The sequence below is a fragment of the Roseivivax sp. GX 12232 genome (assembly GCF_021272185.1).
Taxonomy (GTDB): Bacteria; Pseudomonadota; Alphaproteobacteria; order Rhodobacterales; family Rhodobacteraceae; genus Roseivivax.
This window is the reverse complement of the sequence record NZ_JAJSEC010000007.1, coordinates 1-113,440: the sequence shown is the minus strand read 5'-3', so window position 1 is coordinate 113,440 and position 113,440 is coordinate 1. Positions and strand designations below refer to the sequence as shown.

Sequence of the window (113,440 nt, the reverse complement as noted above, 5' to 3'; positions counted from 1 at the left end):
GTCGATGCGGGTGCGGTCCTCGCGGTCGAGGTCGCGCACCTCCAGAAGCCCGTCGACGAAGAGCCGCAGCCCCAGTTCGGTCGGCACGCGGCCGGCGCTGACATGCGGGCTGTCGAGGAGCCCGAGGTATTCGAGATCCTGCATGACATTGCGCACGGTCGCCGCGGAGACCTGTTCCGACAGGGTCCGGGTGAGCGTGCGCGAGCCCACGGGCTCCCCGCTTTCCAGGTAGCCCTCGACCACGCGGCGGAAGACCTCGCGCGAGCGGTCGTTCATCTGATCGAAGAGTGTGGTGCCGTCCTGCATCTGACGTGATTTCCGTTCCGACCCATTAAATTCGCCTCGCGGCCGGGGTCAATCGGGGTTGCTGCGCGGGGTCTCCGGTCTGTATTCGGTGCGCAAATCAAGGAGAGACACCATGCGTCCGTCTGGAAGAGACTTAAACGAAATGCGCTCCGTTTCAATCGAGACCGGGGTCACGAAACACGCGGAAGGCTCCTGCCTGATCCGCATGGGCGACACCCATGTCCTCTGCACTGCCAGCATCGAGGACCGCGTGCCGCCCTTCATCAAGGGCTCGGGCCTGGGTTGGGTCACCGCGGAATACGGCATGCTGCCGCGCTCGACCTCGAGCCGGATGCGCCGCGAGGCCAGCGCCGGCAAGCAGGGCGGCCGCACCGTGGAGATCCAGCGGCTGATCGGCCGCAGCCTGCGCGCGGGCGTCGACCGTGTGGCGCTTGGCGAGCGCCAGATCACCGTCGACTGCGACGTGATCCAGGCCGACGGCGGCACCCGCTGCGCCTCGATCACCGGCGGCTGGGTGGCGCTGAAACTGGCGGTGAACAAGCTGATGAAGGCCGGGGATGTGACCTCGGATCCGCTGGTCTCGCCGGTGGCGGCGGTGAGCTGCGGGATCTACGCGGGCCAGCCGGTGCTCGACCTCGACTACCCCGAGGACAGCGAGGCGGGCGTCGACGGCAATTTCATCATGCGTGGCGATGGCCAGCTGATCGAGATCCAGATGTCGGCCGAAGGCGCGGTCTTCTCGCGCGACCAGATGAACGGGCTTGTCGACCTCGCCGAGAAAGGCGTGGGCGAGCTTGTCACGGCCCAGCTCGAGGCGGTGAAATGACCCGCAGCTTCAACGGCGACCGGCTTCTGGTCGCCACCCACAACCAGGGCAAGCTCGAGGAGATCGCGGCACTGCTGGAGCCCCGCGGGGTCACCGTGGTCGGCGCCGCCGAGATGGCGCTGGAGGAGCCCGAGGAAACCGGCACGACCTTTGTCGAAAACGCCCGGATCAAGGCCCATGCGGCGGCCAGGGCGACGGGCCTGCCGGCGCTTTCGGACGATTCCGGCATCGAGATCGACGCGCTCGACGGCGCGCCCGGCGTCTATACCGCCGATTGGGCCGAGACCGGTGCGGGGCGCGACTTCACGATGGCCATGACCAAGGCGCACGACCGGCTCATCGCCGCGGATGCGCCCCAGCCCTGGTCCGCGCGCTTCTGCTGCACGCTGGTCCTGGCCTGGCCCGACGGGCACGACGAGGTCTTCCCCGGCGTGATGGAAGGCCAGGTGGTCTGGCCGATGCGCGGCGACCAGGGCCATGGCTACGATCCGATCTTCCAGCCCGAGGGTTTCGACGTCACCTTCGGCGAGATGGACCGCTGGGAAAAGAACGAGATCAGCCACCGCGCCGATGCGATGCGCAAGTTCCTGGGCGGCTGTTTTGGCTGAGAGCTGGGAAGACGGGGGCTTTGGGCTCTATGTGCATTGGCCGTTCTGCGAGGCCAAATGCCCCTATTGCGACTTCAACTCGCATGTCACCCGCGAGATCGACACCGAGCGCTGGCGCCGCGCCTACCTGGCCGAGCTGGATCGGGAAGCGGAGCGCACCGGCGGGCGGGCGCTGACCTCGATCTTCTTCGGGGGCGGCACGCCGAGCCTGATGGAGCCGGGGTTGGTGGGCGAGATCATCGATCGCGCGGCGAAACACTGGTCGCTGGGCCCGGAGGTGGAGATCACCCTCGAGGCCAACCCCCGCTCGGTGGAGGCGGAGCGCTTCCAGGGCTTCGCCCGGGCCGGGGTGAACCGGGTCTCCATGGGTCTACAGGCGCTGAACGACGCCGATCTGCGGCGGCTCGGGCGGCTGCACAGCGTCGAGGAATCGCTGGCGGCCTTCGAGGTCGCGCGGGCGGCCTTCCCGCGGGTGAGTTTCGACCTGATCTACGCCCGGCAGGACCAGTGCCTGGCTGATTGGGAGGCCGAGCTGACCCGCGCGCTGGATCTCGCGGCGGATCACCTGTCGCTTTACCAGCTGACCATCGAGCGCGGCACCGCCTTCTGGGAGCGGCAATCGCGCGGCGCCCTGCCCGGTCTGCCCGATGAGGACCGCGCGGCGGAGCTTTACGAGGCGACGCAGGCGCTTTGCGAGGCACGCGGGCTGCCCGCCTACGAGGTCTCGAACCACGCCAAGCCCGGCGCGGAATCGCGGCACAACCTGGTCTATTGGCGCTACGGCGATTACCTCGGGATTGGTCCCGGCGCGCATGGGCGGCTGACGCTCGATGGCGCGCGGCAGGCGACCGAGGCCTGGCGCAACCCCGGGGCCTGGCTCGATGCCGTCGAGCGCGGCGACGGGACACGTGTGACGCAAGAGGTGCCGCCCACTGAGCAGGCGGTCGAATACCTCATGTTGGGGATGCGCGTCTTGGACGGCATAGATATGGAGCGGCTGTCGGCGATGGATCCGCAGGCGGCGCCCGAGGCGGCGCGCGCGCATCTGCGCGAGATCGGGCTTCTCTGGGAAGAGCACGGCCGGATCGGCGTCACCCGGGACGGTCGGCTTCTGTTGAACGCCGTCCTCACCGAATTGCTGCCGGACCCGGCCTGAACCTGGCCTGATTTTGGCGTGAGCGCCCTGCCCTACTGGCCGAGCAGCCCGCAGAGCGAATCGAGCTCTTCCAGCGTCTCGTAGGAAATCGAGATCCGGCCCGCCTCGGCGCCGGGCTTGTGGTCGATCGAGACCTTCATGCCCAGGCTCGCGGAGAGATCGCTTTCCAGCGCCCGCGTGTCGGCGTCCTTCTCGATGCCCATGTCATCGGCGCGCGGCTTGCGCTTGGCGGCGCGTTCCTCGTCGCCCCGGGCGAGTTTCTCGGTGGCGCGCACAGACAGGCCCTTGGCGATCACCTGGCGGGCCAGCGCCGAGGGGTCGTTTGCGGTGATCAACGCGCGGGCATGACCGGCGCTGAGCTTGCCCTCGATCACGAAGGTCTGGACGTCCTCGGGCAGGTTCAACAGCCGCAGCAGGTTGGCGATATGGCTGCGGCTCTTGCCAAGCGCCTCGGCCAGCTTTTCCTGGGTGTGGCCGAACTTGAACATCAGCTGCCGGAAGCCCGCCGCCTCTTCGATGGCGTTCAGATCCGCGCGCTGGATGTTCTCGATGATCGCGACCTCTAGCACCTCGGTATCGGTGAACTCGCGGATCAGCGCCGGCATCTCGTGCAGGTTGGCGAGCTGCGCCGCGCGCCAGCGGCGTTCGCCCGCGACGATCTCGTATCGCTCGGAGGCGCCCGGCTTGGGGCGCAGGATGATCGGCTGGATCACGCCCTTGGTGCGGATCGAATTGGCCAGCTCCTGCAGCTGCTCCTCGGTGAAGGTGCGGCGCGGCTGGTCGGGATTGGGCTCGATCCGCTCGATCGGGATCAGGCGATCGGGACGGCGCGGCGCGGGGCTGTCGCTGCTCTCGGTCTTTTGCGGCTCGACATCGGCCATGAGCGCCGAAAGACCCCGCCCGAGCCCGCGCTTTTCCCGTTTCTCCGCCATGGTCTGCCTCCTAAGCCGCTGTTTTCGCGTTTGTTTTTAGTAGTTCCCGCGCCAGGGCCCGATAGGCCGCGGCGCCCTTGGACTGGGTGTCGTAGGATAGCACCGGCATGGCGTAAGACGGCGCCTCGCTGACCCGGACGTTGCGCGGGATCACGGTGGTATAGACCAGCTCTCCGAGGTTGGCGCGGGCGTCGTCCTCGACCTGCTGGGAGAGGTTGTTCCGCGCGTCATACATGGTCAGCACGATGCCCTCGATCCGCAGGTCGGGATTGGCGCTTTGCCGCACCTCGCGGATGGTCAGCATGAGCTGCGAGAGACCTTCGAGCGCAAAGAACTCGCTTTGCAGCGGCACCAGCACGGAATGTGCCGCGACCATGGCGTTGACCGTCAGGAGGTTCAGCGAGGGCGGGCAATCGATCAGAATCATGTCGAAGCCGTAGGGCTCGATGTCCTTCTGGCGCAGCGCCGTATGCAGGAGATGGCTGCGTTTCTCGTTGGCGACCAGCTCGATGTCGGCGGAACTGAGGTCGATGGTGGCGGGCACGAGGCGCAGGTTGGCGACCTCGGTCTCCTGGATGACCTCTTGCAGAGGGACATCGTCGAGCAGCAGCTCGTAGCTGGTGTATTCGCGGTCGGTGGGCTCGATCCCGAGCCCGGTCGAGGCGTTGCCCTGGGGATCGAGGTCGACGATCAGGATGTTCAGCCCCTGTTCGGCCAAGGCCGCGCCGAGGTTGATGGTCGTGGTGGTCTTGCCGACCCCGCCTTTCTGGTTCGCGACGGCGACGATCTTCGGCCCCTGCGGCCGCGTCGGATCAGACATGAACAACATCTCCGATATCGAGGATGACGGATTGGGGATCGGTTTCACTTCTAGTGGTCGTGCAGGCAAATGACCACGTTGCCCGGGCCTCGGCGAGTTCTTTTTCCCATGTGACGCCTTTCGGGAACAACGCGCGGGCACCCGGTGCCATATGCGGCGCGGCGAGACCCAGAAGTGTGCTGAGATCGGCCAAGGCGCGGGCGCTGACGACCTGGGCGTGTTGCGGCGGCAGGGCTTCGATGCGGGCGGTTTTGACCTCGGCGTTGAGCGAGAGCTCGCGGATCGCGGTGCGCAGAAAGACGCATTTGCGGCTGTCGCTTTCGACGAGGCGGAAATTGAGCTCCGGCGCGGTTTCCTTGGCGAGGATCGCGAGGACCAGTGCGGGGAACCCGCCGCCGCTGCCGAGGTCCAGCCAGAGGCCGGATTGCGGCAGGAACCCCGCCAGTTGCAGCGAATCGCCGATATGGCGGTCGCGCAGATCGGCGAGCGAGCGGCGCGAGACGAGGTTGATGCGCGGGTTCCAACGGTGGACCAGCGCCTCGAAGTCGGTCAGCGCGGCGGCTGTTTCACGTGAAACATGCCGCCCGGCAAAGAGCTCGCTCATGCGGATTTCGCGCGTTTCTGCTGGCGCAGCTTGGCGAGGATCAGCGTGAGCGCCGCCGGCGTGACGCCGTCCACCCGCGCCGCCTGCCCCAGGCTCGCCGGGCGCGCGGCCTCGAGCTTGCCTTTCAGCTCGTTCGACAGCCCATCGAGCGCATGGAAGTCGAACGCGGCGGGAATGGCGATCTGCTCGTCCTTGCGCAGCGCCTCGACATCGCGCTTCTGCCGTTCGATGTAATTGGCGTAAAGCGCTTCACGCGCGAGCTGCGCCTGGGTGCCGGCGTCGATGTCGGAGAGCTCCGGCGCCATCTGCAATAAGCCGTCGAAACTGATGTCGGGATAGGCCAGCACATCGTAGCCGCTGCGCTTCTGGCCATCCTTGTTCACGGCAAACCCGATCTCGCTCAGCTGCTTGGCGTTGATCGCGGTGTCGCGCAGCCGCGCCTCCCCCGCTTTCAGCTTGGACTGTTTCTCGGCAAAGGCCGCGCGCCGGTCGGTACCGACAAGCCCCGCCTCGGCGCCGAACTCGGTCAGCCGCTGGTCGGCGTTGTCCGCGCGCAGATACAGCCGGAACTCGGCGCGCGACGTGAACATGCGATAAGGCTCGCTGACCCCACGCGAGGTCAGGTCGTCGATCATCACGCCGATATAGCTGTCCGTGCGCGAGAAGGTCACCGCCCCCTGCCCCTTGGCCGCCCGCGCCGCGTTCAGCCCGGCGACCAAGCCTTGGGCGGCCGCTTCCTCGTAGCCCGTCGTGCCGTTGATCTGCCCGGCGAGATACAGCCCCGGCACCTGCCCCAGCGCCAAGGTCGGCGCGAGCGCCCGCGGATCGACGTAATCGTATTCGATCGCATAGCCCGGCTGACGGATCACCGCCTCTTCCAGCCCCGCGATGGTGTGCACGTAATGTGCCTGCACCTCTTCGGGCAGTGAGGTGGAGATGCCGTTGGGATAGATCGTGTCGTCCTCGAGGCTTTCGGGCTCGAGAAAGATCTGGTGCGATTCCTTTTCGGCGAAACGCACCACCTTGTCCTCGATCGAGGGGCAATAGCGTGGGCCCACCCCGGAAATATGCCCGCCATACATGGCTGAGCGGTCGAGATTGCCGCGGATGATCTCATGCGTGCGCGCGTTGGTATGCGTGATGCCACAGCTCACCTGCCGCGCGCTGGGTGCATCCGAGAGGAAGGAGAACATCACCGGATCCGTATCGCCCGGCTGATCCTCGAGCCGCGACCAGTCGATGCTGCTGCCGTCGAGCCGCGGCGGCGTGCCGGTCTTCAGCCGGCCGAGCGGCAGACCGAAGGCGTCGATGCGCTGCGCCAGGAGGTTGCTCGCCGCATCGCCCATGCGCCCGCCGCCGTAGGAGGTGACGCCGATATGGATCACGCCGCGCAGGAAGGTGCCGGTGGTCAGCACCACAGAGGCCGCGCGCAGCTCGCGGCCCTCGGCCAGGGCCACGCCCCGCGCCTGGCCGTCTTCGACGATCAGGTCGACAACCTCGTCGGTCACGATGGTCAGATTGGGCTGCGCCTTGGTGACCGCCAGCATCTCGCGCCGGTAAATCGCCCGGTCAGCCTGCGCCCGGGGCCCCTGCACCGCAGGGCCCTTGCGCCGGTTCAACAGCCGGAACTGGATGCCGGCAAGGTCCGCGACCCGGCCCATCACCCCGTCCAGCGCGTCGATCTCGCGCACGAGGTGGCCCTTCCCGAGGCCCCCGATGGCCGGATTGCAGGACATCACGCCGATGTCGCTTTCGCGCATGGTGACCAGGATCGTCGCCGCACCGGTCCGCGCCGAGGCATGCGCCGCCTCGGTTCCCGCGTGACCGCCGCCGATCACGATGACATCCGCATCAAGCTGTTTCACGTGAAACACTCCTCATTTCCCGAGGCAGAAATTCGCGAAGATCTCGTCCAGAACCGCTTCCACATCCACCTGCCCGATCAGCGCTTCCAACCGGCGAATCGCGCCGCGCACCTCTTCGGCGGCCAGATCATACGTTTCCGGTCCGCGCTCCGCCACGTCTGTCGCCACGGCCAGATGCTCCAGCGCCGAGGTCATTGCCGCCCGGTGCCGCTCCCGCGTGGCCAGCCCCGCGCCCGCGCTTTTCTCGCGCAGCCGCTCGCCGAGGTCCCGCACCAGCCCGTCGATCCCCTGCCCCGTCCGGGCCGAGATCGCCCCGGCCGCGCCGGTCAGATCGCCTTTGGTGGCATAGATGAGGTCGTCGTCCCGCGGCGGCAAGTCCGGCGTCTTGTCGCCATCCACCAGCAGCACCCGCAGGTCCGCCACCTCGGCCCGTTCCCGCGCCCGCGCCACGCCAATAGCCTCGACCTCATCCTCGGTCTCGCGCAGCCCGGCGGTGTCGATCAGCGTGACCGGCAGGCCGGCAAGCTCCATCCGCACCTCGATCACGTCGCGCGTCGTGCCCGCCACATGCGAGGTGATCGCCGCCTCGCGCCCGGCCAGCGCGTTCAGAAGTGTGGATTTCCCGACGTTCGGCGCGCCGACGATGGCCACCTCGAAGCCCAGCCGCACGCGTTCCGCCGCATCCACGCCCGACAGCTCGACCTCCAGCGCGGCGCGCACCTCGCGCAGGAGCCCCGCCACCTCGGGCGAGACATCCTCGGGCACCTCTTCATCGGCAAAATCGATCACCGCCTCGAGCAGCGAGGCCGCCCGGATCAGCTTCTGCCGCCAATCCGCGACCTTCTCGCCCAGGGCGCCGGCAAAAACCCGCAACGCCTGGCGCCGCTGCCCCTCGGTTTCGGAATCGATGAGATCCGACAGCGCCTCGACCTGCGCGAGGTCCAGCCGCCCGTTGTCGAGCGCCCGCCGCGTGAACTCGCCCGGTTCGGCCAGCCGAAGCCCGGGGATGCGGCCAAGCTCGGCCAGAACCGCGCGCACCACCGCGATGGAGCCATGCAGATGCAGCTCGACCACCTCTTCGCCGGTGAAGCTTTCGCCCTCGGCAAAGGTCAGAACCAGCGCTTCGTCGAGAAATCCGCCGTCGCGCGCATGCAACCGGCGCAGCCCTGCGCGCCGCGGCTCAGGCAAGGCGCCCGCCAGCGCCTCCCCCGCCTGCCGCGCGGAAGGCCCCGAGACGCGGACCACGGCCACGCCCGACCTGCCCTCGGCCGTCGCCAGAGCAAAGATCGTCTCCATCACAGCCCCCGTCAGAGGTCAGGTGTTCATCGAGTCGAAGAATTCCGAGTTCGTCTTGGTCTGCTTCAGCTTCGACAGCAGGAACTCGATCCCGTCTGTGGTGCCCATCGGGTTCAGGATGCGGCGCAGCACGAAGGTCTTCTGCAGATCGCCCTTGTCGACCAGCAGCTCTTCTTTCCGGGTGCCGGACTTGAGGATGTCGATCGCCGGGAAGACCCGCTTGTCGGCCACCTTGCGGTCGAGCACGATCTCGGAGTTGCCGGTGCCCTTGAACTCTTCGAAGATCACCTCGTCCATGCGGCTGCCGGTGTCGATCAGCGCGGTCGAGATGATGGTGAGCGAGCCACCCTCTTCGATGTTCCGCGCCGCACCAAAGAAGCGCTTCGGCCGCTGCAGCGCGTTGGCATCGACACCGCCGGTCAAAACCTTGCCCGAAGACGGCACGACAGTGTTGAACGCCCTACCAAGTCTTGTGATCGAGTCGAGCAAGATCACAACATCTCTCTTATGCTCCACCAGGCGCTTGGCCTTTTCGATCACCATCTCCGAGACCGCGACGTGCCGCGTCGCCGGCTCGTCGAAGGTCGAAGAGATCACCTCACCCTTCACCGAACGCTGCATGTCGGTCACCTCCTCGGGCCGCTCGTCGATCAGCAGCACGATCAGGTAGCACTCGGGATGGTTCTTCTCGATCGACGAGGCGATGTTCTGCAGCAGCACCGTCTTGCCGGTCCGCGGCGGCGCCACGATCAGCGAGCGCTGCCCCTTCCCGATCGGCGCCACGAGGTCGATGATCCGGGCCGAGCGGTCCTTGATCGTCGGATCCTCGATTTCCATCTTCAGCCGCTCGTCGGGATAAAGCGGCGTGAGGTTGTCGAAGGCGATCTTGTGGCGCGCCTTCTCGGGCACCTCGAAGTTGATCTGCGTGACATCCATCAGCGCGAAGTACCGCTCGTTGTCCTCCGGCGCCTTGATCTGCCCTTCGATGGTGTCGCCGGTCCGCAGCGAGAACTTCCGGATCATGTCGGGCGAGACATAGATGTCGTCCGGGCCCGGCAGGTAGTTCGCCTCGGGCGAGCGCAGGAAGCCGAAGCCATCCTGCAGCACCTCGAGCACCCCGTCCCCGTAGATGTCCCAGCCCTCGTCCGCGCGTTCGCGCAGGATCTGGAACATCATCTCGCCCTTCCGCATCGTCGAGGCGTTTTCGATCTCCAGCTCCTCGGCCAGCGCCAGGAGGTCTTTGGGCGATTGCGCCTTGAGGTCGGACAGGTTCAGCTTTTCGAGGTTCATGTCTCTCACAGATGCACGGACCCAAAGGGCTCTCGCGCATTCCTTGTCGTCGGATCTGGGAAGTCACCACCCCGGACGGGGCTGCGTTTAGCTAGTCGCAGTGAAAGCTCCTGTCAATCTTGGCGGCTTTCGAGGTGCGCAGGCCCGCTCCGGCACCACCAGACTTCATAAAATTAGAATAAAAGAAATGATGAAGAGGAATGTTGGGAGGTCCCTTCGCTGTGGATTGTGCTTTCCCGCACAGCTCTGTCCACGGGATTTTGGCCTGCGGACAACTTCGGGATGAGCGCCGGAAAAATCCGAAGACCTCGCGCGAAATCTCGAAATAACAAAGCGTTATGGAAATTTTCCCGCTGCGCGGCCTGTGGATGGAATCGGGGATGTCAGGCGGAATTCACACCTCTCCGGGCCCACAGGGTTTTCCCATCCACAGCCCGGATATCTCCCGGGATCTTTCGGGACGACTCGGGAAGTTCTCCACGGCTTGAACGAAAGCGGATTTTCTCACAGAACCATCACGCGGCAGATACAGAAACCATCAAGCGACTTGTCCACATGTCCGAGCCCCTGATCCTGGCCTCGCAGTCGGAAATCCGCGCCACGCTTCTGCGGAATGCGGGCCTGAGCTTCCGAATCGCGCCCGCCCGCATCGACGAGGAGGCCGTGCGCGCCAGCCTTGTCGCCGAGGGCGCCCCGCCCCGCGATCAGGCCGACGCCCTGGCCGAGATGAAGGCCCGCAAAATCTCCGAGAAACATCCCGGCGCGCTGGTCCTGGGCTGCGACCAGGTGCTGGCGCTCAAGGGCGAGGTCTTCGCCAAGGCGCCCGACCGCGACACTGCGCGCGCCCAGCTCTTGCGGCTGCGGGGCGAGACCCACACGCTGCTCTCCGCCGCGGTCCTCTACCAGGACGCCGAACCGCTCTGGCGGCATGTCGGCGTGGTGCGGCTGACCATGCGCAGCTTCTCGGAGGACTACCTGGACGCCTATCTCGACCGGAACTGGGAGAGCGCGCGCCACTCCGTCGGCGTCTACAAGCTCGAGGAAGAAGGCGTCCGGCTCTTCGCCCAGATCCAGGGCGACCATTTCTCGGTGCTGGGCCTGCCGCTTCTCGAGCTTCTGAACTATCTCACCCTGCGCGGAGACCTACCCACATGAGCACTGACCGGATCCCGCTGGCCGGGGTGATCGGCTCGCCCATCGCCCATTCCCGCTCGCCGCGCCTGCACGGGCATTGGCTGAAGCGCCACGGCATCGCCGGGCATTACATCCCCATGGATGTTCCGGCCGAGAAGCTGGAAGAGACGCTGCGCCTTCTGCCCGCCTTGGGCTTCGTGGGGCTGAACGTCACCATTCCCTACAAGGAAAAGGTGCTGGAGCTGGCCGATCTCGTGACCGACCGCGCGGCTTTGATCGGCGCGGCCAATACCTTGATCTTCCGCCCTGACGGCAAGATTCACGCTGATAATACAGATGGTTACGGCTTCATTCAGAACCTGCGCCAAGCCGCGCCGGACTGGCGGCCCGAGGCCGGGCCGGCCGTCGTGCTGGGTGCCGGCGGCGCGGCCCGGGCCGTGCTTTCGGCGCTTCTCGAGGCCGGCGCGCCCGAGATCCGCATTTCCAACCGCACCCGCCACCGCGCCGAGGTGCTCGCGCGGGAGTTCGGCACCCGGGTGCAGGTCACCGATTGGCTTCAGGCGGGCAATATCATCGAAGGCGCCGCGACCCTGGTGAACACCACCTCGCTGGGCATGACCGGCCATGCTGAGCTGCGCGTGCCGCTCGATGCATTGCGCCCCGAGACGCTGGTCACCGACCTGGTTTATGCGCCGCTCGAAACCCGGCTCTTGCGCGTCGCGCGCGAGATGGGCTGCCCCACGGTCGACGGGCTCGGCATGTTGCTGCACCAGGCGGTGCCGGGATTCGAACGCTGGTTCGGCCTGCGCCCCGAGGTGGACGCGGAAACCCGCGCGGCGGTGCTGGGATGAGCTTTCGCCTCGGTCTCACCGGTTCCATCGGCATGGGCAAGACCACCACCGCGGGGCTCTTCGCCGAAGCCGGCTGCGCGGTCTGGGACGCGGATGCCGCGGTGCATCGTCTCTATGCTAAAGGCGGCGCGGCGGTGGCACCGATCGGCGCGGCCTTCCCCGACGCGCTGGTCGAAGGGGCGATCTCGCGCCCGGCCCTGCGCCGGATCATCGCCGCCGACCCCGGCGCGCTGACCCGCATCGAAGAGATCGTGCATCCGCTTGTCCGCGCCGACCGCGAGGCTTTCGCCGAAGGTGCCGAAGCGCAGATCGTCGTCTTTGACATCCCGCTTCTTTTCGAGACCGGCGGCCAGGCCGAGATGGATGCCACGGCCTGCGTCTATGTTTCACATGAAACGCAGCGCGCCCGCGTGCTCGAGCGCGGCACCATGTCCGAGGCGGATTTCGAGGCCATCCTGGCCAAGCAGATGCCGATCCAGGACAAGCTCGATCGCGCGGATTTCACCATCCGCACCCAGGATCTTGAGACTGCCCGGATGGACGTGCAGGATGTGCTGACACAGATCGAAAAGCGGCTCTGACATGCGCGAAATCGTCCTCGACACCGAAACCACCGGCTTCGATCCGCAGGGCGGCGACCGCATCGTCGAGATCGGCGCGGTCGAGCTTTGGAACCACGTGCCGACGGGGCGCACCTATCACCAGTATATCAACCCCGAACGCGCGATGCCGAACGAGGCCTTCCAGGTGCACGGGCTGGGCGATGACTTCCTGCGCGACAAGCCGGTTTTCGCCAAGATCGTCGACGATTTCGTGGCCTTCGTGGGCGACGCCAAGATGGTGATCCACAACGCCGCCTTCGACATGAAGTTCATCAACGCCGAGCTGGGCTGGGTGAAACGCCCCGCCCTGCCCTGGTCGCAGGCCATCGACACGCTCGAGATCGCGCGGCGGAAGTTTCCCGGCAGCCCGGCCTCGCTGGACGCGCTCTGCCGGCGGTTCTCGATCGACAATTCCTCGCGCACGCTGCACGGCGCGCTGCTCGACAGCGAGATCCTGGCCGAGGTCTATCTCGAGCTGATCGGGGGCAAACAGCCCGATTTCGGGCTGAGTGCGGGCCAGGGCAGCGCCGCCGCCTTGGCTGCCGAGGCCGACTGGCGGCCGCATCGCCGCCCCGAGCCCCTGCCCTCGCGGCTGAGCGACGACGAAAAGGCGGCCCATGCCGCCTTTGTCGATGCGCTTGGCGAGGATGCGCTCTGGCGCAAGCTCTGAGGGCCGGTTCCCCGGCCCCCAAAAGCGCCGATCAGGCCTGGCCGCTCTGCTCGGATTGCGCCGCCTGCGCCTGCTGGCGCCGCTGCAGTTCCGCGCGGTAGAGCGAGACGAAGTCGATGGTCTCGAGGTTCAGCGGCGGGAAGCCCCCGTCGCGGGTCACATCCGACACGATCCGCCGCGCAAAGGGGAAGAGCATGCGCGGGCATTCGATCAGCAGGAAGGGATGCAGCTGGTCCTGCGGCACGTTCTCGACCTGAAAGATGCCAGCGTAATCCAGCTCCATCAGGAAGAGCGTGTCGCCGCTCGACTTCGACTTGTTGGTCACGGTGAGCTTCATCACCACTTCGTACTGGTTCTCGGTCTGGCGCTTGCGCGCGTCGAGGTTGACCTGCACCTGCACGTCCGGCTGCGTCTCGCCCGTGGCGCCCTTCTGCGCGAGCACGTTCTCGAAGGACATGTCGCGGATGTATTGGGCCAGCACGTTCAGCTTGGGCTGCGCGGGGGGCTGTTCGGCAGCGCCGTTGCCGCTGCCCTGGTTGGTCGAAGTGTCGCTCATCGGGTAAATCCTATCGGTGATGGATCAAAAATCTCGCACACCGGTAGCAAGAGCGCGCCGCGGGCTCAATGTTTAGTCCAGCCTGACGTACCGGGATGGGTGGGCCGCTTGGCGGGGTCGATCTCGGTGTATTCGCCGTCGATCACATCCTCGCCCGGACGATGCCCGCCCGCGCCTGCGCCGGGATGGCCCGGACGCGGACCCGCGCCTGCGCCCGGGTGCGGACTGGCACCCGGACCGGGCCGCGGCCCCTGCCCTGGATGCCGCGCCGCGCCACCCATGTCGAAGCGCTGCACCTTCACGTGTTTCTTCGCATAGGCCAGCGCCGCGCGCCGGAACGGCGGCGTCAGCAGCGCGAAACCCACCGCGTCGGTGAAGAACCCCGGCGTCAGCAAGAGCGCGCCGGCCAACAGGATCATCGCCCCATGCGCCAGCGGTTCGGTCGGATCACGCAGCTCGCTGAAGGAGCCGCGCAGCTCGGAAAGCGCCATCGCGCCCTGCGATCGCACCAGGTAGGTGCCGATCACCGCGGTCACCACGACCACCGCCAGCGTCGGCCAAAGGCCGATCAGGCCGCCGACCTGGATGAACAGCGCGATCTCGATCAGCGGAACGCCGATGAATGCGAGGAGCAGCCACATCACAATATCCTTTCTTCGTCCCACCCTTCCATTGGTGGACTCACGACCGGTCCCTGCCTACATAGGAACGGAACTTGAACGGTTCTACAGGCTCATCCGCGAGGTCCCATGAATTCGCCCATCCTTCAGCTTCTCGTCCTGGCCGGGATCGCCATTTTCCTGATCCTGCGGTTGAAGAACGTCCTAGGCACCCGCGAGGGTTTCGAACGTCCCCGCAATGAGCGGCAATCCGCGCCCCAGGCCGACCGCCGGGATTTCGAGGTGATCGAGGGCGGACCCGATCCCGACATCGTCGACCACGTCGAGGAAGGCTCCGAAAGCGCCGAGGCCCTGGCCGAGATGAAGCGCATCGAGCCGGGCTTTTCCGTCGGCGAGTTCCTCGGCGGCGCGCGCGGCGCCTACGAGATGATCCTGATGGGCTACGAGAAAGGCAAGGTCGAGGACCTGAAACCCTTCCTCTCGCCCGATGTCTACGAAAGCTTCGCCGAGGGCATCGCCCACCGCGAGCAGCAGGGCCTCACCGTCGAGGCCGAGTTCGTCGGCGTCCGCGAGACGGTCCTCGAAGAGGCCACCTTCGACAAGGAGACCGGCGAGGCCGAGCTCACCGTGCGCTACATCGGCGAGCTGACCTTTGCGGTCTACGACCAGGAAGGCACGCTGGTCGAGGGCAGCCCGACGAAGATCAAGCGCCAGCGCGATGTCTGGACCTATGCCCGCCGGATGGGCAGCGACGATCCGAACTGGCAGCTCATCGCCACGGGCGAATGATCCGGAGGCTGGCGGCGATACTACTGGCGGGGTTGGGCATGGCACCCGGAACCGGCACGGCCGACAGCGACGGCCCGCGATACGAGATCCTCTCCTTCGCCGATCTGGACGGATGGGCGGAGGATGACCATGCCGCCGCCCTCTCCGCCTTCAACGAGACCTGCCGGGACCTCGACGATCCCGATTGGCGCGCGCTCTGCCGCGCCGCCGCAGACGACCCCGACCCCCGCGCCTTCTTCGAGCTGTTCTTCCGCCCGGTGCGGATCACCCATGGCTCCGACGAGGCGCTCTTCACCGGCTATTTCGAACCCGAGCTCGACGGCGCCCGCAGCCCGGACGCCCGCTACCGCTACCCGGTCTATGCCCTGCCGCCCGAGGCCCGCAGCGCCAAGGGCCCCTGGCTCTCGCGCCGCGACATCCTCGAGGGTGATACCATGCAGGACCGCGGCCTCGAGATCGCCTGGGTCGACGACCCGGTCGAGCTGTTCTTCCTGCAAATTCAAGGTTCTGGCCGCATCCGCCTGCCCGATGGCGACGTCTTGCGCGTGGGTTACGGCGGCTCCAACGGCCATGACTACCGCTCGATCGGGCTGGAGCTGATCCGCCGCGGCACCTTTACCGAGCACGAGGTCTCCGCCGACCGGATCAAGTCCTGGGTGCGCGACAACCCGGTCGAGGGGCGCGAGCTTCTGTTCCACAACCCCTCTTACGTCTTCTTCCGCGAGGTGAGCGAGGTTCCCGCCGAGAAAGGCCCGCTTGGCGCGATGAACCGCTCGATCACGCCGATGCGCTCGATCGCGGTCGATCCCGATTACACCCCGCTCGGCGCGCCGGTCTGGATCGAGAAGGACGGCCGCGACAGCCTGCGCCGGCTCATGGTCGCCCAGGACACCGGTTCGGCGATCAAGGGCGCGCAGCGCGCCGATATCTTCGTCGGCACCGGCGCCGAGGCCGGCGACTGGGCGGGTTCGCTGCGCGATCCGGGCCGCATGGTAGTGCTCTTTCCGATCCAGCGGGCCTATGCGCTCCTGCCGGATCCGACCCTATGAGCCGACGCAAGGTCCGGCCCGAAGAGCTCGAGCTATGGGCCGAGGTCGCCCGCTCGACCCGCAAGCTCAGCAAATCCGAGAAACCCGCCCGCGCGCCCTCGACGCCGGCGCCGAAGGAGCCGCCGCCGCGCGCGCCGGGCGCCGCGCCCCTGCCGCGGTTTTCCCTGGGCGAAGCCGCCGCGACCCGGCCCAAGGGCTACAGCCGCCCCGAGACCACCGCCGGGCGGCTGGCGCGCGACCCGGTCGCCATGGACAGCAAGGCCTTCACCCGGATGAAGCGCGGCAAGCTCAAGCCCGAGGGCCGCATCGACCTGCATGGCATGACGCTCGACCGCGCGCATCCCGCGCTGGTGCGCTTCATCCTGTCCTCGCAGGCGCGCGGGCTGCGGCTGGTGCTGGTGATCACCGGCAAGGGCCAGCGCGAGGATCCCTATGACCCCGCGCCGCGCCGCCGGGGCGTGCTGAAATCCCAGGTGCCGCAATGGCTGCGCATGGCGCCTCTGGGCGCGGCGGTGCTGCAGATCTCCGAGGCGCATATCCGCCATGGCGGCGGCGGGGCCTATTACGTCTATCTACGCCGGCTGCGCTGAGCGCGGCACGCTGTCGCGAAAGCGCGCGAGCCCCAGCGCCATGAGCGCCGTCGCCCCCAGGAAATAGACCGCCATGCCGGCGTATTGCGCGCCGATTCCGATGCCGAGGTCGATCAGCAGCCCGGTGACCCCGGGCCCCAGCGCCGTGCCGAAGACCATGACCGCCGCGCCCAGCGCCTTGATCGCCCCGATGTGGCGGGTGCCGTAGAACTCCGCCCAGAAGGCCGGCGGCTGGGTTGCCTGGGCGCCCTGGGTCAGCCCGAAGAACAAGAGCCCCAGCCCGACAAACAGCGGGCTGGGCGCCACGGCGAAGACCAGGAAGGCCGCGACCGCGGGCAGCTGCACCAGCGGGAAGGTCCGCGCCACGCCGAAACGGTCGATGGCCCAGCCCGAGGCCAGCATGGCCGCGACGGTGACCACGGTGAAGACCGGCATCCAGGAGACCACGGCGATCAGCGGCCAGCCGTTGGCCTCGGCGTAATGCACCTGCTGGAAGAAGAAGGCCGTGCCCCAGGCCGGCGGCCCCATGAGCGCGGGCACCATCAGCCAGAACAGTGGGTGGCGCAGCGCCTCGAGCCGGGTCCAGTGCCGCCCGCCCATGCCGAAGGCCCCGGCGCTTTCCTCGGCGAAAGACTGCGGCGTCCGCTCGCGGCGCAAGAACAGAAGCAGCGCCGGCACGCCCAGCAGCGCCACGCCCGCCGCCAGCACCCAGAGCAGCCGCCAATCGGTCGTCGCCATGAGCCAGACGAAGATCACCGGCAGCACCGCGTTGCCCAGCGTCACCCCGAGGCTCGCGACGCTCAGGGCCCTGCCGCGGGTCGCCACGAACCAGCGCGACATGGCCGAAAGCGCGATATGGCTCATCATGCCTTGCCCCGCGAAGCGCAGCGCGAAGATCGCCAGCGGCAGAAGGGCCGCGGCGGTGTTCACCGCCATGAACAGGCAGGCCATGGCCAGCGCGCAGAGGACGCCGGTGCCCAGGATGCGGCTGCGGAAGCGGTCGGTCAGCCCGCCGGCCCAGACCATGACCAGCGCCGAGGCGGTGGTGCCGCCGGCGTAGATCGCGCCCCAGCGGGCGTGGCTCAGGTCGAAGGCCTCGCGGATCTCGCCCGCGAAGATCGAGATGAAGAAGGTCTGGCCGAAGCTCGACAGGAAAGTCAGCATCGCGCCGGCGGCGAGCCAGGGCGCGTTGCCGCGCAGGAATTGGATCAGGGCCATGCGGCAGGTGTGCGCCGATTGTCCGGGGGCTTCAAGCGTGAAGCGCGAAGAAGGTCTCGATCCGGCGAGCGACCTCTGCGGGCGCCTCTTCATGGGCCAGATGGCCCAGCGGACCGAGGCTCTCGACCTCGGCGGCGGGCATCTGCCGGGCGGCCTCGAGCGCGGTCACCGGGGGCACCGTGCGGTCGCCGTCGCCCACAAGAAACAGCGCCTTGGTCCCGAGCTTGGGCAGATCCGCCATGAGCCCTTCGAGCGACCATTGCGCCATCATCAGAAGCGCGCCTTCGACATGCGCGCGCTGGCGCAGGAGCCGGGCGTAAAGCGCCACGCCCTCGGGATCGAGCCGTGAGCCGGTGCCCGCGAGAAGCTGCGCCGCGCGGTCCGGGGCCACCAATGTCCGGCGGATCAGGTCGACCGCGAAGGGCAGGGTGGCGATGGCCCGCGCCGCCATGGGAAAGACCACGCCCGCGACCCCGTGGAAGGGCTGCAGCGCGGGGTTGATCGCCAGGACCGGCGGGCTGCCGGGCAAGAGCCCCGAGAGCCTCAGCGCGATGGCCCCGCCGGCGGAATGGCCGACGATGCCCTTGATGTCCCAGCCCTCCGAGGCGCAGAGCGCGGCCAGGTCCTGCGCGATGCATTCGAGCGAGGACCGCTGCCGCGCGCCGAGCTTGGTGAACCCGTGTCCCGGCAGGTCGACGGCCACGCCACGGAACGCCTCCAGCGCGGGCAGCACGCCGCGCCAACTGTGGGTGGCGCCGCCTGCGCCGTGCAGGAACAGGATCTCCGGGCCCTGGCCCATCTCCTGGATGTGCCAGTGATGCGGGCGCACGCGGGCAAAGCGCGATTGCGCCGCATGGGGCCAATCGCCGTGCAGCGCCGGGGCAGGGGCCTCAGCCGCCAAGTGCATCTGCCACCGAGCGCGAGATCGCCCCGGCATCGGCGCGCGGCAGCGGTAGATAAGCCGCGCCCATGCGCCGCGCGAGATCGGAGAGCGCCGACTTCGGCCGGGTGTTGGTGTCGAGGACCAGCCCCGGCAGGCCCAGCCGGGCGATGCGCGCCGCGACGCGGGTGGCATCGGCCTCGGCCTCGGCGCGGCCGGGGCCCGCAAAGCCGATATTCGCCCGCCCGTCGGTCAGAAGCGCAAGCGCCGGGGTCATGCCCTGGGCGCGTCCGCTTTCGGCCAGATCGGCGGCGGCGGTCAGACCGGCGGCGAGCGGCGTGCCGCCACCGCCCGGCAGCCCGCCCAGCGCGCGCTTGGCCTGCACCAGCGACCGGGTCGGCGGCAGCAGAAGCTGTGCGCCCGCGCCGCGGAAGGCCACCAGCGCAACGTGGTCGCGGCTGGCATAGGCGTCGCCCAAAAGCCGTTCGACCGCGCCCTTGGCCTCGGCCAGCCGGGCCATGGCGGCGGAGCCCGAGGCATCGACCAGGAAGATCACCAGCCGGTCGGAGCGTTCCTCGTAGACCTTCACGCGGAAATCCTCGCGCCGCAGGATCAGGCCGCTGCGTCCGGGCTCCGCGGCGCGGCGCGACTTCTGCCAGGGGGCGGCGGCGCGCAGCGTGGCGATCAGGTCGAGGCGGGTGTCGCTGCTGGGCCGTCCGGGCTGCGAGGGCAGGGGCCGCCCGCGCCGGTTGCCGCGCTTGCGCGCGCCCGCGCCGGTGCCGCGCGCGGTTTTTGCCGTGTTGCGGGCCTGGAGCGCCTGAAGCGCGCCTTCGGGCAGGGCGGCGCGCATGGCTTCGATCAGCATGTCCTCGGGCAGGGCCATGGGGTCGCCGCTGTCCTCGGGCGGCGGGCTGTCGTCGTCCGGCGGCTGTTCCTCGGGGGGTGGCTCGGCGCTCTCGTCCTCTTCAGGAAGCTCGGTCGCACGCGGGGCGAGGACCAGCGCCACCGCCGTGGTGAGATCCTCGTTTTCGAGCCGATTCCGCCTGTTCAGAGCCGCATGTGCCCGTGCGGCGTAGAGCGCCAGAAGCGGCGCGCGCAGCGAGGCGACACCCGCGCGGGCGGCGGTCACCGCCAGCGCCACGAGTGCGTCGTCGGGGCAGTCCACATCCGAAAGCCGCGCGCGGGCGGCCGCGATCTCGTCGGGGGCCAGCGCCAGCTCCGCGATATCCAGCGCGCGCACCCCGTCGAGGTCCACCCGGAAGGCCAGCCGGTCGGTCAGCGCCTCGGGGGCGGCCTCGTCCTCGATGCCTTCGTCGAGCAGCAGCACGGCCTCGTCGCTGCCCGCGTCCAGCACCTGCGCGAGCTGCGCCGCGCGGCCGCGCGGCAGCCGTTCGGCCATGGTCAGGCAGCGGGTGCCGGGGCGTGATAACAGACCCTGTTGCAGCACGATCCGTCCTGCGGCCAGGCTTTGCGCGATATCCACCCCGCCGAAAAGCGCCGCCTCGTCGAGCGTCGGCGGCAGCCGCAGAAAAGGCTGCAGCGCCTCGGGCGCGAGATCAAGGAAGGCGCGCCGCACCGGGGAGGCCCGCGCGCGCAGATGCATCCCGCCCAGCCCGCGCGGATCGACGGCGAGCAGGGTCAGGGCCAGGTGGCCCGCGACCCAGGTCTCCGTCCGGTCCTGTTTCATGCCAGAACGTCGTCCAGAAGCCGCATGACCCGCGCCGAAGAGCCCGCCTCGTCCAGCGGATCGCGGCGCAGCCGGTGCGACAGCGCCATGGGGGCGACGCCGCGCAGATGCGCGCGGGTGACTTCCGAGGCGCCCTCGAAGGCGGCCTGCGCCCGCGCGGTCCGCAGGAGCGTCAGCTCGCCGCGGAGCCCGTCCGAGCCCAGCGCCAGGCAAAGCTCCGCGCAGTCGCGCAGCGCGGCGGCGCCCGCCTCGACGCCGGGAAGGGCCGCGCGCCCCGCGAGGATGGCCGCGCGGATCTCGGCGTCGGCCTCCTGCCATTTCTCGGTGAAGGCGGCGGGATTGGCCTCATAGGCGGCGCGGCGGCGAATCACCTCGATCCGCTCCTCGATGTCGCTGGGCGAGCGCACTTCGACCGAGAGGCCGAAGCGGTCCAGCAGCTGCGGGCGCAGCTCGCCCTCTTCGGGGTTGCCCGAGCCCACCAGCACGAAGCGCGCGTCATGGCGGACCGAGAGGCCCTCGCGTTCGATCAGGTTCTCGCCCGATTGCGCCACGTCGAGCAGCAGGTCGACGATGTGGTCCTCTAGAAGGTTCACCTCGTCGATGTACAGGTATCCCCGGTTGGCCCGCGCCAGGAGCCCCGGCTCGAAGGCCTTTTCGCCATGGGTGATCGCCCGCTCGATGTCGAGCGCGCCGACCACCCGGTCCTCGGTCGCGCCCAGCGGCAGGTCGACGACCGGCGTCGGGCGCTCGGTGATCTCCTGGCCCGCCATGCGGTCCCAGTCGGCGACATCCTCAAGGCTCTCGGCATTGGTGGCGCTGCCCATCACCGCGCGGATCGGCGGCAGCAGCGCGGCCAGCGCCCGCACCGCGGTGCTTTTGCCGGTGCCCCGGTCGCCGAAGACCAGCACGCCGCCGATCCCGGGATCGACCGCGGTCAGGATCATCGCCTGTTTCATCTGCTCCTGGCCGACGATGGCGGAGAAGGGGAAGACATGTTTCATCAGCGGGCCTCCAGAGGCGCGGTGGATTGCGGAAGGCGCGGGCTGCGGCCTTCCCAGCTGCCGGTTTCCCCCGCGACGCGGAACCGGGCGTAAAGCTCTTCGCGGAACCACTGGCCCCGGCGCACCGCGGCGATGGCCTCGGCGTGCGGGCCCGAGCGGCGGGCGAATTCGGACATGGCATCGGCATCGGGCCAGACCGAGAAGGTGACCTGGTGCAGAAGCGGCACCTCGCCGATGCCGATCTTGAACAGGACATTGGGGTCGGCGCCGATCATCCGGCTGATGTCCGGCACCCGGCGCCAGAAGCGCGCGGCGATCCCGGGTTTCAGCGTCGCGCGGGTCAGCGCGGCCAGCGGGCCCTCGCCGGGGTCGGCCACCTCGGTGAAGGGCGTACTGCCGGACCAGGCGCCGCGGCTCGAGATCGGGGTCAGATAGACGGTCCAATCCTCGGCGGCGTGGGCGCGGAAGCGGGTCCAGGGGCGGGCGCCCAGCGTCGCCTCCTGCGCCGCGCGGGGCGAATCGAAGACCCCGAGGATGGCGTAGACGGCGGTGTTCGGCAGCGGGGTGAAGCCCTCTCCGGTGCCCGAACCGCAGAGCTTCCAGAACCCCAGGCCGGGCACCTTGCGCATCATCGGGCGCGCGCCACCCATCATCGCCAGCGCCCAGAGCCGCGCCGCGGCCCCGTCGAAGCGGAAAAGAGAAAGGCTCACACTCTGCATTGCGCAATCCATGACTGTCAGGTTAGCCTTACACATATGCGACCACATTGAAAGCTCTGGGCGAAGGCGGGCGTGGGACGATGCGCAGATTGTCAGAACAAGTTGACATGAGGGGAGGGCAGGCATGACCCGGATCGACCCCGAGCTGACGCTGGCCCCCGACGCGGGGCGCGGTCCGCGCGCGGTGGTCATCGGGGCGGGCCTCGGCGGGCTGGCCTCGGCCATGCGGCTCGGGGCCAAGGGATACCGGGTCACCGTGGTCGACCGGCTCGACGTGCCCGGCGGGCGCGGCTCGGCGATCTGGAAGGAGGGCCACCGCTTCGACCTGGGCCCCACGATCGTCACCGTGCCGCAGGTCTTCCGCGACCTCTGGGCCGCCACGGGCCGCGACTTCGACACGGACATCGACCTGCGCGCGCTCGATCCCTTCTACGAGATCCGCTGGCCCGACGGCGCGCGCTTCACCGCCTGCGGCGACACCGACCGCATGATCGAGGAGGTGCGCCGCCTCTCGCCGGGCGACGTGGCGGGCTACCGCAAGTTCCTGAAGGACAGCGAGGCGCGCTACCGCTTCGGCTTCGAGGACCTGGGCCGCCGCCCGATGCACCGGTTCCGCGACCTTCTGGCGGTGCTGCCGACCTTCGCGCGGATGCGCGCCGACCGCTCGGTGCATGCCCATGCCGCGCGGCGGGTGCGCGACCCGCGGCTGCGCATGGCGCTGTCCTTCCATCCGCTCTTCATCGGCGGCGACCCCTTCAAGGTCACCTCGATGTATATCCTCGTCAGCCACCTCGAGAAGGCGTTCGGCGTGCATTACGCCATGGGCGGCGTAGCCGAGATCGCCCGGGTCATGGCGCAGATCGTGACCCAGCAGGGCGGGCAGGTGCTGATGCGCAGCGAGGCCGACGAGATCCTCGTGGCCGGTAACCGCGCCCGGGGCGTGCGGCTCTCGGACGGCACCGAGCTGCCCGCCGAGCTGGTGGTCTCCAACGCCGATCCGGGGCTCACCTACCGGCACCTGCTGCGCAACCACAAGCGCAGGCGCTGGACCGACGGCAAGCTCACCCGCGCGCGTTGGTCCATGGGGCTCTACGTCTGGTATTTCGGCACCAAGGGCACGCGCGGGATGTGGCGCGACGTGGGCCACCACACGATCCTGAACGGCCCGCGCTACCAGGGCCTCGTCGAGGACATCTTCCGCAAGGGCCGTCTGGCCGAGGACATGGCGCTCTATCTGCACCGGCCCAGCGTCACCGACCCCAGCGCCGCGCCCGAAGGCGACGACACCTTCTACGTGCTCTCGCCGGTGCCGCACCTGGGTCACGACAATCCCGTCGACTGGCGGACCGAGGCCGAGGTCTACCGCAAGAAGATGCTCTCGGTCCTGGAGGAACACCTGCTGCCCGGCTTGTCGCGGCATCTCGGCCCCGAGGAGGTCTTCACGCCGCTCGACTTCGAAAGCCGCTACCACGCGCCTTTCGGCACCGGCTTCTCGATCGAGCCGCGCATCCTGCAAAGCGCCTGGTTCCGCCCGCACAACATCAGCGAAGAGGCCGGGGGCCTTTATCTCGCGGGCGCGGGCACCCATCCCGGCGCGGGACTGCCGGGGGTGATCTCCTCCGCCGAGGTGCTCGACCAGCTGGTGCCGCATCCCGAGGGGGTGACGCCATGATGCGCGACGACGACCTCGCCGCCTGCCGCGCCGCGATCCGGCATGGGTCGCTGTCCTTCCACGCGGCTTCGAAGCTTCTGCCCGCGCGGGTCCGCGATCCGGCGCTGGCGCTTTATGCCTTCTGCCGGCTGGCCGACGATGCGGTCGACCTGGGCGAGGAAAAGGCCGAGGCCGTGTTGCGCCTGCGCGACCGGCTTGACCTGGTCTACGCGGGCCGGCCCATGCAGGCCGCGCCAGACCGGGCCTTCGCGGGCGTGGTCGAGAGCTTCGACATGCCGCGCGTGGTGCCCGAGGCGCTGCTGGAAGGGCTGGCCTGGGACGCCACCGGGCGGCGCTACGCGACGCTGTCGGAGCTGCGGGACTATTCCGCCCGGGTCGCGGCCACGGTGGGCGTGATGATGTGCGTGCTGATGCGCGTCCGCGATCCCCATGCGCTGGCCCGCGCCGCCGACCTGGGCGTCGCGATGCAGCTCACCAATATTGCCCGCGACGTGGGCGAGGATGCGGTGGCGGGGCGGATCTACCTGCCCACCGACTGGCTGAGCGAGGCGGGCTGCCCGCCCGAGGCCTTCCTGGCCGACCCGCGCCCCGACCCGCAGATCCGCGCCATCGTCGCGCGGCTCCTGGCCGAGGCCGAACGGCTCTATCAGCGCGCCGAGGCCGGCGTGCGGGCGCTGCCCGTCGACTGCCGCGCGGGCATCTTCGCGGCGCGCCACATCTACGCGGGCATCGGCACATCTGTCGCGCGCGCGGGGCACGACAGCGTGACCCGGCGGGCCCGGACCTCGAAGGCGCAGAAGCTGGGCTGGCTCGGGCTCTCGGCGGCGCGGACCGGGGTGAGCCTGCTCCTGCCGCGCTCGGCGGTGTTATACGCCCGGCCGCTCGCCGAGACGCGCTTCCTGGTCGAGGCCGCCGCCCGGCGCGACCCGGTCTGGAGCCGGTCCGACCAGCTTTTCGCCACGCTCTCCGATCTCGCCGCGCGGGACCGAGCCGAGCGGGCGGCCTTGATCGCGGGACAGGCGCGCTCTAACTGATCCTCGATGTTCTGGATGCTCTTCCTGCTGTTCCTCGCGGCCTGTCTGGCCGCTGGCACCACCGGCGCGGTCTTTCCGCCGGGGCCCTGGTATCGCGCGCTGAAAAAGCCCGGCTGGACCCCGCCCGACTGGGCCTTCCCGGTGGTCTGGACGACGCTTTACGTCTTCATGGCGGTGGCCGGCGCGCGGCTGGCGCTGGCGCCCGACAACGGCTTCGCCATGGCCTTCTGGGCGCTGCAGATCGCGCTCAACGCGCTTTGGACGCCGGTGTTCTTCGGGCTGAAATACATCCGCGCGGGCATGCTGGTGCTGACGCTTCTCTGGCTGTCGGTCGCGGGCTCCATCGTGGTCTTCTGGCCGGTCGACTGGATCGCGGCGCTGCTGTTCCTGCCTTACCTGCTCTGGGTCACCATCGCGGGGGCGCTCAACGGCGCGGTCTGGCGGCTGAACCCCGAGACCGCCGCCAATCCGCCCGAGGCGCCGCGCTGAGGGCGCCGCGTCCGGGGGCCTTTCAACCTTCGGTGTCGTCGAACTCCCAGCGCCGCCGCCTCGGCACCCGAAGCGCGATCATCGGCTTCAGCCAGGGGCTCGCGAAGCGCCGGAGATCCAGCGCCTCATGCACGCCCACGGCGGGTTCCCCGTCCAGCGAAGTGCGCAGCATCGCCCGGCTGTAGAAGGGCGCGTCCAGAAGGCTCATCACCTGGTGCGGCCGGGCCCCGGCATCGCCGCGCGTCTCGCGTTTCACCCGCCAGCGCGAGGGCGCGACCCGGGCGCGGGGCGGCGCCTCGATGGGATGCACCTGGCCCGCGCGGTCGAAATGCGCGGCCTGGGTGATCTCGGTGCCGTCGTGCCGGGTGGCGTCGTAGAAACAGGTGGCCCCGGAGCGGGTCGGATAGCGGCCCCAGGTCCAGTAGCTGAAATCCTCCTCGAGCGCGCGGGTCCCGAAGTTGGCGTCGAAATAGCCATGGCCCTCCCATTGCCAGCCGGGGGCCTCCATATCGACCTCGATCCGGGCGACCGGCGCGAAGGGCCGCCAGATATGCGCGCCGTCCGGCGTCAGCGGCAGCTCGCAGGAGGTGATCGCGCTGGGCGTCAGCCGGATCAGCCCGCGCACCCGGCCGAACTGCGGCGGCGCGGCCATCTCGTCGATCTCGGCGACGAGCGTCTTGCCGTTCCAGCTCAGCGAGGAGGGGCCGATGGTGATCCGCTGGCCCTCCTGGCGCAGCGCCGCGCGGCCCCGGTCGGTCATGGTGAAGCGCCCGCCGCGCCCGTAGGTCGCGACATTCATGCAGACGTGGTTTTCGGGATCGCGCCGCCCGGACCAGCGGTACCAGGGCGAGAAGACCGAACCGATGAAGGCGATGATCGAAATCGCCCGGTCGCCCGAGGCGCTTATGCCGTCGATATACCACCAGGCATAGCCATTCGGCGGGACGGCGACGGCGAAACACGGTCCATCAAGATCGCCGCGGCCGCGTGCCTCCCGGAAAGCGCCGCCATCGGCACCCCGGGGCCCGGATGCACCCCGCCCCCGCAGAGATATAGTCCCTTCAGTCGCGTGCGCGCGCGCGGGCGGGTCAAGGCCGACAGGAGGCCATGCGGGCTCTGCCCGTAAAGCGAACCGGCGCTCGCGGGAAAGAGCTGATCGAACATGGCCGGGCTGGTCAGGGCGCGCGGCCCCGGTTCCGGGTCGAAACGTAGGCCGAAGTCCCGCAGGGGGGCGAAGGTCCGGGTCAGACATCTGTCAAAATCCTCGTCGGTTGATGCTGTCCGCGCGAGGGGTGACGCGTTCAGGATGATCTCGAACCGTTCCGGGCCGGGGCTTCCGCCGGGCAAGCCCCGGTCCTCGGCACATACATACAAGGTGGGGTCGGGCGCGCTTTGGCCCTGGGCCAGCGCCTTGAACTCGGGCGCGGGGTCGTCGCGGAAGAACACGTTGTGATGGGACAGCTCGGGGCCATGGGCCGCGGCCTGGAAGGCCCAGACATGGGCCGAGAGCGCCCGGGGTTTTGTCGCGATCCGGGGCAGGGCGCGCGCCGCCAGCGGCCCGAGCCGCCCGGTCGAGAGCGCCCTGGGGTCGCCGTTGAAAAGGATATGATCGGCCGAGATCACCTCGTCGCGGCAGGTCCGCACGCCGCGCACGCCGTCGGAATAGCCCAGGATCTCGACCGCCTCGGTCTCGTGGCGGATCTCGCCGCCGTGCGCGACGAAAAGATCGGCCAGCGCGCGGGCGAGCGCGGAAAGCCCGCCCTCCACCGCCCAGACCCCGGCGGCCTCGGCCTCCCAGATCAGCGCGTAAAGCGCGGGGATGCGGGCGGGATCGCCGCCGACATAGGTGGCGTAGCGCCCGAAGAGCTGGCGCAGCCGGGGGTCGGAGAAGCTTTGCCGCAAGAGCCCGTCGAGGCTGCGCCAGGGCATGAGGTCGGGGATCAGCCGCGGCTCGGCCAGGACCGCGCGGGTCAGCGCCAGCGGGTCCGGCTCGGCGGTCAGCATCATCGGCTCGCGGAAGGCCTCGAAAAGCCGCTTGGCCCGGGCCGAGAAGGCGCGGAATTCAGCCTCGCCCTTGGCCCCGGCGAAGGCGCGCACCGCCTGGGCGCTGTCTTCGGGGTCGGCGTGCAGGTCGAGCCGCGCGCCGTCGCGCCAGAAGTGCCGGGCGAGAATCTCCTGTCGGTGCAGGGTCACATGGTCCTCGAGCGCCGCGCCGGCGCTGGCGAAAAGCGCCTCGAAGACCCAGCGCAGGGTCAGCACCGTCGGCCCCGCGTCGACGCCTTCCACCTGGCGCATCTTGCCGCCCGGGACCGCCTGCCGCTCCAGCAGCACGACCGGGCACCCGGCGGCGGCGAGCGGCAGCGCCGCGGCAAGCCCGCCGATGCCGCCGCCGATCACCACGATCGTCCCGGCGCCGGGGCTGGCCAGATGGGGAGCTGCGGCGGACATAGTCTGATTGTTGACTCGCGGGGGCAACCTGTCCAGTGTGGTTTACACTATAGTGTCAATCGTGATCGACGGATCGGGAGGACCGCATGGATATCCACCAGCGCATCGACACCGCGATCCGACGCGCGATCACCGCGGGGCAGGGCGGCCAGGCCGCGCCCCGGCAGCTCTCCGAGGCCCTGCTTTACGCCTGCACGCCCGGCGGCGCGCGCATCCGGCCGACGATCCTGGTCTCCGTGGCCATGGCCTGCGGCGACGACCGGCCCGGGGCCACCGATGCCGCCGCCGCCGCGCTGGAGCTGATCCATTGCGCCAGCCTCGTGCACGACGATCTGCCCTGTTTCGACGATGCCGACACGCGCCGGGGCAAGCCCTCGGTGCACCGCGCCTATTCTCAGCCGATCGCCGTGCTGACCGGGGATTCGCTGATCATCATGGCCTTCGAGACGCTGGCCCGCATGGCGCCCGAGGCGCCCGAGCGGCTGGCGCCGCTCTTGCTGACGCTGGCCCGCCGCACCGGCATGCCGCATGGCATCTGCGCCGGCCAGGGCTGGGAAAGCGAGGCGCAGATCGACCTCTCCGCCTATCACCTGTCGAAGACCGGCGCGCTGTTTATCGCGGCGACCCAGATGGGCGCCATTGCCGCCGGGCAGGAGCCCGAACCCTGGTTCGAACTGGGCGCCCGCATCGGCGAGGCTTTCCAGGTGGCCGACGACCTGCGCGACACGCTCGGCAGCGCCGACAGCCTGGGCAAACCGGTGCAGCAGGACGTGCTGCACGACCGCCCGAACGCGGTGCACGAACTGGGCGTCGAGGGCGCCGTGGCGCGGCTGACCGACATCCTGTCGGGGGCCATCGCCTCGATTCCGTCGTGCCCCGGAGAGGCGGCGCTGGCGGGCATGGTGCGCAAGCAGGCGGAGCGGCTGACCCCCGGCCTGACGCCCGTCCGGGTCTGACCCGATGAGCCTCGCCGCCGAGGAGCCGGGCCCGCGCGGCAGGGGCACCCGGCCCGGCATCCTGACACGTCTGGCGCGGCTCGTGGCGCAGCCCGGGTTCCAGCGCTGGGCGGCAAGACTGCCCTTCATCCGCCCCCATGTGCGCCGCGAAGGCGCCGAGATTTTCGATCTGGTTCAGGGCTTTGTCGCCAGCCAGACGCTTCTGGCGCTGATCGAGCTGCGGGTTTTGCATCGCGCGCTCGAGGCGCCGGTCTCCGCCGAGGCGCTGACCGTCCCGCTCGATCTGCCCGAGGAGCGCGTGGCGCTGCTGCTACAGGCCGGGGCGGCGCTGGAGCTGCTGATCCGCATGCGCGACGGGCGCTACCGGATCTCGCTGCGGGGGGCCGCGCTGCTCGGCGTGCCGGGGCTCGAGGCGATGATTCGCCACCACGGCGCCTTCTATCGCGACATGGCGGACCCCGTGGCGCTTCTGCGCGGTGAGACCGAGACCGAGCTCGCCGAGGTCTGGCCCTATGTCTTCGGTGGCGCCGGCGGGCAGGAGGCCGTGGTCCGGCAGTATTCCGACCTGATGAGCGGCAGCCAGGCGCTGGTCGCCGAGGATACGCTGGCCGCGACCTCCCTGCGCGGGGTGCGGCACCTTCTCGACATCGGCGGCGGTCACGGCGTCTTTGCCCGCGCGGTCCGGGCCCGGCATCCCGGCCTTCCGGTGACGGTCTTCGACCTGCCCGAGGTGGTCGCCAGCGCGCCCGAAAGCCCCGGGCTGACCTTCGCGGGCGGCTCCTTCCGCGACGACCCGCTGCCGGCGGGCTGCGACGCGATCTCGCTTGTCCGGGTGCTCTACGACCACGAGACGGCGACGGTGCGCGCGCTCCTGGCCAAGGTCTTCGAGGCGCTGCCGCCCGGCGGGCGGCTGATCATCTCGGAGCCGATGTCAGGCGGCGCCCGGCCCGATCCGCACGGCGACGTCTATTTCGCCTTCTACACGCTCGCCATGCGCACCGGCCGGGTTCGCGCCCCAGAAGAGATCGGGGCGATTCTCTCCGAGACCGGCTTTTCCCGGATTCGCATGCCCCGGGCCCGCAGACCCTTCGTCACCCAGGTCGTCACAGCCGTGAAAACCGGGGTCTGACGGGGAAACTGTCTATTACAGTTGACACATATGACTGTATGTCTACTCTGACAGACACCCAGTCAGAGTCGTCTGACAGACGGACGCGGGGCCTTGGTTGCGAAGTCCCCGTTCGGAGGTAACCGGGAGGACGCGACATGTTTGCCGATGCGGTCGTGCTAGAAAGCCCAGGACAGCTGGCCCTTGCCTCGCTGCCCCTGACGGCGCCCGGCCCCCGGGACATCACCGTCGCCATCGCCCGTTCGGGCATTTCCACCGGCACCGAAAAGCTTTTCTACACCGGCGAGATGCCGCCCTTCCCGGGCATGGGCTACCCGCTGGTCCCCGGCTACGAGGCCGCGGGCGAGGTCGTCGAGGCGGGCCGCGACAGCGGTTACAAACCCGGCGATCATGTCTTCGTGCCCGGCGCGGCCTGTTTCGAGGGCGCGCATGGGCTTTTCGGCGGGGCGGCGGAGACGCTCATCACCCGCGCCGACCGCGTGACCCGGATCGATGCGGGCAGCGGCGAGGCCGGCGCGCTTCTGGCGCTGGCGGCCACCGCGCGCCACGCGCTGGCGGGCTATACCGCGACCCTGCCCGAGCTGATCGTGGGCCATGGCGTCCTTGGCCGGCTGCTCGCGCGGCTGACCATCGCCGCGGGCGGCGCGGCCCCCACGGTCTGGGAAATCGCGCCCGAACGCATGGCGGGCGGCACCGACTACGCCGTGATGCGCCCCGAGGACGACCCGCGCCGCGACTACGCCAGCATCTACGACGCCTCCGGCCAGGGTGCGCTTCTGAACGACCTGATCGGGCGGCTCGCCCGGGGCGGAGAGATCGTGCTGGCGGGTTTCTACGCCCAGCCGCTGAGCTTCGCCTTCCCGCCCGCCTTCATGAAGGAGGCCCGCCTGCGCGTGGCCGCCGAATGGAGCCATGACGACCTCACCGCGACCCGCGGTCTGATCGAGACCGGGGCGCTGTCGCTCGACGGTCTCGTCACCCACCGCAGTTCCCGGCGCGACGTGACCGCGGCCTATGAGACCGCTTTCACCGACCCGGCCTGCCTGAAAATGATCATCGACTGGAAGGACGCCGCATGAAGGATGACGTTCCGAACCTCAAGGACTTCGACAAGCGCCTGCGCGACGAGGCCAGCGAGGATCTGGCCGACATCGTCACCGACGAGCCGACAAGCAAGACGCAGATCATCGCGATCTACGGCAAGGGCGGCATTGGCAAGTCGTTCACGCTGGCCAACCTCAGCCACATGATGGCCGAACAGGGCAAGCGCGTGCTGCTGATCGGCTGCGATCCGAAGTCGGACACCACCTCGCTCTTGTTCGGCGGCAAGGCCTGCCCGACGATCATCGAGACCTCGACCAAGAAGAAGCTCGCGGGCGAAGAGGTCGCGATCGGCGATGTCTGCTTCAAGTCGGGTGGCGTCTTCGCGATGGAGCTGGGCGGCCCGGAAGTCGGCCGCGGCTGCGGCGGACGCGGCATCATCCACGGCTTCGAGCTTCTGGAGAAGCTGGGCTTCCACGACTGGGACTTCGACTACGTTCTGCTCGATTTCCTGGGCGACGTGGTCTGCGGCGGCTTCGGCCTGCCGATCGCCCGCGACATGGCGCAGAAGGTGATCCTGGTCGGCTCCAACGACCTGCAGTCGCTTTATGTTGCCAACAACGTCTGCTCGGCGGTGGAATATTTCCGCAAGCTCGGCGGCAATGTCGGTGTCGCGGGCCTCGTGGTGAACAAGGACGACGGATCGGGCGAGGCGCAGGCCTTCGCCGAGGCCGCCGGCATCCCGGTCCTGGCCGCGATCCCGCAGGACGACGACCTGCGCAAGAAATCCGCCAATTACCAGATCGTCGGCACCTCGGCCTCGCACTGGGGCTCGCTCTTCGCCGGGCTCGCCGAGGCGGTCTCGGACGCGCCGCCGGTGCGGCCGACGCCGCTCGACCAGGACGGGCTCCTGGGGCTCTTCGACGGCAGCGAGACCGGCGCCGACGTGGTGCTGGAACCGGCGACCGACGCCGACATGCGCGGCAAACACGCCGCGCCGAAGGAAAGCCTCGAAGTGATCTACGACGACGCCTGAACCGGGCGGCGCGGGGGCCACACCCCCCGCCCGTCCAGAGTGACCCGAGCCAGACACAGGGACCATCGTGACCCGGACGACACCTGACACAGACGACCGACCGATCGAGGGACAGGGCTGCCATTCCGGCGACGAGCTGGAGCGCGCCGCGCGCGAAGCGGGCGCCTCGGACGTGCTCGACCGCTACGCCGAGGACTACCCCAAGGGCCCGCACGACAAGCCGCAAAGCATGTGCCCGGCCTTCGGCAGCCTGCGCGTCGGGCTGCGGATGAAGCGGGTGGCCACGGTGCTTTCGGGTTCGGCCTGCTGTGTCTACGGGCTGACCTTCGTGTCGCATTTCTACGGCGCGCGGCGCTCGGTCGGCTATGTGCCCTTCTCCTCGGAGACGCTGGTGACCGGCAAGCTTTTCGAGGACATCCGCGACTCGGTTCACGAGATGGCCGACCCGGACAAGTTCGACGCCATCGTGGTGACCAACCTCTGCGTGCCCACCGCCTCGGGGGTGCCGCTGCGGCTCCTGCCGAAAGAGATCAACGGCGTGCGCATCGTCGGCATCGATGTGCCGGGCTTCGGCATCCCGACCCACGCCGAGGCCAAGGACGTGCTGGCCGGGGCCATGCTGGCCTATGCCCGCGAGGAAGTGGCCGCCGGGCCGGTTCCGGCGCCCGAGGCGCGGGTGACCGACCGGCCGACGCTGACCCTTCTGGGCGAGATGTTTCCCGCCGACCCGATGACCATCGGTGCGCTTCTGGCGCCGCTCGGCATAGCCGCCGGCCCCGTGGTGCCCTGCCGCGAATGGCGCGAGCTGTATTCCGCGCTCGACTGCGGCGGCGTGGCGGCCATTCATCCCTTCTACACCGCCGCCGTGCGCGAATTCGTGGCCGCCGGCCGCCCGGTGATCGGGTCTGCCCCGGTCGGATACGAGGGCACCGCCGCCTGGCTCGAGGCCGTGGGCGAGAGCTTCGGCATCGACCCCGCGCGCATCGCCGAGGCCAAGGAGGCCGCCCTGCCGCGCATCGCCGAGGCCCTTGCCGCAGCCCCGATCGCGGGCCGGATCACGCTCTCGGGCTACGAGGGCAGCGAGTTGCTGGTCGCCCGCCTGCTGATCGAAAGCGGCGCGGATCTTCCTTACGTCGGCACCGCCTGCCCGAAGACCCGCTTTTCCGCCGAGGACGCCGCCTGGCTCGAGGCGCGCGGCTGCCGGGTGCGCTACCGCGCCTCGCTCGAGGATGACGTGGCCGCGATGCAGGAGTTCCAGCCCGACCTCGCCATCGGCACGACCCCGGTGGTGCAGAAGGCGAAGGAGCTGGGCGTGCCGGGGCTCTATTACACCAACCTCATCTCTGCGCGTCCGCTGATGGGCGCGGCCGGGGCCGGCTCGCTCGCCGAGGTGGTCAATGCCGCCATGGCCGGCAAGGGCCGGATGGACCGGATGCGCGCCTTCTTCGAAGGCGTCGGCGCGGATGACACCGCGGGCGTCTGGGAAGGCGCGCCGAACCTGCGGCCCGACTTCCGCCGCCAGCACCAGAAGAAACTCGACAAGGCCGCCCGCGCCCGCGCGGCCCAGGAGATGATCTGATGGCCTTGATCCAGGATCACGACCGGGCCGGGGGCTACTGGGGGGCGGTCTATGCCTTCTGCGCGGTCAAGGGATTGCAGGTGGTCATCGACGGCCCGGTGGGCTGCGAGAACCTGCCCGTGACCAGCGTGCTGCATTACACCGACGCGCTGCCGCCGCACGAGCTGCCCATCGTGGTCACCGGCCTCGGCGAAGAGGAACTGGGCCGCGACGGCACCGAGGGCGCGATGCGCCGCGCCTGGGAGACGCTCGATCCGGCGCTGCCCGCGGTAGTCGTCACCGGCTCCATCGCCGAGATGATCGGCGGCGGGGTGACGCCGCAAGGCACCTCGATCCAGCGGTTCCTGCCGCGCACCATCGACGAGGACCAATGGCAGGCCGCCGACCGGGCGATGACCTGGCTCTTCACCGAGTTCGGCATGACCAAGGGCCGGATGCCGCCCGAAAAGGCCCGCGAGGAGGGCGCCAAGCCCCGGGTCAACATCCTCGGGCCGATGTATGGCACCTTCAACATGCCCTCGGACCTCGCCGAGATCCGCCGCATGGTCGAGGGCATCGGCGCCGAGGTGAACATGGTCATGCCGCTCGGCGCGCATCTCGCCGAGATGCGGGGCCTGGTGAATGCCGACGCCAATATCGTCATGTATCGCGAGTTCGGCCGCGGCCTCGCGGAATGCCTGGGCAAACCCTACCTGCAGGCGCCGATCGGGATGGAATCTTCGACCCTGTTCCTGCGCAAACTGGGCGAAATCCTGGATCTCGACCCCGAGCCCTTCATCGAGCGCGAGAAGCACTCCACGCTGAAGCCGGTCTGGGACCTCTGGCGCTCGGTCACGCAGGATTTCTTCGCCACCGCGAATTTCGCCGTGGTCGCCAACGAGACCTATACCCGCGGCATCCGCCGCTACCTCGAGGACGAGCTGGGCCTGCCCTGCGCCCTCGCGGTGGAGCGCAAGGCCGGGGCCAAGACCGACAACGACGCGGTGCGCGCGGAGCTGGCGCGCCAGCGGCCCGTGGTGGTCATGGGCTCGATCAACGAGAAGATGTATCTCGCCGAGCTCTCCGCCGGCCACGGGCCGCAGCCGGCCTTCATCCCGGCGAGCTTTCCCGGCGCGGCGATCCGGCGGCATACCGGCACGCCCTTCATGGGCTACGGCGGCGCCGCCTACCTTCTGCAGGAGATCTGCAACGGGCTTTTCGACGCGCTCTTCCACATCCTGCCGCTCGGCGCGGCCATGGATGCGGGCGAGGCGACGCCGACGCCGCTCCGCCGTGATTTCCCCTGGGATCCCGACGCCCAGGCCGAGCTTGACCGGATCGTCGCCAGCCATCCGGTGCTCACCCGCATTTCCGCCGCCAAGACGTTGCGCGACGCCGCAGAGGCCGAAGCGCTCCGCCAGGGGGCCGACCGGGTCGTCCGCGAGACGGTCCGCGCCCTCGAACCCTCACTGAAAGGAACGGACCGATGACCGACATAAGCTCGACCCCGCCCAAGGCGCGCTCGAAGCGCGGGACGGAGTTTCTTCTCTATTTCAGCCTGATCTTCGTGCTGGCGATCCCCTTCGCCACGGTCTTCTGGCTGCTCGAGGTGTTCCAGAAGCAGACGCTCAACCTGCACGGGCCGCTGGCCCGGGCCTGGGCGGAAGCCGACCGGATCACCCCGCTCATCTTCTCGGCCTGACGGCCGGGAGACGTCACTGACCGCCTCGCTCGGGGCGGACAGGCCCGAGGGGGCAACCCCGAGGGAACCCGGCCGTGAGGGTGTCACGGCGTCAGCGTAACGTTCCGGAGGAAAGTTAATGGCTGATAACACCGACCTGTCCTTCACAGGTCTCACCGACGAGCAGGCGCAGGAACTGCACTCCGTCTACATGAGCGGCCTCTGGCTGTTCTCGGCGGTCGCAGTGGTGGCTCACTTGGCCACCTTCATCTGGCGTCCGTGGTTCTGAGGAGGGCTGAAGCATGGCGAAGTTCTACAAGATCTGGCTCATCTTTGACCCCCGCCGCGTCTTCGTGGCCCAGGGTGTCTTCCTCTTCCTGCTCGCAGCGATGATCCATCTCGTCGTTCTCTCGAACGGCATCAACTGGTTCGAAACTGCGGCCGCGGCTGGCGCTTCCGAGTGACGCCACCCCGGGTTCGCCGGCTGGCGGGCCTGCTGACAGGTGACCATGACAAGGCCGTGGGCGGGAACCGGAGACCCGGACGCCCGCCCACGGCAATCCCGATACGGTATCGACGGCATACGCCCCGGCGAAGCGGTGGGTGCCGCCATTAGCGGAGACCAAGACGATGGCAATGCTCAGCTTCGAAAAGAAGTATCGCGTCCGTGGAGGGACGCTGATCGGCGGCGATCTGTTCGACTTCTGGGTGGGCCCTTTCTACGTGGGCTTCTTCGGCGTCACGACCGCCTTCTTCGCGCTTCTGGGGACGATCCTGATCCTCTGGGGCGCCGCGCACCAGGGCACCTTCAACCCCTGGCTCATCAATATCGCGCCGCCGGATCTGTCCTACGGTCTGGGCGCCGCACCGCTGATGGAAGGCGGGCTCTGGCAGATCATCACCATCTGCGCGATCGGGGCCTTCTCGTCCTGGGCGCTGCGCGAGGTCGAGATCTGCCGCAAGCTCGGCATCGGCTACCACGTGCCCTTCGCCTTCTCCTTCGCGATCTTCGCTTACGTGACCCTGGTGGTCTTCCGGCCGCTCCTGATGGGCGCCTGGGGACACGGCTTTCCCTACGGGATCTTCAGCCACCTCGATTGGGTCTCGAACACCGGCTACGCCTACCTGCATTTCCACTACAACCCGGCCCACATGCTGGCGGTGACGCTGTTCTTCACCACCACGCTGGCGCTGGCGCTTCACGGCGGGCTGATCCTCTCGGCGGCGAACCCCGAGAAGGGCGAGATCATGAAGACGCCCGACCACGAGGACACCTTCTTCCGCGACTTCATCGGATATTCGGTGGGCACGCTCGGCATTCACCGCCTGGGCTTCCTGCTCGCCATCAACGCGGGCTTCTGGTCCGCGATCTGCATCATCATCTCCGGCCCGGTTTGGACCAAGGGCTGGCCGGAATGGTGGAACTGGTGGCTCGAGCTGCCGATCTGGGGCCAGCTCTGAGGGGAGATCGCAGCCATGACAATGATCGAAAATCAGAACATCTTTACCCAGGTCCAGGTGCAAGGCACCCCGGAATGGGGGATGAACGACAACGGCAAGATGATGGAGGAGCGCGCCGGCAAGCCCTTCTTCTCGACCCTGGCGGGCTTCCTGGGCAACGCCCAGATCGGCCCGATCTACCTGGGCTGGACGGGCTTGGTGTCACTCTTCACCGGGATCCTGGCGCTGAACATCATCGGGCTCAACATGCTCGCCCAGGTCGACTGGTCGATCCCCGAGTTCATCCGGCAGGGCTTCTGGCTGGCGCTGGAACCGCCGAGCCCGCAATACGGGCTGACCATCCCGCCGCTCTATGACGGCGGCTGGTACATCATCGCGAGCTTCTTCCTGCTCGTCTCGGTGATGTCCTGGTGGGCGCGCTCCTGGCTTCTCGCCAAGGAACAGAAGATGGGCAAACACGTCTTCTGGGCCTTCGGCTCGGCGATCTGGCTGTTCCTGGTCTTGGGCCTGTTCCGGCCGATCCTGATGGGATCCTGGTCAGAAGCGGTGCCCTACGGGATCTTCCCGCACCTCGATTGGACCACGGCCTTCTCGATCCGCTACGGGAACCTCTACTACAACCCGTTCCACTGTCTCTCGATCGTCTTCCTCTATGGCTCGGTGCTGCTGTTTGCCATGCACGGGGGCACGATCCTGGCGGTGACCCGCTACGGCGGCGACCGCGAGCTCGAGCAGATCGTCGACCGGGGCACGGCAACCGAACGGGCGGCGCTGTTCTGGCGCTGGACGATGGGCTTCAACGCCACGATGGAAGGCATCCATCGCTGGGCCTGGTGGTTCGCGGTGCTGACCCCGATCACCGGCGGCATCGGCATCCTTCTGACCGGCACCGTCGTCGACAACTGGTTCATCTGGGCGCAGGAACATCACTTCGCCCCGGCCTATGACGGCAGCTACGGCTACCAGGCCTATGACCAGACCTATCAGTCCTTCATCGGCGGAGGTGAATGAGATGCTTGGGTGGTTCAAGAACTGGAACAAGGATAACCCGACCGACATCTACGGTCCGGCGATCCTGGTCGGCACGGTGGGCGTGGCGGTGGCGGTGGCGGCGGTCCTGGTGACCGTCGGCCAGCCGGCGGCGACCAAATCCCTGCAGACGGGCCCCCGCGGCACCGGCATGTCGGTGCCCGAGTTCGTCTCGGAGGTGGAAAGCCCCGATCCCACGATCGAGGCCTATTTCAGCCAGGAGCCGATCCCGCCGGCCTCGGAGGATGCGCTCGCGGGCGATCTCTACGAGAACGTGCAGGTGCTGGGCGGTGTCACCGACGCCAATTTCACCCGCCTGATGAACGCGATGACCCAATGGGTCGCGCCGGAACAGGGCTGCGCCTACTGCCACGCCAATGCCAACGAGGGCAATTACGCCGACGACGAGCTCTATACCAAGGTGGTGTCGCGGCGGATGATCCAGATGACCCAGAACATCAACGAGTTCTGGGCCGGTCACGTCAACGCCAACGAAGAGGTGGGGGTCAACTGCTACACCTGCCACCGCGGCCAGAACGTGCCTTCGGAGATCTGGTTCAAGCTCACGCCGCTGGGCGACACCATGGAGGGCTGGGGCGCGGTGCAGAACCGCGTGACGCCGGTCAGCCAGTTCACCTCGCTGCCCTCGGACGCGCTGGAGAAATACCTGCTCGATGGCGAGATGATCGGCGTGCACAACTACGAGTCCCACGTCGACGAGGGGCCCGAGGAAGAGGGCGTGCGCAGCTGGCAGGACGCCGAGCGGACCTATTCGCTGATGAACTACGTCTCCAACTCGCTGGGGGTCAACTGCGTCTTCTGCCACAACTCGCGCGCCTTCAACGACGGCGCACAGGTGACGCCGCAATGGGCGACCGAGAGCCTCGGCATCCAGATGGTGCTCGAGATGAACCAGGACTACCTGGTCCCGCTCGAGGAGACCTACCCGGAAAACCGGCTGGGCCCGCTGCACGGCGATGCGCCGAAGGCGGCCTGCAAGACCTGCCACAAAGGCTATCAGCAGCCCCTGCAAGGCATGAACGTGATCGCGGACTGGCCCGAGCTCGCCACGACCTCGGGTGATTACGTCTACGACAGCGAGTGACACGCGCGGCCGGCCGGGGTGACCCGGCCGGGCGACGCCACGGGGTCCGGGCGCCCACTTTCCCTGGCGTTCGGATATCGGGGGGTTCCCCCCGGTTCCCTTCCTGTTGGCTACAGGAACCGGCGCCGCGCCGCGCGAGACCGAAGGTTTTGACGGTGCGGCGCCAATTTAGCGGGAGGACATGACATGACCCGTCCGACGACACCCCTACTCGACCAGCTGAGCGGCCCCGAGGCGCTGCGCGACATGGAGGCGGGCACGCTCAGGCGGCTGGCCGACGAGCTGCGCGCCGAGGTGATCTCGGCGGTCTCCGAGACCGGCGGCCATCTCGGCTCCTCGCTGGGCGTGGTGGAACTGACCCTGGCGATCCACGCGGTCTTCAACACGCCGGTGGACAAGCTGGTCTTCGACGTCGGCCACCAGTGTTATCCGCACAAGGTGCTGACCGGGCGGCGCGACCGCATCCGCAGCCTGCGCCAGAAGGACGGGCTCTCGGGCTTCACCAAGCGCGCGGAAAGCGCCTACGACCCCTTCGGCGCGGCGCATAGTTCGACCTCGATCTCGGCGGCGCTGGGCTTCACCGTGGCACGCGACATGGGCAAGCCCACGGGCGACGCCATCGCGGTGATCGGCGACGGGGCGATCTCGGCGGGCATGGCCTACGAGGCGATGAACAACGCGGGAGCCGAGGGGCGGCGGCTCTTCGTGATCCTGAACGACAACGAGATGTCGATCGCCCCGCCGGTGGGCGCGATGTCGGCCTATCTGTCGTCGCAATATCCCAGCAATCCGCTGCACCGCATGAAAAGCCTGGCCGAGGGCATGGAATCGGCGCTGCCGGGCCCGATGCGCGAAGGCGCCCGCCGGGCGCGCGAGCTGGTGACCGGGCAGGGCGGCCAGAGCGGCGCCCTGTTCGAGGCGCTGGGCTTCGACTACCTCGGGCCGATCGACGGGCACGACATGGGCCAGCTTCTGACGGTCCTGCGCTCGGCCCGGGCGCGGGCCACGGGGCCGGTGCTGATCCATTGCTGCACCGTGAAGGGCAAGGGCTACGCCCCGGCGGAGAAAGCCGCCGATTGCGGGCACGGCGTGTCGAAATTCGACCCTGACACGGGCGTTCAGGCCAAGTCCTCGGGCGGGCCACCGGCCTATACCAAGGTCTTCGGCTCGGCCCTGACCGAGGCCGCCGCGCGCGACCCCGACGTGGTGGCGGTGACCGCGGCCATGCCCTCGGGCACCGGGGTGAACATCATGGCCGAGCGCTTCCCGGGCCGGGTCTTCGACGTGGGCATCGCCGAACAGCACGCGGTGACCTTCTGTGCGGCCATGGCCGCCGAGGGGCTGAAGCCCTTCGCCGCGATCTATTCGACCTTCCTGCAGCGCGCCTATGACCAGGTGGTGCATGACGTGGCCCTGCAGGGGCTGCCCGTGCGCTTCGCCATCGACCGCGCGGGGCTGGTGGGCGCCGACGGGGCGACCCATGCGGGCGCCTTCGACGTGGGCTATCTGTCCACCCTGCCGGGCTTCACCGTCATGGCCGCCGCCGACGAGGCGGAGCTGGTGCATATGGTCGAGACCGCGCGGCAACACGAGGCCGGACCCATCGCCTTCCGCTACCCGCGCGGTGCCGGCACCGGCGTGGCCCTGCCCGAGACCCCCCAAGCGCTGGAGATCGGCCGCGGGCGGGTGATTTCCGAGGGCAGCGACGTGGCCTTCCTCTCCTTCGGCGCGCATCTCGCGGAGGTCCAGGCCGCCGCGGCGCTTCTGGCCGAGGAAGGGATCAGCGCCACCGTCGCCGACGCGCGCTTCGCCAAACCCTTGGACATGGCGCTGGTGGGCCAGCTTGCCCGCCACCACGGCGCGCTTCTGACCGTGGAGCAGGGCGCCGAGGGCGGCTTCGGCGCCCGGGTCCTGCAGGGGCTCGCGGCGTCCGGCGCGCTCGATCGCGGGCTTGCGGTGCGCAACCTGCATCTGCCCGACCGCTTCATCGACCAGGCGAGCCCGGCCGAGATGTATGCCGATGCGGGGCTGACGGCGCGCGACATCGCGGCGGCGGCGCTCAGCGCGCTCGGCCGGGACGCCAATGTGGTGCCGCTGCGGGCGTGATTTCGGGTCTAATGCGCCCTGATAGAGCCGCCTATGCGCCTGCGGCGGGCGGGCTGCGGGGGCGCGCCGGCCATTGAGGCCGGCCGGCCCCCGGCGAGAGGCGCTGCCTCTCGCGCTCTCCGAGGTATTTTCACCAGCTGAAGAGCTAGGCCTCGGCGCGCAGCCCGAGGTTCGGGAAGAGGCGTCCGGCGTGGTCGCGGAGGTAGATCCGCAGCCAGGGCGTGAAGCGTTCCGGCGCCTCGGCGATCCGGGCCTGCAGGGTCGAGAGCGCCATCCAGGCGGTCTCGCAGACCTCCTCGGGGTTGGGGGCGAGGGGCAGGTCCACCGGCGCTTCGGCGGTGAAAAGGTCCACGACCTCGTGTTCGATCAGGCCCTGTCCGACCTCGGCGCGGTATTCGATCCGGTCGCGGCGGGTGAGGGTGAGCCCCTCGATGCCCAGTTCCTCGCGCAGGCGGCGCATGGCGCAGGCCTCGGGGGCCTCGTCCCAGTGGGGATGCGTGCAGCAGGTGTTCGCCCAGAGCCCGGGCGTGTGGTATTTCCCCAAAGCCCGGCGCTGCAGCAGCACCCGGTCGCCCGCCATGACGAAGACCGAGATCGCCTTGTGGCGCAGCCCGCGGCGATGCACCTCGAGCTTCTCGACCGGGGTCAGCGTGTCACCCACCCAGGCGGGGATCTTCAGGCTCATACATGGGTCTCCGGAACCAGGCCCGCGAGGTGGCGCAGGTTCTTGAAGCCGATCTTCAGATGCGCGAGCGGGCGTGCCTTGACCAGGGACTTGTTCATATAGGCCTCGAAGGTCAAGCGCTGCACGTCGATGTCATGGCAGAGCGAGACGAAGCGTTCGCGCCGGGAATCCGAGCGGTAATAGGCCGATTGCATCGAGGCGAGCACCCGGAAGACGGTCTTGTGCTCGCGCATGAAGAGTTTGCGCGCCAGGCGCAGGGCCTTGGGATTGCCGCTGGCCAGGCAGGCGGCGGCGGCGCTGGCGGCGACCCGCCCGCCGGTCATCGCGTAGTAGATGCCCTCGCCCGAGGAGGGGGCCACGACCCCCGCGGCATCGCCCGCCAGCACCAGGTCGCGCCCGTTGTCCCAGCGGTCGAGCGGTTTCAGCGGGATCGGCGCGCCCTCGCGGCGCAGCGTCTCGCATTGGGCCAGGGCGCTGGCGCGGCGGAGCTCGGCGGTGGCCTGCTTGAGGTTCACCCCGGCGTCCTCGGTGCCCATGCCGACCGAGACGGTGTCGCCATGCGGAAAGACCCAGCCGTAGAAATCCGGCGAGATGCGGCCGTCGTAGATCACGTCGCAGCGCTGCGGGTCGTAGGTCGTGTCGCGCAGGGGCGCGGCGATGATCTCGTGGTAGGCAAAGACCAGCGGGATGCGGTCGGCGCCCGGCACCTCGCCCCGGGCGACGCGGCTTTTCGCGCCGTCGGCGCCGATGATGATCCGGGTGGCAATCTCGCGGTCTTCGCCGCTGGCCTTGTCGCGGTAGACCACCCGGGGCCAGCCGCGGCCACGGATCACGCGGGTGAAGGTGCCGATGTGGCGCTCGGCGCCCGCCGCTTCGGCGCGCTGGCGCAGCCAGGGGTCGAAATCCTTGCGGTCGACCATGCCGACAAAGCCGTTCTCCACCGGGATGTCGACGTGGCGGCCGCTGGGCGAGATCATCCGCGCGGTGCTGATCTTGGCCAGGAGCTGGTCCTCGCCGACGTCAAAATCCGCCATGAGCCGGGGCGGGATGGCGCCGCCGCAGGGTTTGATCCGCCCTTCGCGGTCCAAGAGCGCGACCTTGTGGCCGCTTCGCGCCAGGTCATGCGCGGCGGTGGCTCCGGCCGGGCCGCCTCCGACAACGACGACATCATAGACCATGGGTCATTCTCCGGGTTGCAGATGGGCGAGAGGCGGCGCGGGGGCCATGACCCGCCGCGCCATGAGGGCGGCGGCCAGGAACAGCCCGGCCTCGATCAGGAAGACCGTGCCGAAGGCGCTGGCGGTGGCGGTGAGCTGGCGGAAGAGATCGGCGAGCGCCGCGCCGAGGAGCCCGCCGAAGCCCGCGGCGATGGCCTGGGCGGCGCCCCAGAGCCCCATGCGGGTGCCCTCGCGTTTCTCGCGGCCCTCGCCGGCGAGCTGCATCATCGCCCCGATGGCGGCGACGGCGAACATGCCGTTGAAGAAGCCCAGCGCCACGGTGGCGGGCAGAAGCGGCGCGCCGGGTCCGGACTGGCCCAGAAGCGCGATGGCGGCGAGGGCGGCGGCGGAGCCCAGGCAACCCGCGGCGACCCAGCTCCGCAGCGCGCCGCGCTTCAGCCCGGTGGCGACCAGCCCGACGGTGACCATGCCCAGGAAGACCCCGCCGTTCTGCGCGCCCGAAAGCTGGGTCGACTGGCCGGGCGTATAGCCGAAGACCAGCCCGGCATAAGGCTCGAGGATCAGCTCCTGCATGAAATAGGCGGTCATCGAGAGGAAGACGAAAAGCGTGAAGGCCCGGGCCTTGGGCTCGGCCCAGATCTCGGCCAGGCCCTGGCGGAAGGGCATCGGGTCGGGCTCGGGCCGGGTGGCGAGGCCGCGCTCGATGCGCCAGGTGGCCAGCGCGGTCAGCGCCAGGGCGGTCAGGCAGACCGCGCCGACGATGGTCAGGAGCCGGGCCGGGCCATAGGGGTCGAGCAGGCTGCCCACGAGCCCCGCGGTCATGGCGATGCCGAAAATCATCATCAGCCAGGTGATCGTCGCGGCCGCCGCGCGCCGGTGCGGCGCGGTGGCGCTGGCCAGAAGCGCCAGGAGCGAGGTGCCCGAGGCGCCGACGCCCAGGCCGATCAGCGCATAGGCGAGGATCGCGGCGAGAAGGCCGGAGACCAGGCTCTGTTCCAGGAGAACCACGCTCAATGCCGCGCCGAAGCCGCCGAGCGCCAGGGCCGCCATGCCGCCGATGATCCAGCGCGTGCGCTGCCCGCCGGTGTCCGAGAGGAACCCCCAGGAGGGCCGGGTGATCTGGATGCCGTAATGCAGCGCCACCAGGAGCCCGGGCAGGAGCGCGGGCAGGGCCAGTTCGACCACCATGAGCCGGTTCAGGGTCGATGTGGTCAGAACCACCACGGCGCCGAGGCACATCTGCACGAGCCCGAGGCGGATGATCGACAGCCAGGAAAGCGTCATGGCGCGGCTCCCGTTGAGGCCAGGGCGAAGGCGGCAACCATCATGCCCGAGACGTAGAGCAGGACGCCCGTGCCGTTGAACCAGGGCGCCTTGCCGCGCGGGTCGCGCAGCATGACCCGCATGGCGGCGAGCTGGGCTGCGAGAAGGAGCGCGATGGCGACCGCGTGCCAGGGGCGGTCGAGCGCCGCGATGAGCGCGATCACCGCGATTTGCGGCAGCACCATGGACCAGCAGGCGACGCGGGCGGCGCGCTCGGGGCCAAGCGTCACCGGCAGCGAGGCGACGCCGGTCAGCCGGTCGCCCTCGAGCGCCTTGAAGTCGTTGAGCGTCATGATCCCATGCGCGCCAAGCCCGTAAAGCAGCGCCACCGCGATCACCGCGGGCGCGGGCAGGCCCTGAGCGAGGATCGCCGCGCCGGTGAACCAGGGCAGGCTCTCGTAGCTGAGCCCGACAAGCCCCGGCCCCCACCAGCCCGAGCGCTTCAGCCGCAAGGGCTCGGCGGAATAGGCCCAGGCGGCGGCGACACCGGCGCAGGTGGCCAGGAAGCCCCAGAGCCCGAGCAGGGCGCCCACGAGCAGCGACAGGACCGACATGGCCAGCGCCACCCAGAGGCCCCAGCGCCCCGGCACCCGTCCGGAGGGGATCGGCCGGTCGGGCTCGTTGATCGCGTCGACATGGCGGTCGCACCAGTCGTTGGCGGCCTGGCTCATGCCGCAGACGATCGGTCCGGCGAGCACGATGCCCAGGAGCACGAGAAAGGGTTGCGAGCTGAGCGGCACGCCCGAGGAGACGGCGCCGCAGAGATAGGCCCACATCGGCGGAAACCAGGTGACCGGCTTGATCAGCCGCAAAAGGGCCGCCGGGTCGGGGTAGCGTCGAGGCTGTAAACTTAGACTGACACCCATACGTCAGTTAGACACGACAGGCCGAGTCGGCGCAAGAGGTCTCGCGCTTGGAGGACTGGCCCTGGCGAGGGTCTTCAGGCGGTCTGGAGGACGCCAAACATTCACGCCGGGCAGGGCGCGAAGTGACAAGCGATCTGGACAGGGGGCCGGGGAATCACCCCGCCGACGCGCGCGACGGACCTCAGTCCTGGTCGCTTCCGTCGCGGGTCAGCAGGTCGTATTTCCGCAGCTTCACGTAGAGCGACTGCCGCGAGAGGCCGAGCATCTCGGCGGCGGCGACGCGGTTGTTGCGCGTCAGGTTCACCGCGGTCTCGATGCACATCTTCTCGACCACGTCGGTGGTCTCGGCGACGATCTCCTTCAGGGTGGCGGAGCCCACCAGCTCCATCACGTTGCGGCTCGATTCCTCGGAGGCATGCATCTGCGTGCGGCGCATGGAATCGATCCGCGAGGTGTCGCGGATGACGAAGCCGAAATGCGGCGTGGTGTCGTTGGAGATCAGCGTGGCGGACATTTCCACCGCGGTCTCGGCGCCGTATTCGTTCACCGCCTTGGTGGAATAGAAGCGCATCTTGCCGGTGCGCCGGGCGTTCTCCAGCAGCACGTTCATGTCGACCTGGCCGCGGCTCAGGAAGTCCGAGAACTTGCGCCCCTTCACGTCGATCAGATGCGCGGCGTCGATCATCTCGAGGAAGGCGTCGTTTGCGCTTTGCACGATGCCGGTGGCCGAGGTGATCACCATGGCGTCGGCGCCATTGGCGAAAAGCCCGGCGAAATCGCCGCGCAGATGCACCGGGCCCTCGACGGGCCCCTCGGTGCCGCGGGTCTCGAGCCGCAGGATCAGCACCCGCTCGCCGCCGGCCCGGAAGACCTGCGGGGCAAAGGCGATCTCGGCGTCGTCGCGGCGCGAGGTGGCGGTGACCGGCTGGGCGTTGTCCGAGATCGCCGCATCGACCAGCGCGTCGAGCAGCGCCTCGCGACCGCGGTTGGTGAACTCATTGGCGAAGACCGCGCCCGAGAGATCCTCGCGCGAGGAACCCAGCAGCATGGCGGCGGGGTCGTTCAGATCCTTGATCCGCCCGTCGGCGACCGAGACGAAGACGATCGGGTCGTCGACCGCGCGCAGCAGCAGGCGGTAACGCGCGTCGAACTCGCGGCGGGCCTCGTAGCCTTCCTCGAGCGAGAGCTGCGCCTGCACCAGCTGGGCCTGGGTCTCGGCCACGACGCTCAGGTCGCGGCCCAGCATCAGGACCGAACTGCCGTCGGGATGCGGGTGGAAGCTGTAGCGCACAGGGACTTCCCAAGCGCCGCCGTCGTCGTGGTTCAGCTCGACCGGGCGAGGCACGCGGCCCTCGGCGCGGAAGGTCTGCAGCGCGGTTTCGAGCTTGGGCAGGCTTTCCACGGTCAGCACATCCGCGATGCGCCGCCCGGGCCAATGCGGCAGCCGCTGGCCCAGCGTGTTGCCCGCGACGGCGGTGATGCGGTCGCCGGTGTCGAGGGTCAGCGCCAGGTCGCAGGCCGCGTCCAGCAATCCGCCGAGATACTCCCCGGCGCCCGCCGCGGTGTCGCGGGCGGCGATGTCGCGTGCCTTGCCATTTGCCATTACCGAGCCCCGATCGCCGCCTTCATTCGTCCTCGACAATATCCCAGCGCGGCAGCGGCGTCATTGCTTACCAGATCGGCGCCTGCGCGGGACGCGGCGCCCGGATAGAGATCGAGCGCCAGTCCCCCGAGTATAATCGGCGGCGGCGCGGAATACGAGTGCCGGAGCCGCGCGATCATCCGGCCTGCGACATCAAGACTGCTTTCGCGCGAGGCCGAGACCAGGATGCCGTCGAAGCCCAGCCGCGCCAGTTCGCCAGGCAGGAGCATCGCGTCGGGCGACAGGAAGAGCCGCACCGCCGCGCCGCGCCGCCGCAGCTGCGCGGTCACCACGTGCAGGCCCAGGGTATGGGTGTCGCCCTCGGGGATGATCAGCGCCAGCGACGGCGCCCGGGCGCATTCGGCCCGCACGTCCCAGTCCGGGATCAGCCGGGTCAGCAGCCCTTGCAGCCGCGCGGTGCCGATCGTCACCTCGGCGAAGCTGAGCTGGTCCGAGACCCAGAGCGCCCCCAGCTCGCGCGCGGCGGCCGGGATGCAGCGGTCGATCACGTCGTCGGGGGTGAAGCCCGCCTGCGCCAGTTCGCCCAGCGCCGCCTCGGGCCGGAAGGGCCCGGTGGCGCGCGCCCGTCGTCCCAGCCGCTGCGCCGCGTCGCGCAGCGAGCGTTCCGCCCGGCGGGCGGTGTTGTCGCGCAGGACCGCCACCACCTCGCCCGCGAGGGCGGAGATGTCGGTGGTCTGCTCGTCGCAGGTCGATGGGTTGGACAGGTAGTCGGACATTGCGGACCCAATGCGTTGCGTGAAGTCCATGTGCCAACAGGCGCGTCGGGTCAGTCTGCGGGGGCCATGGGCGATCTGTCAATCAAAACTGACATTCGCATCTCTGCGGGGCTGTCGGGCGGGGCGGAAACAGGGCCAATCCCGATAGAATGACTCGCCTACGTCGGGGGCTGTCTGCGATGATTGACAGAGAGCGCCGATTTCACCGATCCGACCCCTCGGAGTGTAAGTTTGAATTGACACTTTTCGGATCTCGCCGCTACGCTCAACCCCATGACACACGTGGAATCGCCCATGTCCTTGTCGGTGACATCCTCGAAGGCCGGGTCCGGTGCGGCTGCCCTCTACACGCCGGAGCAGCGCGCCCGGCGGGATAGCACCCGTTGGACCCTCGTCCAGGGGCTGCTCGCGCCGGCGCAATTCCTGGTCTTCGTGATCTCGCTGGTGCTGGTGCTGCGCTACCTCGTCAGCGGCGCGGGCTACGAGGCCGCGACCCTGTCGATTCTCGCCAAGACGGCGATTCTCTACCTGATCATGGTGACCGGCGCGATCTGGGAGAAGGTGGTCTTCGGCCAGTATCTCTTCGCGCCCGCCTTCTTCTGGGAAGACGTCGTCTCCTTCGCGGTCATCGCCCTGCACACCGCCTATCTCTGGGCGCTGGTCACCGGCGCGCTGGGCCCGGCGGGCGAGATGGCGCTCGCGCTTCTGGCCTACGGGCTCTACCTGCTGAACGCCGGGCAGTTCCTCCTGAAGCTGCGGCGCGCCCGCCGCGACGAGGAGGTGCCCGCATGACCGAGGGATTCGCCCCGCCCCCGAGCCGCGGTTGCCGCGACACGCCGGTCTTGAAGGAACGCGGCCAGCACGAGGTCTTCTGCGGGCTGACCGGCATCGTCTGGCTGCACCGCAAGATGCAGGACGCCTTCTTCCTGGTGGTCGGCTCGCGCACCTGCGCGCATCTGCTGCAATCGGCCGCCGGCGTGATGATATTCGCCGAGCCGCGTTTCGCCACGGCGATCCTCGAGGAAACCGACCTCGCCGGGCTCAAGGACGCCCAGCAGGAGCTCGACCGCGTGGTGCACGAGCTCCTGGCGCGGCGGCCCGACATCCGGCAGCTCTTCCTGGTGGGCTCCTGCCCCTCCGAGGTGATCAAGCTCGACCTCGCCAAGGCGGCGGAGCGTCTCTCCGCGGCCCATGCCCCGAGCGTGCGGGTGCTGAGCTACTCCGGCAGCGGCATCGAGACGACCTTCACCCAGGGCGAGGACGCCTGCCTCTCGGCCATGGTGCCGGTCCTGCCCGAAACCCAGGCGCGCGAGCTGGTGCTGGTCGGCGCGCTGCCCGACGTGGTCGAGGAGCAGGCGCTGGGCCTGCTCGAGGCCATGGGCATCGGCCCGGTCCGGGTGCTGCCTGCCGCCCGGCGGGACGGGGAATACGGCGTCGGCCCGAACACCGTCTTCGCCATGACGCAGCCCTTTCTGGGCGACACATATGCGGCTCTGACACGGCGCGGTGCGACCCATATCCCCGCGCCCATGCCCTTTGGCGAGGAAGGCACGACGCGCTTTCTCGAGGCCATCGCCGCGGAGTTCGGCATCGGCCCCGAGGTGGTCGCCCGGGTGACCGAGGCGCCCCGCGCCCGCGCCCGCGCCGCCATCGCCAAGGTCTCGGAGCCGCTGCGCGGCAAGCGGGTCTTCTTCTTCCCCGACAGCCAGCTCGAAGTGCCGCTGGCGCGCTTCCTGACCCGCGAATGCGGCATGGAGGCGGTCGAAGTGGGCACGCCCTATTTGCACCGCCCGCTGGTCGGCCCGGACCTCGACCTCTTGCCCGAGGGGCCGCGCGTCTCCGAGGGCCAGGACGTGGAGCGGCAGCTCGACCGGCTGCGCGCAAATGTGCCTGATCTCACGGTCTGCGGGCTGGGCCTTGCCAATCCGCTCGAGGCCGAGGGGCTGGCGACCAAATGGGCCATCGAGCTGGTCTTCACCCCGGTGCATTTCTACGAACAGGCCGCCGACCTGGCGGGGCTCTTCGCCCGCCCGCTGCGCCGTCGCGCCGCGCTCTCGCTGGAGGCGGTGTGATGGCCCGCAAGGTGACCCTCCTCGCTTGGCATCCCGCAGCCCCGGCCCGGGAGGCGCGGCCATGAAGCTCACGGTCTGGACATACGAGGGCCCGCCCCATGTCGGCGCCATGCGCGTCGCGACCGCGATGAAGGGACTGCACTACGTGCTGCACGCGCCCCAGGGCGACACCTATGCCGACCTTCTGTTCACCATGATCGAGCGGCGCAACCACCGCCCGCCGGTGACCTATACGACCTTCCAGGCGCGCGACCTCGGCTCGGACACGGCGAACCTGTTCAAGACCGCCTGCCTCGAGGCCTACGACCGCTTCCAGCCGCAGGCGATGATCGTCGGCGCCTCCTGCACCGCCGAGCTGATCCAGGACGATCCCGGCGGCATGTCCGAGACCCTGGGCCTGCCGATCCCGGTGGTGCCGCTGGAGCTGCCCTCCTACCAGCGCAAGGAAAACTTCGGCGCGGATGAGACCCTGTTCCAGCTCGTGCGCGCCCTTGCGCGCCCGATGGAGAAGACCGCGCGGCCCAGCGCAAACCTGATCGGGCCGACCGCGCTGGGCTTCCGCCACCGCGACGACATCACCGAGGTGAAGGCGCTGCTCGAAGAGATGGGCGTGGCAGTCAACGTGGTCGCGCCCTTCGACGCCACGCCCGCCGATCTGACCCGCCTCGGGGCCGCGCATCTGAACGTGCTGATGTATCCCGAAACCGGCGAAAGCGCCTGCCGCTGGATGCAGCGCGAGCTGGGCCTGCCCTATACCAAGACCGTGCCCATCGGCGTCGGCGCGACCCGCGATTTCATCGCGGAAGTGGCGGAATTGGCCGGTGTAGAGCCGAAATTCGACGCCGAGCGGCTGCGCCTGCCCTGGTATTCGGCCTCGGTCGATTCGACCTATCTGACCGGCAAGCGGGTCTTCGTCTTCGGCGATGGCACCCATGCCGCCGCCGCCGCCCGCATCGCCCGCGACGAGATGGGCTTCGAGGTGGTGGGCCTCGGCTGCTACAACCGCGAGATGGCCCGCCCTATCCGCGCCCTGGCGCGGGAGCACGGGCTCGAGGCGCTGATCAGCGACGACTACCTCGAGGTCGAGGCCGCGATCGAGGCCGCCGCGCCCGAGCTGATCCTCGGCACCCAGATGGAGCGCCACATCGGCAAGCGGCTGGGCATCCCCTGCGCGGTGATCTCGGCCCCGGTGCACGTCCAGGACTTTCCCGCCCGCTACGCCCCGCAGATGGGGATCGAGGGCGCGAACGTCATCTTCGACACCTGGGTGCACCCCCTGGTCATGGGGCTCGAAGAGCACCTCCTGACCATGTTCCGCGAGGATTTCGAGTTTCACGACGCAGCGGGCCCTTCCCATCACGGCGGCAAGGCCGTGGCGCGGGCCGGGGACGGGTCGGTTCCTTCTCCCGCCGATCCTGCCCCGGCCACTTCGGCCGGCCTCGAGGTGGTCTGGCTGCCCGCCGCCGAGAAGGAGCTGAAGAAGATCCCCTTCTTCGTGCGCGGCAAGGCCAAGCGCAACACCGAGAGCTTCGCCGCCGCGCGCGGCGAACAGGAGATCAGCGTCGAGACGCTCTACGAGGCCAAGGCCCATTATGCGCGATGACGTGACCCATATCCGCGGCTACCGCATCGTGATCCTGACGCTGGATTCCCATGCCGCAGGCCCGGTGGAGCGCGCCAAGCTGCGGCTCGCGGGGGATTTCCCGGGCCTCGAGATCAGCGTGCATGCCGCCGCCGAATGGGCCGAGGCGCCGGATGCGCTGGAGGCTGCCAAGCGCGCCATCGCCGAGGCCGACATGGTGCTGGTGACGCTTCTGTTCCTGGAAGAACACGTCCAGCCGATCCTGCCCGCCCTGCGCGAGGCCCGCGACCGGCTCGACGCTTTCGCGGGCGTCATCGCCGATGCCGAGATCGTGAAGCTGACCCGCATGGGCAAGCTCGACATGGCGGCGCCGCAAAGCTCGATGATGCGGCTGATGAAGAAGCTGCGCGGCTCGTCCAAGCCCTCCTCCGAGGATGGCGCCCGCAAGATGCGGATGCTGCGCCGGCTGCCGCGGATCCTGAAGCTGATCCCCGGCAAGGCGCAGGACCTGCGGTCCTGGTTCCTGCTGATGCAATACTGGCTGGGCGGATCGGACGACAATTTCGAGGCGATGATCCGCTATCTCCTGTCGCGCTACGCCGGCCCCGAGGAGATGCGCGGCGGTGCCGCGCCCGCGCCGCTCGAATACCCCGAAGTGGCTCTGTATCACCCCGATCTGCCCGAACGCATCACCGAGGAGCCCGCCGATCTGCCCGCGCCCGAAGCGCCGGTGGCGACCGTGGGGCTGCTGCTCATGCGCTCCTACGTGCTGGCCGGAGATGCGGCGCATTACGACGCGGTGATCCGCGCCTTCGAGGCGCGCGGCATCCGGGTGCTCGCGGCCTTCGCCGGGGGGCTCGACGGGCGCCCCGCGATCGAGGCCTATTTCCGCGACACCCATGGTGCCACGATCGACGCGCTGGTCTCGCTCACCGGCTTCAGCCTGGTCGGCGGGCCCGCCTACAACGACAGCGACGCGGCGGTCGAACTGCTGAAGGCGCTGGACGTGCCCTATGTCGCGGCCCATCCGCTGGAGTTCCAGACGCTGGGCCAATGGTCCGAGGCCGCCCAGGGGCTGGGCCCGATCGAGACCACCATGCTCATCGCGCTGCCCGAGCTCGACGGCGCGACCTGCCCGACGGTCTTCGGCGGGCGTCACGGCGAAGGCGGCTGCGACGGCTGCGCCCATCGCTGCCGCCCCGGCGTCACCGGCAAGGCCATGGCCCCATGCCCCGAGCGCATCGAGAGCCTGGCCGAGAAGGTGCTGCGGCTCGCCCGCCTGCGCCGCAAGACCCGGGCCGAGACCAAGCTCGGCATCGTGCTTTTCGGCTTCCCGCCCAACGCCGGGGCGACCGGCACGGCGGCGCATCTCGATGTCTTCGAGAGCCTGTTCAACCTCATGCATGCCCTCGCGGATAGGGGCTACAGCCTGACCCCGCCCGAGAGCACCGAGGCCCTGCGCGCCGCGGTCCTCGAGAGCAATGCCGCCCAGTTCGGCCAGGAGGCCAATGTCGCGGCCCATGTCGACGCGGATACCATCGTGCGCCAGACCCCGCCGCTCAAGGCCATCGAGGCGGTCTGGGGCCCGGCGCCGGGCCGCATCCAGTCCGACGGGCGCGGCGTCTTCGTGCTGGGTCAGCACTTCGGCAATGTCTTCGTCGGCGTGCAGCCGGCCTTCGGCTGGGAAGGCGACCCGATGCGCCTGTTGTTCGAGGGCGGCTTCGCCCCGACCCATGCCTTCGCGACCTTCTACCTCTGGCTGCGCAACACCTTCGGGGCGGATGCGCTGCTGCATTTCGGGATGCACGGGGCGCTGGAGTTCATGCCGGGCAAACAGGCGGGGCTCGGGCCACATGACTGGCCCGACCGGCTGATCGGCGAGATGCCGAACGTCTATCTTTACGCGGCCAACAACCCCTCCGAGGCCTCGCTGGCCAAGCGCCGCTCCAACGCGGTGACGGTCACGCATCTGACGCCGCCGCTGGCGCAATCGGGTCTCTACAAGGGCTATCAGGCCCTGAAGGAAAGCCTCACCCGCTGGCGTGCCATGCAGGCCGAGGACCCGCGCCGCGCCGAGCTGGCCGCGCTGATCGCCGAAGAGGCCGAGGCCGTCGACATGGGCGGCACCGACCCCGAGGCGCTCTGGCTGGCGCTTCTGGAGACCGAGGAGGCGCTGATCCCCGAGGGGCTGCACATCCTCGGCCGCGAGATGACGGCCGAGATGCGCGGCGACTACCTCGACCTTCTGCCCGAGGCCGATGACGCCATGCGCGCGCAGGCCGAGGCGGCGCTCTCCGGTCAGTCCGAGATCGCGGGCCTCCTGGCCGCGCTCGAGGGGCGCTACATCGCCCCGGTGCCCGGCGGCGACCTGATCCGCAGCCCCGAGATCCTGCCCACGGGCCGCAATATCCACGCCTTCGATCCCTTCCGCATGCCCACCGCCTTTGCTCTGCGCGACGGCAAGGCGCAGGCCGAGCTGCTGCTGCAGACCCATGCGAGCCTGCCGCGCTCGGTCGCGCTGGTGCTCTGGGGGTCGGACAACATCAAGTCGGACGGCGCGCCCCTGGCGCAGGCGCTGGCGCTCATGGGGGCGGTACCGCGCATGGATGCCTTCGGGCGCATCTCGGGCGCGGACCTGGTGCCGCTGGAAGAGCTGGGCCGCCCGCGCATCGACGTGATGATGACGCTCTCGGGCATTTTCCGCGATCTCCTGCCGCTGCAGACCCGGATGCTGGCCGAGGCCGCGCTCAAGGCCGCCGAGGCCGAGGAGCCGCCCGAGATGAACTTCATCCGCGCCCATGCGCTGGCCTACATGGAGGAACACGGCTGCGGCATCGAGACCGCGGCGCTGCGGGTCTTCTCGAACGCCGAAGGGGCCTATGGCTCGAACGTGAACCAGCTGGTCGAAAGCTCGGCCTTCGGCGACGAGGACGAGCTGGCCGACGCCTTCCAGTCCCGCAAGAGCTTCGCTTACGGGCCGAACGGCAAGGCCATGGCCAACCCCGAGCTGCTCAAGGCCACGCTGGCGCGGGTCGAGGTGGCCTATCAGAACCTCGAATCCGTCGAGCTGGGGGTGACCACGGTCGACCATTACTTCGACACGCTGGGCGGCATCTCGCGGGCGGTGCGCCGCGCGCGGGGCACCGAGGCGGCGGTCTATATCTCCGACCAGACCCGCGGCGCGGGCAAGGTGCGGACGCTGGCCGACCAGGTGGCGCTCGAGACCCGCTCGCGCTCGCTCAATCCCAAGTGGTTCGAGGGCATGCTGAAGCACGGCGCCCAGGGCGTGCGCCAGATCGAGGCGCAGGTGACGAACACGCTTGGCTGGTCGGCGACCACCGGCGAGGTCGAGCCCTGGGTCTACCAGCGCCTTTCCGAGACCTTCGTGCTCGACCCCGAGATGCGGGCCCGGCTGGCGGCGCTCAACCCGACCGCCTCGAGCCGCATGGCCAACCGCCTGCTCGAGGCCCACGACCGCGCCTATTGGCAGCCCGACGCCGAAACCCTCGCCGCGCTCGAGGCGGCGGCGGATCAGCTCGAAGACCGGATGGAAGGGGTGGCCGCGGAATGACCCGTCTTGCTTTTCTCCCGCCCTTCGGCCCCGCCGGGATCCGCCCGGCCGCGACATTGCACAGCAACGCGGGGGCCCGCGCCCCCGCCGGAAGGAGGCCCCTATGAGCCCGCTCGACAAGCAACCGCCGAGCCACCGCGCCGCCCTGCGCGAGGCCGCCGCGCTGGAGGCCCGGGGCGTGCCCGCGCCGCCGGTTCTGCGGGGACAGGACGGCGAGGGCTCGGTGCAGGTGCACCAGGACCCCGCCATGAAGATCGAGGGCGCGCAGGTCGTCGCGGTCTATGGCAAGGGCGGGATCGGCAAGTCGACCACCTCGTCGAACCTCTCGGCCGCCTTCGCGAGCCAGGGCAAGCGCGTCTTGCAGATCGGCTGCGACCCCAAGCACGACAGCACCTTCACGCTGACCGGGCGGCTGCAGCCCACGGTGATCGACATCCTGAAGGACGTCGATTTCCACGCCGAGGAGCTGCGCCCCGAGGATTTCGTGACCGAAGGCTGGGGCGGGGTGCAATGCATCGAGGCCGGCGGCCCGCCCGCGGGCACCGGTTGCGGCGGCTACGTGGTCGGCCAGACCGTGAAGCTCCTGAAGCAGCACCACATGCTGGACGACACCGACGTGGTGATCTTCGACGTGCTTGGCGACGTGGTCTGCGGCGGCTTCGCGGCGCCGCTCCAGCACGCCGACCGGGCGGTGATCGTCACCGCTAATGACTTCGATTCGATCTATGCGATGAACCGGATCATCGCCGCGGTGCAGGCCAAGTCGGCGAACTACAAGGTCCGGCTCGCGGGCTGCATCGCCAACCGGTCGCGCGACACCGACGAGGTCGACCGCTTCTGCGACGAGGTGGGCTTCCGCCGCATCGCGCATATGCCCGATTACGACGCGATCCGCCGCTCGCGGCTGAAGAAGAAAACCCTCTTCGAGATGCCCGAGGAGGAGGACATCCTGGCCGCTCGCGCCGAATACCTGCGGCTGGCGGACACGCTCTGGGCCGGGACCGAGCCCCTGGCGCCCGAACCGCTGCCCGACCGCGACATCTTCGAGCTTCTGGGATTCGACTGATGAGTTACGAGCTCACCCGCGCCCGCGTCGAGGACTACTTCGACCGCACCGCCACCCGGACCTGGGAGGCGCTGACCTCGGACGCCAAGGTGAGCCGCATCCGCGAGACCGTGCGCCGGGGCCGGGACGCCATGCGCGAAAGGCTCCTGGCCGCGCTGCCCGCCGATCTGAGCGGCGCGCGGGTGCTGGATGCCGGCTGCGGGGCCGGGCAGCTCAGCCATGAACTGGCCCGCCGCGGCGCCGATGTGCTGGGCGTCGACATCGCGCCCGAGATCCTCAAGATCGCCGAGCGCCGCACCCCCGAGGCGCTGCGCCCGCGCGTGCGCTTCCGCAGTGCCGACATGCTGGACGCAGGCCTTGGCCGTTTCGACCACACGGTCGCCATGGACAGCCTGATCTACTACGCGCCCGCGGACCTTGATGCCGCGCTCGACCGGCTGGCGGCCCAGAGCGGCAGCCTGGCCTTCACGGTCGCCCCGCGCACGCCGCTGCTCATGGCGATGTGGCAGATGGGCCGGCTCTTCCCGCGCTCGGATCGCTCGCCCCTGATGGTGCCGCAGGCGCCCGACCGGCTGATCGCCCGGCATGGCACGCGCGACCTCGGGCGGATCACCACCGGGTTCTACATCAGCCACGCGCTGGAGATCCGCGCATGAGCCAGCCGCGCCTCATATCCCTGACGCGGCGCTTCCTGCCTTTCGCCGACGCGGCCTCCGAGCATCTGCCGCTGAGCCAGCTTCTGCGGCTCTCGCTGTTCCAGGTCTCGGTCGGCATGGCGGCGGTCATGCTGCTCGGCACGCTGAACCGGGTGATGATCGTCGAGCTCTCGGTGCCGGCGACCATCGTGGCGGTGATGATCGCCCTGCCGGTCTTGATCGCGCCCTTCCGGGCGCTTCTGGGCTTCCGCTCGGACACCCATCGCTCGGCCATCGGCTGGAAGCGGGTGCCCTACCTCTGGTTCGGCTCGCTCTGGCAGATGGGCGGGCTGGCGGTCATGCCTTTCGCGCTTCTGGTGCTCGGCGGCGACGTGGTCCACCAGGTGCCCTTCGCGGGCGAGGTGCTGGCGGCGCTGGCCTTCCTGATGACCGGGCTCGGGCTGCATATGACCCAGACCGCGGGTCTCGCTCTGGCCAGCGACCGCGCCACCGAAGAGACCCGCCCCCGGGTCGTGGCGCTTCTCTACGTGATGTTCCTTCTCGGCATGGGGCTTTCGGCCGTGGTGATCGGCTGGCTCCTGCGCGACTACTCGAGCCTGCGTCTGATCCGCGTGGTGCAGGGCGCCGCGGTGGCGGGGCTGGTCCTGAACCTCGTGGCGCTCTGGAAGCAGGAGCGCGTCCGCCCCATGAGCGCCGCGGAGCGCGCCGCGCCCCGGCCGAGCTTTGCCGCGGCCTGGCGCGACTTCGCCCAGGGCGGGGTCGCGGGCCGGCTACTGGTGGTGGTCTTCCTCGGGACCATGGGCTTCAACATGCAGGACGTGCTGCTCGAACCCTACGGCGGCGAGATCCTGGGGCTCTCGGTCTCCTCGACGACGCTTCTGACCGCGATGTGGGCGGCGGGCGCGCTTCTGGGCTTCGCCTTCGCGGGCCGGATGCTGGCGCGCCGCGCCAATCCCTACCGCATGGCGGCGGCGGGCGTGCTGGTGGGCGTCGCGGCCTTCTCGGTGGTGATCTTCGCCGCGCCGATGTCCTCGACGCTGCTGTTCTTCGCGGGCGCCGGGCTGATCGGGCTTGGCGGCGGCTATTTCGCGGTCTCCACGCTGATGGCGGCCATGACCATGCCGGCCGAAGGGCTGGCCGGGCGCGGCCTGGCGCTGGGCGCCTGGGGCGCGGCGCAGGCCACGGCGGCGGGGCTTTCCACCGCGATCGGCGGGGGCCTGCGCGACTGGGTCAACATTCACGCGATGGCGGGGGATCTCGGCGCCGCGCTCGCATCCCCGGCGACGGGCTATTCCGTCGTCTATCACCTCGAGATCGGCCTGCTTTTCGTCACCCTCGCGGCGCTCGGGCCGCTGGTGAGCCGGGCGCTGCATCCCGCGCCGGGCCCGGCAAAGTTCGGCCTGGCCGATTTCCCGACGTGACAACCATGATGGAGGACCAGAAAAATGGTTGACGACTACATCTTCGGAAACCTCGACCTGGCGAGCATCTCGCTGTGGCTCTTCTTCATCTTCTTCGTCGGGCTGGTGATCTGGATCCAGCGCGAGAACCAGCGCGAAGGCTATCCGCTGGTCGACGAGGACGGCAGCCCCGCCGATGCCGGCGGTGTCTTCCCGATGCCCGCCGACAAGACCTTCGTGCTGCCGCATGGCCGCGGCACCTACACGGTGCCCTCGGGCCAGCCGGCGGACCGCGACGACCACCACGCCAACATGACCCGCGCCTTCGAGTCGGGCGGCTTTCCCTATGATCCGACCGGCAATCCCTTCGAACAGGGGATCGGCCCGGCGGCCTGGGCGAACCGGCGCGACGAGCCCGAGCTCGACGGCCACGGGCGCCCGAAGATCATCCCGATGAAGCGCGACGGCCATTTCCTGGTCGCCGCCGGCAATGACCCGCGCGGGCTGCCGGTGCGCTCGGGCGACGGGCAGGTCGTGGGCATGGTTTCGGACATGTGGATCGACGAGCCGGAACAGCTGGTGCGCTACCTCGAGATCGAGCTCGAGGGTGGCGGCGGCACCCGGCTCCTGCCGATGACCCTGGCGCGGATCTGGGGCAACCGGGTCGACGTGAAGACGCTTTACGCCGCGCAGTTCCCGGGCGTGCCGACCACGAAGGCGCCCGATGTCGTGACCAAGCTCGAGGAGGACAAGATCAGCGCCTACTACGGCGGTGGCGTCCTCTACGCGAGCCAGAAGAGGCAGGACCCGCAGCTCTGACGGGGCGCGGGTCGAGAGGGAGGCGAGCCGATGCCGCATGACGATTTCGCAACCGAGCCCGTGAAGGGCCTGCCCGAGCGCCCGCCCGAGGGCGAGCGCATCCTCTGGCAGGGCCGCCCCGAGGCCTGGGCCCTGGCCCGGGACGCGCTGAGCCTGAAATGGGTGGCGCTCTATTTCCTCGGGCTGGCGGTCTGGCGCTTTGTCGCGGTCGTGGACCTGATGCCCCTGGGCCAGGCTCTCGGCGCGGCAGTGCCCTTCCTGATCCTGGGGGCCATCACCCTGGGGCTCCTCTTCGCCATCGCCTATGTGCAGGCCCGCGCCACGGTCTACACGATCACCAACCGCCGGGTCGCCATGCGGATCGGCGCGGCGCTGACGGTGACGCTGAACCTGCCCTACACGCAGATCGCCTCGGCCGACCTGGCGCGGCGGCGCGACGGGACGGGGACGATCTCCTTCCTGACGCTGGGCGAGACGCGGCTGTCCTACCTGGTTTGCTGGCCGCATGTCCGGCCCTGGAAGATGGCGCCCACGCAGCCCGCGCTGCGCTGCATCGCCGAGGCCGAGAAGGTCGCCGAGATCCTCGGCGAGGCCGCCCGCACCCGCATCGCCGAACCCCGCGTGAGCCGCGCCGACCCGGCGCCCGGCGCCGCGGCGGTGGCGGCGGAATAAGGAGGGCCCGACCATGTCCAGCCAGACCGCCCCCCGCCTGCGCCACGAGGCCCGGGACCTCGTGCCGACCGCCATGGTCCGGGCCATGGCCGCGCTGGTGACGCTGGTGCTTTGCCTGACCGCCTTCTGGGTCTGGTCGGGCCGCCCGCTCGAGGCCACGCCGCCGGTCAGCCCGGTGCAGTCCGAGCGGCTCGTCTACCTCAAGGGAGAGATGTCCGGCGCGGCCCGGGTGCTCGATGCCAACGGCGTGCTGATCGCCGATTTCGGCCCCGACGAGGGCGGATTCATCGCGGGGATCTACCGCGTTCTGGAGCGCGAGCGGACCAATGCCCGCGTTCCCGTCGACGGGCCGGTGCGGCTCGTCGCCTACGAGAACGGCCGTCTGGCGATCTTCGACCCGACGACCGACTGGGGCGCCGACCTCATGGGGTTCGGTGCGGATAACGCAGCCGCCTTCGCCAAGCTGCTGCGTCAATAGCTCGAAAGGGAGCCGGAAATGGGACTTCTGACACGCGAGATCGAACGGGCGCCCTGCACCGTCGAAATCTCTCACAAATTCGAAAGCCTGCACGCGCATGTGCGCTTCAACAACGGCGCCGTGGTCAACCCCGGCGACGAGGTGACCGTCCAGGGGCCCGAGATCATGGCGCCCTTCGGCGAGGTCGTGAGCGAGGACCGCGAGGCGATCATCCTGCGCGCCTCCAAGCTCGAACAGCTCTGGACCCGGCTCACCGGGGACCTCGAGGTGATGGAGCTTTGCGAGTTCTCCTTCTCCGAGGAGGTCACGCTATGAACGTCCAGACCCCGCATACAGCCGACATCACCAATGTCGACGAGAGCCTGGCCCTCCAGGAGGCCCAGGCCAAGATGGACAGCCAGTTCGCCACCGACGTGGCGATGCAGAACACCCTGCTGACGCCGCGCTTCTACACCACCGACTTCGACCAGCTCGACGCCATCGACGTCAGCCCGGTCCGCAAGGACTGGGACGCGCTGATCGCCGAGATGGAGGCCGACCCCAACAAGGGCCACTTCAAGAAGAACGAGGACTGGGACGAGGTCGACTGGGAGGGCATGGAGCCCGGGCTGAAGAAGGAGTTCATCGACTTCCTGATCTCGTCGTGCACCGCCGAGTTCTCGGGCTGCGTCCTCTACAAGGAGATGAAGCGGCGCGGCAAGAACGGCGACATCGTGCAGCTGTTCCAGCTCATGGCGCGGGACGAGGCGCGGCACGCGGGTTTCATCAACGACGCCCTGCGCGAGGCCGGCGTCGCGGTGAACCTGGGCTTCCTGACGCAGAAGAAGAAATACACCTTCTTCCAGCCGAAGTTCATCTACTACGCCACCTATCTGTCGGAAAAGATCGGCTACGCGCGGTATATCACCATCTACCGCCATCTCGAGGCCCATCCCGAGCACCGCTTCCACCCGATCTTCAAGTGGTTCCTGGAATGGTGCGGCGACGAGTTCCGCCACGGCGAGGCCTTCGCGCTTCTGATGAAGACCGACCCGAAGCTGACCTCGGGGCGCAATGTCCTCTGGATCAAGTTCTTCCTGACGGCGGTCTATGCGACGATGTATGTGCGCGACCACCAGCGCCCGGAGTTCCACAAGGCGCTGGGCGTCGACCCGGACTGGTATGCCCATTCGGTCTTCACCAAGACCAGCGCGCTGACCGAGCAGATCTTCCCGATCACGCTCGACATCGAGCATCCGCGCTGGCAGCCGACGCTGGAACGGCTGCACCGCGCCAATGTCGGCATCGCCGAGGGCAAATCCGAGGGCGGGCTTTCCGGGCGGCTCAAGAGCTGGGCCAATTCGGCGCGCGCCGCGCTGTGCTTCGTGCAGCTCTACACGATCCCGGCCAACAAGCACCGCGTGCCGCAAAGCACCCGGCTGGAGCCGGTCTATTGAGCCTCAAGCGGCATATGACAGCGGCCCGGGCGCAATCGCGCGCCCGGGGTCCGAGCCAGGGCAGGAGGGCGCCGTGATCCTCAGCGATCCCTGGCTGGCTGCGCTGGCGGCGCTCTTTGTCTGGTGGTTCTCCACCGGGGCGATCCTCGTGGCCGTGCGCCGCGCGGTGAGCCCCGGGGCGCGGCTCTGGCTGACGCTCGGCAGCGCGCCGGTCCTGGCGCTGGCGGTCTGGGCGGTGCATGGCGCCGCCGACGCCCAAGGGCTCGCCGGGGTCTACCTGGGCTTCCTCGGCGCCATCGCGCTTTGGGGCTGGATCGAGACCGCCTTCCTGACCGGCGTGGTCACCGGGCCGAACCTGCATCCCTGCCCGCCGGGCCGTCCCGGCTGGGAACGCTTCCTGCGCGCCTGGGGCACCATCGCCTACCACGAGATGGCACTGGTCGCGGCGCTGATCGTGCTGGGCCTGCATGCGGCCGGCGCGGCCAATACCACCGCCTTCTGGACCTTCGCGGTGCTGTTCTTCGCGCGGCTCTCGGCCAAGCTGAACCTCTTTCTCGGGGTGCCCAAGATCAACACCGAGTTCCTGCCGCCGCAGCTCTCGCATCTGCCGAGCCACTTCCGCATCGCGCCGATGAACTGGCTCTTCCCGGTCTCGGTGACCGCGCTGAGCTTCGCGGTGGCCTGTTGGCTGGAACGACTGTTTACCGCCGGAACGCCCGCCGAGGCGGCCGGCTTCGCCCTTCTGGCCGCGCTGACCGCGCTGGCCCTGCTCGAGCATTGGTTCCTTGTGCTGCCCTTGCCCGACGAGAAGCTCTGGCGCTGGATGCTGCCCGCGCCCAAACCGAAAAACGACCACCGGGAGGACGCCCATGGACTTTGACGCCCTTTTCGACGCCGAGCTCGATCGCCTGCGCGCAGACGGCAACTACCGCATCTTCGCGGAGCTCGAGCGCAAGTGCGGCGCCTTCCCCCAGGCCCGCAGCTACGACGCGGAGGCCCCCGAGGAGGTGACGGTCTGGTGCTCCAACGACTACCTGGGCATGGGCCAGAATCCCAAGGTCATGCAATCCATGCAGGCCGCCGTGGCGGCCCATGGCTGCGGCGCCGGCGGCACCCGCAACATCTCGGGCAACACCCATCAGCACCGGCTTCTCGAGGCCGAGCTGGCCGATCTGCACGGCAAGGAGGGCGCGCTGCTCTTCACCTCGGGCTATGTCTCGAACTGGGCGGCGCTCTCGACGCTCGGGGCCAAGCTGCCCGATGCGGTGATCCTTTCGGACGAGAAGAACCACGCCTCGATGATCGAGGGCATCCGCCACTCCAAGGCCGAGAAGGTGATCTGGAAGCACAACGACCCCGAGGACCTCGACGCCAAGCTCGCGGCGCTGCCCTCCAATGCGACCAAGATCGTGGCCTTCGAGTCGGTCTACTCCATGGATGGCGACATCTGCCCGATGGAAGAGATCATCGAGGTCGCCGAGAAACACGGCGCCATGACCTATCTCGACGAGGTGCATGCCGTGGGCATGTATGGCCCGCGCGGCGGCGGTGTCTCCGAAGAGCTTGGCCTGGCCCACCGGATCACCCTGATCGAGGGCACGCTGGGCAAGGCCTACGGCGTGGTCGGCGGCTATGTGACCGGCTCGGCCTCGCTTTGCGATTTCATCCGCTCCTTCGCCTCGGGCTTCATCTTCACCACCGCCCTGCCGCCCGCGGTGGCCGCGGCGGCGCGCACCTCGATCGCGCATCTGAAGGAGAGCGACTGCGAGCGCGCCCGCCAGAAGGTGCAGGTCGCCAAGCTGCGCAAGCGGCTGGACGCGTTGGGCATTCCGCATCTCGACAACCCCAGCCACATCATCCCGGTGATGATCAAGGACCCGGTGAAATGCCGCCAGCTCGCCGACATCCTGATGCAGGACTTCGGGATCTACGTGCAGCCGATCAATTATCCCACCGTGCCCAAGGGCACCGAGCGGCTGCGCTTCACCCCCGGGCCCCTGCACAGCGACGAGGACATCGAACGGCTGGTGCAGGCGCTGGCGACGCTCTGGAAGCGCTGTGCCATCGCCCACGCGGTCGCGTGAACGTGTCGGGAAAGCGGTTTCCGCCACCCGTCTGACGGGATAGCATCGTCATGTTGAACAACGGTTATTTGCATGACGATGCTGCGCGCCCTTTTCCTTGCCGCATTCCTGCCCGCGGACCTCGCCTCGGCCCAGGAGGCGCCCTCGGCCTTCGCGCCCTGTGCGCAGTGCCATAGCGTGACCGCGCCGGACGGCACGCGGCTGGTCGCCGGCGGGCGCACCGGGCCGAACCTCTACGGCGTGATGGGCCGGCCGGTCGCCGGGGCGGCGGGGTTCAACTACTCGCGCTCCATGCAGGAGGCGCGCGCCCGCGGGCTGACCTGGGACCGCGCGAGCTTTGCCGCCTATCTGAAGAACCCCACCGAGTTCCTGCAGGGCTGGCTCGGCGACCCCTCCGCGCGAGCCCGCATGGCCTACCGCAGCGAGACCGGCGCCGGGGCGATCTACGACTACCTGCGGGCGCTGGAGCGGTAGCGGCGGGGGGCGGGCTGGGCCGGCTCACGCAGACAGGGAATCAGCGTCATGCACTGTTGTCCCCGTTGACGCGCTGAGCGCACCTTTCACGGACCACGGACCACGGACCACGGACCACGGACCACGGACCACGGACCACGGACCACGGACCACGGACCACGGACCACGGACCACGGACCACGGACCACGGACCACGGACCACGGACCACGGACCACGGATCCCACCGTCTAACTTACCGGGCCGACCTCTGCCTGCCGGGCACCCGCGGTCCAACAAGACCTTCTTACCTCACACCCAGCACGACAGAGGGCGCGCGCCGGACCGGGGGACGGCGCTTCTGACCTCTGAGCCGGGCGCTTTATGGCAGCAAGGTCAGGACTAGGGGTGAGTTAGGCACGCCACTCGAAGGAGCGCCGGCCCAAGGGGCCGGTCCGGCGCGCGCCCGGCACCTTCGGTGCTATTCGGGCGCAAGTGGCGCTTGTGGGGAGCGAGGGCTGTTGTGGGGGACGAAGGTGCAATTTGGGCCGGGTTAGAGCCTGATATTGGCCCGGGGTGCGTGTGCTTATGAGTTTTTGATGGGACGTTGGCTTGGCGGGAGACCTTCAGGGCGCAGAGTGGCGCAGAGACCTGGCATTTTCATCGACAGAGCACGGTGAAGCCCGGGCGTCGCCGTGCCCCTAAACCACCAAACCACCCAACACAGGGCCGCATCCCCCGCACAGCAGCGCCGCTCAACCGCCTAACACAAAGCCGCATCCCCACGCACCGCAGCGCCGCTCAAGCACTCAACACAGAGCCGCATCCCCGCGCACGGCAGCGCCGCTCAACCACCCAAAACAGAGCCACATCCCCGCGCACAGCAGCGCCAACCAAGCACCCAACGCAGAGCTACATCCCCGCGCACAGCGGCGCCACCAAACCACCCAACACAAAGCCACATCCCCAAGCGCCCGGCGCCGCCGGCCGCCCGCGCCCGGCCTACCCCAGCAGCGTCGCGGCCAGCGCGGCGCCGGCGCCCACGGCGAGGCCCAGCGAGGCCCAGAACACCCGCACCGGCATCAGCTTCGGCGCGCGGTCGACCCGGGGCTGGGACTGCTGCACCAAAAGCCCCTCGACCAGGCCCGGAAGCCGCGGCCCGAAACGGGCCACGACCTTGGCGGTCTCGGCCAGGTCACGGGCCACGGCGCGGGGGCCGATGGAGCTCTTGATGTAATCCTCGACCACCGGCTGGGCGGCGTGCCAGATGTTCATCCGCGGGTTCAGCGAGCGGGCCACGCCCTCGACCACCACCATGGTGCGCTGCAGCAGGATCAGCTCGGTCCGGGTCTCCATGCCGAAACGCTCGGTCACCTCGAACAGATAGGCCAGGAGCCGCGCCATGGAGATCCGCGTGGCGTCCATGCCGAAGATCGGCTCGCCCACGGCGCGTAGCGCCCGGGCGAACTCGTCCACGTCGCGGTCGGCGGGCACATAGCCGGCCTCGAAGTGCACCTCGGCCACGCGCTGATAGTCACGGCGGATGAAGCCATAGAGGATCTCGGCGTAGACCCGGCGGGTATAGGCGTCGATATGGCCCATGATGCCGAAGTCATAGGCGATGATCGCCCCGTCGTCGGCGACCTTGAGGTTGCCCTGGTGCATGTCGCCGTGGAAGAAGCCGTCGCGCAGCGCGTGGCTCAGGAAAAGCTGGATCACACGCTCGGACAGGGCCACCCGGTCGATGCCCTTGGCGTCGATGGCGGCGTTCTCGCCGAGCCGCGTGCCCTCGGCCCAGCCCAGCGTCATCACCCGGCGGCCCGAGAGGAACCATTTCACCTCGGGCACCCGGAAGCCGTCATCATCGGCGGTATTGGCGGCGAACTCCGAGGCCGAGGCGGCCTCGAGCCGCAGGTCCAGCTCGCCCATGACCACGCCTTCGAAATGCGCGATCACATCGACCGGCTTCAGCCGCCGGGTCGAGGGCAGGAGCGCCTCGATCACCCGGGCCGAGAAGTAGAAGGCGTCGATGTCGCGGCGGAAGGCGCGCTCCACCCCAGGGCGCAGCACCTTGACGGCCACGGTCTCTCCGGTGTCGGCCAGCACCGCCTTGTGCACCTGGGCGATGGAGGCCGCGGCCACCGGCTCGCTGAAGGACGAGAAGAGCCCGTCGACCGCCATGTCGAGATCGTCCTCGATGGCCTTCTTGGCCGCGTCGCGGGAAAACGGCGGCAGCTCGTCCTGCAGCACCCGGAGCTGGGCGGCCAGCTCCTCGCCCACCACGTCGGGCCGGGTCGAGAGGATCTGCCCGAACTTGATGTAGGCCGGTCCCAGCGCGGTCAGCGCGCGGGTCACCGGCGGCATGGTCGGATCGCCCTCGTAGCCCAGGAAGGCGAAAGGCCAGCCCACCACCCGGGCGGCGATGCGGATCGACCGCGGCGCGTCCACGGCGTCGAGCACCACGCTCATCGCGCCGGAGCGCTGGAAGGTCGCGCCGGTGCGGATCAGGCGCCAGAGGTTCAGGGGTCCGCGCATGGGCTCAGATCTTCCAGCCGGAATGCAGGCAGGCGATGCCGAGGCTCAGGTTGCGGTAGGATGCATTTTCGAAGCCCGCGGTCCGCAGCATCGCCAGGAAGGTCTCCTGGTCGGGGAAGCGGCGGATCGACTCGACCAGATACTGGTAGCTGTCGCGATCCCCGGCGATCATCTGGCCCATGGCCGGGATCGCGTTGAAGGAATAGAGGTCATAAAGCTTCTGCAGCCCCGGCTGCGGGATCTGGCTGAACTCCAGCACCATGAGCCGCCCGCCGGGCTTCAGCACCCGGTAGGCCTCGGACAGGGCCACCTCGGGGCGGGTCACGTTCCGGATCCCGAAAGAGATCGTGTAGACGTCGAAGCTGTTGGCGGCGAAGGGCAGGGCCATGGCGTCGCCCACCACCCAGTCGAGGCTGTCCTGCATGGCTGCGGCCTCGGCGCGCTTGCGGCCCGCGACCAGCATCGGCTCGGTCAGGTCCAGGACTGTGGCATGGCCCCGCCCGGCGCGCTTGAGAAACCGGAAGGAGATGTCGCCGGTGCCGCCAGCCACGTCGAGCAGCTTCTGCCCGGGCCGCGGCGCCAGCCAGTCCATCATGGCATCCTTCCAGAGCCGATGGATGCCCAGGCTCATGGCGTCGTTCATCACGTCGTATTTCGAGGCGACGGACTGGAAGACGCCCTGCACGAGCCCGGCCTTCTCGGATTCGGGCACCTCGGAATAGCCGAAATGGGCCTTCTTCTCGGGCTCGTCGGTCATGGAGGTCTCCGCAAACTGCCGGGCCAAGCGCCCGAATTTCGGTTACACAGATGGAGGCGGGGAAACAAACAGTCAAATCCGCGCGGGCGCGAGACCTTCAAACCGCGCCCCGCGCGCTATATCTCGGCGCCACTGCCCGTTTGCCGGAAAGCCTGCCATGCCCGAACTGCCCGAGGTCGAAACCGTCCGCATGGGGCTCCTGCCCGCGATGGAGGGCGCGGTGATCGCCCGCGCCGAGGTCAACCGCCCCGACCTGCGCTGGCCGCTGCCCGAGCGCATGGCCGAAAGGCTGACCGGCGCGCGGGTGGCGCGGCTGCGGCGGCGGTCGAAATACATCCTGGCCGACCTCTCGAGCGGCGAGACGCTGTTGATGCATCTGGGCATGTCGGGGCGGATCCTGATCTCGGGCGACCCGCTGGGGCAGTTTCTGCACGACCATCCCGCGCCCGAGAAGCACGACCACGTCGTCTTCCACATGGACAACGGCACCCGCGTCACCTTCAACGACCCGCGCCGCTTCGGCGCCATGGCGCTGATGCCGACCGAGGGCGCCGAGGCGCATCCGTTGCTGGCCGCGCTCGGGCCCGAGCCCCTGGGCAACCACTTCCACGAGGCGCATCTGGTCGCCGCGCTGAAGGGCCGGGGGATGCCGGTGAAATCGGCGCTGCTCGATCAGAAGATCGTCGCGGGGCTCGGCAATATCTACGTCTGCGAGGCGCTCTTCCGCGGTGGCATCCACCCCGCGCGCAAGGCCGGGCGCATCGGCAAGGCGCGGGTCGCCGCCCTGGTGCCGCTCATCAGAACGACGCTGGAAGAGGCGATCCGCGCCGGCGGCTCCTCGCTCAAGGACTACCGGCGGGCCGATGGCGAGCTGGGATATTTCCAGCACAGTTTCGACGTATACGGGCGCGAAGGCCTGCCCTGTCGGCGCGAGGGATGCGACGGCACGGTGCGGCGGATCGTGCAGTCCGGGCGCTCCTCCTTCTATTGTCCGGCTTGCCAAAGATAACTTGATCCAACGTGGGGACATGATAACCACGGTGGCCTGACTGGAACGAACGGAGCGCCGGTTCATGGCCTACGAGACGATTATCGTCGAGATCGAAGACCACGTCTGCACCATCAAGCTCAACCGCCCCGATGCCCTCAACGCGCTGAACTCCCAGCTCCTCAAGGAGCTGTCGACGGCGCTGAAGGATGCGGATCGCAACGACAAGGTGCGCGTGATCGTCCTGACCGGTTCGCAAAAGGCGTTCGCGGCGGGCGCCGACATCAAGGAGATGTCCGAGAAGTCCTTTGTCGAAATGTATCTGTCGGATTTCTTCGGAGACGAGCACGAGGCCGTCACCAAGGTCCGCAAGCCGATCATCGCGGGCGTCGCGGGATATGCCCTGGGCGGCGGCTGCGAGCTGGCAATGATGTGCGACTTCATCATCGCCGCCGACAGCGCCAAGTTCGGCCAGCCCGAGATCAACCTCGGCGTCATCGCCGGCATCGGCGGCACCCAGCGGCTGACCCGCTTCGTCGGCAAGTCCAAGAGCATGGACATGCATCTGACCGGCCGCTTCATGGACGCCGAAGAGGCCGAACGCTCGGGCCTGGTGAGCCGCGTCGTGCCCGCCAAGAACCTCATGGAAGAGCTGCAGAGCGCCGCGGCGAAGATCGCCGAGAAGTCGATCATCTCCTCGATGGCGGCCAAGGAGGCGGTGAACCGCGCCTATGAGACCACCCTGGCCGAGGGCATCCTCTTCGAGAAGCGGCTGTTCCACTCGCTATTCAGCACCGAGGATCAGAAGGAAGGCATGGCGGCCTTCCAGGAAAAGCGCACCGCGCAGTTCCGCGACAAGTAAGGCTTTCCCGCAAACCGGGTTGCCAGGCGGCGGCTTTTGCCCTATCAGCCGCCGCCACATGCGCGTGATGCCCGCTCTGGCAAGAATCGATCCGGCGACAGAGGTCCGGGCCCGAGCGTCATTTGCGCGAGAGACATTCGGAACCTCGAACCAAAGGGTCGATCATCATGGCGAATACGCCCCAGTCCAAGAAGCGCGCGCGTCAGACAGAGCGCCGCTATGCCGTCAACAAGGCGCGCCGCTCGCGCATCCGCACCCACCTGCGCAAGGTCGAAGAGGCCATCGCCTCGGGCGACAAGGATGCCGCACAGGCCGCACTGCGTGCCGCACAGCCCGAAGTGATGCGCGGCGTCACCAAAGGCGTTTTCCACAAGAACACGGCGTCGCGGAAAATCTCGCGTCTGGCCTCGCGCGTGAAAGCGCTCGGCTGATTTCAATCGGTTATCCGTGCAAGCGAAAAGGCGCCCCATAAGGGCGCCTTTTTTCGTGCTGTGCCCTTTCTGCGCGGCCGAGAGATTCTTTTCCACAGAACACTGAGTCAAGCGCTAAGAGTAGTTGCTGGTCCACGGGCCCGGTGGGTAATTTAGCCCTGCGAGTCACGATCGCCTGGGGGGACCAGGTCCGCGGGCTGGTGCAGCACAAGACCGAGGTCACGGTTCTGAAGGTTGCTCAGCGCGAGGCTGTGAACCGGCTGCCACCGGTTCTGCGCGAAGCACAACGATGCTTCGGCCTAGTCCAAGTAATTTGTTTGGCGCGCCAGCCGCGGGCGCCGGATGCAGGGTCCGGTGCATGGCTGGTTGCGTCTTGTTCCGCCCGAAACGCCGTTGTTTCGGGAGTGGAAGCGTTATTCCCGGAGGTCGTGCCGTGGCGTGGATCGGGCCACGTCAATTGGGATCATGCTGGGGAAAAGAGCAAAGGAATGACACAGGAACAATGGGGCGCGCTGCAGGAAAACCTCGCCAAGACGATTGGCGAGAACAACTTTGAGACCTGGATCAAACCACTCGAATTTTCCGGTTGCGAAGGGGAGGTCGCCATTCTCGAGGCGCCCACCAATTTCATCGGTAAATACGTCTCGCAGAATTTCGGCGACGCCCTTCTCGACAGTATCGCGGCTTTCGAGCCCAATGTGCGCCGGGTGCATTTCCGGGTCGCCGCGAACCAGCCTGCGCGGCCGCAGGCGGCCCGCAAGCCGCGGGCCTCGGCAGAGCCCGCCAAGGACAACCGCAACACCGATCTGATCCCCGGCGCGCCGCTCGACGAGAAGTACACCTTCGACCGCTTCGTGGTCGGCAAGCCCAACCAGCTGGCCCATGCCGCCGCGCGCCGCGTGGCCGAGGGCGGGCCGGTCACCTTCAATCCGCTGTTCCTGCACGGCGGCGTGGGTCTCGGCAAAACCCACCTGATGCATGCGATCGCCTGGGAGCTGCGGGTCCGCAATCCCGAGCTGAACGTGCTCTACCTCTCGGCCGAGCAGTTCATGTATCGCTTCGTGCAGGCGTTGCGCGACCGCCGGATGATGGACTTCAAGTCGATCTTCCGCTCGGTCGACGTGCTGATGGTCGATGACGTGCAGTTCATCGCCGGCAAGGACAGCACGCAGGAGGAGTTCTTCCACACCTTCAACGCGCTGGTGGACCAGAACAAGCAGATCGTCATCTCCGCCGACCGCGCGCCGAACGAGATCCGCGACCTGGAGAACCGCATCCGCTCGCGGCTGCAGTCGGGGCTGGTCGTCGATCTGCATCCCACCGACTACGAGCTGCGCCTGGGCATCCTGCAGTCGAAGTTCGAGAGCCAGCGGGTGCATTACCCCGACGTCGAGTTCGAAGAGGGCGTCTTCGGCTTCCTCGCGCATCGGATCTCGACCAACGTGCGGGTGCTCGAAGGGGCGCTGAACCGGCTCTTCGCCTTCGCCTCGCTGGTCGGCAAGCCGGTGGATCTGGCCATGGCGCAGGAATGCCTGGCCGATGTGATCCGCGCCTCCGAGCGCAAGATCTCCATCGACGAGATCCAGCGCCGGGTGGCCGAGCATTACCACATCCGCCTCTCGGACCTGATCGGCCCGAAGCGGGTGCGCAACTTCGCCCGGCCGCGGCAGATCGCGATGTATCTCTGCAAGCAGCTCACCGCGCGCAGCTTCCCCGAGATCGGCCGCCGCTTCGGCGGGCGCGACCACACCACCGTGCTGCACGGGGTGCGTCGAATCGAGGACCTGATGCGCTCGGACGCCCAGGTCGCCGAGGATGTGGAGCTGCTGCGCTGCGCGCTCGAGGAATGAGTCCGCACCACAACAATCGTCTTGCGCCGGCGGGGTAGGCCCCCGCTGGCCTTGACGCTTCCGCGCATACATCGGACAAAACCAGAAAACCGGCGACGCGGGCCCCGTCCGCGGCCGGTCGGGGTTTCTCGGAGGGATAGGTCATGAAGTTCAGCATGGAGCGCGCGACGCTGCTCAAGGCGGTCAGCCGGGCGCAATCGGTGGTCGAGCGGCGCAACACGATTCCGATCCTGGCCAACGTGCTGATCGAGGCCGAGGGCGAGACCGTGCAGTTCCGGGCCACCGACCTCGACATCGAGGTGGTCGACAAGGACCTGGCCCAGGTCGAACGCGCCGGCGCCACCACCGTCTCGGCGGTGACTTTGCACGAGATCGTCCGCAAGCTGCCCGACGGGGCGCTGGTCACGGTGACCGAGGACGGCGCCGCGGGCCGGCTGACCGTCGAGGCCGGGCGGTCGAACTTCTCGCTCGCCACCCTGCCCAAGGAAGACTTCCCGGTCATGGCGACCTCGGAATATTCGGCGAATTTCTCGGCCAAGGCGCAGGTGCTGCGGCGGCTCTTCGACAAGTCGAAATTCGCCATCTCCACCGAGGAGACCCGCTATTACCTGAACGGCGTCTACATGCATGTCGCCGAAGGCCCCGAGGGCCGGCAGCTGCGCTGCGTGGCCACCGACGGCCACCGCCTGGCGCGCATCGATTCCGAGCTGCCCTCCGGCGCCGAGGAAATGCCCGGCGTGATCGTGCCGCGCAAGACCGTGGGCGAGCTGCGCAAGCTCCTGGACGAGGACGACATGGACATCGCGGTCTCGGTCTCCGAGACCAAGGTGCGCTTCGCCACGCCCGAGATCACCCTGACCTCCAAGGTCATCGACGGCACCTTCCCCGATTACACCCGCGTCATTCCGCAGAACAACACCCGCCGGCTCGAGGTCGACGCCGCCGAGTTCGCCCGCGCGGTGGACCGGGTCTCGACCGTCTCCTCGGAGCGGTCGCGGGCGGTGAAGCTGCAGCTCGACGAGGACCGGCTGATCCTGTCGGTCAATGCGCCCGACAGCGGCGCCGCCGAGGAGGAGCTGGCCGTGGCCTATGGCGACGAGCGGCTCGAGATCGGCTTCAACGCGAAATACCTGCTGGAGATCGCGAGCCAGGTCGACCGCGAGAACGCGGTCTTCATGTTCAACTCCTCGGGTGATCCGACGCTGATGCGCGAGGGCTCGGACGACAGCGCGGTCTATGTCGTGATGCCGATGCGGGTCTGAGCCGGGCCTTGCGCGGGGGCCTCGGGGCGGTGTCGCCGCTCCGGGTTTTCGCGGCTTGGCCGAAAGGCGTCCACCGGGCAGAGGACGGGACGAGATGCAGATCGAGACCACCGCGCTCGAGGGCGTGCTGATCCTGACCCCGCGCCGCTTCGGCGATGCGCGGGGCTTCTTCTCCGAGACCTACAACCGCGCCGCCCACGAGGAGGCCGGGATCGCCCGGGACTGGGTGCAGGACAACCATTCCTTCTCGGTCACCCCCGGCACGGTGCGCGGGCTGCATTTCCAGGCGCCGCCCCGGGCCCAGGCCAAGCTGGTGCGCTGCGGGCGCGGCGCGCTGTTCGACGTGGCGGTCGACATCCGCGCGGGCAGCCCCACTTACGGTGAGTGGGTCGGGGTCGAGCTGAGCTTCGACAACGGGCGGCAGCTCCTGATCCCCGAGGGCTTCGCCCATGGTTTCATGGCGCTGAGCGCGGAGACCGAGATCCTCTACAAGTGTTCGGACTTCTACGCGCCCGAAACCGAGGGCGCGCTGGCCTGGGATGACCCGGACCTGGCCATCGGCTGGCCCGACCCCGGGCGCGCGCCGGTCCTGTCCGAGAAGGACGCCGAGGCCCCCGCCTTCGCGGGCTTCACCACCCCCTTCAAGGCCGGATGACCGAGGCTTTTGCCGCCTACCGCGCTCGCGCGCGGTTCGGCGCGCTCGACGGGCTTCGGGCTTTTGCGATCCTGGCGGTGCTCTACCACCACAGCCCCGTGGGCGCGGCGCTGCGCGACGGGCCGGTGCTGGCGACGCGCGGCTTTCTCGGGGTGGATCTGTTCTTCATCATTTCGGGCTATCTGATCACCACGCTGCTCTTGCGCGAAGAGGCGGCCCTCGGGCGGATCTCGCTTCGGGGCTTCTACAAGCGGCGGGCGCTGCGGATTCTGCCGCTTTACCTGCTCGTGGTGACGGTCATTGGCGGCTATTATGTCCTTCTCAAGGGTGAACCCGGGGCGGCCGAGCTTTGGCCCTTCTACTACCTCTTTCTCGCGAATTTCCTGACCGCCGATATTCCGACCTTGGCGCCGATGTGGTCGCTGTCGGTCGAGGAGCAGTACTACCTGCTCTGGCCGCTGGTGCTGATCCTCCTGCCCCGGCGCTGGCTTCTGACGGTGCTGGGCGTTTTGATCGCGCTGAACCTGGCGGGCGTCATGGGGTTGTTGTGGTTGCGACCGCCCGAGGTCGGCCCGCTGCGCTTTGCCCTGCCGACCGCGACCTATGCGCCGATCCTCATGGGCTCCGCCCTGGCCTGGGTCCTGCACCGCGAGGCGGGCTTTGCCCGGCTCTGGCCCTGGCTCGGCGCGCGACCCGCGGCGCCGCTTTGCCTGGCCCTGCTGGTAGCACTTCTCGGGTTCCTGCCCGGCGATTTGACCGGCCTGCCGAACTTCGCGCTGCATCTCAGCATGACGGCGCTGCTCGGCAGCCTGATCCTGCGCGAGGAGGGCCCGGTCTACGCGGTTCTGCGCCTGCGCCCGCTCATGCGGATCGGCGTGGTCAGCTACGGGATCTACCTCTTGCACCTGCCGGTCCTGACCCTGGTCGACCGCGCGGGCGCGGCGCTGGGGGTGGCGCCCGGTGGGCTCATCTTCCACCTGATGTTCTGGGGCGCGGCCTGGGGTGCGGCGGAACTGAGCTTTCGCTATTTCGAACGTCCCTTCCTGGCGCTGCGCCACAAGCCGCTGGGCCGCCTGCGCGCGGGCTAGTCCGGGCGGGCGCGCGCCGGTTGATCCGTGCGCAGGCCTCACCGCCATTCTTCGGGGACCTGGCTGCCGAAACGCGCGCGCACCATGGCGTATTGCGGCGCAAAGGCCGTGGCGAAGGCCGCCTCGAGATCCGGGGGCAGCGGCAGGCTGACGCCGGGGTTCACGCGCCGGCCCAGGTCCGGCGCGCCGGGGGCGATTTCAAGGAAATCGCAAAGCGCGCCAAAGGCGCGCGCGTCGCGCACCAGATCTTCGTAGAACAGGATGTGTTGCCTTGCGCGCGGCACCGTCCGGTCGAGCGCGCCCAGCGTCCGGGCGTAATCCGCCCGTTCGACGCGCGGCAGCCGGCCCGAGCGGATCAGCGCCTCGGCCCGGGCGCGGGCGCTGGCGGCGAGCGTCGCGGCTGGCGCGCCCGGGCCCAGTTCGGCGCGGGTGGCCATGCGCAGCTGCGACCACATGCGCGCCACCGGGTCGCGCAACACGAAGACGAAGCGCGCCGCGCCGATCGAGGCCATATCGGCGAAATCCGCCGCCGGCAGCACGGCGTAGGCCGGCGTGATGTCGGCGATGTAGCGCGCGCCCGCGTGGCCCTCCGCGAGGTAGGTGAGGTAGGCGGCGTGGCGGTCGGGGCCCTGCGTGCCCGCGGGGGCGCCCGACTGCATGGCGATCAGCGCCGCCGCGGCGCGGGCGCGTTCGAGCCGGGCTGGCGCGGGGCCCGCAAGCTCCAACGCATCGGCGGCGCGGGCCAGTTCGCGGGCGCGGGCGGCGAAGGTCAGCTTGCCGCAGCCGCGGCGGATGTCGAAGTAATGCAGCTCCTTCACCGGGGGCAGATGCACCTCGGGGGTTTGCGCCAGGGCCTGGTGCAGGAAGGTCGTTCCTGCCTTCTGCGCGCCGATCACAAAAAGCATGCGCGCGCCTTTCGGGAAGGGCGGCGGGGCGTAGCGGAGGAGCGCCGGGGCGGTCATGCCCGCATTCCCGCGTGGTGGTGGTCGAGCGCCTCGTCGATGCTGTCGAAAAGGGTGAGGTGTCCGTTTTCCAGGACCGCGCCTTGTCGGCAGATCCGGCGCAGCTGGCCCGGGGCATGGCTGACCACCAGCGCGCCGGCGTGGCGCAGACGGCCCTGCAGAAGCGCGCGGGAGCGCTCGAGGAAAGCCGCGTCCCCGGCGGTGAGCGCCTCGTCCAGGAGATAGGTGTCGAAGTCGAGCGCCATGTTGATGCCGAAGGCCAGCCGCGCCTTCATGCCCGAGGAATAGCGCCGGACAGGGCTGTAGAAGGCGGCACCGAGATCGGCGAAATCCTCGGTGAAGCGGCAGCAGTCCTGGGTGTCGGCGCCGTAGAGCCGGGCGACGAAACGGGCGTTCTGGGCGCCGGTCAGATCGCCGTGCAGCGCGCTGGCGAGGCCCAGCGGGTAGGAGATGCGCCCGCGGGTCAGGATTTGCCCGGCGTCGGGGCGCAGGCTGCCGGCGATCATGCGCAGAAGGCTCGATTTTCCGGCGCCGTTGCGGCCGAGCAGGCCGACCACCGCGCCCGCGGGAAACTCGGCGGTGATATGATCCGCGATGGTGATGCGGCGCCCGCCCTGGCGGTAGGATTTGCAGAGCCCTTCGAGCCGGATCATCAGCGCCGGTCCCGGATGGCCCAGTCCGCGAGCGCGCCCATGATCCAGAGGAGCGTGGCGAAGCCGCCGACCAGCGCGAGCGCCCGGGCCTTCTGCGGTGCGGCGGCGGTCTCAGGCCGGGCCGGAGCGACATGCAGGGCGAGGTAGCGGCTTTGGCGGTCGGCCTCGGTCCGGGCGCGGTCGAGGGCGGCGCGGGCCAGCATGTAGCTTTCCTCGGCGAAGCGCAGGTCGGTGGCGAGCCGTTCGTAGCGCCCGACGTGATCGGCGAAGGCCGCGGGCGCGGCGTCTGGGCCGCCACCGGTGCCAAGCCGGGCCTCTTCGCTGGCGATGCGCGCTTCGATCACCGCGACGCGGTGCTCGGCGGCCTCGATCCGGAAGCGGGCGTCGGGGGCGCTTTGGCGCAGAAGGTCGAGGTCGATCACCGCCTGGGCCAGCCGTTCCTGCAACGAGGACATGACGCCGGCGCGGATCTGCAGCGCGCTTTGCGGGTCGACGATGCGGGTCTCATGGCGGAAGCGGGTCAGCGCGGCGCGGGCCGTGCCGAGCCGGTCGCGCGCATGGGTCAGTTCCTCCTGCGCCTGGGCCATGGCGTCGGCGCGCGCTTGCGCGGAGAGCCGGTCGATCAGGGCGCGGGCCTCGGCGATGACGCCCTCGGCGATCTGCCGGGCGTCTTCAGGGGTGAATCCCTCGACCTCGAGCGAGAGGAGCGCCGTGCCGGCGCGGCGGGTGACGCGGACGCGGCTGTGCCAGTAGCGGGCAAGGTCCTCGGCCTGGCCGGTGGGGTCATAGGCAAACAGCGGATCGGCCCCGGAATCTGTCCAGGCGCCATGCGGGCGGGACCAGAGGGCGGCCAGGTCGAGCCGCGTCGCGAGGCGGCGCGTGATCTCGGGGCTTTCGATGAAATCCTGCAAGATGTCGGTGTCGGCGCTGGCGGGCGTGGCGAGATCGGCCATGCCGCCGAGCAGGTCGAGCGCACCGCTGCCTTCCTCGGCCCGGACGGAGAAGCCGGCGGTGGCGATGTAGCGCGGCGCGGCGCGCGCCTCGAGATACCAGGCGGTCAGGGCGAGGGGCAGGAGCACCAGGAACAGGGCCGAGACGAGGAGCGCGGCGTGCCGGCGGCGCAGCCGGGCCGGGCGCACCCGGGGCAGGGGCAGGATCATCGCCGGGGCTTCGCTGCGCGGTGGCGGCGGCGCGGGACGGCGGGGCTGGGGCGTCTTTCGGGCAGGCGGCATGAAGCGACTCGGGTGGTTGGGGCCGGGATGAGCCTAGGCCCGGGCGGTTAACGTCTGGCAAAGAGGCGCCGGGAAGCGCGTGTTCACGGGCATGCCGAGGCGGGTCATCAGCGCGACGTCGGGGGCGACCCAGGCGGCGAGCCGGGCGGCGGCCTGCGGGGGCAGGCGCGCGGCCAGCGCGGGCCAGCGCGGGGCGGAGCCGGGGCCGGCGTTGATGCGGGGGAGGTCAATGGGGCGGCCGGTCCAGTGGGTGAGGTCACGGGCGAGCGGGTCCAGGTCGCCGGTGTGGTAGAGACCGGAAAGGCCCTGGGCGGCGCGATATGCGGCATCGACGAGCTGGCGGTCCGACAGGCCGTCGAGCTGTCGGCCCGCGCGGATTTTCCGGCTGACGAGGTAGCGGCAATAGGGCGCGCAGTAGTGGTCCGTGATGAAGGCGCGCCAGGGGGGCGGGCCGGCGAGGAAATAGTCCTCGGCCGAGAGGGTTGTGACCTGGCGCAGGCCCAGGTGGTCGGGGCGGGCGAGCACTTCGGGTGGCAGGCTCCGGGCCTTGCGGCGGAGGTAGAAATAGAAGGAGGCGAGCCGTTCGAGTGGGTCGCGCAGCACGGTGAAGGCCCGGGCGCGCGGGCCGAGGCTGGCCAGCGCCTCCCAGTCGATATGGCCGGAATAAAGCGCGTAGCCGGGGGGCAGCTGGGCTGTGCCGGGGCCCGCCTGGCTGTGCAGGCGCACTGGCGAGACCGCGGCCTCGGGCAGGCCCTGGCTGAGCGCGGCGTGCACGCTTTGGCCGGCGGTCTTGGGGATATGCAGGAAGATCAGCGGGGCCTCTGGGGTCATTCTGGCACCTCGGAAAGCGCGAGCCTGTCGAAGGTGAAATCGGGCTCGGACTTCATCGCCCGGAGCCCGCGCAGGAAGCTGGCGGGGTCGGAGGGGTCGAGATGGGCAAGCTGCCAGGGGGCGAAGCGCCACCAGCGCAGGTGCAGGAAGCCCGCGACGAGGTCAGGCGGGTGGCGCATGCGCAGGATCCTTGCGGGCGCGCCGGCGACCACTGCATAGGGCGGCACGTCGCGGGTGACGACGGCGCCCGCGCCGATCACCGCGCCGGGGCCGATGCTGACGCCGGCGAGCAGGATCGCGCCGTGGCCGATCCAGACGTCGTGGCCCACGGTGGTGTGCCTGAGGCGCGTCGGCGGGCCGCGGCTGGGGCGCGGGGGTTGGGTGGCGTGATAGGCCTCGGATCCGGTGAACCCCGCGGCGAGGTCGAAGATCCGGTCGCCGAGGTAGAAGGCGGGGCTGGTCGAGGCCCAGTGCAGCGGGTGATCCTGGCGGCCGATCTGCACGTCTTCGCCTATCGAGACGTAGCGGCCGATGCGGGCGGCGCAGGCATAGCCCGAGACCTGGTAGGAGAAGGCGCCAAGCTCCAGCTCTTGGTCGAAGCGCGTCCATTTCAGGCTGGCGGGGGCCTCGATGAAGCCGCGGGGCGGCAGGGCGACGCGGCCGCCGGGGCGGGGCAGCGCCTCGATCCCGCGGGCGCGCAGCCAGTCGAGCGCGACCTCTCCCATGTCAGCCGGTCCCGGTGGGCGAGAGGGGCGCGGCGCGGCGGACCTCCGCGGCGGGGGCGGCCAGGACGGCGGCGCGGAGGGCGCGGGCCATGCGGTCGGGCGCGCCGGGGTGATAGGGCAGGGCCGTGCCGTTGGGCGCGGCGGCGAGTGTCGCGCCCTGGGCGCCGAGGTCGAAGCCCAGGACCGGCAGGCCGGTGGCCAGCGCCTCGTGCAGGGCGAAACAGAAGGTCTCGGGCCAGAGCGAGGGGATCAGCCAGTGCGTCACGCCGCGGGCGCGGGCGAGGGGCGCGATGTCCTCGGGGTCATAGGCGCCGCTGCGGGTGACATGGGCGGGCAGGTCGAGGTCCGGGGCGATCTCTCCGATCAGGGTGAGCTGCAGGTCGTCGCCGCAGAGCTGGGCGAGTTCGGCGATGACGGGCGCGCCTTTCTGGGGCGAGATGGCGCCGAGGACGCCGATCACCGGGCGGCTGCCTTGGCTGGCGCGCGGCAGCGGCGCGGGCGTCAGCGCCAGGCGGTGCGGACGCAGGGTGATCCGAGGCGCGAGATCGGGCCAGGCTTTGCGCAGGAGATCGGCCGAGGCCTGGGAAAAACAAGTGATCTGCGCGCGGGCGGCGAGCCCGTGCCAGGCGGCGCGCCACTGGGTGAGCGGCACGCGGGTGCCGTCGGGGCGGCGGGCCTGATGCGCGGGGTCGCGGTCGCCCGTGGCGGGCAACCCGCGATAGGTGCCGGAGCTGTCGCAAAGCGTGTAGGAGGGCGAGAGGGGGAAGTAATCGTGCAACTCCAGCTCGGCGCGGTCCTCGGGGCCGAGGAGGTCCGCGATCAGCCCGGGCAGGGCCAAGGGGTCGGCATCGCCGACGCCGCAGGCATAGACCAGGTCCTTCGCGGGCAGGAGGGACAGATACTCCGCCAGCACCGTGGCGTCGGGCGTGGCGCCGCCGATCCGGCCCCAGGCGCTAAAGAGCGTGAGCTCGAACCGGTCGGGCCCGCCAAGCGCCACGCGCAGGGCCGGGCGGCCGGCGGCGAGCGCGCGCTGGATCCGGGCTTCGGTAGCGCGGGCGACGCCGCCGCCGAGGCTGTGGGTGAAGATCACCTCGATCCGGGCGGGGCGGCTCACCTCGGCGGCCCAGGCCAGCGCCAGGGCGAAGCGCGGGCCGCCGAGCGGGTCGTCAGATTTGAAGGCGGCGACCTCGGCGTCGAAGCCGGGATAGCGGGCCCGCAGCCGGGCGCCGTTGCGGCGCAGGAGCGCCGCCTTCTCGGGCCCGAAGCTCGCCCCGCCCTGGTGTTCGACGAAGACCCCGGCGTGGCCCAGGTGCCGCCCGCCCTGGGCGGCGATGCGGCGGCACCAGTCGACCTCTTCGCCGTAGCCGCGCCCGAAGGCGGTGTCGAAGCGCGGCAGCCGGGCAAGCCAGGGGCGGGCGATGGCCATGCAGAAGCCGACGCCGGTCGGCAGCGGGGCCAGCGCGCCCTGCGGGTCGAGCCGGGCGGCGGTGGCGTCGATCCGGTCAGCCATGCCGGGGCGCAGCGGCACCTCGCGGCAGATCGCCGGGACGGAGAGGATCTCGGCCGCGTTGGAGGCCGGGGTGACCGAGGCCACGCCGGGGTCAGCGGCCAGGGGCGCGAGCAGCCGGCGCGCCCAGTCGGGCGGCAGGAAGGCATCGGAGTTCAACAGAAGCACCGGCCCGCGTTCCGGCCCTTCTAGCGCCCGGGCGAAGCCCAGGTTCACCGCGCCGATGAACCCGAGGTTGCGGCGCGTCTCGATCAAGTGCACGCGGTCGGCGCGGCGGGGGTCGGTGGCCCACTCTTGTAAGAACGGGCGGACGCGCGGATCGGTCGAGGCATCCTCGACCAGGATCAGCCGCCAGGGCAGATCGGTGTGTCGCGCGATGCGCTTCAGCACCTGCGGCAGCAGTGCAAAACCGTTGTGCACGGGCAGGACGATGGTGACGTCCGGCGCGGCCTGGACCGGGGCCTCGGGCGCGCGGCGGATCAGCCCGGGCAGGAGCGGGCCGTTGCCCTGCGTAGGCGCAAGCCCCAGGATCGCCTTCACCCGCGCGCGGCAGCGCGGATCGCGGGTCCGCCGCCAGGCCAGCGCCGCGGGCAGGGCGCGCGCCAGCCGTGCCAGGAACCCCGGCAGCAGTGGCCAGAGCGGCAGCGCCGGGCGCGGCAGGCTGAGGTCGGGGATCGCGGGGCGCCCGTCCTCGGGCTGGATCACCAGGCCGGGCGGGGTGCTTTGGGCCAGGTCACGGGGCAGGGCCGGCACGCTCAGCCGGAAGCCGCCGCCGCGAAAGCCCGAGGCCGCCACGTCGGGCCGGGGCAACGCCGCTTGGCCCGAGGCCGCCGCCCCGCCGAGGACCAGCCTCAGGCCGCGCGCCTCGGCCCAGCCTTCGACCCGCAGCCGCCCCTCGGCATAGGCCACGCGGTCGACGTGGCCGATCCGCCGCCCCGCCCTGTCGCAGAGCGCGGGACCGGGCAGGGAGACCGAAAGGTGATGGGCCGCATAGAGGTGGAAAAGCGCCGCCAGCCGTCGCAACATCGCATTCTGCCTTCGCCGAGAACAATCCCGGCGGAGAAAACACGATAAGGCTTAAGGCGCGGTTTATGCCGCCCCGGTCAGCGCCCTTTCGTCAGGTCGTCGATCGCCGCGAGCCCCTTGAGAAGCGCGCCGAGCCGGTCGACCTCGACCATGTTGGGCCCGTCCGAAGGGGCGTTGTCGGGGTCCTCGTGGGTCTCGATGAAGACCGCCGCGCAGCCCACGGCCAGCGCCGCGCGCGCCAGCGGTTCGACGAACTCGCGCTGCCCGCCGGACGAGCCGCCCATGCCGCCCGGAAGCTGCACCGAATGGGTCGCGTCGAAGACCACCGGGCAGCCGGTGCGCGCCATGATCGGCAGCGAGCGCATGTCCGAGACCAGCATGTTGTAGCCGAAGGAGGCGCCGCGTTCGCAGAGCATCACCCGCTCGTTGCCGGTCGAGGCGATCTTGGCGGCGACATTCTCCATGTCCCAGGGCGCGAGGAACTGGCCTTTCTTGACGTTGATCGCCGCCCCGGTCTCGCCCGCGGCGATCAGCAGGTCGGTCTGGCGCGACAGGAAGGCGGGGATCTGCAGGACGTCGACGACCTCGGCGGCGGGCGCGCAATGCTCGGGCGCATGCACGTCGGTCAGGACGGGCACGCCGAACTCGCGCTTGATCTCGCCGAGGATCTTCAGCCCTTCCTCCATGCCCAGCCCGCGCTTGCCGGCGAGCGAGGAGCGGTTGGCCTTGTCGTAGCTCGCCTTGAAGATCCAGGGCCGGTTCGCGGCCTCGGCGGCGGCGGCGATGCGCCCGGCCAGCATCCGCGCGTGATCCAGGCTCTCGAGCTGGCAGGGCCCGGCGATCAGCGCGAAGGGCTGGTCGTTGGCGACGGGGATCTCTCCGATGGTGACGGTCTTCATGCCAGGCCCTCCTTTTTCAGAACCGCCTCGATGCGGGCGACATCGACGGGGTTGTTCAATTCCCAAAAGACCCGGCCGCGCGCCGCGACGGGCACGCAGCTCACCGGCCATCCGTTTTCCAGAAAGCGCAGCTGTTCGAGCCCCTCGGCGGCCTCGAGCGGGCCTTCCGCCCAGCCGCCGTAGGCCGCGAGCGCGGCGGGGCGGTAGGCATAGACGCCGACGTGGTGCCAGACCTCGGGCGGGGCGGCGAGGTCGGCCACATAGGGCAGCACCTCCTTGGAGAAATAGAGCGCCGTGCCGTCGCCGCGCATCACCGCGGTGGTGCCGCCGACCCGGCCCTCCTTGCGGTCGGCGAGGAAGTTCGCCAGCGTCTCGGGCTCGGTCTTCAGGACCGGCGTGGCCATCTGCACCTCGGGGCTGTCCATGGCCTCGATCAGCGCCTCGAGGAACCAGGGCGGGGTCAGCGGCGCGTCGCCCTGCAGGTTGACCACCACCTCGGGGGTCTCGGGCAGCTGGGCCAGCGCCTCGGCGCAGCGTTCGGTGCCGTTGCGCGCCGCGCTCGAGGTCATCAGCACCTCGGCGCCGAAACCCTCGGCGGCAGCCCGGATGCGGTCGTCATCGGTCAGCACGTAGACCGCATCGACCCGGGCGATGCCCTGGGCGGCCTCCCAGCTGCGGCGGATCAGGCTCTTCTTCTCGCCACTGGCGCCGGTCAGCTCGACCAGCGGCTTGCCGGGATAGCGCGAGGAGGCGTAGCGGGCGGGGATGAAAACGACGGTCTTCATGCCACACCGGCCCGGAGCGCGTCGTGGATATGGACGAGGCCCGAGAGTGTGCCGTCCTCCTCGACCGCGAAGAGCGCCGAGATCTTGCGGCTGTTCATCAGGCCCAGCGCCTCGACCAGAAGCGCGTCGGGTGTGATGGTCGTGGGGGTGCTGGTCGCCACCGCGCCCGCCGTCCGGCCCATGAGCCCGTCGAGGTTGCGCCGCAGGTCGCCGTCGGTGATCACCCCTTCGAGCCGTCCTTCGGCCACCACGGCGGCCACGCCGAAGCCCTTGGCGGTCATCTCCAGGAGCGTCTCGCCCATCGGCGTCTCGGGGGCCACGATGGGCAGCGCCGCGCCCCGGTGCATCACCGCGCCCACGGTCAGGAGCCGCGCCCCCAGCGTGCCGCCGGGGTGGAAGGCGTGGAAGCTTTCCCGGTCGAAGCCGCGCGCCTCCATCAGCGCCACCGCCAGCGCGTCGCCGAGCGCCAGCGTCATGGTGGTCGAGGTCGTGGGCGCCATGCCGATGGCGCAGGCCTCGGGCGCGTCGGGCAGCACCAGCAGGTGATCGGCCTGGCGCGCCAGCGTGCTTTCGGCGTTGCGGGTGATGGCCACGAGCGGCACCCCGAAGCGCCGGCAATGGGCGATGATATCGGCCAGCTCGCGGGTCTCGCCGGAGTTCGAGATCAGGATCGCCGCATCCTCGCGGGTGATCATGCCGAGATCGCCGTGGCTGGCCTCGCCCGGGTGCACGAATTGCGCCGGGCTGCCGGTCGAGGCCAGGGTCGCGGCGATTTTCGCGGCGATGTGCCCGGATTTGCCCATGCCCGAGAGGATGACGCGCCCGGGGATCGCGAGGAGGCGGGTGACGACGGGCTCGAAGTCCTCCGAGAGCTCCTCGGCGAGCCGCAGGAGGCCCGCGCTTTCGGTCTCAAGCACCATGCGGGCGATCTCGCGGGCCGGGCGGGGCGCCTCGGCCGGGGTCTCGGGAGCGGCTGTCATCTGGGCCTCACGGGGTAAGTCAGGTTGCGCCCGGTGTAGCCGGGGCGGGCGGCGCTGTCCACGCGGGGGGGGTGGGGTTGTGGGGGTGGAGCTTGCGCAGGTGGGGCGCGAGGTCTGAGGTGGGGTGGGGCGCGAGGTTTGAAGTGGTTCCGGGTTTTGGCGGTGTGGTGCTGGGCTTTGTCGGACACCATTCCGGTCCCGCCCCAACGTTGAGCATGTCACCACCGTCCCCCTCTTGCGCCCGAATAGCATCGAAGATGCCGGGCGCGCGCCGGACCGGCCCGATGGGCCGGCGCTCTTGTGGGTGGCGCGCATAGCTCACCCCTAGCCCTGACCTTGTTGGGATAAAGCGCATAGCTCTCCTACCGGAAGCGCCGGCCCCCGGTCCGGCGCGCGCCCTCTGTTGGGGCTAGCGGAGAGGTGGCTGGTTGTCAGGGCGCGCGTGGTTTCGGTTGTCGGCTCGGATGCCGCGTTCATAGGCGGGAGCTCCTAGGGGGAACGGAAAGTGGCGGGGCTGTTGATGTCTCGGCAATCGGGGGCCTTCGGTGCGTGTAGCGGTTCACCCCAGTGGATGGCCCACCCGCGTCCCAGAAGCGCCGCGCCCAACCTCCCGCTCACCCCCGCCGCTCTCAGAACCGCGCCCACCGGCCCCGCTCTACCCGACCCCTCTCCGCCCAAAACACCCCCCGGCACCCCGCCGCCACACCCTTACCCCCGCGCGCGCCCGCACGTTGACAGCCCGTCCCGCCTGCATCACTGACGCGGGCAAACCTGACGTCTCCAAAGGGGTGCGCCCATGAAAATCGCGATGATCGGCACCGGCTATGTCGGCCTTGTCTCCGGGGTCTGCTTTTCCGACTTCGGCCATGAGGTCGTCTGCGTCGACAAGGACGCCCGCAAGATCGAGATGCTCGAGGCCGGCGAAGTGCCGATCTACGAGCCGGGCCTCGACGTGCTGCTCGCGAAGAACGTGGAGGCCGGCCGCCTCTCCTTCACCCGCGACATCAAGACCGCGCTCGACGGCGCCGACGCGGTCTTCATCGCCGTGGGCACCCCCACCCGGCGCGGCGACGGCCATGCCGATCTGACCTATGTCATGGCGGCGGCCGAGGAAATCGCCCGCACCGCGGATCACTACATCGTCGTGGTGACCAAATCGACGGTGCCGGTCGGCACCAACGCCAAGGTCCGCGAGACGCTCTCCGCCGCCAATCCCGACCTCGACTTCGACGTCGCCTCGAACCCCGAGTTCCTGCGCGAGGGCGCGGCCATCGACGACTTCATGAAGCCCGACCGGGTGGTCGTCGGCGTCGAGAGCGACCGCGCCGCCAAGGTCATGGAAGAGATCTACCGCCCGCTCTACCTGCGCGACTTCCCGATCGTGGTCACCGACCTCGAATCGGCGGAGATGATCAAATACGCGGCCAATGCCTTCCTCGCGACGAAGATCACCTTCATCAACGAGATCGCGGCGCTCTGCGAAAAGGTCGGCGCGGATGTGAAGCAGGTCTCCAAGGGCATGGGTCTCGACGGGCGCATCGGCAAGACCTTCCTGCACGCGGGCCCCGGCTACGGCGGCTCCTGCTTCCCCAAGGACACCAAGGCGCTGGCCCGGATCGGCCAGGAACACGCCAGCCCGATGCAGATCACCGAGGCGGTCATCAAGATCAACGACGAGGTCAAGCGCCGCATGGTCGACAAGCTGCTCGACCTCGCCGACGGCAGCTTCAACGGCAAGCGCGTGGCGGTGCTGGGCGTGACCTTCAAGCCCAACACCGACGACATGCGCGACGCTCCGGCGCTGACCATCGTGCCGGCACTCGTCGGCGGCGGCGCCAGCGTCGCCGTGGTGGACCCGCAGGGCCGCCGCGAGGGCGAGGCGCTCCTGCCCGGCGTGAGCTGGGAGGCCGACCCCTATGCCGCCGCCAAGGAGGCCGACCTCCTGGTGATCCTGACCGAGTGGAACGAGTTCCGCGCGCTGGACCTCAAGGTGCTGGCCGAGGGCATGCGCACCCGCCGGCTGGGCGATCTGCGCAACATCTACTCCGCCGAGGACGCCCGCGAGGCCGGGTTCGACGCCTATGCCGCGATCGGCCGGCTGGGCTACGCGGTCTGAGGGTTTCGCGCGGGCGGGGCGTCTTGCGTCCCGCCTGCGGGTCTCTGTCCGAGGGTGGTTCGGGGCGCTGGTTGCAGCGGCCTTTTTTCTGGGCGCCAGGGCGCGGACGTCCTCAAGAGCCGTCCTCCAAAAATCCCCCGCCGGTAACCCCGCCTTAACGCGGGCCTGCCATACCCCTGCCCCAAGGCAGGAGGCAGGCGGGCATGGCCATCTACATTCCCCCGCCCACGGTCACCCCGACCGTGGCGGAGCAATATTACCTTTGCCTGATCAACCGCGACCGCGCCGATCCCGCGGGCGCCTTTGATCGGCTGATCGCCGAGGCGACGCCCGGCACCCAGGCGGCGCTGGTCTATTTTGGCGTCTCGCTTCCCGCGCTCGAGGCGCAGCTCGCGGCCTATGCCCCGGTCGCGCCCTTGGCCTGGAACGGCGCGCTCGCCACATCGGCCCGGACCCATTCGGCGCTGATCGTCGAATACGACGAGCAATCGCACAACCTGCCCGGAGAGCCGGGCCTCTACCAGCGCATCACCGATGCCGGATATGCCGACGCCCGCGCCCTGGCCGAAAACGTCTATGCCTATTCCGAGGGGCCGCTGCACGGCCATGCCGCCTTCGTCATCGACTGGGGCCTCGGCCCCCATGGCATGCAAAGCCCCGCCGGGCACCGCGTCGCGATCCTCAGCCCCACCTATACCGAGGTCGGCATCGGCCTCGTCGGCGACAGCGACCCCGGCACGGAGGTCGGCCCCGAGGTGGTGACCCAGCACTTCGGCACCACCTGGTCGCCGGAACCGCAGCTCCTCGGCACGGTGATCGAAGATCTCGACGGCGACGGGGCTTATGACCCGGGCGAGGGGCTTGGCGGCGTCACCGTGACCGCGACCTCCGAGGGCATGAGCTACGTGACCACCAGCTGGGCCTCGGGCGGCTACCAGATGGCCCTGCCGCCGGGTGACTATACCGTCACCTACAGCGGCGGCGGGCTCGACGGCACCGTGGTCGGCGAACTGCGCATCGGCACCGAGAACACGGCCCTCGACGTGACCGGAGGCATGGCGTCCGCGCTGGGCGTGACCCTTTCGGGCACCGGCGGGACCGACGGGCTGAGCGGCTCCGACAGCCCGGACCTGCTTCTCGGCCGCGGCGGCAGCGACCTACTCGAAGGGCAGGGCGGCGATGACGCGATCGAGGGCGGCACCGGCCACGATTCGCTCTTCGGCGGCGCGGGCGACGACCGTCTCTCCGGCGCGGGCGGCTTTGACGCGCTCGACGGCGGCGACGGCGCGGACACGCTGCTTGGCCAATCCGGCAATGACGCGCTGACCGGAGGCAGCGGCGCGGATCTTTTGCAGGGTGGCCAGGGCGCCGACGGCCTGTCGGGCGGGCCGGGCGCGGACCGGCTCGAAGGCGGCGACGGCAGCGATCTGCTCTCGGGCCAGGACGGCGACGACAGCCTGAACGGCCAGGCCGGGGCCGATACGCTCTCGGGCGGGTCGGGCCGCGACCTCCTGCAGGGCGGCATCAACCGCGATTCGCTGACGGGCGGGGAGGGCCGCGACCGGCTCGAAGGCGGCAACGGCTGGGACAGCCTGTCGGGCGGCGTAGGTGACGACACGCTCCTGGGCCAGGCCGGGGAGGACAGGCTCGACGGCGGCGCGGGCGACAACCTCCTGCACGGTGGCATCGGCGCGGATGTCTTCGTCTTCACCTCCGGCTCCGGGCGGGACGAGATCGTGCACTATCAGCCCGGCATTGACGCCGTGGAGATCGACGCCGCGCTGGCGCCCCAGGGCGCCGCGGCGCTCGAGCATCAGGTGGCCGAGGGCGACCTGACCCTGACCTTCGCGGGCGGCGAGGTTTTGGTCTTCGACGGGATCGCGGATTTCGCGACGATCGAGGGGGACCTGATCCTTGTCTGACCGCGCCGTTTCCCCGGCCTCGAGCGGTGCGCAGCCCCCGCTTGAGGCGTCAAACGACCTGCGCCCCGCCCGGGTGCCCATGCTCTCGGCCAGCCTGCGCGCCATCGGCGCCCTGACCCTGCGCGAGGTGGCAACCCGCTACGGGCGCAACCCCGGCGGCTTCGCCTGGGCGGTGCTCGAACCCGCGGCGGGCATCGCCTTCCTCTGCCTGGTCTTCCAGGCGGGCTTCCGCGCGCCGCCGCTCGGCACCAGTTTCGCGCTGTTCTACGCCACCGGCATCCTGCCGTTCTTCGCCTTCCTGATGACCTCCACCGCCGTGGCCCAGGCGCTGAACCGGGCGCGGCCGCTCATGGCCTACCCGCGGATCAGCGTGATCGACGTGCTCCTCTCGGCCGGCGGGCTCGCGGCGCTGGTGCAACTGGCGGTCGGCACGCTGATCCTTGCAGGCATCCTTGCCTGGGACCCGGCTGCGGCGCGCATCGCGCCCGGGCCCATGGCGCTGGCCTATCTCATGGCACTGAGCCTCGGCTTCGGGATCGGCACGCTTCTGGCGCTGCCGCTGACCTTCCACCCGCTCTGGCAGGTGATCTGGTCGGTGCTGACCCGCCCGCTGATCATCGTCTCGGGCGTGATCCTCTTGCAGGAACGGCTGCCCGACCCCTGGCGCGGCTGGCTCGAATGGAACCCGCTGGTGCATGTCACCGGCGCCGCCCGCCGCGCCGCCTACCCGGGCTACGCGGCGGATTACCTCGACCCGGTCTATGTCTTCGCCCTGGCCGGCGGCACCGGGGCCTTCGGGCTCCTGATGCTGATCGGCTTCCACCGCGTGGCGCTGGAGGCGTGAGGGGTGGGCCCCGCGCGGCCCTGGGGGCTTGACCGACCGCTCCCGCTCAGCCGACCGCGGGTTTGGCGGTGGATCACGTCGTCTGTGTCCATGTATTCGAACTGGCCGGTGGCGCGGGTGTATTCTGGCCCCTGACGCTGATCGGTTTCCACCCAGCGGTTCTGGAAGGCTTGAGCCGCAGGCACCCGCCCGGCACTGGATCTGTGAGCGGCTGGCCCCGCCCGAAGCCGGAGGGTTGAATGCCATGCGCAAGCATCCCCTCACCCCCCGTCACAAAATCTCCAGGTCATTCAACAGCGCCGCCGGGTTGCTCATCCCGGCAATCACCAGCCGCTCGCCGTCGGGGAAACTGAAGACCAGGTCCTCGCCCAAAGGCGCCGCGTAACCCAGAACCTCCTCGGGCTCGAGCGGCGCGCCGCCCCAAAGCGCAGCGTCCAGCACCAGCGTGTCCACGTCGTTCTGGAACTCCGTGATCCGGGCGCTGCCCTCGGCGAAGACAAAGACATCCGCCCCCGCCCCGCCGTCGAGCCAGTCACTGCCCGCGCCGCCCTGCAAGACATCGTTGCCCGAGCCGCCGTAAAGCGTGTCGTCCCCGGACCCGCCGGTCAGCGTGTCGGCGCCGTTCTTGCCGACCATCCAGTCGTCGCCCGCCCCGCCCGAAAGCGCGTCATGCGCCAGCCCGCCGTCGAGGCTGTCGTCACCCGCGCCGCCCTCAAGCCGGTCGTTGCTGCCGCCGCCGAACAGCGTATCCGCGCCCTCGTCGCCCGCCAGCGTGTCGTTGCCGCCCTCGCCGTAAAGCGCGTCATCCTCGGTGCCGCCCGAGAGATGGTCGTGGTTGATCCCGCCGTACAGCAGGTCCTCCGCCGCCCCGCCCATCAGCGCGTCCGGCCCGGCGTTGCCGGTCAGCAGGTCCGCGCCCTCGCCGCCGTCAAGCGTGTCGGCGCCGTCCTCGCCGGCCAGCGTGTCGGCGCCCGCCCCGCCCGAAAGCGCATCGGGCGCCTGGCCGCCCATCAGGCTGTCGGCGCCGCCGTCGCCCGAGATCACGTCCTGCCCGGCGTTCCCGGCGAGCCAGTCGGCGCCGTCGCCGCCCGAGAGGCTGTCCGCCCCGTCGAGCCCCGCGAGGCTGTCGTCGCCCGCGCCGCCGAAGATCGTGTCGGCGCCGATCCCGGCGTTGACCGTGTCGTCGCCCGCGCCCGCCGAGATCAGGTCCGACCCGCCGCGCCCGGTCACCGTGTCGTCGCCTGAGCCCGCCTCGAGCGTGTCCCAGCCCGGCGAGCCGGTCAGTGCGCGGTCGGGATCGCTGGGCGCGGGCTGCCAGTCCGGGGTCAGCCAGTCCGGCAGGAAGCGGTCGGGCGCGGGCAGGATGGCCGCGATGACCTCCTCGGGCGAGAGCGGCGCGCCCGAGGCGCTTTCGATGCGCAGCACCTCTTCGCCGACCAGCGACATGAAGCGGATCTCGGCCCCGGTGGCGCTGGCGTTCACGGTGAGCTGCGAGGGGTCGCGGTAGAAGGCCCAGCCTGAGAGGTCGAGCCTGTCCTGCGCCGGGTCGAAGCCTTGGATCACGTCACTCTCGGCATCGGCGGTCAGGGAGAACAGATCCGCCGCCGCGCTGGCGGTCAGCGTCTCGCTGCCCGGCCCGTCTTGCACCCGCGCGCCCGAGAGCCCCACGGAAAAGAGGCTCATGCCCTGGTCGCCCTCGCCCAGGGTCGCGAGGCCGATCTGCCCGCCGCCCGCGTCGTAAAGGACCAGCCCCGAAAGCGCGGTGAGCGCGGTCGCGGGCGTGTCCTCCAGGGCGCCGAGGTGCAGGAGCGTGCCGGTCTCGGAGAGCTCGAAGAGGCTCACGCCGTCGTCGCCGCCGCCCGCCGCGAGGTAGCCCGTGCCGTCCAGGACCAGGCTGTCCATCTGGGTCACCGCGGCGAAGCGGCTGTGGCGGTTGTCCATCAGGTGGTCGGTCAGCACCGGGCCCGCGGGCGTCAGCGCGTAGACGCTGAGCGAGCCGGTGCCCGCGGCGCCGAGGACCGCATGGGGCGTGCCGCCGACCGAGAGGACCTCGACCGTCACGTCGCCCGAGATGCCGGGGTTGGCCGCGTCGCCCAGCGCGGCCTCCAGGCTCAGCGTGCCGTTCGGGCGGATCTCGTAGAGCTGCAGGAAGTCTTCGCCCGCGCCCACGGCGACAAGCTGGCCGTCGATCACCGCAAGGTCGGTGAGGCCGGGCGCATCGGCTGCGCGGCTGCCCGAGGAGACGAGGGTGAGCTGACCCGAGCCGCTCAGCTCCCAGACCATGGGGGCGGTGCTGCAGGGCGCGATTCCGTAGAGGAACAGCCGCCCGTCGACGCTGTGCAGGGCGATGTCGCTCAGGTCCCGGGGCACGCCCGCGCCATAGGTGTCCACCCCGATCTGCCCGCCGAAAGAGCCGTCGTCATTGACCCGCAGGATCACCAGCCCGGCGGGCGCGGCCCCGGTCAGAAGCGCCACCGCCTGGCCCGAGGGCAGCACCGCCTGGGTGATCTCGGGCGTGACGCCGGCCACCGGACCGCCGGGCAGGAACATCTCGCTTTCCGCCCGGGGGGCGCCGCCGGGCGCGTCCCAGGTGCTGAACCGCAGGGCCGCGTCCTCGCCCGCGATGACCTGCAGGGTGACGCCTTCCGGCCCCTCGTGCAGCGCCAGGGCGCGCAGCCCTTCGATCTGGCCGGCCGCCGTGGCGAAGACCGAGCCCTCGTGATTGAAATCCGCCTGCATCCCATCCCCCGAATGCTGAAGTTCCCCGCGCCAGGAGTGACCGGGGCGCGGGGCGGGGACGGGTGGAATTCGGGGCGGAAGCGGGGCGAACCCGCGCAATGCGGCGGGATTTCTTAACCCGCTGTTAACCAGGCACGGCGCGCGCGGGGCTCAGTCCCAGCGGCCGAGCGCCATGAGCCGCACGGCGCAGCTATCGCCGCTGCCGAAGTCGATCTGCCCGGCCTGGCGGTAGAGGCTGACCGCGCAATCGGCGCCGCTGCCCGGGGTGACGAGGACCGGTCCCAGCGCGTCGAGGCCTGGGCTCAGCCCGCCCGCGCTCCCGGGATCGAGCGTGCCGCTGACCCAAGGTGCCGCCGAGAAGGCCGCCGGGAAGCTCCAGGTCGCGCCTAGGTGCGCCCCGTCGATCCGTGTCAGCGTCAGCGTCGTCCAGGCCAGCTGCAGCCCCGAGGCCAGCCGCAGATGCGCCGCCCCCTGTTCGAAGACCGCACCCGAGGGGGCGCCCGCGGCGAAGGCCACGGTGCCCAGAAGCGTGCCGGGCCCGTAGCCCCAGTCTGCGCGCATCAGCCGGCCGGGCGTGGCATCCCCCGGCGTCGCCTGCACCGCGGCGCCCGAGACATGGCCGGTGGCGGGGTCGATCACCAAGGCGTCGGTCCAGCTCGCGCCGTCGGGGCTGACCTTCAGCGCGAAGGCGTCCGACCCCGCGGTGCCCATCTCGGCCCGGCCCGACCAGTTGGTCTGGAAGAGAAGGCTCGCGGTGTCGCCCGCGGCGGCCTTGTTGATCTTCAGCTGGTGGCCCGCGCCCTCGTGGGTGAAGAGCGTCGCGGGCGCGGCCAGGGCCAGCCGGTTGGTGGCATCGCTCGTGGCGTTGATGCCGATGCCGGGCAGGTTCTGCAGCTCGGGCTCGAGGTCCTGCCAAGCCGCGCCGTCCCAGACGAGAAGCCGCGCCTCCGCGACGACCCAGGCGCGCCAGCCGGAGGCGGGCGGGGTGAAGCGCCAGCCGCCGCTTTCGAACTCCGCGATCTCCCGGGCGTGGCCGGCCCAGTCGCCGGTCGGCGCGGCACCGACGATGTAGCGCGCGGCCTCCTCGGGCGCGACCGGCGGGGTGTCGAGGTCGCGCGCCGTGACCGCAAGCTGGGTGACCAGGTCGAGCCGCCGCAGCGCCTCGTTGAATGTGACGTGTTTCTGCGCCTGCGAGGGCGCCATGAAAGGCAGGGAAAGCGCGGCGGATGAATACATGCGGGCCTCGGGGCTGACGGGCGGGCCTTCAGCCTGTGGCGGCATGGTTAACCGCCTCTGCAGGCCGCGCGCGTTGCGCCCCCGCGCGGCCCTTTTCTTGCCCGGTCAGAGCGGCGATAAGCGGGCCATGTCCGAGACGCTGTTCCTCGAGAGGCTGACGCTGTCGCACTTCCGCTCGCACCGCCGCGCGGTGCTGGATGTCGACGCGCGGCCGCTGGCGATCTACGGCCCGAACGGCGCGGGCAAGACCAACCTCCTCGAGGCGGTGTCGCTGTTCTCGCCGGGGCGGGGGATGCGCCGGGCCTCGGCCGAGGCGATGACCCGTCGCCCCGAGGCGATCGGCTGGAAGCTCGGCGGCCAGGTCGCGGGCCCGGGCGGCCGCAGCGAGGTGGCCTTTGTCTCGGAGCAGGGCCAGCCCCGGCAGGTGCGCATCGACGAGAAGGCCCAGCCGCAGGTGGCGCTGGGCCGGCTGGTGCGGGTGCTCTGGCTGGTGCCCTCGATGGACCGGCTCTGGATCGAGGGCGCCGAGGGGCGGCGGCGCTTCCTCGACCGGATGACGCTGTCGTTCTTTCCCGACCACGCCGAGGCGAGCCTCGACTACGAGAAGGCCATGCGCGACCGCAACCGCCTGCTGAAGGACCAGGTGCGCGACGCCCATTGGTATCGCGCGCTCGAGGCGCAGATGGCCCGCACCGGGGCGCAGATCCAGGCCAACCGGCAGGAGGCGCTGACCCGCATCGCCGCCGCGCAACAGGGGGCCGAGACCGCCTTTCCCGCCGCCGAACTGGAGCTGAGCGCCGGCGAGGGCGAGCTTTATGCCGAGGAGGTCGCGCTGGGCCTCGCGCTCGAGGCCAGCCGCCCGCGCGACCTCGCCGCCGGGCGCACGCTGATCGGCCCGCATCGCGCCGACCTGATCGGCACCTATGCCGCCAAGGGCGTGCCCGCGGCGGATTGCTCGACCGGCGAGCAGAAGGCGCTGCTGATCTCGCTGATCCTCGCCAATGCCCGGGCCATCGCGGCGGATTTCGGCGCCCCGCCGATCCTGCTGCTCGACGAGGTGGCCGCACATCTCGACGCGGGCCGCCGCGCGGCGCTTTACGCCGAGGTCACCGCGCTCGGCGCCCAGGCCTGGATGACCGGCACCGGCCCGGAGCTGTTCGCCGAGCTCGGCGGCGCGGCGCAATACGTCGAGGTCACCGAGGACAAGGGCGAAAGCCAGGTCACCCAGAAGGACATGCCATGACTTTAGGCCCCGGCGATCTCGCGCTTTACGCGGGCGCGCTTTTCATCCTGTTCCTGACCCCCGGCCCGGTCTGGGTGGCGCTGGTCGCCCGGGCCCTGGCGGGCGGCTTCCACGCCGCCTGGCCGCTGGCGCTGGGCGTGGTCGTGGGCGACATGATCTGGCCCTTCCTGGCGATCCTGGGCGTGTCCTGGATCGTCTCGGTCTACGGCGGCTTCATCGTGGCGCTGCGCTGGGTCGCGAGCCTGACCTTCCTGGTCATGGGCGCGCTGATCCTGAAGAACGCCGAGGCGGACCTCTCGCGCGACAGCCGGCTGACCCGGCCTGGGGTCTGGGCGGGTTTCGCCGCCGGGCTTGCGGTGATCATCGGCAATCCCAAGGCGATCCTGTTCTACATGGGCATGCTGCCGGGCTTCTTCGACGTCTCGCGGGTGACCTGGGTCGACATGGCGGTGATCTCGCTGATCTCGGCGCTGGTGCCGCTCTGCGGCAACCTGGTGCTGGCGCTCTCGATCGACCGGGTTAAACGGCTTCTCTCGAGCCCCGCGGCGGTGCGGCGCACCAATCTGACCGCGGGCGCTCTGCTGATCGCGGTGGGGCTCCTCATTCCCTTCACATGAAGCGCAAAATCTGGGGCGGTTGCGTGACAATCCCCACCAGACTTCGTATAAATTGCCCGGCAAGAACAAGGACATCACGCATGGCAGAGAGCGCAGCCGCGCCCGAGGAATACGGCGCCGGATCTATCAAGGTTCTCAAGGGCTTGGAAGCCGTCCGCAAGCGGCCGGGCATGTATATCGGCGACACCGACGACGGCTCGGGCCTGCACCACATGGTCTATGAGGTCGTCGACAACGGCATCGACGAGGCGCTGGCCGGCCATGCGACGCTCGTGCGGGTGAAGATTCACGCCGACAACAGCGTCTCGGTGGCGGACAACGGCCGGGGCATCCCGGTCGACATCCACGAGGAAGAGGGCGTCTCCGCGGCCGAGGTCATCATGACCCAGCTGCACGCGGGCGGGAAGTTCGACCAGAACTCCTACAAGGTCTCGGGCGGCCTGCACGGGGTCGGCGTCTCGGTGGTCAACGCGCTGTCGGACTGGCTGGAGCTGCGCATCTGGCGCAACGGCCGCGAGCATTACGCCCGCTTCGAGCGCGGCGAGACCTCGGAGCATCTGCGCGACGTGGGCGACGCCGAGGGCCAGAAGGGCACCGAGGTGCGCTTCCTCGCCTCGACCGACACCTTCTCGAACCTCGACTACGACTTCCACATCCTGGAAAAGCGCCTGCGCGAGCTGGCCTTCCTGAACTCCGGCGTGCGGATCCTGCTGGAGGACGAGCGCCCCGCCGAGCCGCTGCAGAGCGAGCTGTTCTATGACGGCGGCGTGAAGGAATTCGTGAAATACCTCGACCGCAGCAAGCATCCGATGATGCCCGAGCCGATCTACATCACCGGCGAGCGCGACGGCATCGGTGTCGAGATCGCGATGTGGTGGAACGACAGCTACCACGAGACCGTGCTGCCCTTCACCAACAACATCCCCCAGCGCGACGGCGGCACCCATATGGCGGGCTTCCGCGGGGCGTTGACCCGGACCCTGACGCGCTATGCCACCGACAGCGGCATCGCCAAGAAGGAAAAGATCAGCTTCACCGGCGACGACGCCCGCGAGGGGCTGACCTGCGTGCTCTCGGTCAAGGTGCCGGACCCGAAGTTCTCCTCGCAGACCAAGGACAAGCTCGTGTCCTCCGAGGTGCGCCCGGCGGTCGAGAGCCTGATGAACGAGAAGCTGGCCGAATGGTTCGAGGAGAACCCCAACGAGGCCAAGATGATCGTCGGCAAGATCGTCGAGGCCGCCATGGCCCGCGAGGCCGCGCGCAAGGCCCGCGAGCTGACCCGCCGCAAGACCGCGATGGACGTCAACTACCTGGCCGGCAAGCTGAAGGATTGCTCCGAGAAGGATCCCTCCAAGACCGAGCTCTTCATCGTCGAGGGTGACAGCGCCGGCGGTTCGGCCCAGACCGGGCGTGACCGCGGCACCCAGGCGATCCTGCCGCTCAAGGGCAAGATCCTGAACGTCGAGCGCGCGCGCTTCGACCGGATGCTGTCTTCCCAGGAGATCGGGAACCTGGTCATGGCGCTCGGGACCGGCATCGGCCGGGACGAGTTCGACATCTCCAAGCTGCGCTACCACAAGATCGTGCTGATGACCGACGCCGACGTTGACGGCGCGCATATCCGCACGCTGCTTCTGACCTTCTTCTACCGGCAGATGCCGGAGCTGATCGATGGCGGCTATCTCTATATCGCCCAGCCGCCGCTTTATAAGGTCGCGCGGGGCAAGTCCGAGGTCTACCTCAAGGACACCGCCGCGCTCGAGGATTACCTGATCCAGCAGGGCACCGACGGGGCGCTCCTGCAGCAGGGCAACGGCGAAGAGATCACCGGCCAGGACCTGGTGCGCGTGGTCGAGGAGGCGCGGCAGCTCAAGCGCGTGCTCGAGGCCTTCCCGACGCATTACCCGCGCAACATCCTCGAACAGGCGGCCATCGCCGGGGCCTTCGTGCCCGGCGCGGTGGACAGCGACCTGCAGGGCGTGGCCGACCGGGTGGCCGCGCGGCTCGACCTGATCGCGCTGGAATACGAGAAGGGCTGGCAGGGCCGCATCACCCAGGACCGCGGCATGCGGCTGGCGCGCATCCTGCGCGGCGTCGAAGAGGTCCGCACGCTGGACGGCACCATGCTGCGCTCGGGCGAGGCGCGCCGCACGGGCTCCTTCACCGAGAGCCTGCAGGCGGTTTACGGCGCCCCGGCGGTGCTGCAGCGCAAGGAGCGCCGGCAGATGATCCACGGGCCGCTGGAACTGCTGCAGGCGATCCTCGAAGAGGGCGAGAAGGGCAACCAGCTGCAGCGCTACAAGGGCCTGGGCGAGATGAACCCCGACCAGCTCTGGGAAACCACGCTCGACCCCGACGCGCGGACGCTCCTGCGGGTGACGGTGGACGACATGGCCGAGGCCGACGACCTCTTCACCAAGCTCATGGGCGACGTGGTCGAACCCCGCCGCGAGTTCATCCAGCAGAACGCGCTCAGCGTGGAGAACCTGGACTTCTGAGGCAGCGTCGGCCCTGCGCGGGCCGGTGCCCCCCCCCCGAAAGGGGCGGTGCCCCGGGGCGGCGGCTGGAACGCCGCCCGCCCGCCGGGAGGCCGCGCCCCGCCCCCCCAAGCAGGAGAGCCGCATGAAACGATCCGAGGTCAACGACATCCTGCAATCGGCAGACGCGATGATCCGCCATTACGGCTTTGCCCTGCCGCCCTTTGCCTATTGGACGCCGGGCCAGTTCCGCGACCGGGCGGAGGACGCGCGCCATGTCATCGACGCGCGCTGCGGCTGGGACATCACCGACTACGGCAAGGGCCGCTTCGAGGAGATGGGGCTTTTCCTTTTCACCCTGCGCAACGGGCGGCTCTCGGACCTCACGACAGGGCGCGGCATGTGTTACGCCGAGAAGCTGCTGATCACCCGGCAGGACCAGCTCAGCCCGATGCACACCCATGCGATCAAGGCCGAAGACATCATCAACCGCGGCGGCGACACCCTGGTGATCGAGCTTTACGGCTCGGACGACCAGGGCGGCTTTGCCGAGGACCGTGGCGGCCGGGTGATGTGCGACGGCATCGCGCGGGACTACGCCCCCGGCGAGAAGCTGCGCCTGGCCCCGGGCGAGAGCGTGACGCTCATGCCCGGCGACTGGCACGCCTTCTGGGGCGAGGGCGGCGACGTGCTGGTGGGCGAGGTCTCCACCGTGAACGACGACGAGACCGACAACATCTTCCGCGAGAAGATCGGCCGTTTCGCCGAGATCGAGGAAGACTGCGACCCGCTGCACCTCCTGGTCAGCGACTACGCCCGCTGGCTGTCCTGAGCCCATGGCGGGCCCCGGTGATCCGCGCGCCTTCCTGACCGGCCTGTTCCGCCGCGCGGTCGAGGTGGCGGACCCGACGCGGGTCCTGCCCGCGCATCTGCCCGAGCGCGGGGCGGGCCGCCTCGTCGTGATCGGGGCCGGCAAGGCCAGCGCGCGCATGGCCGAAGCCGTGGAGGCGGCGCTCGGCCCCTGCGAGGGGCTGGTGATCACCCGCTACGGCTACGCCCGGCCCACCGAGGGCATCGAGATCGTCGAGGCGGCGCATCCGGTGCCCGACGCCGCGGGCGTCGCGGCCACCCGGCGGATGCTGGCGCTGGTGGGCGGCCTCGGGCCCGAGGACCGGGTCATCGCGCTGATCTCGGGCGGCGGCTCTTCGCTGCTTTGCGCGCCCGCCGAGGGGATGACGCTGGAGGACAAGCAGGCGGTCAACGCCGCGCTTCTGGCCTCGGGCGCGCCGATCGGCGCGATGAACGTGGTGCGCAAGCACCTCAGCCGGGTGAAGGGTGGCCAGCTCGCCGCCGCCTGCCATCCCGCGCGGCTCCTGTCGCTGATGATCTCGGACGTGCCGGGCGACAACCCCGCCGAGATCGCCTCGGGGCCGACGGTGGGCGAGACCAGCACCGCCGCCGAGGCGCGCGCGATCCTGGAACGCTACGGCGTCGAGCTGCCCGAGGCGGCGCGGCGCGTGCTGGCCGGCCGCTCGGGCGTGGTGGCGCCCGGCGATCCGCGGCTCGCGGGGGCCGAGACCCGGATCGTCGCCGCGCCCTCGCAGTCCCTGGAGGCCGCCGCCGAGGCCGCCGAGGCGCAGGGGCTCGAGGTGCGACTTCTGGGCGACGCGCTCGAAGGCGAGGCGCGGGAGCTGGCGGCGGAACAGGCGCGCAAGGCGCTGGAGCTGCGCGCAGAGGCTACGGCCAATGCCCGGCCGATCCTGCTTCTCTCGGGCGGGGAATGCACCGTGACCCGGCGCGGCGACGGCGTGGGCGGTCCGAACGCCGAGTTCACCCTGGCCGCGGCGCTGGCGCTGGACGGGGCGCCGGGCATCCACGTCCTGGCCTGCGACACCGACGGGGTCGACGGCGCGGCGGAAGTGGCGGGCGCCTACGCGGGCCCCGAGACGCTGGCCCGGGCGCGGGCGGCGGGCGTCGACCCCGAAGCCGCGCTGGCGCGGAACGACGCGCATGGCTTCTTTGAGGCGCTGGGCGATCAGGTGGTGACCGGCCCGACGCTGACCAATGTGAACGACTTCCGGGCGGTGTTGATCCTGCCGGAGGGGTAAGCTTGGGGGCTAGGCGAGGGGCGTGGCGGGCGGCCTTCGATCGTTGTTATCACGCCCGTCCCAAGAAGCCTGGCCACACGGCTTGAGCATGTCGAGCCGTACAGACCCGCGTCACCTTCTCAGAAAACTCTGCTCTCACGCCCTCGCACCGCTCTGCTGGCGCAACCGCGCCGCTTGCGGTAGAGGCCTCCCCGTCCCGCGCGTTCCCGGGCCTGAGGCCCGGCGCGGGACGCCCGCAAGACCGCTCGGCCGGTGCGCCCGCGCCGCAAAAGCACGCCGATCCGGCCCTCGAAAGGAGGCGACATGCCCGACCTGAGCCTGCGCAAGAACGCCCCCTTCGAGGTGGTGACCCTGGGCGAGATGATCACCAGCCCCGAGGAGATGGCGCTGGTGAACCCCAACGCCAAGTTTCCGCTCGACCCGCTGGAATGGCAGGAGAAATGGCTGAACGAGCCGGACGACGCCTCCTTCTACCTGACCGACAGCGCGGGCCGCGACGTGGGGTTTTTCGCCCTGCGCGTGGGCGTCGGGCCGGAGGTGCGGCACCTCACCTATGTCTTCGTCGCCCCCGAGGCGCGCGGCGGCGCCGGGGCCGAGATGGCCGGGCTGGTGATCGAGGCGGCCCGCAGCCTCGAGGCGCTCACGGTGACGCTGAAATGCGAGACCGACAACCTGCCCGCGCTGCGCGCCTACGAGGGCGCGGGTTTCGAGCGGCTGTCCGAGCGCGGCGGCATGGCGACGATGATGGTGGACCTGGGGTAGGGCGGCGGCGCTGCGACAAGGGCGGCGCTCTTGCTTGTGGCAGATCTGTCGAGAGCTTGTCTGAGGCGCAGGCCCCGCGCCGCGCATAAGGCGAACGCCCGGCACCAGGCCGGACCTGCCTGAGAGTCCGCCGCTTGGTGCAAGGTGCCCGGCACCCGGCCGGGCCGCTCAGAGCGTACCGCTTACCGCCAAGCGCCCGACGGGGCGCTGGGTCTTGGACAGGGCGCGCCGCTCATCGCCCGCGCCCCACTCTCCGAAGCCTCAGGGCACCCCCTTCAGACCGTCAGCCCCTCAGGCTCCGCGATGCCCTGCGCGCGGCAGCAGGCGGTCACGGTATTGGCCAGCAAGCACGCGATGGTCATCGGGCCGACGCCGCCCGGCACCGGGGTGATCGCGCCCGCGACCTCGGCGCAGCTTTCGAAGTCGCAGTCGCCCACGAGCCGGGTCTTGCCCTCGCCCTTTTCCGGCGCGGGCACCCGGTTGATGCCCACGTCGATCACCGTGGCGCCGGGCTTGATCCAGTCCCCGGGCACCATCTCGGGGCGGCCCACGGCGGCGATAACGATGTCGGCGCGGCGCACCGTCTCGGCCAGGTCCCTGGTGCGCGAATGCGCCACCGTCACCGTGCAGCTTTCGCCCAGGAGGAGCTGCGCCATCGGCTTGCCGACGATATTCGACCGGCCGATCACCACCGCCTCGAGCCCCGAGAGCGTCCCGTGATGCTCGCGCAGCATCATCAGGCAGCCCAGCGGCGTGCAGGGCACCATGCTTTTCTGCCCGGTGCCCAGGAGCCCGACGTTCAGGATGTGGAAGCCGTCGACATCCTTGGCCGGGTCGATGGTGTTGATCACTTTCTCGGCGTCGATGTGCCCGGGCAGCGGCAGCTGCACCAGGATGCCATGCACCGCCGGGTCGCCGTTCAGCGTCTCGACCAGCGCCAGGAGGTCGGCCTCGGGCGTGTCGTCGGGCAGGCGGTGCTCGAAGCTCTGCATGCCCGCCTCGTGGGTCTGCTTGCCCTTGTTGCGGACGTAGACCTGGCTGGCGGGATCCTCGCCGACCAGCACCACGGCCAGCCCCGGCGTGATGCCGTGATCCTCTTTGAGGCGGGTGACATGCTGGGCGACCCTGTCGCGGATGGTCGCGGCGAAGGCCTTTCCGTCGATGCGTGTGGCGGTCATCCTCGTCCTTTCCAAGTCGTTTGGCGCGCGTATGAGGCCCGGGGCGGGCAAGCGCAAGCCGCACCCGGCCCGCCGCGGACCCCGGGGGCGGCCTAGAAGAGGCCCTCGATCTCGCCCGCCTCGTTCAGCCGGATCGACTGCGCCGCGGGGGCCGAGGGCAGGCCGGGCATGGTCATGATCTCGCCGCAGACCACCACGACGAAGCCCGCCCCGGCCGAAAGCCGCACCTCGCGCACCGGGATGGTGAAGCCGGTGGGCGCGCCGCGCAGGCCCGGATCGGTCGAGAAGGAATACTGCGTCTTGGCCATGCAGACCGGCAGGTCGCCGTAGCCCTGCTCTTCCCAGTCGGCGAGCTGGGCGCGGATCTTGCTGTCCATCACCACGCCGTCGGCGCGGTAGATCTCGCGGGCGACGGTCTCGACCTTCTGCGCGAGGCCCAGGCTGTCGGCGTAGAGCGGCGCGTAGTTCGCCGCGCCGCTGTCGCAGAGCTCGACCACCTTGCGCGCGGTCTCCTCGATGCCCTTGCCGCCGTCGGCCCAATGGGTGTTGAGGATCGCCTCGACGCCCAGCGTCGCGCAGAAGTCGCGGATCGCCTCAACCTCGGCGTCGGTGTCGGTGACGAAATGGTTGATGCCGACCACCGCGGGCACGCCGAACTTCTTCATGTTCTCGATGTGCCGCCCGAGGTTGGCGCAGCCGTCCTTGACTGCCTGGACGTTCTCGGAGCCGAGGTCGGCCTTGGCCACGCCGCCGTTCATCTTCATCGCCCGCACGGTCGCGACGATCACCACCGCGTCGGGGTGCAGCCCGGCCTTGCGGCACTTGATGTCCATGAACTTCTCAGCACCGAGATCGGCGCCGAAGCCCGCTTCGGTCACCACGTAGTCGGCCAGCTTCAGCGCGGTCTGGGTGGCGATCACCGAGTTGCAGCCATGGGCGATATTGGCGAAGGGTCCGCCGTGCACGAAGGCGGGGTTGTTCTCGAGCGTCTGCACCAGGTTCGGCTGCATGGCGTCCTTGAGAAGCACCGTCATCGCCCCTTCGGCGCCGATGTCGCGGCAGTAGACCGGGCTGCGGTCGCGGCGGTAGGCCACGATCATCGCGCCGAGCCGCGCCTCGAGGTCCTTGAGGTCGCGCGCCAGGCAGAGGATCGCCATGACCTCGGAGGCCACGGTGATGTCGAACCCGGCCTCCCGCGGGAAGCCGTTGGCCACTCCGCCGAGCGAGGCGGTGATCTGGCGCAGCGCCCGGTCGTTCATGTCGATGACCCGCTTCCAGACCACGCGGCGCAGGTCGATCTCGAGCGCATTGCCCCAGTAGATGTGGTTGTCGATCATCGCCGACAGCAGGTTGTGGGCGCTGGTGATGGCGTGGAAATCACCGGTGAAATGCAGGTTCATGTCCTCCATCGGGACGACCTGGGCATAGCCGCCGCCCGCGGCGCCGCCCTTCATCCCGAAGTTCGGCCCGAGGCTCGCCTCGCGGATGCAGATCGCGGCCTTCTTGCCGATGGCGTTGAGCCCGTCGCCGAGGCCCACCGTGGTAGTGGTCTTGCCCTCGCCCGCGGGCGTGGGGTTGATCGCGGTGACCAGGATCAGCTTGCCGTCGGGCCGGTCGGCCAGCCCGTCGATGAAGGACTGCCCGACCTTGGCCTTGTCGTGGCCGTAGGGCAAAAGCGCCGCGCCGGGAATGCCGAGGCGGTCGCCGATCTCCTGGATCGGCTTCTTCGTCGCCGCACGGGCGATCTCGATATCGGATTTATGTGCCATCTGTCCCTCGTAGCGCCCGCCGGGCCTTCTGTCTCGCGCTGCGGGACCTGGGTGCCGCAGACGCCACCTCCGAACAATCCGTTTTCCGCCGCGCCCATGCGTCTGGAAGCGACCACGGGTTTCCTTTTCGCGGCAGCGGGCGCGGAAAGGGGTGGTGCCGACCGGGACCGGGGCGGTAGGTCTCGGGAAAAGGCAGGAGAGAGCCGCATGGCGAAGCACAGAATTCTCATCACCCGGAAGTGGCCCGAGGCCTGCGAGGCGCGGGCGGCGCGCGACTACGACGCGCGGCTGAACACCGAGGATGCGGTGCTCTCGCCCGCGGAGCTGGCCGAGGCGCTGCAGAGCTACGACGCGGTCTGCCCGACGGTGACCGACAGCCTCTCGGCCGATCTCTTCGCCGGCGATCCCCGGACGCGAGTGATCGGCAACTTCGGGGTGGGCTTCAACCACATCGACGTGGCGGCCGCGCGGGCGGCGGGGATCACGGTGACCAACACTCCCGGCGTGCTGACCGATTGCACCGCCGACATCGCGCTGACGCTCATGCTCATGGCGATGCGCCGCACCGCCGAGGGCGAGCGGCTGGTGCGCGCGGGTGGCTGGGACGGCTGGAAGCCCACGCAGCTCATCGGCAGCAAGCTCAGCGGCAAGACGCTGGGCATCCTCGGCATGGGCCGGATCGGCATCGCCACGGCGCGGCGGGCGCAGCACGGCTTCGGCATGAAGGTGATCTACTACAACCGCTCCGAGGTCGCGCCCGAGCGGCTGGCGGGCCTCGAGGCCGAACGGCGCGGCTCGATCGAGGCGGTCTGCGCCGAGGCCGACGTGGTCTCGCTGCATATGCCCGGCGGTGGCGACAACACCGGCATGATCGGCGCCGAGGCGCTGGCGGCGCTGGGCCCCGAGGGCGTCCTGGTGAACACCGCGCGGGGCGATGTGATCGACGAGCCGGCGCTGATCCGCGCGCTGCAATCGGGCGCGATCCGCGGCGCGGGGCTGGACGTCTACGCCGAGGAGCCGCATGTGCCCGAGGCGCTGCGGGCGCTGGAAAACGTGGTGCTCCTGCCGCATATGGGCTCGGCCACCGCCGAGACGCGCGAGGCCATGGGGCACATGGTGCTCGACAACCTCGACGCCTTCTTCGCGGGCCGCGCGGTGCCGAACGCGGTGGGCTGAGGGCGCTTCAGGGGCGCTCCGCCCCGCCCCGGCGCCGAGCCGCCGCCCGGGCCGCCGTTCCCCGGAATCGCCGTTTCAGAATCATAGGCAGCCATGCTAGATATGGCGTTATGACCTCTCACAGCCCCAATATCCGCCCGACGATCCGGCAGCTCGACGATTCGGCGATCAACCGTATCGCGGCGGGCGAGGTGGTCGAACGGCCGGCCTCGGCGGTCAAGGAGCTGGTCGAGAACGCCATCGACGCCGGCGCCCGCCGCATCGGGGTCGAGATCGCCGATGGCGGCAAGACCCTGATCCGGGTCAGCGACGACGGGGTCGGCATGACGCCCGAGGACCTGCCGCTGGCGCTGTCGCGCCATGCCACCTCGAAGATCGACGGCTCGGACCTTCTGAACATCCGCAGCTTCGGCTTCCGCGGCGAGGCGCTGCCTTCGCTGGGCGCGGTGGGCCGGCTGACGATCCAGAGCCGCGCCGAAGGGGCCGAGGGCGCCGAGATCGCGGTCTCGGGCGGGGTGATGGAGCAGGTGCGCCCCGCGGCGCTGCGCCGGGGTACCATCGTCACCCTGCGGGACCTGTTCTACGCCACGCCCGCGCGGCTGAAGTTCATGCGCACCGACCGGGCCGAGGCCCAGGCGGTGGGCGAGATCCTGCGCCGCCTGGCCATGGCGGAGCCGGGCATCGGCTTCACCCTGCGCGACGTCTCGGGCGGCGGCGAGGGGCGGGTGACCTTCCGCGCCGATCCGGTTTCGGGCGATCTCTTCGAGGCGCTCTCGGGGCGGCTCACCCAGATCATGGGGCGCGAGTTCACCGAGAACGCCATCCCCATCGAGGCCGAGCGCGAGGGCATCCGCATGACCGGCCTCGCGGGGCTGCCGACCTATTCGCGCGGCGCGGCGGTGGCGCAGCATTTCTTCGTCAACACCCGGCCGGTGAAGGACCGGCTGCTGCTGGGCGCGCTGCGCGGGGCCTATGCCGATTTCCTCAGCCGCGACCGGCATCCGGCGGTGGCGCTGTTCATCTCCTGCGACGCGCGGCAGGTCGATGTGAACGTGCACCCGGCCAAAAGCGAGGTGCGCTTCCGCGATCCCGGCACCGTGCGCGGGCTGGTGGTCTCGGGGCTGAAACACGCGCTGGCCGAGGCCGGCCATCGCGCGTCCTCCACCGTGGCCGAGGCGGCGCTGGGCGCCATGCGGCCCGAGGCCTCGGGCCCGCCGCGCATCTACCAGATGGACCGCCCCGGCCCCCGGGCGCTGGCTTCCGCGCGGGCCGCCCAGGCCCCCGCGCCGGGCTTCGCCGAGATGCAGCACGCCTGGTCGGGCCGGGTCGAGACACCGTATGAGGGCCCCACCGATGCGCCCGCGCCGGGGCAGCCCCCCGCGCCCGAGGCCGAACCCGTGGAGGCGCTGCCGCTCGGGGCCGCGCGCGGGCAGGTGCACGAGAATTACATCATCGCCCAGACCGAGACCGGCATGGTCATCGTCGATCAGCACGCCGCGCATGAGCGGCTGGTCTACGAGCGGCTGAAGCGCCAGATGGCCGAGAACGGCGTCGCGGCGCAGGCGCTCCTGATCCCCGAGGTGGTGGAGCTGTCCGCCGGGGACTGCGCGCTCCTGCTCGAGGCCGCCGAGGAGCTGTCGCGCCTCGGGCTGACCATCGAGCCTTTCGGCGGCAGCGCCGTGGCCGTGCGCGAGACGCCGGCGCTTCTGGGCGAGGTCAACGCCGAGGCGCTGATCCGCGACGTGCTGGACGAATTGTCCGAAGGCGGCGGCGCGCGGCTGGTGCAGGAGAAGATCGAGGCGATCCTGAGCCGCGTCGCCTGTCACGGCTCGATCCGCTCGGGCCGCCGGATGCGCGGTGAAGAGATGAACGCCCTCCTGCGCGAGATGGAGGCGACCCCGCATTCGGGCCAGTGCAACCACGGACGGCCCACGTATATCGAATTGAAACTGGCCGACATCGAGAAGCTGTTCGGGCGGAGCTGAGGCGCGCCCGGCTTTTGCCCCCTCGACCGGTCCGACCCTTTTTGGAAAGCCCGCGACATGAGTGTGCCTTTTGATCTTCTTGCCCTGGCCGAGACCTACCTGGTCCCGCTTCTCGCCGTGCTGGCGGTGCTGCTGGTCGCGCTTCCGGTGCTGGCCCTGCGGTTTGCGCGGCGCGGAGAGGCGCTGGAGGGCGCGCGCCGCGCGCTCGAGGCCGAACGGCAGGAGGTGGCCCGGATGGGCGCCGAGCTCTCCGCTGCGACCACCCGCGCCGAGCGGCTGCCGCAGCTCGAGCAGGAGCTGCAGGACGAGCGCCGCTCGCGCTACGACGCGCAGGAGCGCAGCGCCCGGCTCGAGGCCGAGATGGATGCCCTGACCCGCGCCCACGAGGAAAAGCTGAGCGAGCTGCGCGACATCCGCAAACAGCTCGAGGACAAGTTCTCGGCGCTGGCGGGCAACGTGCTCGAAAACAACTCGCAGAAGTTCCTGAACCTCGTGACCGAGCGCTTCGAGAAGCACAAGGAAAGCGCCGAGAAGGAGCTGACCACCCGGCAGGAGGCGATCGGCAACCTGGTGAAGCCCCTGCAGGACCGGCTGGTGAAATTCGACGAACGCATGGGCGAGATCGAGAAGGCCCGGAACGAGGCCTACGGCGCGATCCGCACCCAGGTCGAACAGCTCACCCAGGGCCAGACCACGCTGAACTCCGAGACCCGCAAGCTGGTGCAGGCGCTGCGCGCGCCCAAGACCCGCGGCCGCTGGGGCGAGATGCAGCTGCGGCAGGTCTTCGAGATGGCCGGCATGACCGAAGAGGTGGACTTCCTGTCGGAAAGCTCGATGGAGACCGACGAGGGCCGCCGCCGCCCCGACGCCCAGGTGCGCATCCCCGGCGGCAAGAGCATCATCGTCGACGCCAAGACGCCGCTCGACGCCTATCTCGACGCGCTCGAGGCCGAGACGCCAGAGGCGCGCGAGACCCACATTCAGCGCCACGCCCGGCAGGTGCGCGAGCACATCAAGGGGCTCGCCTCCAAGGCCTACCAGGACCAGCTCGACAGCACGCCGGATTTCGTCGTGATGTTCATCCCCGGCGAGACCTTCGTCTCGGCCGCCTGCGAGGCCGATCCGGGTCTTCTGGAGTTCGGCTTCGAGAAGCGCGTGCTGATCGCCACGCCGACCACGCTGATGGCGCTGATCAAGGCCATCGCCTACGGCTGGCAGCAGGAGAAGATGGCCGAGAACGCCGCCGAGGTGCAGCGCGTCGCCAAGGAGATCTACGACCGGCTGGGCACCTTCGCGGAGCATCTCGACAAGGTCGGGCGCAGCCTGCGCTCCTCGGTCGAAGCCTACAACCGCTCGGTCGGCTCGCTCGAAGGGCGGGTGCTGCCCTCGGCGCGCAAGTTCGAAAGCCTGAGCGTCGTGCCGCCGAACGAGCGTTTCGCCCAGATGAGCCAGGTCGAGGTCGAGCCGCGCGCGCTTTCGGCGCGGGAACTGGCGCAGCTCGGCGAGGACTGATCCGGGCGCCCGGGAGGTCCCCGGCGGGCCTCCCCCGTGCCCCGGGCCTGCGGGCAATCCGCCGCCCCGGGACACGCAGGATATTTCCTCTTTCCTTACGGCACCTAAGTCGTTCACCCTGAGACGAGCGGCGGGGCCTTTCGGCATCCGCGCGCAACCGAAGACCACCCGATCGCGCCGCCAGATGCGCGGCGGGTGGACCGGCGAGGGAGGCGTGCCTTGGCACCGATCAGGGGAGTGAAATTTTGTTCACCCTTGAACAAATTGTCATGCGACACCCGCATGGCAGTTATTCAAGCACCCACCTATGCGCCCGGAGCATACCCTGTTAACGCTAGCCCAACGGCTGGGTGCCGGGGGCAGGGCTCTGCCCCGTCTCTGGCACGCCGCGCGGGGAGCGATTAAGTTCAACGCTAAACAAATTCTGGCGCGCAGCGCCGCGATTTAGGGAAGAGGGCTCATGAGAGATACGCCGAACGACATCGATCCCGTCGAATCGAAGGAATGGCAGGAGGCGATCGAGGACGTGATCCTGCGCGACGGCCCGAACCGCGCGCATTTCCTGCTCGACAAATCGGTGCAGCAGGCCCGGGCGGCCGGCGCCAACCTGCCTTTCTCGGCCACCACCCCCTATCAGAACACCATCTCGCCCGATGACGAGATCGACCTGCCGGGCGACAGCGAGATGGAATGGCGCATCCGCACCATCAACCGCTGGAACGCCATGGCGACCGTGGTCCGCGCCAACAAGGAAAAGGACGGCATCGGCGGGCATATCGCCTCCTTCGCCTCTTCGGCGGCGCTCTATGACGTGGGGCTCAACCACTTCTGGCGCTCGAAATCGACGATGCACGGCGGCGACCTGGTGTTCTTCCAGGGCCACGTGATCCCCGGCATCTACGCGCGCTCCTTCATGGAAGGCCGGCTGTCGGAAGAGGACCTGAAGTCCTTCCGCTCCGAGGTCGATGGCGGCGGGCTGTCGTCTTATCCGCACCCCTGGCTGATGCCGGATTACTGGCAGTTCCCGACCGTCTCCATGGGCCTCGGGCCGATGATGGCGGTCTACCAGGCGCGGTTCATGAAATACATGCACAACCGCGGGCTGATCGACGCCGCCGACCGCAAGGTCTGGGCCTTCCTCGGCGACGGCGAGATGGACGAACCCGAAAGCCTCGGCGCGATCTCCATCGCCGCGCGCGAGGGGCTCGACAACCTGATCTTCGTGATCAACTGCAACCTGCAGCGGCTCGACGGCCCGGTGCGCGGCAACTCCAAGATCGTGCAGGAGCTCGAGGGCAACTTTCGCGGCGCCGGCTGGCAGGTGATCAAGCTGCTCTGGGGCCGCGGCTGGGACGAACTCCTGGAGCGCGACACCTCGGGCAAGCTGCGCCAGCTCATGGACGAGACCATCGACGGCGACTACCAGACCTTCAAGTCGAAGGACGGCGCCTACATCCGCGAGCATTTCTTCGGCAAATACCCCGAGACCGCGGAGCTGGTGAAGGACTGGACCGACGACGAGATCTGGGCGCTGCGCCGCGGCGGCCACGACATCAAGAAGGTCTACAACGCCTATCACCGCGCCACCCACACCGAGGGGCAGCCGACCTGCATCCTGGTCAAGACGGTGAAGGGCTACGGCATGGGCTCGGCCGGCGAGGGCATGAACACCGCCCACCAGTCGAAGAAGATGCAGATCGACCAGCTCAAGGCGATGCGCGACCGCTTCCGCATCCCGATCGACGACAAGGACCTCGAGAAGGTGCCCTTCGTCACGCTGAACAACGCCCAGAAGAGCTACCTGGCCGACCGCCGCAAAGAGCTGGGGGGCGAGTTCCCCAAGCGCAATTCCGATGCGCCGAAGCTCGAGGTGCCGGGGCTCGACAAGTTCAAGAAGGAGCTGCAGTCCTCGGGTGACCGCGAGTTCTCCTCGACCATGGCCTTCGTGCGGATCCTGACGACGCTGCTGCGAGACAAGGAGATCGGCAAGTATCTCGTGCCGATCGTGCCGGACGAAAGCCGCACCTTCGGCATGGAGGGGCTGTTCCGCTCGGTCGGCATCTACAACCCGCTGGGGCAGAACTACACGCCCCAGGACGCCGACCAGATGATGTATTACAAGGAGAGCAAGGACGGCCAGGTGCTCCAGGAGGGCATCAACGAGGCCGGCTCCATGGCCGACTGGATCGCCGCGGCGACCGCCTATTCGACCCATGGCGTGCCGATGATCCCCTTCTACATCTTCTACTCGATGTTCGGCTTCCAGCGGATCGGCGATTTCGCCTGGGCCGCCGGCGACAGCCGCGCGCGGGGCTTCCTTCTGGGCGGCACCGCCGGGCGGACCACGCTGAACGGCGAGGGGCTCCAGCACGAGGACGGCCACAGCCACATCCTGGCGGGCACCATCCCGAACTGCGTCAGCTACGACCCGACCTTCTCTTATGAAGTGGCGGTGATCGTGCAGAACGGCCTGAAGCGCATGTATGCCGACCAGGAGGACGTCTACTTCTACATCACCTTGATGAACGAGAACTACGCCCACCCCGAGATGCCCACGGGCGCCGAGGAAGGCATCATCAAGGGTCTTTACCGGATGCAGAAGACCGCGCGGCCGGGCAAGAAGCACGTCAACCTGATGGGCTCGGGCACGATCCTGATGCAGGCGATCCGGGCGGCCGAGATGCTGAAGGAAGACTTCGGCGTGAGCTCGGATATCTGGTCGGCGACCTCCTTCAACGAACTGGCCCGCGACGGCCAGGACGCGGTGCGCCACAACCGGCTCAACCCGCTCGGCGAGGAGCGCGTGCCCTATGTCACCCAGCTGCTGGACGGCACCAAGGGGCCGGTCATCGCCGCGACCGACTACATGAAGAACTTCGCCGAACAGATCCGGGCCTTCGTGCCGAACCGCTTCACGGTGCTCGGCACCGACGGCTTCGGCCGGTCCGACAGCCGCGAGAACCTGCGCCGCTTCTTCGAGGTCGACGCCAACCACATCGCGGCGACGGCCATGGCCGAACTCTACCGCGATGGCGCGGTGAGCGAGAAGGAGCTGCAGAAGGCTCTCGACAAATACGACATCGACGGCGGCAAGCCGAACCCGCGCCTGAGCTGATCGCGGACACGAGGAGACAGACGACATGACGACCGAAGTGAAAGTTCCCGATATCGGCGATTTCTCGGATGTGCCGGTGATCTCGGTTCTGGTGAGCGTGGGCGACACGATCGCCGAGGAAGACCCCCTGATCGAGCTCGAGAGCGACAAGGCCACCATGGAAGTGCCCTCGAGCCACGCGGGCACCGTGAAGGAGATCAAGGTCGCGGAAGGCGACAACGTCTCCCAAGGCGACGTGATCCTGATCGTCGAGGCCGCCGACGGCGGCTCGGGCGACAGCGGCGGCGGCGAGGAGAAATCCGCGCCCGCCCAGGCCGCCGAGCCCGAGGCCCCGAAGGCCGCCGCGCCCCAGCAGAGCTCGGCCCCCGCCGCCGCGGCGCCCGCGCCGGTGACCGACAAGGGCTTCGGCCGGGTCCATGCCTCGCCCTCGGTTCGGGCCTTTGCCCGCCGGGTCGAGATCGACCTCTCGACGGTGAACGGCACCGGCCGCAAGGGCCGCATCCTGCGCGAGGACGTGGAGAAGGCGCTGAAGTCCCAGGCCGCGCCCGCCGCTGCCGGTGGCGCCGCTCAGGGCGGCATGGGCATCCCGCCGATCCCGGCGGTCGACTTCTCGAAGTTCGGCCCCGTGGAAGACGTCGAGATGAGCCGGATCAAGAAGCTCTCGGGCCCGGCGCTGCACCGCTCCTGGCTGAACATTCCGCATGTCACCAACAACGAGGAAGCGGATATCACCGAGCTCGACAAGTATCGCAAGGAGCTCGACACCGAGGCCAAGGAGCAGGGCTACCGCGTCACGCTCCTGTCCTTCATCATCAAGGCCTGCGTCGGCGCGCTGAAGAAGCACTGGGAGTTCAACTCCTCGATCCACCCCGACGGCGACAAGCTGATCCGCAAGCATTTCTACAACATCGGCTTCGCCGCGGACACGCCCAACGGGCTGGTGGTGCCGGTGCTGAAGGATGCCGACCGCAAGGGCATCGTGGAGATCTCCAAAGAGCTGGGTGATCTCTCCGGCGCGGCCCGCGAGGGCAAGCTGAAGGGCGACCAGATGCAGGGCGCGACCTTCACCATCTCCTCGCTCGGGGGCATCGGGGGGACGCATTTCACCCCCATCGTGAACGCGCCCGAGGTGGCGATCCTGGGGCTCTCGCGCTCCAAGATGGCGCCGGTCTGGGACGGTGAGCAGTTCGTGCCGCGCAACATGCTGCCGCTGTCGCTGAGCTACGACCACCGCGCCATCGACGGCGCGCTCGCCGCGCGCTTCAACGCGCATCTGAAGTACCTTCTGGCCGATCCGCGCCGGATCATGCTGTAACGAAGAGGTCCGAGCATCATGGAAATCAAGGTTCCCGATATCGGCGACTTCAAGGACGTGCCTGTGGTCTCGGTCCTGGTCAGCGTCGGCGACACCGTCGCCGAGGAAGACCCGCTGATCGAGCTGGAGAGCGACAAGGCGACCATGGAGGTGCCCTCCTCGGGCGCCGGCAAGATCACCGAGATCAAGGTCAAGGAAGGCGACAGCCTCTCCCAGGGTGACGTGATCCTGGTCCTCGAGGCCGCGGAAGGCGCGGGCGATGCCGACGGCGCCGCCTCCGAGCCCGCCGAGGCCCCCAAGGCTCCTGCCGCCGAGGCGCCCAAGGCGGCGGCCGGCACGGCCTCGGGCTCGGGCGATCACCACGCCGACCTGGTGGTCCTGGGCTCCGGCCCGGGCGGCTATACCGCCGCCTTCCGGGCCGCCGACCTCGGCAAGAAGGTCATCCTGATCGAGCGTTACGCCTCGCTCGGCGGGGTCTGCCTGAACGTGGGCTGCATCCCCTCGAAGGCGCTGCTGCATGCCTCCAAGGTGATCACCGAGACCGAGGAGATGTCGGACCACGGCCTCTCCTTCGGCAAGGTCAAGGTCGACGCCGAGAAGCTGCGCGGCTGGAAGAACGACGTCGTCGGCAAGCTGACCGGCGGGCTCGCGGGCATGGCCAAGCAGCGCAAGGTCACCGTGGTCGAGGGCACCGGCAGCTTCACTGGCGCCAATTCGATCGAGGTCGCCGGCAAGGACGGCACAAAGGTCGTGACCTTCGACCAGTGCATCATCGCCGCTGGCTCGCAGCCGGTGGAACTGCCCTTCGTGCCGCATGACGACGACCGGGTGGTCGATTCCACCGGCGCGCTCGAGCTCGATCCGATCCCGAAGAAGATGTGCGTCCTCGGCGGCGGCATCATCGGCTTCGAGATGGCCACGGTCTACGACGCGCTCGGCGCCGATGTGACGGTGATCGAGATGATGGACCAGATCCTGCCCGGCGCCGACAAGGACATCGTGAAGCCGCTGCAGAAGCGCATGGAAGGTCGGATGACCATTCACACCAAGTCCAAGGTCACCGAGGTGAAGGCCCAGAAGAACGGCCTCAAGGTCACCTGGGAGGACGCCAAGGGCGAGGCCCAGACCGAGATCTTCGATAAGATGCTGGTCTCGGTCGGCCGCAGCCCCAACGGCGGCAAGATCGCCGCCGAGAAGGCCGGCGTCGCGGTGACCGACCGCGGCTTCATCGAGGTCGACGAGTTCCAGCGCACCAATGTGCCGCATATCTTCGCCATCGGCGACGTGGTCGGCCAGCCGATGCTGGCGCACAAGGCGGTGCACGAGGGCAAGGTGGCCGCGGAAGTGGCCTCGGGCGAGAAGCGCGCCTTCGACGCCCGGGTGATCCCCTCGGTGGCCTATACCGACCCCGAGGTCGCCTGGTGCGGCGTCACCGAGGCCCAGGCCAAGGAGCGCGGGCTGAAGATCGAGAAGGGGGTCTTCCCCTGGGCGGCCTCGGGCCGGGCCCTGTCGAACGGCCGCTCGGAAGGTCTGACCAAGCTGATCTTCGACCCCGAGGACGACCGCGTCATCGGCGGCGCCATCGTCGGCACCAACGCCGGCGACCTGATCTCGGAGGTGGCGCTGGCCATCGAGATGGGCGCCGACGCGGTGGACCTCGGCCATACGATCCACCCGCATCCGACGCTTTCGGAGACGGTGAACTTCGCGGCCGAGATGTTCGAAGGGACGATCACCGACCTGATCCCGCCGAAGCGCAAGAAAAG

100 protein-coding genes (1 of these 100 cut by a window edge) are annotated in these 113,440 nt (G+C 69.6%); 63 read left to right on the top strand and 37 right to left on the bottom strand.

What is annotated here, in order from left to right:
* Positions 1-306: the start of a heat-inducible transcriptional repressor HrcA gene (hrcA, locus tag LR948_RS13055; protein ID WP_232754509.1), read on the bottom strand. 759 nt of this gene lie to the left of the window's left edge; only the first 306 of its 1,065 coding nucleotides appear in the window; it begins with the start codon at positions 304-306; its stop codon lies off the left edge, out of view.
* 112 nt (positions 307-418) lie between these two features.
* Between hrcA and rph the strand changes: the two genes are divergently transcribed.
* From rph to hemW, 3 genes are read left to right on the top strand one after another with little or no spacing between them, the layout of a single operon-like run.
* Complete coding sequence (gene rph / locus LR948_RS13050) at positions 419-1,132, top strand: ribonuclease PH (RefSeq protein WP_232754508.1); 714 nt, start codon at positions 419-421, stop codon at positions 1,130-1,132.
* Positions 1,129-1,740: an RdgB/HAM1 family non-canonical purine NTP pyrophosphatase gene (gene rdgB, locus LR948_RS13045; protein WP_232754507.1), complete on the top strand. Its 612-nt coding sequence runs from the start codon at positions 1,129-1,131 to the stop codon at positions 1,738-1,740. The genes rph and rdgB overlap by 4 nt, the downstream gene beginning before the upstream one ends.
* Entirely contained in the window at positions 1,733-2,896 is a 1,164-nt protein-coding gene (gene hemW, locus LR948_RS13040; RefSeq protein ID WP_232754506.1) for a radical SAM family heme chaperone HemW, read from the top strand. The genes rdgB and hemW overlap by 8 nt, the downstream gene beginning before the upstream one ends.
* Before the next feature lie 32 nt (positions 2,897-2,928).
* On the opposite strand, the gene LR948_RS13035 is transcribed toward hemW, so the two are convergent.
* From LR948_RS13035 to rho, 6 genes are read right to left on the bottom strand one after another with little or no spacing between them, the layout of a single operon-like run.
* Positions 2,929-3,828, bottom strand: a complete 900-nt coding sequence (locus LR948_RS13035) for a ParB/RepB/Spo0J family partition protein (protein ID WP_232754505.1) — start codon at positions 3,826-3,828, stop codon at positions 2,929-2,931.
* Positions 3,829-3,838: 10 nt separating this feature from the next.
* Positions 3,839-4,648, bottom strand: a complete 810-nt coding sequence (locus LR948_RS13030; protein WP_232754504.1) for a ParA family protein — start codon at positions 4,646-4,648, stop codon at positions 3,839-3,841.
* A complete protein-coding gene (gene rsmG, locus LR948_RS13025; protein WP_232754503.1) occupies positions 4,641-5,252 on the bottom strand; it encodes a 16S rRNA (guanine(527)-N(7))-methyltransferase RsmG in 612 nt (203 codons plus the stop codon). The genes LR948_RS13030 and rsmG overlap by 8 nt, the downstream gene beginning before the upstream one ends.
* Positions 5,249-7,126 carry a tRNA uridine-5-carboxymethylaminomethyl(34) synthesis enzyme MnmG gene (gene mnmG / locus LR948_RS13020; protein WP_232754502.1) on the bottom strand — a complete coding sequence of 626 codons (1,878 nt, stop codon included), beginning with the start codon at positions 7,124-7,126 and terminating at the stop codon, positions 5,249-5,251. The genes rsmG and mnmG overlap by 4 nt, the downstream gene beginning before the upstream one ends.
* 3 nt (positions 7,127-7,129) lie before the next feature.
* Positions 7,130-8,413 carry a tRNA uridine-5-carboxymethylaminomethyl(34) synthesis GTPase MnmE gene (mnmE, locus tag LR948_RS13015; protein WP_232754501.1) on the bottom strand — a complete coding sequence of 428 codons (1,284 nt, stop codon included), beginning with the start codon at positions 8,411-8,413 and terminating at the stop codon, positions 7,130-7,132.
* An 18-nt stretch (positions 8,414-8,431) separates the two neighbouring features.
* Positions 8,432-9,703 (bottom strand): transcription termination factor Rho, encoded by a 1,272-nt coding sequence (gene rho, locus LR948_RS13010; protein WP_232754500.1) that lies wholly within the window; start codon positions 9,701-9,703, stop codon positions 8,432-8,434.
* Positions 9,704-10,258: 555 nt separating this feature from the next.
* Here rho and LR948_RS13005 point away from each other — a divergent pair.
* From LR948_RS13005 to dnaQ, 4 genes are read left to right on the top strand one after another with little or no spacing between them, the layout of a single operon-like run.
* A complete protein-coding gene (locus tag LR948_RS13005) occupies positions 10,259-10,858 on the top strand; it encodes a Maf family nucleotide pyrophosphatase (protein WP_232754499.1) in 600 nt (199 codons plus the stop codon).
* Positions 10,855-11,688 (top strand): shikimate dehydrogenase, encoded by an 834-nt coding sequence (locus tag LR948_RS13000; RefSeq protein WP_232754498.1) that lies wholly within the window; start codon positions 10,855-10,857, stop codon positions 11,686-11,688. Before LR948_RS13005 ends, LR948_RS13000 begins: the two co-directional genes overlap by 4 nt.
* A complete protein-coding gene (gene coaE, locus LR948_RS12995; RefSeq protein ID WP_232754497.1) occupies positions 11,685-12,269 on the top strand; it encodes a dephospho-CoA kinase in 585 nt (194 codons plus the stop codon). The genes LR948_RS13000 and coaE overlap by 4 nt, the downstream gene beginning before the upstream one ends.
* A 1-nt stretch (position 12,270) precedes the next feature.
* Complete coding sequence (dnaQ, locus tag LR948_RS12990) at positions 12,271-12,960, top strand: DNA polymerase III subunit epsilon (protein ID WP_232754496.1); 690 nt, start codon at positions 12,271-12,273, stop codon at positions 12,958-12,960.
* 31 nt (positions 12,961-12,991) lie between these two features.
* Here the strand turns inward: dnaQ and secB are convergent, their stop codons facing one another.
* Together secB and LR948_RS12980 are read right to left on the bottom strand one after the other, a co-directional pair.
* Entirely contained in the window at positions 12,992-13,516 is a 525-nt protein-coding gene (gene secB, locus LR948_RS12985) for a protein-export chaperone SecB (protein ID WP_232754495.1), read from the bottom strand.
* Between the two features lie 65 nt (positions 13,517-13,581).
* Positions 13,582-14,157, bottom strand: coding sequence for an FxsA family protein (locus LR948_RS12980; protein WP_232754494.1), 576 nt, complete (start codon positions 14,155-14,157; stop codon positions 13,582-13,584).
* 108 nt (positions 14,158-14,265) lie between these two features.
* Here LR948_RS12980 and LR948_RS12975 point away from each other — a divergent pair, with 108 nt between their 5' ends.
* From LR948_RS12975 to LR948_RS12965, 3 genes are read left to right on the top strand one after another with little or no spacing between them, the layout of a single operon-like run.
* Positions 14,266-14,925 carry a Tim44/TimA family putative adaptor protein gene (locus LR948_RS12975; protein ID WP_232754493.1) on the top strand — a complete coding sequence of 220 codons (660 nt, stop codon included), beginning with the start codon at positions 14,266-14,268 and terminating at the stop codon, positions 14,923-14,925.
* 38 nt (positions 14,926-14,963) lie between these two features.
* Complete coding sequence (locus tag LR948_RS12970; protein WP_232754492.1) at positions 14,964-15,974, top strand: murein transglycosylase A; 1,011 nt, start codon at positions 14,964-14,966, stop codon at positions 15,972-15,974.
* Positions 15,971-16,564: a Smr/MutS family protein gene (locus LR948_RS12965; protein ID WP_232754491.1), complete on the top strand. Its 594-nt coding sequence runs from the start codon at positions 15,971-15,973 to the stop codon at positions 16,562-16,564. The genes LR948_RS12970 and LR948_RS12965 overlap by 4 nt, the downstream gene beginning before the upstream one ends.
* Here the strand turns inward: LR948_RS12965 and LR948_RS12960 are convergent.
* The 5 genes from LR948_RS12960 to crtA are packed head-to-tail and all read right to left on the bottom strand — an operon-like array spanning position 16,547 to position 22,069.
* On the bottom strand, positions 16,547-17,782 hold the full coding sequence (locus tag LR948_RS12960; protein ID WP_232754490.1) for an MFS transporter: 1,236 nt from the start codon (positions 17,780-17,782) through the stop codon (positions 16,547-16,549). The two genes, LR948_RS12965 and LR948_RS12960, sit on opposite strands and share 18 nt — an antisense overlap.
* Before the next feature lie 31 nt (positions 17,783-17,813).
* Entirely contained in the window at positions 17,814-18,689 is an 876-nt protein-coding gene (gene bchO / locus LR948_RS12955; RefSeq protein ID WP_232754489.1) for an alpha/beta fold hydrolase BchO, read from the bottom strand.
* Positions 18,673-20,349: a magnesium chelatase subunit D gene (locus LR948_RS12950; RefSeq protein WP_232754488.1), complete on the bottom strand. Its 1,677-nt coding sequence runs from the start codon at positions 20,347-20,349 to the stop codon at positions 18,673-18,675. Before LR948_RS12950 ends, bchO begins: the two co-directional genes overlap by 17 nt.
* Positions 20,346-21,350, bottom strand: coding sequence for a magnesium chelatase ATPase subunit I (gene bchI, locus LR948_RS12945; RefSeq protein ID WP_232754487.1), 1,005 nt, complete (start codon positions 21,348-21,350; stop codon positions 20,346-20,348). Before bchI ends, LR948_RS12950 begins: the two co-directional genes overlap by 4 nt.
* Positions 21,350-22,069, bottom strand: coding sequence for a spheroidene monooxygenase (gene crtA / locus LR948_RS12940; protein ID WP_232754486.1), 720 nt, complete (start codon positions 22,067-22,069; stop codon positions 21,350-21,352). The genes bchI and crtA overlap by 1 nt, the downstream gene beginning before the upstream one ends.
* Positions 22,070-22,193: 124 nt before the next feature.
* Between crtA and LR948_RS12935 the strand changes: the two genes are divergently transcribed.
* Genes LR948_RS12935 through LR948_RS12925 form a run of 3 tightly spaced genes read left to right on the top strand, consistent with a single transcriptional unit; the run spans position 22,194 to position 25,264 of the window.
* Positions 22,194-23,741, top strand: a complete 1,548-nt coding sequence (locus LR948_RS12935) for a phytoene desaturase (RefSeq protein ID WP_232754485.1) — start codon at positions 22,194-22,196, stop codon at positions 23,739-23,741.
* On the top strand, positions 23,738-24,775 hold the full coding sequence (crtB, locus tag LR948_RS12930; RefSeq protein WP_232754484.1) for a 15-cis-phytoene synthase: 1,038 nt from the start codon (positions 23,738-23,740) through the stop codon (positions 24,773-24,775). Before LR948_RS12935 ends, crtB begins: the two co-directional genes overlap by 4 nt.
* Positions 24,776-24,781: 6 nt before the next feature.
* Positions 24,782-25,264: a TspO/MBR family protein gene (locus tag LR948_RS12925; RefSeq protein WP_232754483.1), complete on the top strand. Its 483-nt coding sequence runs from the start codon at positions 24,782-24,784 to the stop codon at positions 25,262-25,264.
* Positions 25,265-25,286: 22 nt separating this feature from the next.
* Here the strand turns inward: LR948_RS12925 and crtC are convergent, their stop codons facing one another.
* Together crtC and crtD are read right to left on the bottom strand one after the other, a co-directional pair.
* On the bottom strand, positions 25,287-26,171 hold the full coding sequence (crtC, locus tag LR948_RS12920; RefSeq protein ID WP_370634962.1) for a carotenoid 1,2-hydratase: 885 nt from the start codon (positions 26,169-26,171) through the stop codon (positions 25,287-25,289).
* Positions 26,168-27,712, bottom strand: coding sequence for a 1-hydroxycarotenoid 3,4-desaturase CrtD (gene crtD / locus LR948_RS12915; protein ID WP_232754482.1), 1,545 nt, complete (start codon positions 27,710-27,712; stop codon positions 26,168-26,170). Before crtD ends, crtC begins: the two co-directional genes overlap by 4 nt.
* An 86-nt stretch (positions 27,713-27,798) precedes the next feature.
* Between crtD and LR948_RS12910 the strand changes: the two genes are divergently transcribed.
* The 13 genes from LR948_RS12910 to dxs all read left to right on the top strand — a co-directional run bounded on the left by LR948_RS12910 (position 27,799) and on the right by dxs (position 40,814).
* A complete protein-coding gene (locus tag LR948_RS12910; RefSeq protein ID WP_232754481.1) occupies positions 27,799-28,668 on the top strand; it encodes a polyprenyl synthetase family protein in 870 nt (289 codons plus the stop codon).
* 4 nt (positions 28,669-28,672) lie between these two features.
* The gene (locus tag LR948_RS12905) at positions 28,673-29,797 is read left to right on the top strand and encodes a methyltransferase (RefSeq protein WP_232754480.1); all 1,125 of its coding nucleotides are present in this window, start codon (positions 28,673-28,675) and stop codon (positions 29,795-29,797) included.
* A 137-nt stretch (positions 29,798-29,934) separates the two neighbouring features.
* The gene (gene bchC, locus LR948_RS12900) at positions 29,935-30,876 is read left to right on the top strand and encodes a chlorophyll synthesis pathway protein BchC (RefSeq protein ID WP_232754479.1); all 942 of its coding nucleotides are present in this window, start codon (positions 29,935-29,937) and stop codon (positions 30,874-30,876) included.
* Entirely contained in the window at positions 30,873-31,874 is a 1,002-nt protein-coding gene (locus tag LR948_RS12895; protein WP_232754478.1) for a chlorophyllide a reductase iron protein subunit X, read from the top strand. Before bchC ends, LR948_RS12895 begins: the two co-directional genes overlap by 4 nt.
* Before the next feature lie 67 nt (positions 31,875-31,941).
* Positions 31,942-33,453 (top strand): chlorophyllide a reductase subunit Y, encoded by a 1,512-nt coding sequence (bchY, locus tag LR948_RS12890; protein WP_232754477.1) that lies wholly within the window; start codon positions 31,942-31,944, stop codon positions 33,451-33,453.
* The gene (gene bchZ, locus LR948_RS12885; RefSeq protein ID WP_232754476.1) at positions 33,453-34,922 is read left to right on the top strand and encodes a chlorophyllide a reductase subunit Z; all 1,470 of its coding nucleotides are present in this window, start codon (positions 33,453-33,455) and stop codon (positions 34,920-34,922) included. Before bchY ends, bchZ begins: the two co-directional genes overlap by 1 nt.
* Complete coding sequence (gene pufQ / locus LR948_RS12880) at positions 34,919-35,134, top strand: cytochrome PufQ (protein WP_232754474.1); 216 nt, start codon at positions 34,919-34,921, stop codon at positions 35,132-35,134. The genes bchZ and pufQ overlap by 4 nt, the downstream gene beginning before the upstream one ends.
* 118 nt (positions 35,135-35,252) lie before the next feature.
* The gene (gene pufB, locus LR948_RS12875) at positions 35,253-35,402 is read left to right on the top strand and encodes a light-harvesting antenna LH1, beta subunit (protein ID WP_072778079.1); all 150 of its coding nucleotides are present in this window, start codon (positions 35,253-35,255) and stop codon (positions 35,400-35,402) included.
* A 13-nt stretch (positions 35,403-35,415) separates the two neighbouring features.
* Positions 35,416-35,577 carry a light-harvesting antenna LH1, alpha subunit gene (pufA, locus tag LR948_RS12870; RefSeq protein WP_093009160.1) on the top strand — a complete coding sequence of 54 codons (162 nt, stop codon included), beginning with the start codon at positions 35,416-35,418 and terminating at the stop codon, positions 35,575-35,577.
* A 166-nt stretch (positions 35,578-35,743) separates the two neighbouring features.
* On the top strand, positions 35,744-36,574 hold the full coding sequence (gene pufL / locus LR948_RS12865; RefSeq protein ID WP_232754473.1) for a photosynthetic reaction center subunit L: 831 nt from the start codon (positions 35,744-35,746) through the stop codon (positions 36,572-36,574).
* A 21-nt stretch (positions 36,575-36,595) separates the two neighbouring features.
* Positions 36,596-37,585 (top strand): photosynthetic reaction center subunit M, encoded by a 990-nt coding sequence (gene pufM, locus LR948_RS12860; RefSeq protein WP_232754617.1) that lies wholly within the window; start codon positions 36,596-36,598, stop codon positions 37,583-37,585.
* Position 37,586: 1 nt separating this feature from the next.
* Positions 37,587-38,708 (top strand): photosynthetic reaction center cytochrome PufC, encoded by a 1,122-nt coding sequence (gene pufC, locus LR948_RS12855; protein WP_232754471.1) that lies wholly within the window; start codon positions 37,587-37,589, stop codon positions 38,706-38,708.
* A gap of 186 nt (positions 38,709-38,894) precedes the next feature.
* On the top strand, positions 38,895-40,814 hold the full coding sequence (gene dxs / locus LR948_RS12850; protein WP_232754469.1) for a 1-deoxy-D-xylulose-5-phosphate synthase: 1,920 nt from the start codon (positions 38,895-38,897) through the stop codon (positions 40,812-40,814).
* 145 nt (positions 40,815-40,959) lie between these two features.
* Here the strand turns inward: dxs and idi are convergent, their stop codons facing one another.
* The 6 genes from idi to LR948_RS12820 form a co-directional block, all read right to left on the bottom strand.
* On the bottom strand, positions 40,960-41,499 hold the full coding sequence (idi, locus tag LR948_RS12845) for an isopentenyl-diphosphate Delta-isomerase (protein ID WP_232754467.1): 540 nt from the start codon (positions 41,497-41,499) through the stop codon (positions 40,960-40,962).
* Positions 41,496-42,677 carry a geranylgeranyl diphosphate reductase gene (locus LR948_RS12840; protein WP_232754465.1) on the bottom strand — a complete coding sequence of 394 codons (1,182 nt, stop codon included), beginning with the start codon at positions 42,675-42,677 and terminating at the stop codon, positions 41,496-41,498. The genes idi and LR948_RS12840 overlap by 4 nt, the downstream gene beginning before the upstream one ends.
* 3 nt (positions 42,678-42,680) lie before the next feature.
* Positions 42,681-43,961, bottom strand: a complete 1,281-nt coding sequence (locus tag LR948_RS12835; RefSeq protein WP_232754464.1) for a BCD family MFS transporter — start codon at positions 43,959-43,961, stop codon at positions 42,681-42,683.
* Positions 43,958-44,866, bottom strand: a complete 909-nt coding sequence (chlG, locus tag LR948_RS12830; RefSeq protein ID WP_232754462.1) for a chlorophyll synthase ChlG — start codon at positions 44,864-44,866, stop codon at positions 43,958-43,960. Before chlG ends, LR948_RS12835 begins: the two co-directional genes overlap by 4 nt.
* Positions 44,867-45,047: 181 nt before the next feature.
* Entirely contained in the window at positions 45,048-46,469 is a 1,422-nt protein-coding gene (gene ppsR / locus LR948_RS12825; protein WP_232754461.1) for a transcriptional regulator PpsR, read from the bottom strand.
* Positions 46,469-47,245: a B12-binding domain-containing protein gene (locus LR948_RS12820; protein WP_232754459.1), complete on the bottom strand. Its 777-nt coding sequence runs from the start codon at positions 47,243-47,245 to the stop codon at positions 46,469-46,471. Before LR948_RS12820 ends, ppsR begins: the two co-directional genes overlap by 1 nt.
* Positions 47,246-47,539: 294 nt before the next feature.
* Between LR948_RS12820 and bchF the strand changes: the two genes are divergently transcribed.
* The 15 genes from bchF to LR948_RS12745 all read left to right on the top strand — a co-directional run bounded on the left by bchF (position 47,540) and on the right by LR948_RS12745 (position 63,555).
* Positions 47,540-48,037: a 2-vinyl bacteriochlorophyllide hydratase gene (gene bchF, locus LR948_RS12815; RefSeq protein WP_232754458.1), complete on the top strand. Its 498-nt coding sequence runs from the start codon at positions 47,540-47,542 to the stop codon at positions 48,035-48,037.
* Complete coding sequence (locus LR948_RS12810) at positions 48,034-49,317, top strand: ferredoxin:protochlorophyllide reductase (ATP-dependent) subunit N (RefSeq protein ID WP_232754457.1); 1,284 nt, start codon at positions 48,034-48,036, stop codon at positions 49,315-49,317. Before bchF ends, LR948_RS12810 begins: the two co-directional genes overlap by 4 nt.
* 61 nt (positions 49,318-49,378) lie before the next feature.
* Positions 49,379-50,920 carry a ferredoxin:protochlorophyllide reductase (ATP-dependent) subunit B gene (gene bchB, locus LR948_RS12805; RefSeq protein ID WP_232754453.1) on the top strand — a complete coding sequence of 514 codons (1,542 nt, stop codon included), beginning with the start codon at positions 49,379-49,381 and terminating at the stop codon, positions 50,918-50,920.
* Positions 50,910-54,470, top strand: coding sequence for a magnesium chelatase subunit H (locus LR948_RS12800; RefSeq protein WP_232754452.1), 3,561 nt, complete (start codon positions 50,910-50,912; stop codon positions 54,468-54,470). The genes bchB and LR948_RS12800 overlap by 11 nt, the downstream gene beginning before the upstream one ends.
* Before the next feature lie 247 nt (positions 54,471-54,717).
* Positions 54,718-55,536 carry a ferredoxin:protochlorophyllide reductase (ATP-dependent) iron-sulfur ATP-binding protein gene (gene bchL / locus LR948_RS12795; RefSeq protein ID WP_232754616.1) on the top strand — a complete coding sequence of 273 codons (819 nt, stop codon included), beginning with the start codon at positions 54,718-54,720 and terminating at the stop codon, positions 55,534-55,536.
* Positions 55,536-56,192 carry a magnesium protoporphyrin IX methyltransferase gene (bchM, locus tag LR948_RS12790; RefSeq protein WP_232754451.1) on the top strand — a complete coding sequence of 219 codons (657 nt, stop codon included), beginning with the start codon at positions 55,536-55,538 and terminating at the stop codon, positions 56,190-56,192. The genes bchL and bchM overlap by 1 nt, the downstream gene beginning before the upstream one ends.
* Positions 56,189-57,613: a PucC family protein gene (locus LR948_RS12785; RefSeq protein ID WP_232754448.1), complete on the top strand. Its 1,425-nt coding sequence runs from the start codon at positions 56,189-56,191 to the stop codon at positions 57,611-57,613. Before bchM ends, LR948_RS12785 begins: the two co-directional genes overlap by 4 nt.
* A gap of 24 nt (positions 57,614-57,637) precedes the next feature.
* Positions 57,638-58,411 (top strand): photosynthetic reaction center subunit H, encoded by a 774-nt coding sequence (puhA, locus tag LR948_RS12780; RefSeq protein WP_232754446.1) that lies wholly within the window; start codon positions 57,638-57,640, stop codon positions 58,409-58,411.
* A 30-nt stretch (positions 58,412-58,441) separates the two neighbouring features.
* Entirely contained in the window at positions 58,442-59,083 is a 642-nt protein-coding gene (puhB, locus tag LR948_RS12775) for a photosynthetic complex putative assembly protein PuhB (protein ID WP_232754445.1), read from the top strand.
* 13 nt (positions 59,084-59,096) lie between these two features.
* Positions 59,097-59,561 carry a photosynthetic complex assembly protein PuhC gene (gene puhC, locus LR948_RS12770; protein ID WP_232754444.1) on the top strand — a complete coding sequence of 155 codons (465 nt, stop codon included), beginning with the start codon at positions 59,097-59,099 and terminating at the stop codon, positions 59,559-59,561.
* 18 nt (positions 59,562-59,579) lie between these two features.
* Positions 59,580-59,876 carry a hypothetical protein gene (locus tag LR948_RS12765; RefSeq protein WP_232754442.1) on the top strand — a complete coding sequence of 99 codons (297 nt, stop codon included), beginning with the start codon at positions 59,580-59,582 and terminating at the stop codon, positions 59,874-59,876.
* The gene (gene acsF / locus LR948_RS12760) at positions 59,873-60,997 is read left to right on the top strand and encodes a magnesium-protoporphyrin IX monomethyl ester (oxidative) cyclase (RefSeq protein WP_232754441.1); all 1,125 of its coding nucleotides are present in this window, start codon (positions 59,873-59,875) and stop codon (positions 60,995-60,997) included. The genes LR948_RS12765 and acsF overlap by 4 nt, the downstream gene beginning before the upstream one ends.
* A gap of 76 nt (positions 60,998-61,073) precedes the next feature.
* Positions 61,074-61,877 (top strand): putative photosynthetic complex assembly protein PuhE, encoded by an 804-nt coding sequence (puhE, locus tag LR948_RS12755; RefSeq protein ID WP_232754615.1) that lies wholly within the window; start codon positions 61,074-61,076, stop codon positions 61,875-61,877.
* The gene (hemA, locus tag LR948_RS12750) at positions 61,867-63,081 is read left to right on the top strand and encodes a 5-aminolevulinate synthase (RefSeq protein WP_232754440.1); all 1,215 of its coding nucleotides are present in this window, start codon (positions 61,867-61,869) and stop codon (positions 63,079-63,081) included. Before puhE ends, hemA begins: the two co-directional genes overlap by 11 nt.
* 72 nt (positions 63,082-63,153) lie before the next feature.
* A complete protein-coding gene (locus tag LR948_RS12745; protein WP_232754439.1) occupies positions 63,154-63,555 on the top strand; it encodes a cytochrome c family protein in 402 nt (133 codons plus the stop codon).
* Positions 63,556-64,534: 979 nt separating this feature from the next.
* Here LR948_RS12745 and ubiB read toward each other — a convergent pair.
* Together ubiB and ubiE are read right to left on the bottom strand one after the other, a co-directional pair.
* Positions 64,535-66,067 carry a 2-polyprenylphenol 6-hydroxylase gene (gene ubiB, locus LR948_RS12740; protein WP_232754438.1) on the bottom strand — a complete coding sequence of 511 codons (1,533 nt, stop codon included), beginning with the start codon at positions 66,065-66,067 and terminating at the stop codon, positions 64,535-64,537.
* Between the two features lie 4 nt (positions 66,068-66,071).
* Positions 66,072-66,824 (bottom strand): bifunctional demethylmenaquinone methyltransferase/2-methoxy-6-polyprenyl-1,4-benzoquinol methylase UbiE, encoded by a 753-nt coding sequence (gene ubiE / locus LR948_RS12735; protein ID WP_232754431.1) that lies wholly within the window; start codon positions 66,822-66,824, stop codon positions 66,072-66,074.
* A gap of 157 nt (positions 66,825-66,981) precedes the next feature.
* Between ubiE and mutM the strand changes: the two genes are divergently transcribed.
* From mutM to LR948_RS12700, 7 genes are all read left to right on the top strand, one after another.
* The gene (gene mutM, locus LR948_RS12730; protein ID WP_232754430.1) at positions 66,982-67,833 is read left to right on the top strand and encodes a bifunctional DNA-formamidopyrimidine glycosylase/DNA-(apurinic or apyrimidinic site) lyase; all 852 of its coding nucleotides are present in this window, start codon (positions 66,982-66,984) and stop codon (positions 67,831-67,833) included.
* Between the two features lie 64 nt (positions 67,834-67,897).
* Positions 67,898-68,674 (top strand): enoyl-CoA hydratase, encoded by a 777-nt coding sequence (locus tag LR948_RS12725; RefSeq protein WP_232754429.1) that lies wholly within the window; start codon positions 67,898-67,900, stop codon positions 68,672-68,674.
* Between the two features lie 167 nt (positions 68,675-68,841).
* Complete coding sequence (rpsT, locus tag LR948_RS12720) at positions 68,842-69,105, top strand: 30S ribosomal protein S20 (RefSeq protein WP_232754428.1); 264 nt, start codon at positions 68,842-68,844, stop codon at positions 69,103-69,105.
* A 488-nt stretch (positions 69,106-69,593) separates the two neighbouring features.
* Entirely contained in the window at positions 69,594-70,955 is a 1,362-nt protein-coding gene (gene dnaA, locus LR948_RS12715; protein ID WP_232754427.1) for a chromosomal replication initiator protein DnaA, read from the top strand.
* A 143-nt stretch (positions 70,956-71,098) separates the two neighbouring features.
* Positions 71,099-72,217, top strand: coding sequence for a DNA polymerase III subunit beta (dnaN, locus tag LR948_RS12710; protein ID WP_232754422.1), 1,119 nt, complete (start codon positions 71,099-71,101; stop codon positions 72,215-72,217).
* Positions 72,218-72,311: 94 nt separating this feature from the next.
* Positions 72,312-72,872 (top strand): dTDP-4-dehydrorhamnose 3,5-epimerase, encoded by a 561-nt coding sequence (gene rfbC / locus LR948_RS12705; protein WP_232754418.1) that lies wholly within the window; start codon positions 72,312-72,314, stop codon positions 72,870-72,872.
* Positions 72,869-73,960: an acyltransferase gene (locus LR948_RS12700; protein WP_232754417.1), complete on the top strand. Its 1,092-nt coding sequence runs from the start codon at positions 72,869-72,871 to the stop codon at positions 73,958-73,960. Before rfbC ends, LR948_RS12700 begins: the two co-directional genes overlap by 4 nt.
* A 38-nt stretch (positions 73,961-73,998) precedes the next feature.
* Here the strand turns inward: LR948_RS12700 and LR948_RS12695 are convergent, their stop codons facing one another.
* From LR948_RS12695 to LR948_RS12655, 9 genes are all read right to left on the bottom strand, one after another.
* A complete protein-coding gene (locus LR948_RS12695; RefSeq protein WP_232754415.1) occupies positions 73,999-74,865 on the bottom strand; it encodes a sulfotransferase in 867 nt (288 codons plus the stop codon).
* A 53-nt stretch (positions 74,866-74,918) separates the two neighbouring features.
* Entirely contained in the window at positions 74,919-75,575 is a 657-nt protein-coding gene (locus LR948_RS12690) for an ABC transporter ATP-binding protein (protein ID WP_232754414.1), read from the bottom strand.
* Positions 75,575-76,735 (bottom strand): capsule biosynthesis protein, encoded by a 1,161-nt coding sequence (locus tag LR948_RS12685; protein ID WP_232754412.1) that lies wholly within the window; start codon positions 76,733-76,735, stop codon positions 75,575-75,577. The genes LR948_RS12690 and LR948_RS12685 overlap by 1 nt, the downstream gene beginning before the upstream one ends.
* A gap of 105 nt (positions 76,736-76,840) precedes the next feature.
* Positions 76,841-77,638: a sulfotransferase family 2 domain-containing protein gene (locus LR948_RS12680; protein WP_232754410.1), complete on the bottom strand. Its 798-nt coding sequence runs from the start codon at positions 77,636-77,638 to the stop codon at positions 76,841-76,843.
* Positions 77,635-78,363, bottom strand: coding sequence for a CatB-related O-acetyltransferase (locus tag LR948_RS18950; protein WP_304621975.1), 729 nt, complete (start codon positions 78,361-78,363; stop codon positions 77,635-77,637). Before LR948_RS18950 ends, LR948_RS12680 begins: the two co-directional genes overlap by 4 nt.
* A gap of 1 nt (position 78,364) precedes the next feature.
* Entirely contained in the window at positions 78,365-80,896 is a 2,532-nt protein-coding gene (locus LR948_RS12670) for a glycosyltransferase (RefSeq protein ID WP_232754409.1), read from the bottom strand.
* 77 nt (positions 80,897-80,973) lie between these two features.
* A complete protein-coding gene (gene kdsA, locus LR948_RS12665; RefSeq protein ID WP_232754408.1) occupies positions 80,974-81,795 on the bottom strand; it encodes a 3-deoxy-8-phosphooctulonate synthase in 822 nt (273 codons plus the stop codon).
* Complete coding sequence (locus LR948_RS12660) at positions 81,792-82,580, bottom strand: 3-deoxy-manno-octulosonate cytidylyltransferase (RefSeq protein WP_232754407.1); 789 nt, start codon at positions 82,578-82,580, stop codon at positions 81,792-81,794. Before LR948_RS12660 ends, kdsA begins: the two co-directional genes overlap by 4 nt.
* The gene (locus tag LR948_RS12655) at positions 82,577-83,560 is read right to left on the bottom strand and encodes an SIS domain-containing protein (protein ID WP_232754406.1); all 984 of its coding nucleotides are present in this window, start codon (positions 83,558-83,560) and stop codon (positions 82,577-82,579) included. Before LR948_RS12655 ends, LR948_RS12660 begins: the two co-directional genes overlap by 4 nt.
* A gap of 796 nt (positions 83,561-84,356) precedes the next feature.
* Here LR948_RS12655 and LR948_RS12650 point away from each other — a divergent pair.
* The 3 genes from LR948_RS12650 to LR948_RS12640 all read left to right on the top strand — a co-directional run bounded on the left by LR948_RS12650 (position 84,357) and on the right by LR948_RS12640 (position 88,442).
* On the top strand, positions 84,357-85,676 hold the full coding sequence (locus LR948_RS12650) for a UDP-glucose/GDP-mannose dehydrogenase family protein (protein ID WP_232754405.1): 1,320 nt from the start codon (positions 84,357-84,359) through the stop codon (positions 85,674-85,676).
* Between the two features lie 203 nt (positions 85,677-85,879).
* A complete protein-coding gene (locus tag LR948_RS12645; RefSeq protein ID WP_232754404.1) occupies positions 85,880-87,598 on the top strand; it encodes a CAP domain-containing protein in 1,719 nt (572 codons plus the stop codon).
* On the top strand, positions 87,591-88,442 hold the full coding sequence (locus LR948_RS12640; RefSeq protein ID WP_232754403.1) for an ABC transporter permease: 852 nt from the start codon (positions 87,591-87,593) through the stop codon (positions 88,440-88,442). The genes LR948_RS12645 and LR948_RS12640 overlap by 8 nt, the downstream gene beginning before the upstream one ends.
* A gap of 270 nt (positions 88,443-88,712) precedes the next feature.
* Here the strand turns inward: LR948_RS12640 and LR948_RS12635 are convergent, their stop codons facing one another.
* Positions 88,713-91,181, bottom strand: coding sequence for a calcium-binding protein (locus LR948_RS12635; RefSeq protein WP_232754402.1), 2,469 nt, complete (start codon positions 91,179-91,181; stop codon positions 88,713-88,715).
* Positions 91,182-91,331: 150 nt separating this feature from the next.
* On the bottom strand, positions 91,332-92,462 hold the full coding sequence (locus tag LR948_RS12630) for a DUF2793 domain-containing protein (RefSeq protein WP_232754400.1): 1,131 nt from the start codon (positions 92,460-92,462) through the stop codon (positions 91,332-91,334).
* Between the two features lie 82 nt (positions 92,463-92,544).
* Here LR948_RS12630 and recF point away from each other — a divergent pair, with 82 nt between their 5' ends.
* The 6 genes from recF (at position 92,545) to LR948_RS12600 (ending at position 99,624) form a co-directional block, all read left to right on the top strand.
* A complete protein-coding gene (recF, locus tag LR948_RS12625; protein WP_232754399.1) occupies positions 92,545-93,660 on the top strand; it encodes a DNA replication/repair protein RecF in 1,116 nt (371 codons plus the stop codon).
* Positions 93,657-94,277 carry a LysE family translocator gene (locus LR948_RS12620; RefSeq protein ID WP_232754398.1) on the top strand — a complete coding sequence of 207 codons (621 nt, stop codon included), beginning with the start codon at positions 93,657-93,659 and terminating at the stop codon, positions 94,275-94,277. The genes recF and LR948_RS12620 overlap by 4 nt, the downstream gene beginning before the upstream one ends.
* A gap of 80 nt (positions 94,278-94,357) precedes the next feature.
* Positions 94,358-96,775, top strand: coding sequence for a DNA topoisomerase (ATP-hydrolyzing) subunit B (gene gyrB, locus LR948_RS12615; protein ID WP_232754397.1), 2,418 nt, complete (start codon positions 94,358-94,360; stop codon positions 96,773-96,775).
* Between the two features lie 124 nt (positions 96,776-96,899).
* Positions 96,900-97,586: a D-lyxose/D-mannose family sugar isomerase gene (locus tag LR948_RS12610; protein WP_232754396.1), complete on the top strand. Its 687-nt coding sequence runs from the start codon at positions 96,900-96,902 to the stop codon at positions 97,584-97,586.
* A gap of 4 nt (positions 97,587-97,590) precedes the next feature.
* Positions 97,591-98,862: a glycerate kinase gene (locus tag LR948_RS12605; RefSeq protein WP_232754395.1), complete on the top strand. Its 1,272-nt coding sequence runs from the start codon at positions 97,591-97,593 to the stop codon at positions 98,860-98,862.
* A 303-nt stretch (positions 98,863-99,165) separates the two neighbouring features.
* Positions 99,166-99,624, top strand: a complete 459-nt coding sequence (locus LR948_RS12600; RefSeq protein ID WP_232754393.1) for an N-acetyltransferase — start codon at positions 99,166-99,168, stop codon at positions 99,622-99,624.
* Between the two features lie 275 nt (positions 99,625-99,899).
* On the opposite strand, the gene folD is transcribed toward LR948_RS12600, so the two are convergent.
* A complete protein-coding gene (gene folD, locus LR948_RS12595; RefSeq protein ID WP_232754392.1) occupies positions 99,900-100,802 on the bottom strand; it encodes a bifunctional methylenetetrahydrofolate dehydrogenase/methenyltetrahydrofolate cyclohydrolase FolD in 903 nt (300 codons plus the stop codon).
* Positions 100,803-100,894: 92 nt separating this feature from the next.
* The gene (locus tag LR948_RS12590) at positions 100,895-102,571 is read right to left on the bottom strand and encodes a formate--tetrahydrofolate ligase (protein ID WP_232754391.1); all 1,677 of its coding nucleotides are present in this window, start codon (positions 102,569-102,571) and stop codon (positions 100,895-100,897) included.
* Positions 102,572-102,778: 207 nt separating this feature from the next.
* Here LR948_RS12590 and LR948_RS12585 point away from each other — a divergent pair, with 207 nt between their 5' ends.
* From LR948_RS12585 to lpdA, 6 genes are all read left to right on the top strand, one after another.
* On the top strand, positions 102,779-103,747 hold the full coding sequence (locus LR948_RS12585) for a D-glycerate dehydrogenase (protein WP_232754390.1): 969 nt from the start codon (positions 102,779-102,781) through the stop codon (positions 103,745-103,747).
* Between the two features lie 110 nt (positions 103,748-103,857).
* Positions 103,858-105,732 carry a DNA mismatch repair endonuclease MutL gene (gene mutL, locus LR948_RS12580; protein WP_232754388.1) on the top strand — a complete coding sequence of 625 codons (1,875 nt, stop codon included), beginning with the start codon at positions 103,858-103,860 and terminating at the stop codon, positions 105,730-105,732.
* A gap of 57 nt (positions 105,733-105,789) precedes the next feature.
* Entirely contained in the window at positions 105,790-107,244 is a 1,455-nt protein-coding gene (gene rmuC, locus LR948_RS12575; RefSeq protein WP_232754387.1) for a DNA recombination protein RmuC, read from the top strand.
* Between the two features lie 460 nt (positions 107,245-107,704).
* Positions 107,705-110,359, top strand: coding sequence for a pyruvate dehydrogenase (acetyl-transferring), homodimeric type (gene aceE / locus LR948_RS12570; RefSeq protein WP_232754385.1), 2,655 nt, complete (start codon positions 107,705-107,707; stop codon positions 110,357-110,359).
* Positions 110,360-110,384: 25 nt separating this feature from the next.
* Entirely contained in the window at positions 110,385-111,674 is a 1,290-nt protein-coding gene (gene aceF / locus LR948_RS12565; RefSeq protein WP_232754382.1) for a dihydrolipoyllysine-residue acetyltransferase, read from the top strand.
* Positions 111,675-111,692: 18 nt separating this feature from the next.
* Positions 111,693-113,440 (top strand): dihydrolipoyl dehydrogenase (gene lpdA, locus LR948_RS12560; protein WP_232754380.1); only part of this gene is annotated, 1,748 nt, incomplete at its 3' end.

Excerpts from the sequence above, each read along its gene's own strand:
- LR948_RS12590 (WP_232754391.1), bottom strand. The coding sequence starts at position 102,571 with ATGGCACATAAATCCGATATCGAGATCGCCCGTGCGGCGACGAAGAAG.
- LR948_RS12610 (WP_232754396.1), top strand. The coding sequence starts at position 96,900 with ATGAAACGATCCGAGGTCAACGACATCCTGCAATCGGCAGACGCGATG.
- mnmE (WP_232754501.1), bottom strand. The coding sequence starts at position 8,413 with ATGGAGACGATCTTTGCTCTGGCGACGGCCGAGGGCAGGTCGGGCGTG.
- LR948_RS12745 (WP_232754439.1), top strand. The coding sequence starts at position 63,154 with ATGACGATGCTGCGCGCCCTTTTCCTTGCCGCATTCCTGCCCGCGGAC.
- rph (WP_232754508.1), top strand. The coding sequence starts at position 419 with ATGCGTCCGTCTGGAAGAGACTTAAACGAAATGCGCTCCGTTTCAATC.
- LR948_RS12895 (WP_232754478.1), top strand. The coding sequence starts at position 30,873 with ATGAAGGATGACGTTCCGAACCTCAAGGACTTCGACAAGCGCCTGCGC.
- rho (WP_232754500.1), bottom strand. The coding sequence starts at position 9,703 with ATGAACCTCGAAAAGCTGAACCTGTCCGACCTCAAGGCGCAATCGCCC.
- LR948_RS12620 (WP_232754398.1), top strand. The coding sequence starts at position 93,657 with ATGACTTTAGGCCCCGGCGATCTCGCGCTTTACGCGGGCGCGCTTTTC.
- LR948_RS12910 (WP_232754481.1), top strand. The coding sequence starts at position 27,799 with ATGGATATCCACCAGCGCATCGACACCGCGATCCGACGCGCGATCACC.
- LR948_RS12635 (WP_232754402.1), bottom strand. The coding sequence starts at position 91,181 with ATGCAGGCGGATTTCAATCACGAGGGCTCGGTCTTCGCCACGGCGGCC.
- aceF (WP_232754382.1), top strand. The coding sequence starts at position 110,385 with ATGACGACCGAAGTGAAAGTTCCCGATATCGGCGATTTCTCGGATGTG.
- LR948_RS12820 (WP_232754459.1), bottom strand. The coding sequence starts at position 47,245 with ATGTCCGACTACCTGTCCAACCCATCGACCTGCGACGAGCAGACCACC.
- rdgB (WP_232754507.1), top strand. The coding sequence starts at position 1,129 with ATGACCCGCAGCTTCAACGGCGACCGGCTTCTGGTCGCCACCCACAAC.
- pufQ (WP_232754474.1), top strand. The coding sequence starts at position 34,919 with ATGACCGACATAAGCTCGACCCCGCCCAAGGCGCGCTCGAAGCGCGGG.
- recF (WP_232754399.1), top strand. The coding sequence starts at position 92,545 with ATGTCCGAGACGCTGTTCCTCGAGAGGCTGACGCTGTCGCACTTCCGC.
- LR948_RS18950 (WP_304621975.1), bottom strand. The coding sequence starts at position 78,363 with ATGGGAGAGGTCGCGCTCGACTGGCTGCGCGCCCGCGGGATCGAGGCG.
- LR948_RS12960 (WP_232754490.1), bottom strand. The coding sequence starts at position 17,782 with ATGGCCCTGATCCAATTCCTGCGCGGCAACGCGCCCTGGCTCGCCGCC.
- pufC (WP_232754471.1), top strand. The coding sequence starts at position 37,587 with ATGCTTGGGTGGTTCAAGAACTGGAACAAGGATAACCCGACCGACATC.
- rsmG (WP_232754503.1), bottom strand. The coding sequence starts at position 5,252 with ATGAGCGAGCTCTTTGCCGGGCGGCATGTTTCACGTGAAACAGCCGCC.
- chlG (WP_232754462.1), bottom strand. The coding sequence starts at position 44,866 with ATGGGTGTCAGTCTAAGTTTACAGCCTCGACGCTACCCCGACCCGGCG.
- LR948_RS12655 (WP_232754406.1), bottom strand. The coding sequence starts at position 83,560 with ATGACAGCCGCTCCCGAGACCCCGGCCGAGGCGCCCCGCCCGGCCCGC.
- kdsA (WP_232754408.1), bottom strand. The coding sequence starts at position 81,795 with ATGAAGACCGTCACCATCGGAGAGATCCCCGTCGCCAACGACCAGCCC.
- gyrB (WP_232754397.1), top strand. The coding sequence starts at position 94,358 with ATGGCAGAGAGCGCAGCCGCGCCCGAGGAATACGGCGCCGGATCTATC.
- LR948_RS12905 (WP_232754480.1), top strand. The coding sequence starts at position 28,673 with ATGAGCCTCGCCGCCGAGGAGCCGGGCCCGCGCGGCAGGGGCACCCGG.
- LR948_RS12660 (WP_232754407.1), bottom strand. The coding sequence starts at position 82,580 with ATGAAGACCGTCGTTTTCATCCCCGCCCGCTACGCCTCCTCGCGCTAT.
- LR948_RS13000 (WP_232754498.1), top strand. The coding sequence starts at position 10,855 with ATGAGCACTGACCGGATCCCGCTGGCCGGGGTGATCGGCTCGCCCATC.
- idi (WP_232754467.1), bottom strand. The coding sequence starts at position 41,499 with ATGAGCCTGAAGATCCCCGCCTGGGTGGGTGACACGCTGACCCCGGTC.
- aceE (WP_232754385.1), top strand. The coding sequence starts at position 107,705 with ATGAGAGATACGCCGAACGACATCGATCCCGTCGAATCGAAGGAATGG.
- bchL (WP_232754616.1), top strand. The coding sequence starts at position 54,718 with ATGAAGATCGAGGGCGCGCAGGTCGTCGCGGTCTATGGCAAGGGCGGG.
- bchO (WP_232754489.1), bottom strand. The coding sequence starts at position 18,689 with ATGCACTTGGCGGCTGAGGCCCCTGCCCCGGCGCTGCACGGCGATTGG.
- LR948_RS12585 (WP_232754390.1), top strand. The coding sequence starts at position 102,779 with ATGGCGAAGCACAGAATTCTCATCACCCGGAAGTGGCCCGAGGCCTGC.
- LR948_RS12765 (WP_232754442.1), top strand. The coding sequence starts at position 59,580 with ATGGGACTTCTGACACGCGAGATCGAACGGGCGCCCTGCACCGTCGAA.
- puhC (WP_232754444.1), top strand. The coding sequence starts at position 59,097 with ATGTCCAGCCAGACCGCCCCCCGCCTGCGCCACGAGGCCCGGGACCTC.
- LR948_RS12925 (WP_232754483.1), top strand. The coding sequence starts at position 24,782 with ATGTTCTGGATGCTCTTCCTGCTGTTCCTCGCGGCCTGTCTGGCCGCT.
- LR948_RS12980 (WP_232754494.1), bottom strand. The coding sequence starts at position 14,157 with ATGTGGCTGCTCCTCGCATTCATCGGCGTTCCGCTGATCGAGATCGCG.
- crtD (WP_232754482.1), bottom strand. The coding sequence starts at position 27,712 with ATGTCCGCCGCAGCTCCCCATCTGGCCAGCCCCGGCGCCGGGACGATC.
- LR948_RS12935 (WP_232754485.1), top strand. The coding sequence starts at position 22,194 with ATGACCCGGATCGACCCCGAGCTGACGCTGGCCCCCGACGCGGGGCGC.
- LR948_RS12965 (WP_232754491.1), top strand. The coding sequence starts at position 15,971 with ATGAGCCGACGCAAGGTCCGGCCCGAAGAGCTCGAGCTATGGGCCGAG.
- secB (WP_232754495.1), bottom strand. The coding sequence starts at position 13,516 with ATGAGCGACACTTCGACCAACCAGGGCAGCGGCAACGGCGCTGCCGAA.
- bchM (WP_232754451.1), top strand. The coding sequence starts at position 55,536 with ATGAGTTACGAGCTCACCCGCGCCCGCGTCGAGGACTACTTCGACCGC.
- LR948_RS12685 (WP_232754412.1), bottom strand. The coding sequence starts at position 76,735 with ATGATCCTGCCCCTGCCCCGGGTGCGCCCGGCCCGGCTGCGCCGCCGG.
- rmuC (WP_232754387.1), top strand. The coding sequence starts at position 105,790 with ATGAGTGTGCCTTTTGATCTTCTTGCCCTGGCCGAGACCTACCTGGTC.
- LR948_RS12785 (WP_232754448.1), top strand. The coding sequence starts at position 56,189 with ATGAGCCAGCCGCGCCTCATATCCCTGACGCGGCGCTTCCTGCCTTTC.
- LR948_RS12840 (WP_232754465.1), bottom strand. The coding sequence starts at position 42,677 with ATGGTCTATGATGTCGTCGTTGTCGGAGGCGGCCCGGCCGGAGCCACC.
- LR948_RS13030 (WP_232754504.1), bottom strand. The coding sequence starts at position 4,648 with ATGTCTGATCCGACGCGGCCGCAGGGGCCGAAGATCGTCGCCGTCGCG.
- bchZ (WP_232754476.1), top strand. The coding sequence starts at position 33,453 with ATGGCCTTGATCCAGGATCACGACCGGGCCGGGGGCTACTGGGGGGCG.
- rfbC (WP_232754418.1), top strand. The coding sequence starts at position 72,312 with ATGCAGATCGAGACCACCGCGCTCGAGGGCGTGCTGATCCTGACCCCG.
- LR948_RS12690 (WP_232754414.1), bottom strand. The coding sequence starts at position 75,575 with ATGATCCGGCTCGAAGGGCTCTGCAAATCCTACCGCCAGGGCGGGCGC.
- dxs (WP_232754469.1), top strand. The coding sequence starts at position 38,895 with ATGACCCGTCCGACGACACCCCTACTCGACCAGCTGAGCGGCCCCGAG.
- folD (WP_232754392.1), bottom strand. The coding sequence starts at position 100,802 with ATGACCGCCACACGCATCGACGGAAAGGCCTTCGCCGCGACCATCCGC.
- LR948_RS13005 (WP_232754499.1), top strand. The coding sequence starts at position 10,259 with ATGTCCGAGCCCCTGATCCTGGCCTCGCAGTCGGAAATCCGCGCCACG.
- pufM (WP_232754617.1), top strand. The coding sequence starts at position 36,596 with ATGATCGAAAATCAGAACATCTTTACCCAGGTCCAGGTGCAAGGCACC.
- LR948_RS12630 (WP_232754400.1), bottom strand. The coding sequence starts at position 92,462 with ATGCCGCCACAGGCTGAAGGCCCGCCCGTCAGCCCCGAGGCCCGCATG.
- LR948_RS12600 (WP_232754393.1), top strand. The coding sequence starts at position 99,166 with ATGCCCGACCTGAGCCTGCGCAAGAACGCCCCCTTCGAGGTGGTGACC.
- ubiE (WP_232754431.1), bottom strand. The coding sequence starts at position 66,824 with ATGACCGACGAGCCCGAGAAGAAGGCCCATTTCGGCTATTCCGAGGTG.
- bchB (WP_232754453.1), top strand. The coding sequence starts at position 49,379 with ATGAAGCTCACGGTCTGGACATACGAGGGCCCGCCCCATGTCGGCGCC.
- LR948_RS12810 (WP_232754457.1), top strand. The coding sequence starts at position 48,034 with ATGACCGAGGGATTCGCCCCGCCCCCGAGCCGCGGTTGCCGCGACACG.
- puhB (WP_232754445.1), top strand. The coding sequence starts at position 58,442 with ATGCCGCATGACGATTTCGCAACCGAGCCCGTGAAGGGCCTGCCCGAG.
- hemA (WP_232754440.1), top strand. The coding sequence starts at position 61,867 with ATGGACTTTGACGCCCTTTTCGACGCCGAGCTCGATCGCCTGCGCGCA.
- bchC (WP_232754479.1), top strand. The coding sequence starts at position 29,935 with ATGTTTGCCGATGCGGTCGTGCTAGAAAGCCCAGGACAGCTGGCCCTT.
- crtA (WP_232754486.1), bottom strand. The coding sequence starts at position 22,069 with ATGCAGAGTGTGAGCCTTTCTCTTTTCCGCTTCGACGGGGCCGCGGCG.
- LR948_RS12950 (WP_232754488.1), bottom strand. The coding sequence starts at position 20,349 with ATGAAACAGGACCGGACGGAGACCTGGGTCGCGGGCCACCTGGCCCTG.
- mutL (WP_232754388.1), top strand. The coding sequence starts at position 103,858 with ATGACCTCTCACAGCCCCAATATCCGCCCGACGATCCGGCAGCTCGAC.
- LR948_RS12645 (WP_232754404.1), top strand. The coding sequence starts at position 85,880 with ATGGCCATCTACATTCCCCCGCCCACGGTCACCCCGACCGTGGCGGAG.
- dnaN (WP_232754422.1), top strand. The coding sequence starts at position 71,099 with ATGAAGTTCAGCATGGAGCGCGCGACGCTGCTCAAGGCGGTCAGCCGG.
- pufL (WP_232754473.1), top strand. The coding sequence starts at position 35,744 with ATGGCAATGCTCAGCTTCGAAAAGAAGTATCGCGTCCGTGGAGGGACG.
- LR948_RS12700 (WP_232754417.1), top strand. The coding sequence starts at position 72,869 with ATGACCGAGGCTTTTGCCGCCTACCGCGCTCGCGCGCGGTTCGGCGCG.
- LR948_RS12975 (WP_232754493.1), top strand. The coding sequence starts at position 14,266 with ATGAATTCGCCCATCCTTCAGCTTCTCGTCCTGGCCGGGATCGCCATT.
- LR948_RS12695 (WP_232754415.1), bottom strand. The coding sequence starts at position 74,865 with ATGCTTTTTGTGATCGGCGCGCAGAAGGCAGGAACGACCTTCCTGCAC.
- bchI (WP_232754487.1), bottom strand. The coding sequence starts at position 21,350 with ATGAAACATGTCTTCCCCTTCTCCGCCATCGTCGGCCAGGAGCAGATG.
- ubiB (WP_232754438.1), bottom strand. The coding sequence starts at position 66,067 with ATGCGCGGACCCCTGAACCTCTGGCGCCTGATCCGCACCGGCGCGACC.
- ppsR (WP_232754461.1), bottom strand. The coding sequence starts at position 46,469 with ATGGCAAATGGCAAGGCACGCGACATCGCCGCCCGCGACACCGCGGCG.
- rpsT (WP_232754428.1), top strand. The coding sequence starts at position 68,842 with ATGGCGAATACGCCCCAGTCCAAGAAGCGCGCGCGTCAGACAGAGCGC.
- LR948_RS12605 (WP_232754395.1), top strand. The coding sequence starts at position 97,591 with ATGGCGGGCCCCGGTGATCCGCGCGCCTTCCTGACCGGCCTGTTCCGC.
- dnaQ (WP_232754496.1), top strand. The coding sequence starts at position 12,271 with ATGCGCGAAATCGTCCTCGACACCGAAACCACCGGCTTCGATCCGCAG.
- crtB (WP_232754484.1), top strand. The coding sequence starts at position 23,738 with ATGATGCGCGACGACGACCTCGCCGCCTGCCGCGCCGCGATCCGGCAT.
- LR948_RS13035 (WP_232754505.1), bottom strand. The coding sequence starts at position 3,828 with ATGGCGGAGAAACGGGAAAAGCGCGGGCTCGGGCGGGGTCTTTCGGCG.
- pufB (WP_072778079.1), top strand. The coding sequence starts at position 35,253 with ATGGCTGATAACACCGACCTGTCCTTCACAGGTCTCACCGACGAGCAG.
- pufA (WP_093009160.1), top strand. The coding sequence starts at position 35,416 with ATGGCGAAGTTCTACAAGATCTGGCTCATCTTTGACCCCCGCCGCGTC.
- puhA (WP_232754446.1), top strand. The coding sequence starts at position 57,638 with ATGGTTGACGACTACATCTTCGGAAACCTCGACCTGGCGAGCATCTCG.
- LR948_RS12725 (WP_232754429.1), top strand. The coding sequence starts at position 67,898 with ATGGCCTACGAGACGATTATCGTCGAGATCGAAGACCACGTCTGCACC.
- coaE (WP_232754497.1), top strand. The coding sequence starts at position 11,685 with ATGAGCTTTCGCCTCGGTCTCACCGGTTCCATCGGCATGGGCAAGACC.
- acsF (WP_232754441.1), top strand. The coding sequence starts at position 59,873 with ATGAACGTCCAGACCCCGCATACAGCCGACATCACCAATGTCGACGAG.
- LR948_RS12970 (WP_232754492.1), top strand. The coding sequence starts at position 14,964 with ATGGCACCCGGAACCGGCACGGCCGACAGCGACGGCCCGCGATACGAG.
- bchF (WP_232754458.1), top strand. The coding sequence starts at position 47,540 with ATGTCCTTGTCGGTGACATCCTCGAAGGCCGGGTCCGGTGCGGCTGCC.
- LR948_RS12835 (WP_232754464.1), bottom strand. The coding sequence starts at position 43,961 with ATGACGCTTTCCTGGCTGTCGATCATCCGCCTCGGGCTCGTGCAGATG.
- LR948_RS12650 (WP_232754405.1), top strand. The coding sequence starts at position 84,357 with ATGAAAATCGCGATGATCGGCACCGGCTATGTCGGCCTTGTCTCCGGG.
- LR948_RS12670 (WP_232754409.1), bottom strand. The coding sequence starts at position 80,896 with ATGTTGCGACGGCTGGCGGCGCTTTTCCACCTCTATGCGGCCCATCAC.
- mutM (WP_232754430.1), top strand. The coding sequence starts at position 66,982 with ATGCCCGAACTGCCCGAGGTCGAAACCGTCCGCATGGGGCTCCTGCCC.
- LR948_RS12800 (WP_232754452.1), top strand. The coding sequence starts at position 50,910 with ATGCGCGATGACGTGACCCATATCCGCGGCTACCGCATCGTGATCCTG.
- dnaA (WP_232754427.1), top strand. The coding sequence starts at position 69,594 with ATGACACAGGAACAATGGGGCGCGCTGCAGGAAAACCTCGCCAAGACG.
- LR948_RS12680 (WP_232754410.1), bottom strand. The coding sequence starts at position 77,638 with ATGACCCCAGAGGCCCCGCTGATCTTCCTGCATATCCCCAAGACCGCC.